105 protein-coding genes, 3 tRNA genes and 1 riboswitch (1 of these 109 cut by a window edge) are annotated in these 113,460 nt (G+C 69.5%); of the genes, 59 read left to right on the plus strand and 49 right to left on the minus strand.

Annotated elements, in window-relative coordinates; genetic code table 11:
• The first annotated feature begins 30 nt into the window (after positions 1–30).
• Both hmgA and ASG29_RS09510 read left to right on the plus strand, forming a co-directional pair.
• Positions 31–1,308 (plus strand): homogentisate 1,2-dioxygenase, encoded by a 1,278-nt coding sequence (gene hmgA, locus ASG29_RS09505; protein ID WP_055983165.1) that lies wholly within the window; start codon positions 31–33, stop codon positions 1,306–1,308.
• Between the two features lie 73 nt (positions 1,309–1,381).
• Complete coding sequence (locus ASG29_RS09510; protein ID WP_055983167.1) at positions 1,382–1,741, plus strand: Rieske (2Fe-2S) protein; 360 nt, start codon at positions 1,382–1,384, stop codon at positions 1,739–1,741.
• Here the strand turns inward: ASG29_RS09510 and ASG29_RS09515 are convergent.
• Positions 1,728–2,300, minus strand: a complete 573-nt coding sequence (locus tag ASG29_RS09515) for a nitroreductase (protein WP_055983169.1) — start codon at positions 2,298–2,300, stop codon at positions 1,728–1,730. The two genes, ASG29_RS09510 and ASG29_RS09515, sit on opposite strands and share 14 nt — an antisense overlap.
• 123 nt (positions 2,301–2,423) lie before the next feature.
• On the opposite strand from ASG29_RS09515, the gene ASG29_RS09520 reads away from it, so the two are divergent.
• The 5 genes from ASG29_RS09520 to ASG29_RS09540 all read left to right on the plus strand — a co-directional run bounded on the left by ASG29_RS09520 (position 2,424) and on the right by ASG29_RS09540 (position 11,107).
• On the plus strand, positions 2,424–4,220 hold the full coding sequence (locus ASG29_RS09520; RefSeq protein WP_055983171.1) for a peptide MFS transporter: 1,797 nt from the start codon (positions 2,424–2,426) through the stop codon (positions 4,218–4,220).
• A 12-nt stretch (positions 4,221–4,232) separates the two neighbouring features.
• A complete protein-coding gene (locus tag ASG29_RS09525) occupies positions 4,233–4,919 on the plus strand; it encodes an NnrU family protein (protein ID WP_055983173.1) in 687 nt (228 codons plus the stop codon).
• 88 nt (positions 4,920–5,007) lie between these two features.
• Positions 5,008–6,159 carry an acyl-CoA dehydrogenase family protein gene (locus ASG29_RS09530; protein ID WP_156457970.1) on the plus strand — a complete coding sequence of 384 codons (1,152 nt, stop codon included), beginning with the start codon at positions 5,008–5,010 and terminating at the stop codon, positions 6,157–6,159.
• Between the two features lie 122 nt (positions 6,160–6,281).
• Positions 6,282–7,907, plus strand: coding sequence for a long-chain-fatty-acid--CoA ligase (locus ASG29_RS09535; protein ID WP_055983176.1), 1,626 nt, complete (start codon positions 6,282–6,284; stop codon positions 7,905–7,907).
• A 188-nt stretch (positions 7,908–8,095) separates the two neighbouring features.
• Positions 8,096–11,107, plus strand: a complete 3,012-nt coding sequence (locus ASG29_RS09540) for a TonB-dependent receptor (protein ID WP_235532854.1) — start codon at positions 8,096–8,098, stop codon at positions 11,105–11,107.
• Between the two features lie 22 nt (positions 11,108–11,129).
• On the opposite strand, the gene ASG29_RS09545 is transcribed toward ASG29_RS09540, so the two are convergent.
• Complete coding sequence (locus tag ASG29_RS09545; RefSeq protein WP_055983180.1) at positions 11,130–13,628, minus strand: ABC transporter permease; 2,499 nt, start codon at positions 13,626–13,628, stop codon at positions 11,130–11,132.
• 91 nt (positions 13,629–13,719) lie between these two features.
• Positions 13,720–14,394: an ABC transporter ATP-binding protein gene (locus ASG29_RS09550; RefSeq protein ID WP_055983182.1), complete on the minus strand. Its 675-nt coding sequence runs from the start codon at positions 14,392–14,394 to the stop codon at positions 13,720–13,722.
• Between the two features lie 21 nt (positions 14,395–14,415).
• On the opposite strand from ASG29_RS09550, the gene ASG29_RS09555 reads away from it, so the two are divergent.
• Positions 14,416–15,123, plus strand: coding sequence for an arylesterase (locus tag ASG29_RS09555; protein WP_055983184.1), 708 nt, complete (start codon positions 14,416–14,418; stop codon positions 15,121–15,123).
• 109 nt (positions 15,124–15,232) lie between these two features.
• On the opposite strand, the gene ASG29_RS09560 is transcribed toward ASG29_RS09555, so the two are convergent.
• Positions 15,233–16,375 (minus strand): epoxide hydrolase family protein, encoded by a 1,143-nt coding sequence (locus ASG29_RS09560; protein WP_055983186.1) that lies wholly within the window; start codon positions 16,373–16,375, stop codon positions 15,233–15,235.
• A gap of 107 nt (positions 16,376–16,482) precedes the next feature.
• On the opposite strand from ASG29_RS09560, the gene ASG29_RS09565 reads away from it, so the two are divergent.
• Positions 16,483–18,147 (plus strand): MFS transporter, encoded by a 1,665-nt coding sequence (locus tag ASG29_RS09565; protein WP_055983188.1) that lies wholly within the window; start codon positions 16,483–16,485, stop codon positions 18,145–18,147.
• Here the strand turns inward: ASG29_RS09565 and ASG29_RS09570 are convergent.
• Entirely contained in the window at positions 18,144–18,764 is a 621-nt protein-coding gene (locus ASG29_RS09570) for a TIGR02281 family clan AA aspartic protease (RefSeq protein WP_055983190.1), read from the minus strand. The two genes, ASG29_RS09565 and ASG29_RS09570, sit on opposite strands and share 4 nt — an antisense overlap.
• A 448-nt stretch (positions 18,765–19,212) precedes the next feature.
• On the opposite strand from ASG29_RS09570, the gene thrS reads away from it, so the two are divergent.
• Together thrS and infC are read left to right on the plus strand one after the other, a co-directional pair.
• A complete protein-coding gene (gene thrS, locus ASG29_RS09575; protein WP_055983192.1) occupies positions 19,213–21,201 on the plus strand; it encodes a threonine--tRNA ligase in 1,989 nt (662 codons plus the stop codon).
• Between the two features lie 137 nt (positions 21,202–21,338).
• Positions 21,339–21,872, plus strand: a complete 534-nt coding sequence (infC, locus tag ASG29_RS09580) for a translation initiation factor IF-3 (protein WP_055983194.1) — start codon at positions 21,339–21,341, stop codon at positions 21,870–21,872.
• A 340-nt stretch (positions 21,873–22,212) separates the two neighbouring features.
• On the opposite strand, the gene ASG29_RS09585 is transcribed toward infC, so the two are convergent.
• The 5 genes from ASG29_RS09585 to ASG29_RS09605 form a co-directional block, all read right to left on the minus strand.
• Positions 22,213–24,957: a [protein-PII] uridylyltransferase gene (locus tag ASG29_RS09585; protein ID WP_055983196.1), complete on the minus strand. Its 2,745-nt coding sequence runs from the start codon at positions 24,955–24,957 to the stop codon at positions 22,213–22,215.
• Positions 24,958–25,099: 142 nt separating this feature from the next.
• Positions 25,100–25,831, minus strand: coding sequence for a MerR family transcriptional regulator (locus ASG29_RS09590; RefSeq protein WP_055983198.1), 732 nt, complete (start codon positions 25,829–25,831; stop codon positions 25,100–25,102).
• 109 nt (positions 25,832–25,940) lie between these two features.
• The gene (locus tag ASG29_RS09595; RefSeq protein WP_055983200.1) at positions 25,941–27,875 is read right to left on the minus strand and encodes a TonB-dependent receptor plug domain-containing protein; all 1,935 of its coding nucleotides are present in this window, start codon (positions 27,873–27,875) and stop codon (positions 25,941–25,943) included.
• 191 nt (positions 27,876–28,066) lie between these two features.
• A riboswitch (cobalamin riboswitch) is annotated at positions 28,067–28,289 on the minus strand.
• Between the two features lie 81 nt (positions 28,290–28,370).
• Positions 28,371–29,138, minus strand: a complete 768-nt coding sequence (locus ASG29_RS09600) for an ABC transporter ATP-binding protein (protein ID WP_055983203.1) — start codon at positions 29,136–29,138, stop codon at positions 28,371–28,373.
• A complete protein-coding gene (locus tag ASG29_RS09605) occupies positions 29,132–30,118 on the minus strand; it encodes a FecCD family ABC transporter permease (RefSeq protein WP_055983205.1) in 987 nt (328 codons plus the stop codon). Before ASG29_RS09605 ends, ASG29_RS09600 begins: the two co-directional genes overlap by 7 nt.
• A gap of 541 nt (positions 30,119–30,659) precedes the next feature.
• On the opposite strand from ASG29_RS09605, the gene ASG29_RS09610 reads away from it, so the two are divergent.
• A complete protein-coding gene (locus ASG29_RS09610) occupies positions 30,660–31,466 on the plus strand; it encodes an ABC transporter substrate-binding protein (protein WP_055983207.1) in 807 nt (268 codons plus the stop codon).
• 19 nt (positions 31,467–31,485) lie between these two features.
• On the opposite strand, the gene ASG29_RS09615 is transcribed toward ASG29_RS09610, so the two are convergent.
• The 4 genes from ASG29_RS09615 to moaA all read right to left on the minus strand — a co-directional run bounded on the left by ASG29_RS09615 (position 31,486) and on the right by moaA (position 34,124).
• Entirely contained in the window at positions 31,486–32,082 is a 597-nt protein-coding gene (locus ASG29_RS09615; RefSeq protein ID WP_235532927.1) for a CC0125/CC1285 family lipoprotein, read from the minus strand.
• Between the two features lie 116 nt (positions 32,083–32,198).
• Positions 32,199–32,273: transfer RNA gene (locus ASG29_RS09620), tRNA-Asn, on the minus strand.
• Between the two features lie 58 nt (positions 32,274–32,331).
• On the minus strand, positions 32,332–33,126 hold the full coding sequence (locus tag ASG29_RS09625) for an NAD kinase (RefSeq protein WP_055983209.1): 795 nt from the start codon (positions 33,124–33,126) through the stop codon (positions 32,332–32,334).
• The gene (gene moaA / locus ASG29_RS09630; protein ID WP_235532855.1) at positions 33,123–34,124 is read right to left on the minus strand and encodes a GTP 3',8-cyclase MoaA; all 1,002 of its coding nucleotides are present in this window, start codon (positions 34,122–34,124) and stop codon (positions 33,123–33,125) included. Before moaA ends, ASG29_RS09625 begins: the two co-directional genes overlap by 4 nt.
• A 93-nt stretch (positions 34,125–34,217) precedes the next feature.
• On the opposite strand from moaA, the gene ASG29_RS09635 reads away from it, so the two are divergent.
• A complete protein-coding gene (locus tag ASG29_RS09635) occupies positions 34,218–35,777 on the plus strand; it encodes a GGDEF domain-containing phosphodiesterase (protein WP_082516052.1) in 1,560 nt (519 codons plus the stop codon).
• A 480-nt stretch (positions 35,778–36,257) separates the two neighbouring features.
• On the opposite strand, the gene ASG29_RS09640 is transcribed toward ASG29_RS09635, so the two are convergent.
• From ASG29_RS09640 to ASG29_RS09675, 8 genes are all read right to left on the minus strand, one after another.
• Positions 36,258–36,929 carry a spermidine synthase gene (locus ASG29_RS09640; RefSeq protein WP_055983213.1) on the minus strand — a complete coding sequence of 224 codons (672 nt, stop codon included), beginning with the start codon at positions 36,927–36,929 and terminating at the stop codon, positions 36,258–36,260.
• Positions 36,926–37,309: a DUF6481 family protein gene (locus ASG29_RS09645; RefSeq protein WP_055983215.1), complete on the minus strand. Its 384-nt coding sequence runs from the start codon at positions 37,307–37,309 to the stop codon at positions 36,926–36,928. Before ASG29_RS09645 ends, ASG29_RS09640 begins: the two co-directional genes overlap by 4 nt.
• Positions 37,310–37,391: 82 nt before the next feature.
• Positions 37,392–37,467 (minus strand) — tRNA-Lys (locus ASG29_RS09650).
• Between the two features lie 99 nt (positions 37,468–37,566).
• The gene (gene rodA, locus ASG29_RS09655; RefSeq protein WP_055983217.1) at positions 37,567–38,673 is read right to left on the minus strand and encodes a rod shape-determining protein RodA; all 1,107 of its coding nucleotides are present in this window, start codon (positions 38,671–38,673) and stop codon (positions 37,567–37,569) included.
• Positions 38,673–40,802, minus strand: a complete 2,130-nt coding sequence (gene mrdA / locus ASG29_RS09660) for a penicillin-binding protein 2 (RefSeq protein ID WP_055983219.1) — start codon at positions 40,800–40,802, stop codon at positions 38,673–38,675. Before mrdA ends, rodA begins: the two co-directional genes overlap by 1 nt.
• A complete protein-coding gene (mreD, locus tag ASG29_RS09665) occupies positions 40,802–41,275 on the minus strand; it encodes a rod shape-determining protein MreD (RefSeq protein ID WP_055983220.1) in 474 nt (157 codons plus the stop codon). The genes mrdA and mreD overlap by 1 nt, the downstream gene beginning before the upstream one ends.
• 32 nt (positions 41,276–41,307) lie before the next feature.
• Entirely contained in the window at positions 41,308–42,222 is a 915-nt protein-coding gene (mreC, locus tag ASG29_RS09670; RefSeq protein ID WP_055983222.1) for a rod shape-determining protein MreC, read from the minus strand.
• 26 nt (positions 42,223–42,248) lie between these two features.
• Positions 42,249–43,289 (minus strand): rod shape-determining protein, encoded by a 1,041-nt coding sequence (locus ASG29_RS09675; protein ID WP_055983224.1) that lies wholly within the window; start codon positions 43,287–43,289, stop codon positions 42,249–42,251.
• 135 nt (positions 43,290–43,424) lie between these two features.
• Here ASG29_RS09675 and mutL point away from each other — a divergent pair, with 135 nt between their 5' ends.
• From mutL to ASG29_RS09705, 6 genes are all read left to right on the plus strand, one after another.
• Complete coding sequence (gene mutL, locus ASG29_RS09680; protein WP_055983226.1) at positions 43,425–45,245, plus strand: DNA mismatch repair endonuclease MutL; 1,821 nt, start codon at positions 43,425–43,427, stop codon at positions 45,243–45,245.
• Between the two features lie 121 nt (positions 45,246–45,366).
• Positions 45,367–45,663: a hypothetical protein gene (locus ASG29_RS09685; RefSeq protein WP_156457972.1), complete on the plus strand. Its 297-nt coding sequence runs from the start codon at positions 45,367–45,369 to the stop codon at positions 45,661–45,663.
• Between the two features lie 169 nt (positions 45,664–45,832).
• The gene (locus ASG29_RS09690; protein ID WP_055983229.1) at positions 45,833–46,630 is read left to right on the plus strand and encodes a Coq4 family protein; all 798 of its coding nucleotides are present in this window, start codon (positions 45,833–45,835) and stop codon (positions 46,628–46,630) included.
• Positions 46,631–46,700: 70 nt separating this feature from the next.
• Positions 46,701–47,762, plus strand: a complete 1,062-nt coding sequence (gene recF / locus ASG29_RS09695) for a DNA replication/repair protein RecF (protein ID WP_055983231.1) — start codon at positions 46,701–46,703, stop codon at positions 47,760–47,762.
• A gap of 167 nt (positions 47,763–47,929) precedes the next feature.
• On the plus strand, positions 47,930–49,198 hold the full coding sequence (locus ASG29_RS09700) for an MFS transporter (RefSeq protein WP_055983234.1): 1,269 nt from the start codon (positions 47,930–47,932) through the stop codon (positions 49,196–49,198).
• Positions 49,199–49,300: 102 nt separating this feature from the next.
• Positions 49,301–50,545 (plus strand): MFS transporter, encoded by a 1,245-nt coding sequence (locus tag ASG29_RS09705; protein WP_055983235.1) that lies wholly within the window; start codon positions 49,301–49,303, stop codon positions 50,543–50,545.
• Position 50,546: 1 nt separating this feature from the next.
• Here the strand turns inward: ASG29_RS09705 and ASG29_RS09710 are convergent, their stop codons facing one another.
• The gene (locus ASG29_RS09710; protein ID WP_235532856.1) at positions 50,547–51,572 is read right to left on the minus strand and encodes an NAD-dependent epimerase/dehydratase family protein; all 1,026 of its coding nucleotides are present in this window, start codon (positions 51,570–51,572) and stop codon (positions 50,547–50,549) included.
• A gap of 125 nt (positions 51,573–51,697) precedes the next feature.
• On the opposite strand from ASG29_RS09710, the gene ASG29_RS09715 reads away from it, so the two are divergent.
• Positions 51,698–52,441, plus strand: a complete 744-nt coding sequence (locus ASG29_RS09715) for a UTRA domain-containing protein (RefSeq protein ID WP_055983236.1) — start codon at positions 51,698–51,700, stop codon at positions 52,439–52,441.
• Here ASG29_RS09715 and ASG29_RS09720 read toward each other — a convergent pair whose 3' ends face one another.
• Together ASG29_RS09720 and ASG29_RS09725 are read right to left on the minus strand one after the other, a co-directional pair.
• Positions 52,442–53,485: a YeiH family protein gene (locus ASG29_RS09720; protein WP_055983238.1), complete on the minus strand. Its 1,044-nt coding sequence runs from the start codon at positions 53,483–53,485 to the stop codon at positions 52,442–52,444.
• A complete protein-coding gene (locus ASG29_RS09725; protein ID WP_055983240.1) occupies positions 53,482–53,715 on the minus strand; it encodes a DUF6356 family protein in 234 nt (77 codons plus the stop codon). The genes ASG29_RS09720 and ASG29_RS09725 overlap by 4 nt, the downstream gene beginning before the upstream one ends.
• Before the next feature lie 113 nt (positions 53,716–53,828).
• Here ASG29_RS09725 and ASG29_RS09730 point away from each other — a divergent pair, with 113 nt between their 5' ends.
• Positions 53,829–54,299, plus strand: a complete 471-nt coding sequence (locus ASG29_RS09730; RefSeq protein WP_055983243.1) for an Lrp/AsnC family transcriptional regulator — start codon at positions 53,829–53,831, stop codon at positions 54,297–54,299.
• Between the two features lie 38 nt (positions 54,300–54,337).
• Here ASG29_RS09730 and ASG29_RS09735 read toward each other — a convergent pair whose 3' ends face one another.
• Positions 54,338–55,672, minus strand: a complete 1,335-nt coding sequence (locus ASG29_RS09735) for a formimidoylglutamate deiminase (protein ID WP_055983245.1) — start codon at positions 55,670–55,672, stop codon at positions 54,338–54,340.
• A 74-nt stretch (positions 55,673–55,746) separates the two neighbouring features.
• On the opposite strand from ASG29_RS09735, the gene hutI reads away from it, so the two are divergent.
• The 5 genes from hutI to ASG29_RS09760 all read left to right on the plus strand — a co-directional run bounded on the left by hutI (position 55,747) and on the right by ASG29_RS09760 (position 62,139).
• A complete protein-coding gene (hutI, locus tag ASG29_RS09740; RefSeq protein ID WP_055983247.1) occupies positions 55,747–56,931 on the plus strand; it encodes an imidazolonepropionase in 1,185 nt (394 codons plus the stop codon).
• Entirely contained in the window at positions 56,928–58,460 is a 1,533-nt protein-coding gene (gene hutH / locus ASG29_RS09745; RefSeq protein WP_055983249.1) for a histidine ammonia-lyase, read from the plus strand. Before hutI ends, hutH begins: the two co-directional genes overlap by 4 nt.
• Complete coding sequence (gene hutG, locus ASG29_RS09750; RefSeq protein ID WP_268796222.1) at positions 58,457–59,245, plus strand: N-formylglutamate deformylase; 789 nt, start codon at positions 58,457–58,459, stop codon at positions 59,243–59,245. The genes hutH and hutG overlap by 4 nt, the downstream gene beginning before the upstream one ends.
• Entirely contained in the window at positions 59,242–60,897 is a 1,656-nt protein-coding gene (hutU, locus tag ASG29_RS09755) for a urocanate hydratase (RefSeq protein ID WP_055983251.1), read from the plus strand. Before hutG ends, hutU begins: the two co-directional genes overlap by 4 nt.
• A 135-nt stretch (positions 60,898–61,032) precedes the next feature.
• On the plus strand, positions 61,033–62,139 hold the full coding sequence (locus tag ASG29_RS09760; RefSeq protein ID WP_235532857.1) for a metallophosphoesterase: 1,107 nt from the start codon (positions 61,033–61,035) through the stop codon (positions 62,137–62,139).
• Between the two features lie 83 nt (positions 62,140–62,222).
• On the opposite strand, the gene ASG29_RS09765 is transcribed toward ASG29_RS09760, so the two are convergent.
• The 11 genes from ASG29_RS09765 to cysS all read right to left on the minus strand — a co-directional run bounded on the left by ASG29_RS09765 (position 62,223) and on the right by cysS (position 71,862).
• A tRNA-Glu gene (locus ASG29_RS09765) sits at positions 62,223–62,297 on the minus strand.
• Between the two features lie 21 nt (positions 62,298–62,318).
• On the minus strand, positions 62,319–63,275 hold the full coding sequence (locus ASG29_RS09770; protein ID WP_055983255.1) for a helix-turn-helix domain-containing protein: 957 nt from the start codon (positions 63,273–63,275) through the stop codon (positions 62,319–62,321).
• Between the two features lie 4 nt (positions 63,276–63,279).
• Positions 63,280–64,650, minus strand: a complete 1,371-nt coding sequence (locus ASG29_RS09775) for a class II 3-deoxy-7-phosphoheptulonate synthase (protein WP_055983257.1) — start codon at positions 64,648–64,650, stop codon at positions 63,280–63,282.
• 71 nt (positions 64,651–64,721) lie between these two features.
• A complete protein-coding gene (locus ASG29_RS09780) occupies positions 64,722–65,504 on the minus strand; it encodes an SDR family oxidoreductase (RefSeq protein WP_055983259.1) in 783 nt (260 codons plus the stop codon).
• 54 nt (positions 65,505–65,558) lie between these two features.
• Positions 65,559–65,717, minus strand: coding sequence for a hypothetical protein (locus ASG29_RS16725; RefSeq protein WP_156457973.1), 159 nt, complete (start codon positions 65,715–65,717; stop codon positions 65,559–65,561).
• 112 nt (positions 65,718–65,829) lie between these two features.
• A complete protein-coding gene (locus ASG29_RS09785) occupies positions 65,830–66,768 on the minus strand; it encodes a D-2-hydroxyacid dehydrogenase (protein WP_055983261.1) in 939 nt (312 codons plus the stop codon).
• A gap of 112 nt (positions 66,769–66,880) precedes the next feature.
• The gene (rfbA, locus tag ASG29_RS09790; RefSeq protein WP_055983262.1) at positions 66,881–67,750 is read right to left on the minus strand and encodes a glucose-1-phosphate thymidylyltransferase RfbA; all 870 of its coding nucleotides are present in this window, start codon (positions 67,748–67,750) and stop codon (positions 66,881–66,883) included.
• Positions 67,747–68,631, minus strand: a complete 885-nt coding sequence (rfbD, locus tag ASG29_RS09795) for a dTDP-4-dehydrorhamnose reductase (RefSeq protein WP_055983264.1) — start codon at positions 68,629–68,631, stop codon at positions 67,747–67,749. Before rfbD ends, rfbA begins: the two co-directional genes overlap by 4 nt.
• Positions 68,632–68,735: 104 nt before the next feature.
• Entirely contained in the window at positions 68,736–69,788 is a 1,053-nt protein-coding gene (gene rfbB, locus ASG29_RS09800) for a dTDP-glucose 4,6-dehydratase (protein ID WP_055983266.1), read from the minus strand.
• Between the two features lie 9 nt (positions 69,789–69,797).
• On the minus strand, positions 69,798–70,358 hold the full coding sequence (gene rfbC, locus ASG29_RS09805; protein ID WP_055983268.1) for a dTDP-4-dehydrorhamnose 3,5-epimerase: 561 nt from the start codon (positions 70,356–70,358) through the stop codon (positions 69,798–69,800).
• Positions 70,359–70,443: 85 nt separating this feature from the next.
• Entirely contained in the window at positions 70,444–71,862 is a 1,419-nt protein-coding gene (cysS, locus tag ASG29_RS09810; protein ID WP_055983270.1) for a cysteine--tRNA ligase, read from the minus strand.
• A 107-nt stretch (positions 71,863–71,969) separates the two neighbouring features.
• Between cysS and ASG29_RS09815 the strand changes: the two genes are divergently transcribed.
• From ASG29_RS09815 to ASG29_RS09825, 3 genes are all read left to right on the plus strand, one after another.
• Entirely contained in the window at positions 71,970–72,812 is an 843-nt protein-coding gene (locus tag ASG29_RS09815; protein WP_055983272.1) for a carbon-nitrogen hydrolase family protein, read from the plus strand.
• A gap of 95 nt (positions 72,813–72,907) precedes the next feature.
• Complete coding sequence (gene rpsU / locus ASG29_RS09820) at positions 72,908–73,114, plus strand: 30S ribosomal protein S21 (RefSeq protein WP_055983274.1); 207 nt, start codon at positions 72,908–72,910, stop codon at positions 73,112–73,114.
• 96 nt (positions 73,115–73,210) lie between these two features.
• Positions 73,211–73,777 carry an FKBP-type peptidyl-prolyl cis-trans isomerase gene (locus ASG29_RS09825; RefSeq protein WP_055985394.1) on the plus strand — a complete coding sequence of 189 codons (567 nt, stop codon included), beginning with the start codon at positions 73,211–73,213 and terminating at the stop codon, positions 73,775–73,777.
• A 5-nt stretch (positions 73,778–73,782) separates the two neighbouring features.
• On the opposite strand, the gene ASG29_RS09830 is transcribed toward ASG29_RS09825, so the two are convergent.
• Positions 73,783–74,559, minus strand: a complete 777-nt coding sequence (locus ASG29_RS09830) for a metallophosphoesterase family protein (protein WP_055985396.1) — start codon at positions 74,557–74,559, stop codon at positions 73,783–73,785.
• Positions 74,560–74,660: 101 nt separating this feature from the next.
• Between ASG29_RS09830 and galU the strand changes: the two genes are divergently transcribed.
• Positions 74,661–75,524, plus strand: coding sequence for a UTP--glucose-1-phosphate uridylyltransferase GalU (galU, locus tag ASG29_RS09835; protein ID WP_055983276.1), 864 nt, complete (start codon positions 74,661–74,663; stop codon positions 75,522–75,524).
• On the opposite strand, the gene ASG29_RS09840 is transcribed toward galU, so the two are convergent.
• From ASG29_RS09840 to ASG29_RS09870, 7 genes are all read right to left on the minus strand, one after another.
• Positions 75,513–76,274: a HesA/MoeB/ThiF family protein gene (locus ASG29_RS09840; protein ID WP_055985399.1), complete on the minus strand. Its 762-nt coding sequence runs from the start codon at positions 76,272–76,274 to the stop codon at positions 75,513–75,515. The two genes, galU and ASG29_RS09840, sit on opposite strands and share 12 nt — an antisense overlap.
• 84 nt (positions 76,275–76,358) lie before the next feature.
• Positions 76,359–76,604 (minus strand): hypothetical protein, encoded by a 246-nt coding sequence (locus tag ASG29_RS09845; RefSeq protein ID WP_055983277.1) that lies wholly within the window; start codon positions 76,602–76,604, stop codon positions 76,359–76,361.
• 218 nt (positions 76,605–76,822) lie between these two features.
• Positions 76,823–77,269: a dUTP diphosphatase gene (gene dut / locus ASG29_RS09850; RefSeq protein ID WP_055983279.1), complete on the minus strand. Its 447-nt coding sequence runs from the start codon at positions 77,267–77,269 to the stop codon at positions 76,823–76,825.
• Positions 77,270–77,362: 93 nt separating this feature from the next.
• Positions 77,363–78,559: a bifunctional phosphopantothenoylcysteine decarboxylase/phosphopantothenate--cysteine ligase CoaBC gene (gene coaBC / locus ASG29_RS09855; RefSeq protein ID WP_055983281.1), complete on the minus strand. Its 1,197-nt coding sequence runs from the start codon at positions 78,557–78,559 to the stop codon at positions 77,363–77,365.
• An 87-nt stretch (positions 78,560–78,646) separates the two neighbouring features.
• A complete protein-coding gene (locus ASG29_RS09860) occupies positions 78,647–79,765 on the minus strand; it encodes a hypothetical protein (protein ID WP_055983283.1) in 1,119 nt (372 codons plus the stop codon).
• On the minus strand, positions 79,759–81,297 hold the full coding sequence (ubiB, locus tag ASG29_RS09865; RefSeq protein ID WP_055985402.1) for a 2-polyprenylphenol 6-hydroxylase: 1,539 nt from the start codon (positions 81,295–81,297) through the stop codon (positions 79,759–79,761). Before ubiB ends, ASG29_RS09860 begins: the two co-directional genes overlap by 7 nt.
• Positions 81,294–82,043: a class I SAM-dependent methyltransferase gene (locus ASG29_RS09870; protein WP_055983286.1), complete on the minus strand. Its 750-nt coding sequence runs from the start codon at positions 82,041–82,043 to the stop codon at positions 81,294–81,296. The genes ubiB and ASG29_RS09870 overlap by 4 nt, the downstream gene beginning before the upstream one ends.
• A 48-nt stretch (positions 82,044–82,091) precedes the next feature.
• On the opposite strand from ASG29_RS09870, the gene mutM reads away from it, so the two are divergent.
• The 3 genes from mutM (at position 82,092) to dnaA (ending at position 85,082) form a co-directional block, all read left to right on the plus strand.
• Complete coding sequence (mutM, locus tag ASG29_RS09875; protein WP_055983288.1) at positions 82,092–82,907, plus strand: bifunctional DNA-formamidopyrimidine glycosylase/DNA-(apurinic or apyrimidinic site) lyase; 816 nt, start codon at positions 82,092–82,094, stop codon at positions 82,905–82,907.
• 96 nt (positions 82,908–83,003) lie between these two features.
• Positions 83,004–83,267 carry a 30S ribosomal protein S20 gene (gene rpsT, locus ASG29_RS09880; RefSeq protein ID WP_055983290.1) on the plus strand — a complete coding sequence of 88 codons (264 nt, stop codon included), beginning with the start codon at positions 83,004–83,006 and terminating at the stop codon, positions 83,265–83,267.
• A gap of 450 nt (positions 83,268–83,717) precedes the next feature.
• Complete coding sequence (dnaA, locus tag ASG29_RS09885; RefSeq protein ID WP_055983292.1) at positions 83,718–85,082, plus strand: chromosomal replication initiator protein DnaA; 1,365 nt, start codon at positions 83,718–83,720, stop codon at positions 85,080–85,082.
• A gap of 27 nt (positions 85,083–85,109) precedes the next feature.
• Here dnaA and ASG29_RS09890 read toward each other — a convergent pair whose 3' ends face one another.
• From ASG29_RS09890 to rpoB, 4 genes are all read right to left on the minus strand, one after another.
• Positions 85,110–85,391 carry a PspC domain-containing protein gene (locus ASG29_RS09890; RefSeq protein WP_055983294.1) on the minus strand — a complete coding sequence of 94 codons (282 nt, stop codon included), beginning with the start codon at positions 85,389–85,391 and terminating at the stop codon, positions 85,110–85,112.
• A gap of 221 nt (positions 85,392–85,612) precedes the next feature.
• On the minus strand, positions 85,613–86,284 hold the full coding sequence (locus ASG29_RS17515) for a PEPxxWA-CTERM sorting domain-containing protein (protein WP_055983295.1): 672 nt from the start codon (positions 86,282–86,284) through the stop codon (positions 85,613–85,615).
• Between the two features lie 294 nt (positions 86,285–86,578).
• On the minus strand, positions 86,579–90,862 hold the full coding sequence (gene rpoC, locus ASG29_RS09900; RefSeq protein WP_055983298.1) for a DNA-directed RNA polymerase subunit beta': 4,284 nt from the start codon (positions 90,860–90,862) through the stop codon (positions 86,579–86,581).
• Between the two features lie 120 nt (positions 90,863–90,982).
• Positions 90,983–95,167 (minus strand): DNA-directed RNA polymerase subunit beta, encoded by a 4,185-nt coding sequence (rpoB, locus tag ASG29_RS09905; RefSeq protein WP_055983300.1) that lies wholly within the window; start codon positions 95,165–95,167, stop codon positions 90,983–90,985.
• Positions 95,168–95,458: 291 nt separating this feature from the next.
• On the opposite strand from rpoB, the gene ASG29_RS09910 reads away from it, so the two are divergent.
• From ASG29_RS09910 to rplR, 26 genes are all read left to right on the plus strand, one after another.
• Positions 95,459–96,691: a hypothetical protein gene (locus ASG29_RS09910; protein ID WP_055983302.1), complete on the plus strand. Its 1,233-nt coding sequence runs from the start codon at positions 95,459–95,461 to the stop codon at positions 96,689–96,691.
• A gap of 103 nt (positions 96,692–96,794) precedes the next feature.
• Entirely contained in the window at positions 96,795–98,708 is a 1,914-nt protein-coding gene (locus ASG29_RS09915) for a CocE/NonD family hydrolase (RefSeq protein ID WP_055983304.1), read from the plus strand.
• A gap of 49 nt (positions 98,709–98,757) precedes the next feature.
• A complete protein-coding gene (locus ASG29_RS17520; RefSeq protein ID WP_235532858.1) occupies positions 98,758–99,909 on the plus strand; it encodes a hypothetical protein in 1,152 nt (383 codons plus the stop codon).
• A gap of 204 nt (positions 99,910–100,113) precedes the next feature.
• A complete protein-coding gene (rpsL, locus tag ASG29_RS09925) occupies positions 100,114–100,485 on the plus strand; it encodes a 30S ribosomal protein S12 (RefSeq protein ID WP_019516007.1) in 372 nt (123 codons plus the stop codon).
• Between the two features lie 99 nt (positions 100,486–100,584).
• A complete protein-coding gene (gene rpsG / locus ASG29_RS09930) occupies positions 100,585–101,055 on the plus strand; it encodes a 30S ribosomal protein S7 (protein ID WP_055983307.1) in 471 nt (156 codons plus the stop codon).
• Positions 101,056–101,085: 30 nt separating this feature from the next.
• On the plus strand, positions 101,086–101,355 hold the full coding sequence (locus ASG29_RS09935) for a hypothetical protein (protein ID WP_055983310.1): 270 nt from the start codon (positions 101,086–101,088) through the stop codon (positions 101,353–101,355).
• 46 nt (positions 101,356–101,401) lie between these two features.
• On the plus strand, positions 101,402–103,498 hold the full coding sequence (fusA, locus tag ASG29_RS09940; RefSeq protein ID WP_055983312.1) for an elongation factor G: 2,097 nt from the start codon (positions 101,402–101,404) through the stop codon (positions 103,496–103,498).
• 179 nt (positions 103,499–103,677) lie between these two features.
• On the plus strand, positions 103,678–104,871 hold the full coding sequence (gene tuf / locus ASG29_RS09945) for an elongation factor Tu (protein ID WP_055983314.1): 1,194 nt from the start codon (positions 103,678–103,680) through the stop codon (positions 104,869–104,871).
• Between the two features lie 266 nt (positions 104,872–105,137).
• Positions 105,138–105,446 (plus strand): 30S ribosomal protein S10, encoded by a 309-nt coding sequence (gene rpsJ, locus ASG29_RS09950; RefSeq protein ID WP_055983317.1) that lies wholly within the window; start codon positions 105,138–105,140, stop codon positions 105,444–105,446.
• A 338-nt stretch (positions 105,447–105,784) separates the two neighbouring features.
• A complete protein-coding gene (gene rplC / locus ASG29_RS09955; RefSeq protein ID WP_055983319.1) occupies positions 105,785–106,537 on the plus strand; it encodes a 50S ribosomal protein L3 in 753 nt (250 codons plus the stop codon).
• A gap of 2 nt (positions 106,538–106,539) precedes the next feature.
• The gene (gene rplD, locus ASG29_RS09960; RefSeq protein ID WP_055983320.1) at positions 106,540–107,154 is read left to right on the plus strand and encodes a 50S ribosomal protein L4; all 615 of its coding nucleotides are present in this window, start codon (positions 106,540–106,542) and stop codon (positions 107,152–107,154) included.
• On the plus strand, positions 107,147–107,464 hold the full coding sequence (locus ASG29_RS09965; RefSeq protein ID WP_055983322.1) for a 50S ribosomal protein L23: 318 nt from the start codon (positions 107,147–107,149) through the stop codon (positions 107,462–107,464). Before rplD ends, ASG29_RS09965 begins: the two co-directional genes overlap by 8 nt.
• 1 nt (position 107,465) lies before the next feature.
• Entirely contained in the window at positions 107,466–108,299 is an 834-nt protein-coding gene (gene rplB / locus ASG29_RS09970; protein WP_055983324.1) for a 50S ribosomal protein L2, read from the plus strand.
• A complete protein-coding gene (gene rpsS / locus ASG29_RS09975) occupies positions 108,299–108,574 on the plus strand; it encodes a 30S ribosomal protein S19 (protein ID WP_055983326.1) in 276 nt (91 codons plus the stop codon). Before rplB ends, rpsS begins: the two co-directional genes overlap by 1 nt.
• Positions 108,574–108,951: a 50S ribosomal protein L22 gene (gene rplV, locus ASG29_RS09980; protein ID WP_055983328.1), complete on the plus strand. Its 378-nt coding sequence runs from the start codon at positions 108,574–108,576 to the stop codon at positions 108,949–108,951. The genes rpsS and rplV overlap by 1 nt, the downstream gene beginning before the upstream one ends.
• On the plus strand, positions 108,951–109,658 hold the full coding sequence (gene rpsC, locus ASG29_RS09985) for a 30S ribosomal protein S3 (protein WP_055983330.1): 708 nt from the start codon (positions 108,951–108,953) through the stop codon (positions 109,656–109,658). The genes rplV and rpsC overlap by 1 nt, the downstream gene beginning before the upstream one ends.
• Before the next feature lie 12 nt (positions 109,659–109,670).
• A complete protein-coding gene (rplP, locus tag ASG29_RS09990; protein WP_055983332.1) occupies positions 109,671–110,105 on the plus strand; it encodes a 50S ribosomal protein L16 in 435 nt (144 codons plus the stop codon).
• Position 110,106: 1 nt separating this feature from the next.
• Complete coding sequence (gene rpmC / locus ASG29_RS09995) at positions 110,107–110,316, plus strand: 50S ribosomal protein L29 (protein WP_055983334.1); 210 nt, start codon at positions 110,107–110,109, stop codon at positions 110,314–110,316.
• A gap of 13 nt (positions 110,317–110,329) precedes the next feature.
• Complete coding sequence (rpsQ, locus tag ASG29_RS10000) at positions 110,330–110,602, plus strand: 30S ribosomal protein S17 (protein WP_055983336.1); 273 nt, start codon at positions 110,330–110,332, stop codon at positions 110,600–110,602.
• 177 nt (positions 110,603–110,779) lie between these two features.
• Entirely contained in the window at positions 110,780–111,148 is a 369-nt protein-coding gene (rplN, locus tag ASG29_RS10005) for a 50S ribosomal protein L14 (protein ID WP_055983338.1), read from the plus strand.
• Positions 111,148–111,465: a 50S ribosomal protein L24 gene (rplX, locus tag ASG29_RS10010; protein WP_055983340.1), complete on the plus strand. Its 318-nt coding sequence runs from the start codon at positions 111,148–111,150 to the stop codon at positions 111,463–111,465. Before rplN ends, rplX begins: the two co-directional genes overlap by 1 nt.
• Entirely contained in the window at positions 111,458–112,048 is a 591-nt protein-coding gene (rplE, locus tag ASG29_RS10015; protein ID WP_055983342.1) for a 50S ribosomal protein L5, read from the plus strand. Before rplX ends, rplE begins: the two co-directional genes overlap by 8 nt.
• A gap of 38 nt (positions 112,049–112,086) precedes the next feature.
• Positions 112,087–112,392 (plus strand): 30S ribosomal protein S14, encoded by a 306-nt coding sequence (gene rpsN, locus ASG29_RS10020; RefSeq protein ID WP_055983343.1) that lies wholly within the window; start codon positions 112,087–112,089, stop codon positions 112,390–112,392.
• Between the two features lie 10 nt (positions 112,393–112,402).
• Entirely contained in the window at positions 112,403–112,798 is a 396-nt protein-coding gene (rpsH, locus tag ASG29_RS10025; protein WP_055983345.1) for a 30S ribosomal protein S8, read from the plus strand.
• Positions 112,798–113,331, plus strand: coding sequence for a 50S ribosomal protein L6 (gene rplF / locus ASG29_RS10030; protein ID WP_055983347.1), 534 nt, complete (start codon positions 112,798–112,800; stop codon positions 113,329–113,331). The genes rpsH and rplF overlap by 1 nt, the downstream gene beginning before the upstream one ends.
• Positions 113,328–113,460: the 5' end (the start) of a 50S ribosomal protein L18 gene (gene rplR, locus ASG29_RS10035; protein WP_055983349.1), read on the plus strand. The gene runs 218 nt beyond the window's last position; 133 of the gene's 351 nt are visible here — the first part of the coding sequence; the start codon lies at positions 113,328–113,330; its stop codon lies beyond the right edge, outside the window. Before rplF ends, rplR begins: the two co-directional genes overlap by 4 nt.

A 113,460-nucleotide genomic window follows, 5' to 3' on the forward strand; every position in this document is an offset into this window, starting at 1 on the left:
CCGTTCCGGGGAGGATAAGGAGTAACCGGCATGACCACCTACATCCCCGGCTTCGGCAACCACGTCTCGACCGAGGCGGTGCCCGGCGCGCTCCCCATCGGGCGCAATTCGCCGCAGCGGCCCGCGTTCGGCCTGTATGCCGAGCAGGTGTCGGGCACCGCCTTCACCGCGCCGCGGCACGAGAACCGGCGGTCGTGGCTGTATCGGATGCGCCCCACCGCGGAGCATCCGCCGTTCGTCCGTTACGACGGCGCGCCGCGGTTCGCGCTGGGCGGCGTCGACGCGCCCCTGCCGCCCAACCGGTTGCGCTGGGATCCGCTCGCCCTGCCGGAGGATGGCGTCGACCTGGTCGACGGCATGACGACGATGCTGGCGAACGGCGACCCCGCCGACCTGGAGGGGGTGGCGCTCCACGTCTATGCCGCGAACCGCGACATGACCGATCGCGTCTTCTTCGACGCGGACGGGGAGCTGCTGTTCGTGCCCGAGCACGGGCGGCTGGAGCTGGTGACCGAATTGGGGCGGATCGAGATCGCGCCGGGGCAGATCGCGCTGGTCCCGCGCGGCATCCGCTTCCGTGCGCTGCTGCCCGACGGCGCGGCGCGCGGCTATATCGCGGAGAATCACGGCAGCCTGTTCCGGCTGCCCGATCTCGGCCCGATCGGCGCCAACGGACTGGCCAACCCGCGCGACTTCGAGACGCCGTCGGCGTGGTTCGAGGATCGCGATACGCCGACGCAGGTGATCCAGAAGTTCATGGGCACGCTGTGGACGACGACGCTGGATCACAGCCCGCTGGACGTCGTGGCGTGGCACGGCAACCTTGCGCCGTGGCGGTACGACCTGTCGCGGTTCAACACGATCAACACCGTCAGCTTCGATCATCCCGATCCGTCGATCTTCACGCTGCTGACCTCGCCCAGCGACGTGCCGGGGCGCGCCAATGCGGATTTCGTCATCTTCCCGCCGCGCTGGATGGTGGCGGAGGGGACGTTCCGGCCGCCGTGGTTCCACCGCAACGTGATGAGCGAGGCGATGGGCCTCATCACCGGCGCCTATGACGCGAAGGCGGAAGGGTTCCGGCCGGGCGGCATCTCGCTCCACAACCTGATGAGCGGGCACGGCCCCGATCTGGCCAGCTGGAAAGGCGCGAGCGAGGCGGACCTGACGCCGCACAAGATCGACGGGACGATGGCGTTCATGCTGGAAAGCTGTTGGCCGTACGCACCGACGCGGTTCGCGCTGGACCATGCGCAGCTGGATTACGACGCGGTGTGGCGCGACTTCCCAAAGGCGGTGTTGCCATAGGTGCGTCATCGCGAGCGCAGCGCCGCGATCCGGGGTTGCGCGCGACACGCTGGATTGCTTCGCTACGCGCGCAATGACGGACAGCGACGATCGCCTCACCGCCACGCCTGCGGGCGTCCGCCTCGGCCCGCTCGAACAGATCGCGGACGGCGGCGCGCGCAACTTCGTGCTGCAATTGCGTGCGGGCCGGTTCCACGGCTTCGTCGTGCGGCGCGGGGGCGATGTGGTCGGCTATGTCGATCGCTGCCCGCACATGGGCCTGCCGCTGGCGCGCGTGCTGGACGATTACCTGGCGCGCGGGCGCATCGCCTGTTCGTGGCACGGCGCGCTGTTCCGGATCGAGGACGGGGAATGCGTCGGCGGTCCGTGCCCCGGCACGCGGCTGACGCCGTGGCCGGTCGCGGTCGTCGACGGGATCGTCACCACCGGCTGACCAGCCGCGCGGGATCGGGGCGCGGTCGCTCCTCCAATGCGCGCGAGGGCGTGCCGATGAAGACGAACCCCGCGATCCGTTCCGGCGCGGTGCCGAACGCGTCGCGCACGGTGTCGCTGAACGCGGGCCAGCCGGTCAGCCATCCCGCCGCGAAGCCCATCGCATGCGCCGCATGGCACAGGTTCATCGTCGCCGCGCCGACCGACAACTCCTGTTCCCACAAGGGGATATGGCTGTCCGTCCGCGGCGACGACAAAGCGACGACCAGGGCGGGCGCCTGCCGCGCGAACTGTTCCATCGCCTCCAGCTCGACGCGTTTGGCCTCCGGCCGTTCGGCGCGATAGGCATCGACCAGCAGCGCGGCGAGCGCATCGCGCCGGTCCTCGCCCACGATCGCGAAACGCCACGGCGCAAGCTTCCCATGGTCGGGCGTCCGTCCCGCGATCAGGATCATCTCCACCAGCTGCGCATCGGTCGGCCCCGGCGCGGCGAGGTCGCGCGGCTTGCCCGAGCGGCGGGTGGCGAGGAGCGAGAGCGGCGTGGCGGTGTCGTTGAACATGGGGCCGGACATAGGCGCGCCGCGAAGGATTTACAGCGCCGGCTTTGCCGCTAGTCTCCGCCGCAACCAAACGCGCCGCACGCGAAGGACGGCGCGATCGAAGTTCAGGGAGCGTAATCGACCATGGTGGACACGCCGACCGCGGATACCCCGCGCGAGCCGGATATCAGTCACGTCAATCCGGCGGACGAAGCGACGTGGTTCGGCCATCCGCGCCAGCTTGCGCGGTTGTTCACGACCGAAATGTGGGAGCGGTTCGGCTTCTACGGCATGCGCGCGCTGCTGACGCTGTACCTGACGAAGCATTTCCTGTTCGGCGATCGCGCGGCGACGGGCCTGTACGGCGGGTTCACCGCGCTGGTGTATCTGACCCCGCTGATCGGCGGCTATCTGGCCGACCAGTATCTGGGGTCGAAGCGCGCGGTGAAGTTCGGCGCGATCCTGATGGCGCTGGGCTATTTCACGCTCTGCTTCGGCGGCGAGACGTCGCGTCCCTACGCGCTGGTCGACGGGCAGCGGTACGAGGTCGCGATCGACCAACGCGCGGGCGTGGAGACGCGCTATGTCGTGGACGGCGCGCAACGGCTGGCCATCCGCGGCAACGACGACGGCACGGTGTCGCTGCTCGACCCCGCGGGCGCGACCGCGCGCACCGTTGCGCCGGGCGCGTTCCAGTCGGAGGCGGATCGCAGCCCGTTCTACGTCACGATCATGCTGCTGGCGCTGTGCATGGTGTCGGTCGGCAACGGCTTCTTCAAACCCAATATCTCCACCATGGTGGGCGAATTGTACGCCACCGGCGACCGGCGGCGCGATACCGGGTTCACGATCTTCTACATGGGCATCAACCTCGGCTCGCTGGGATCGCAATTGCTGTGCCCGCTACTGGCCACCACGATCGGCTGGTGGGCGGGCTTCGGCCTGGCCGCGGTCGGCATGTTGTTCAGCTGGTTCCTGATCCAGTTCGATGGCGGGCGGCTGAACGGCTATGGCGAGGCGCCGGTGACGCCGGGGCAGAAGGACCGCGCGCTGGGCATCTATGCCGCCGCATTGCTGGGCGTGCCGATCTTCTACCTGCTGTTCACGAACCTGATGAACGCGCCGGAGCCGGTCGCGGGATCGGGTATCCTGGGCTACATCCTCGCGCTGCCGCTGATGGGCAAGTTGCTGTTCGGCACGTTCATCGTCGCGGTGCCCGCCATCCTGGGCTGGTCGTGGGCGAAGGGCAGTCGGGCGGAGTTCCAGATGATGCTGGCCGCGATCGTGCTGATCGTGTTCAACGTCGTGTTCTGGACCCTGTTCGAGCAGGCGGGGTCGAGCCTGACGTTGTTCGCGGACCGCAACACCGATCTGTCGATCTTCGGCCTGTTCTCGATCTCCGCCGGCCAGACGCAGTTCTTCAACGCCTTCTTCATCGTCCTGTTCGCGCCGATCATGGCGGCGATGTGGACGAAGCTGGCGGCGGCGGGGCGCGAACCGTCGATCCCGGTGAAGTTCGGCATCGCGCTGATCGGCGTCGGGCTCGGCTTCCTGTTCCTGGTGTGGGGCGCGCAGTTCGCGGGGCCGGATTTCAAGGTCGCGATCTGGTGGCTGGCGGGCCTGTACCTGATCCATTCCATCGCCGAACTGTGCATCTCGCCCGTGGGCCTGAGCATGATAACGAAGCTGTCGATCGCGCGGATCGTCGGCCTGATGATGGGGGTGTGGTTCCTGTCGATCTCCGTCGCGCAATATGTCGCGGGCGTCGTCGCGCAGGTGGCGAGCGTGGAGACGGTCGGCGGGCAGGTGACCAACCTGAAGGTCAGCCTGGACACGTACAACGACGTGTTCTGGACGATCGGGCTGGTCGCCGCGGGCATCGGCGTGCTGCTGCTCGCGATCTCGCCGCTGATCCGCAAGTGGATGCACGGCGTGCAGTAAGGGGATGACCGCATGAACGACGTACTGCTTGCCGCCGTCGCGTTCGTGGGGACGCACTTCCTGTTGTCGCACCCCCTGCGCGCGCCGATGGTCGCGCGACTGGGGGAGCGGGGTTTCCTCGGCGTCTATTCGCTCGTCGCCTTCGCCACCTTGGGCTGGCTCGCCGTCGTCTACCGCGCCGCGCCGGCGGGAACGCCGTTATGGCCGGTCGGCGACGGGCTATGGGCGGTCGCGACGATCGCGATGCTGGTGGCGAGCATGTTGTTCCTGGGGTCGCTGGTCCGCAACCCCGCGCTGCCCGATCCGGGTGCGGCGACCAGGCCGGTGCCCGAGGCGCATGGCGTGTTCGCGGTGACGCGGCATCCGATGATGTGGGCGTTCGCGCTGTGGGGGCTGTCGCACATCCTGGTCTATCCCGACCCGTCGAACGTCGTCCTGTGCCTCGCCGTCATCGTCCTGGCGCTGGTCGGCGCGCATATGCAGGATCGCAAGAAAGCGGCGTTGCAGCCCGATTTCTGGCCGGAATGGGAGCGGCGCACCAGCTACCTCCCCTCCGCCGCGATCGTGCGGGGGCGGGCGCGGATCGGAAAGCTGGGGATGCACACGATCGCGGGGGGCGTGCTGGTGTGGCTGGTCGCGACCTGGGCGCATGTCCCGCTGGCGGGGTGGGCGGCCGGAATATGGCGCTGGATCGACTGACCCCGAACAAAAGTTGCGTCCGCATCTGGCGACACGAAACGAAACAGGACATGAGCATCGCCACCGGCCATGATGCCGGCGGGAGAGAATGATGTCGGCGCAGATCGCAAGCAGGGTCGAGGCGTTCGTGCGCGACGTGGTGGCGCCGTACGAGCGCGATCCACGGTGCGGCGCGCATGGCCCGTCCGACGCCCTGGTCGCCGAATTGCGCGAGAAGGCGCGGGCGGCGGGCGTGCTGACCCCGCATATCCTGGCCGACGGCACGCACCTGCATCACCGCGACGTCGCGGTGGTCCTGCGCGCCGCGGGCCTCTCCCCGCTCGGCCCGGTGGCGGTCAACGTCGCCGCGCCGGACGAGGGCAACATGTACCTGCTGGGCCAGCGCGCGAGCGCGGAACAGAAGGCGCGCTTCCTCGACCCCATGGTCCGCGGCGAGGCGCGATCCGCCTTCTTCATGACCGAGCCCGCGAGCGAGGGCGGCGCGGGGAGCGACCCGTCGATGATGCAGACGCGCGCGGTGCGCGACGGCAACCACTGGGTCGTGACCGGGCGCAAGGCGTTCATCACGGGCGCGGAAGGGGCGAAGGTCGGCATCGTCATGGCGATGGCCGATGAAGGCGCGACGATGTTCCTGGTCGACCTGCCCGATCCGGCGATCCGGATCGAGCGCGTGCTGGACACGATCGACAGCTCGATGCCCGGCGGCCATGCGGTGGTCGCGATCGACGGCCTGCGTATCCCGGCGGACCAGATGCTGGGCGACCCCGGCGACGGGTTCAAGCTGGCGCAGGTCCGGCTCGCGCCCGCGCGGCTGACGCATTGCATGCGCTGGCTGGGCGCGTGCATCCGCGCGAACGAGATCGCGACCGACTATGCCTGCCGCCGCCACGCGTTCGGCAAGCCGCTGGTGGATCACGAGGGCGTCGGCTTCATGCTGGCTGAGAATATGATCGACCTGAAGCAGGCCGAGCTGATGATCGACTGGTGCGCAGGTGTGCTGGACGACGGGCATCTGGGGACGGTCGAAAGCTCGATGGCGAAGGTCGCGGTGTCGGAAGCGCTGATGCGGATCGCGGACCGGTGCGTGCAGGTGATGGGCGGCACCGGCGTGACCGGCGACACGATCGTGGAGCAGGTGTTCCGCGAAATCCGCGCCTTCCGCATCTACGACGGCCCGACCGAGGTGCATAAGTGGAGCCTCGCGAAGAAGGTGAAGCGCGACTGGAAGGCGGCGCAGTAAACCCCCACCCCGGCAAACGCCGGGGTCCAGTTGGGGGACGCAGGTGATGAGGGACGGCGCGTCGTAACGGCGGCCTTCCCGACTGGACCCCGGCCTTCGCCGGGGTGGTAGAGGAGAGCGACGTGTACGGATTGATGCAGGACGTGGGGCTGACGGTCGACCGGATCCTCGATCACGCGGGCGCGTGGTATCCCGCGCGCGAGATCGTCAGCCGGGAGATCGACGGATCGGTCAGCCGCAGCGATTACGCCACGCTGCATGCGGATGCGAAGCGGGTGTCGAACGCGCTTGCGGCGGCCGGGATCGCGCCGGGCGATCGCGTCGCGACGATGGGATGGAACGGCGCGCGGCATCTGGCGGCGTGGTTCGGCACGACGAACATGGGCGCGGTCCTGCATACGCTCAACCCGCGGCTGTTCCCCGAACAGATCGCCTATATCGCCAACCACGCGGGCGACCGGCTGCTGTTCGCCGATCCCGCCTGCGCGCCGCTGATCGACGCGCTGCTCGCGGCGGCGCCGTCGATCGAGACGGTGGTGTACCTATGCGCGCCGCACGACCTGCCCGTGACCGCGCACCGGGCGGTGGCGTTCGATGCGTGGATCGACGGCCATGGGACGGACGCGACATGGGGCGCGTTCGACGAGCGGCAGGCGTGCGGCCTGTGCTACACCAGCGGCACGACGGGCAATCCGAAGGGCGTGCTGTATTCGCACCGCTCCAATTACCTGCACACGATGCTGACGTTGCAGGCCGATGCGCTGGCATTGTCGCAGCGCGATTCGATCCTGCTGGTCGTGCCGATGTATCATGCGAATGCGTGGGGCGTGGTCTATTCCGCGCCCGCGGTCGGCGCGAAACTGGTCCTGCCGGGGCAGAAGATGGACGGCACGTCGATCTATCGCCAGATCGAGGACGAGGGCGTCACCTTCTCCGCCGCGGTGCCGACCGTCTGGCAGGGGCTGTTGCAGCATCTGCGCGCGACCGGCGACCGCTTCTCGACGCTGAAGCGCGTCGTGATCGGCGGGTCCGCGGTGCCCGAATCGCTCGTGCGCGGGTTCCAGGACGATTACGGGGTGGAGGTGATCCAAGGCTGGGGCATGACGGAAACCTCCCCGCTGGCCACGCTGTCGACGCCGACCGCGGACGTGATGGCGCAGCCGTACGACGAACAGGTGCGGCGAAAGGCGATGCAGGGCCGGTTGATGTGCGGGCTGGAGCTGAAGCTGGCCGACGACGAGGGCAGGCGCCTGCCGCATGACGGGAAGACCGCGGGACGGCTGCTGATAAAGGGGCCGACGATCACCTCCGGCTATTTCGGCGGCGAGGGCGGGGACGTGCTGGATGACGAGGGGTTCTTCGACACCGGCGACGTGTCCACGATCGACGCCGACGGCTATATGCAGATCACCGATCGCGCGAAGGATATCGTGAAATCGGGCGGCGAGTGGATCAGTTCGATCGAGATCGAGAACATCGCCACCGGCCACCCCGCGGTCGCGATCGCGGCGGTCATCGGCGTGCATCATCCCAAATGGGACGAGCGGCCGATCCTGCTGGTGCAGAAGGCGCCCGATGCGGACTGCTGCAAGGACGACGTCCTGTCCTACCTGGACGGGAAGATCGCCAAATGGTGGATGCCCGACGACGTGGTGCTGGTCGACAGCATCCCGCTGGGCGCGACGGGGAAGATCGACAAGAAGCTGATCCGGCAGCGCATGGCCGACTATCGCCTGCCCGGGGTGTGACCCGACGCGGCGCCGGGTGTCGCCCCCGGGACACAGCCGCTCGCCATCCCGTTACGATCGTGGCCGAAACGATTGACAGTGTCCCCGCTTTGGCGCTTGGCAGGGCGCCCGCAACGCGACGGCGTTTCGCGGTGCTTGATGTAACCGGTTACAAGCCGGATGGGGAGGAACTGGAAATGCGCTCTCGCTTGCTTTCGCGTCACACGCTGGCGCTCGGAATCTCCGCCTTCGCGGTTACGGCGGCGACCGTGTTCGCGCCCGTGGCGGCGGTCGCGCAGACCAGCACGTCGCAGCTGCGCGGTCAGGTGCGCGATGCGGCCGGGGCCCCGGCGGCGGGCGCGACCGTGGTGGCGGTGAACACGGGCACGAACCAGACGTTCCGCGCGACCACGGATGCCAACGGCACGTATTCGCTGACCGGCCTGCGCCCCGCGGCCTATGACGTCACGATCACGGGCACCGGCGGCGCGACCTTCACGCGCCGCGTGATCCTGTCGGTCGGCCAGTCCGCGACGCTGGACGCGCGGCTCGCCGCCGCCGCCGCGCCCGCCACCGACGCGCCCGCGACGGATGCCCCCGCGACCGACGCGCCCGCTCCCGCGGCGGAGCCCCAGGCGGGCGACATCGTCGTTACCGGCAGCCGGCTGCGCGAGACGCGGACGAGCGAGGTCGCGACCAACATCACGCAGGAACAGATCCGCACGCTGCCGCAGACCGATCGCAACTTCCTGTCCTTCGCCGCGCTGGCGCCGGGCGTGCGCTACAACGACAGCGAAACCGACAAGGGCATCCAGTCGGGCGCATCGGCGGCGAGCCAGGTCAACGTCTTCGTCGACGGCATCAGCCTGAAGAACAAGCTGCGCGAAGGCGGGATCGCGGGGCAGCAGAACAGCCGCGGCAACACGTTCGGCCAGCTGGCGGTGCAGGAATTCCGCGTGCTGACGCAGAATTACAAGGCCGAGTACGAACAGGCCGGCTCCGCCATCATCACGTCGGTCACCAAGTCGGGCACCAACGAATTCCACGGCGAGGTGTTCGGCCAGTATACCGACAAGTCGCTGACGCAGAAGAGCTTCATCGACACGCGCGAGGGCAATCCCAAGCCCGCGTTCGAGCGCAAGCAATACGGCATCTCGCTCGGCGGCCCGATCATCAAGGACAAATTGTTCTTCTTCGCGGCCTACGAAGGCAACGACCAGGACCGCGCCTTCACCGTCAACTCCACCGGTTCGGCGGAGCAGATCGCGGAGTTCAACCGCCTGTCCGGCCGCAACATATCGGAGTTCGAGGGCACGTTCGTCAGCCCGTTCCGCGGCGATTTCTACTTCGGGAAGCTGACCTTCACCCCCGACGAACGGCAGGTGTTCGACCTGTCGTTCAGCCGGCGGGAGGAAACCGACATCCAGGGGTTCGGTGGCAACACCGCGTTCGAATATGCGGAGAACAAGCGCAACACCGTCGACACCTATCTGTTCAAATGGACCTATAGCGGCAACGACTTCGTCAACGAATTCAACGCCAACCACCTGCGCTACGGCTTCAATCCCGTCGCCATCAATCCCGACCTGCCGTCGTTCGACTATGCCGGGACCATCCTGTTCGGGGGCAAGGATTCGACCCGCCGCGAGGTGCAGGAGAATTGGGCGGTCCGCGACGACATCACCTTCACCGGCATCGACGGCCACGTCGTCAAGGCGGGCCTGCGGCTGGAGGCGACGGATATCGAGATCAACAACCGCGCCTATATCCAGCCGCGCTTCTTCTTCCGGCGCGAACCGAACAACAACCTCAACTTTGCCTTCCCGGCGGAGGCGCTGCTCGAACTGACCAACGGGCGCATCTACGGATCGAATTCGCAGATGGGCGTGTACGTCCAGGACGACTGGGACGTGACGGAGCGGTTGCAGCTGAACATCGGCGTGCGCTGGGACTACGAATCGAACGGGTTCAACAACAATTACGTGACGCCCGCGGCGGCGGCGGGGGCGTTGCGCGCGCTGCCCACGACGTTCTACTTCAACCCGGAAGACTATATCACCGACGGTTCCGACCGCAAACCGTTCAAGGGCGCGATCGCCCCGCGTTTCGGCTTCAGCTGGGACATCAACGACGATCAATCGACCGTCGTGTTCGGCGGGGCGGGGCGGTATTACGACCGCAACAACTTCAACAACACGGTCGACGAGCTTAGCCGGTCGATCAACCAGATCGGGCGCTTCCGCTTCTCCGCCGACGGCAGCCCGCGCGACGGACAGCCGACGGTGGCGTGGAACCCCGCCTATCTGACGCGCGACGGCCTGCGCGCGCTGGTGAACGCCGATCCGTCCGTGGCGCTGCCCGAATTGTTCGCGGTCAAGAACAACGCCCGCCCGCCGGTGAACGACCAGTTCAGCGCGGGCGTGCGCCAGCGGCTCGGCATTTTCGAAGCGTCGCTGACGGGATCGTACCAGCGCGGGCGCAACGGCTACACCAACATCTTCGCCACGCGGCAGAACAACGGCCTGGGCAATTGCTGCAACACCGCGCCGGTGACGCCGTTCGGCTATTCCAACGTCATCGTCGGGCTGGACGGCCTCGACACGCGGTACAAGGCGGTGTTCTTCACGCTGGACAAGAATTACACCGCCGCCAGCGGCTGGGGCCTCAACATCGCCTACACGCTGGGCAAGGCGGAGCAGAACGGCGGCGACCTGTTCAGCCTCGATGCCCTGACCCCCGACGCCTACGGCTGGCGCGCCAGCCCGGGCGACGAGCGGCATCGCGTGACCGTGTCGGGTATCGTCGACCTGCCGGCGGGCTTCAAATTCTCGACCATCACGACCCTGGGATCGGGCCAGGCGTATCAGGTGGTGGACAGCACCGCGGGCCAGTCCGCGGGCGCGAACCTGTTCACCGCGCGCTATCCGGAGAAGAATTGCATCAAGGGCGTCTTCGCGTTCTGCGAAGTGAACCTGACGCTGGCGAACAAGATCAAGCCGTTCGGGCGCGACAGCGATCACGAGATCGAGGTGGCGATCGACGTCCTGAACGCGTTCAACAACAAGAATTTCGAAGGCTTCGACGGCGGCTTCAACAACCAGCCCGATCCGGCCAACCCGGGGCAGGTCATCGATCCGCTGCTGCCCGCCAACGCGCAGAACGCCACCGGCCTGCTGACGCTGCCGCGGCGCATCCAGTTGCGCGTCGGCTACCGCTTCTGATCCGGGAGGCGGCGTTGCGGGGTCACAATTCCCGCAACGCCGCCGCGGGGCGCGCGCGCAGGACGGGCAGCGTGCCCAGCAGGCCGACCGCGATCGTGACGCCCGCGCCGATGCCGAGCGTGGCGAGGACGACGCCCCAGTCGGGCAGCCAGTCGAACGCGAACAGCCGCGTCACGACGTACCAGCCGCCGACGCTGCCCAGCAGCAGCGCGACGCCGCCCACGACCAGCGACAGCAGCGCATATTCGATTCCCTGCGTCGCCAGCACCTGCGCGCGCGTGGCGCCCAATACCTTCAGCATGACCGCATCGTAGGTCCGCGCGGCGCGCGCCGCGGCGATGGCGCCGACCAGCACTGCGATCCCCGCCAGCACCGCGATGCCCGCGGCGGCGGTGATCGCGGTCGTCATCTGGCGCACGATCGCCTGCACCTGCCCCAGCACGCCGCCGACCTCCACCACCGATGTGGAGGGGAAGCGCGGGAGCAAGGCGCGCGTGACCGCGGGCGCCTGCGCCGCGGGCATGTCGATCGTCGCGGCCAGGTTGTGCGGCACGTCCGCCAGCGCGCCGGGGGAGAAGACCATGACGAAGTTGAACCCCAGCGTGTCCCACGCGATGCGCCGGAACGACGCGACGCGCGCGGTGCGTTCGAGGCCGAGGACCGAGACGGTCAGCGGATCGCCGATCTTCAGGTCCAGCGCCCGCGCCAGCCGCTCGTCGACCGACACCAGCGGCCGCCGCGCCTCCGCCGCGGTCCACCAGCGGCCCGCCGCCAGCGTGCTGCCCGGCGGCAGCGCGGCGGCGAAGGTCAGCCCGCGTTCGCCGCGCAGCGCCCACGCGCCCTCGGGAATTTCCTTCAGGTCGGCAACGCGCGTGGCGCCGTAGGCGGTGATGGTGCCGCGCATCAGCGGGACGGTCGCCACCGTCGCCTTCGGGGCCACGGCGGCGACGGTGGCGCGGAAGTCGCGCTCGCGTTCCGGCGGCACGTCGAGCGCGAACAGCGCGGGCGCGCGGTCGGGCACGGTCTTGCGGATGTTCCCGTCGAGGCTGGTGCGGATCGTCGCCAGCAGCACGAACAGCGTCAGCCCCAGCCCCAGCGCGACGACCAGCGCGACCGTGCGCGCGCCCGGCCGGTACAGCGCGGCGACGCCCAGCCGCAGCAGCGGGCTGCGCGGTCGCGGCAGGCGCGCGGCGATGGCCCGTATCGCTCGCCCCAATGCCACCAGCAGCAGCAACGCTCCGGCCGTGGCGGCGAGGAACCCCGCCGCGAACAGCGCCCGCTCGCTGGTCGCCAGCGCCAGCGCGACGACCAGCGCCGCCGCCCCCGCCATCCACGCCGCCGCCTGCCACCGGCCATCGCTGCGCCGGTCGAGCGCACCGCGCAGGAGCGCCGCGGCGGGCACGTGTCCGGCGGCGACCAGCGCGGGCGCGCAGAAGCCGAGCGCGATCAGCAGGCCGTAGGCCGCCGCCAGCGCCAGCGGCACCGGCTCCAGCGTCAGCCCCGGCGCGACCGGCAGGACCGCGCCGACCGCGACCCCGATCGCGGGGACCGCCAGCACGCCCGCGATCAGGCCCAGCAGGATGCCGACCCCCGCAACGACGACGACCTGCAACAGATAGACGCGCCTGACGATCGCGCGCGTCGCGCCCAGCACCTTCAGCATCGCGATGCTCTGCCGCCGCGCCTCCAGATAGGAGGAGACGCCGTTGCCGACGCCGATCCCCGCGATCACCAGCGCGGCGAGGCCGACGAGGGTCAGGAACTCGCCCATCCGCGCGACGAAGCGGCTGGCGCCCGGCGAGGCGCGTTCGTGCGTGCGCGTTTCCCAGCCCGCGGTCGGGAAGGCGCGGGTGAAGCGCGCGATCGCGGCGGCCGGATCGCGCGACGGCGCGGCGATGCGATACTTGCTTTCGTACAGGCTGCCCGGCTGGACCAGCCCGGTGCGCGCGAGGCCGCGCTGCGACACCAGCGCCACCGGTCCCAGCGTGAAGCCCTCGCCCAGCCGGTCGGGTTCCTCCGCGACGATGCCGTCGACGCGGAACATGGCGGTGCCGAAGCGAAGGGCGTCGCCCGGGCGCACGCGCAGGCGCTCCGCCAGTGCGGGCGCGATCCACACGCCGTCGTCCGCGGGCGCGCGCACCGCCCGCCCGTCCGTCAGCCGCAAGGCGCCGTACAGCGGATAGGCGGCGTCGACCGCCTTCAGCTGCACGGGCGCGGTCGCGCCCGCGGGGGTGACGGCCATCGATTGCATCCGCACCGTCTGCGACACGCGGCCGAGCCGCTGCATCGCGCGCAGTTCGCCCGCGTCGGCGCCGCGTTGCGATACCGAAAGCTCGACGTCCCCGCCCAGCAGCACGCGCCCGCGCGACGCCAGTTCGTCCGCGACCGCGCCCGTCAGGCTGCCGATCGCCGCCAGCGCGCCGACGCCGAGGAACAGGCAGACGAGCAGGAGCCGGAGCCCTCGGAAGCGCGCGGACAGTTCGCGCCGGGCGAGCGTCCAGGCGAGGCGCCAGTCGGTCATGCGGAAGTGCCCGACCCATTGTGTCCCCGCGAAGGCGGGGACCCGGACTGGGCTCCCGCCTTCGCGGGAGCACAACGTCGCTGGGCTACCCTCACGCCGCGATCCGTCCGTCGACCATCCGCACGATGCGGTCGCATCGCGCGGCCAGCGCGGCGTCGTGCGTGATGACGACCAATGTCGCCGCGGTCGCGCGGCGGCGGTCGAACAACAGGTCCATGATCCGCTCCCCCGTCTCCCCGTCGAGGTTCCCCGTCGGCTCGTCGGCGAAGACCAGTGCGGGGCGCGGGGCCAGCGCGCGCGCGATCGCGACGCGCTGCTGCTCGCCGCCCGACAATTGCGTGGGATAATGATCCAGCCGGTGCGACAGGCCGACCGCGTCCAGCTCCGCGGCGGCGCGCGCGAAGGCGTCCGGCATTCCCGCCAGTTCCATCGGCACCGCGACGTTCTCCCGCGCGGTCATCGTCGGCAGCAGGTGGAACGCCTGCAAGACGATCCCGAGCCGCCCGCGGCGGGCGATCGCCAGTTCGTCCTCGTCCAGCGCGGCGAAATCCTGCCCCGCGACGCGGACCGTGCCGCCGGTCGCGCGTTCCAGCCCGGTCAGGACCGCCATCAGCGACGACTTGCCCGATCCCGATGCGCCGAGCAGCGCGACGCTCTCCCCCGCCGCCACCGACAGGTCGACCCCGCGCAGAATCTCGACTGGCGCGGATCCGCCGAGCGTCAGCCTTACATCGCGCGCGGCGATGACCATATCGTCGGAAGACATTATCGGGGACACCGCGCAGGAATGAAGTACCGGACATATGCGGCCTCGGGCGCGCTTCTCCAAGCCGCGATGCTGGCGGGATGCGGACAGGAGCCCGTGGCAGCCGTCGCCAACCGTACTGACGCGCCCGCGCCGCGCGCCGCCGCGACAGTGCCGGTGACGGGGCCGAAGCGGCTGATCCTGGCGTTCGGGGACAGCCTGTACGCCGGATACGGCCTGTCGCGCGGGCAGGGCCTGCCCGATGTCATCCAGCAGCGGCTGCGCGATGACGGGATCGACGCGACGGTCGTCAATGCGGGCGTGTCGGGCGACACGACCGCGGGCGGGCGGCGGCGGCTGGCCTATACGCTGGACCGGATGGCGCGGACCCCGGACCTCGTCATGCTGGGGCTGGGCGGCAACGACGTCCTGCGACAGGTCGACCCGGCGGAGACGCGCGCCAATCTGGCGGCGATGATGGACGAACTGGCGAAGCGTCGCATCCCCGTCGTGCTGACGGGCATGATGGCGCCGCCCAATCTGGGGCCGGATTATGCGGGCAAGTTCAATGCCATCTACCCCGCGCTGGCGACGGAACATGACGCGGTGCTGGACCCGTTCGTGCTGGCGGGCGTGATCGGCAACCGGTCGCTGATGCTGCCCGACGGGGTGCATCCCAATGCGCAAGGGGTGGGGCGGATCGCGGACCGGCTGGCGTCCGTGGTGAAGGCGCGGCTGGCGAGGTTGTAGCCGTTTCGTCATGCCGGACCTGATCCGGCATCCATGGCGCCGCGAGGGCTTCACGCGTTGTGCTCGCGGCACGATGGACCCCGGATCAAGTCCGGGGTGACGGCAGATGCTACGTCCGGTCCGCGAAGAACGCCCGCATGTCGGCCAGCAGCGCCGCGGGGCGTTCCAGCGCCGCGAAATGGCCGCCAGACGCCATGTCGGTCCAGCGCGCGACGTTGTGCGTCTTCTCGACCAGCGATCGCGGCGGCGGGGCGAAGACGGGGTCGGGGAAGGCCGCCACCGCGGTCGGCACGCGCACCCGCGCGCCCGCGGGGAAGGTGCCCGATCCCTCCAGCACGCGCCCGCGGTACATCCATGTCGACGTCGGGAACGATCCCGTCGCGACGTACAGCATGATGTTGGTCAGCAGCAGGTCGGCATCGAACGCCCGCCACAGGTCGGGGCGTCCGTCCGCGTCGCGCGGCACGTCGGCCCAGACGCCGAATTTCTCCAGGATCCACGCCGCGATGCCGACCGGATTGTCGCTCATGGCGACGCCCAATGTCTGCGGGCGCGTGCCCTGAAGGTGGGCGTAGGCCGATTCCTCCGCCAGCGTCCGCGCCCGCGCCTTCGCCCAGTCGCGCTCCGCAGCGGTGTCGGGCGTCGCATCCTCCGCCTGGATCAGGACCATGTTCAGGTGCAGCCCCGCCACCGCCTCCGGCCGCGCCTGCGCCATCCACGCGGTGATCGCGCCGCCCCAGTCGCCGCCCTGCAACAGGTACGGCGTATCCCCGAACAGACCGGTCATCAGCGCGTGGAACAGCTCGCCCGTCCGCCGCGGGCCGATCGGCGTCGCGGGGCGTCCGGAGAAGGCGTAGCCGGGCAGCGACGGGACGACGACGTCATGCCCGTCGGCGACCAGTGGCGCGATCAGCGCGTGGAACTCCACGAACGACCCCGGCCAGCCATGGACCAGCATCACCGGCGGGCGCGATCCGTCGCCGCGGACATGGACGTAATGCAGCAACTGCCCGTCGACCGTGGCCGTGAACTGCGGCCACCGGTTCAGCCACGCCTCCTGCGCGCGCCAGTCGTAGCCGCCCGTCCAGTGATCGACCAGTCGCCGCAGGTCCGCCAGCCCGACGCCCGAACCCCATCCGCCCGCATCCGGCATCGCGGACCAGTCGAACGCCGCGACGCGCGTGCGGATCGCGTCCAGCCGCGCGTCGGGGACGGCGATCGTGAAGGGGCGGGGGGCGAAGGGTGTCGACATGGCACGCATCAAACGCAAGAATCGATCGCGACGCCATCGCAAAGTTTTCGACAAGGGCACCGGCACGCGTCATGGTGACGCTAACATAAGGCGCGGGGAGACAGAGCGTGGGGACGACAGCGGACGGATCGTCGCATCCGGGGCAGGGGCGGCGCGAGGTGCTGGTGATCGCGGCGTCGTCGCTGGGCACCGTGTTCGAATGGTACGACTTCTACCTCTACGGCCTGCTCGCCACCTATATCTCCGCGCAATTCTTCTCCGGCGTGAACGAGACGACGGCCTTCATCCTCGCGCTCGCCGCCTTCGCCGCGGGGTTCGCGGTGCGGCCGTTCGGGGCGCTGGTGTTCGGGCGCGTCGGGGACATCGTGGGGCGCAAGAACACGTTCCTCGTCACGATGGGGCTGATGGGCCTGTCGACCTTCGCGGTCGGGCTGCTGCCCAGCTATGCCACGATCGGGGTGGCGGCGCCGTTCATCCTCGTCGCGCTGCGCATCGTGCAGGGCCTCGCGCTCGGCGGCGAATATGGCGGCGCGGCGACCTATGTCGCGGAACATGCGCCCGCGGGGAAGCGCGGCTTCTACACCAGCTGGATCCAGACGACCGCGACATTGGGGCTGTTCGCGGCGCTGCTGGTCGTCATCGGGCTGCGCACGTGGATCGGGGAGGCGGCGTTCGCGGACTGGGGCTGGCGCGTGCCGTTCCTCGTCTCGATCGTGTTGCTGGCGGTGTCGATGTGGATCCGGTTGCAGCTGGCGGAGAGCCCCGTCTTTCAGAAGATGAAGGACGAGGGCGCGACGTCGAAGGCGCCGCTGACTGAGGCGTTCGCGCGCTGGGGCAACCTGAAATGGGTATTGATCGCGCTGTTCGGCGCGGTCGCGGGGCAGGCGGTGGTCTGGTATGCGGGGCAGTTCTATGCGTTGTTCTTCCTCGAAAAGACGCTGAAGGTCGACGGCGCGACCGCCAATGTCATGATCGCGGTCGCGCTGGCGATCGGCACGCCCTTCTTCGTCTTCTTCGGCTGGCTCAGCGATCGCATCGGGCGCAAGCCGATCATCCTGACCGGTTGCGCCATCGCCGCGGTGACCTATTTCCCGCTGTTCGCGACGCTGGCGGGCGCGGCCAACCCCGCACTGGCGGAGGCGTCGGCGCGCGCACCGATCACGGTGGTGGCCGATCCCGCGGAATGTTCGTTCCAGTTCGACCCCGTCGGCCGCAACAGGTTCGACGCGACCGGTTGCGACATCGCCAAATCGTGGCTGGCGAAGGGCGGCCTGAACTATGCCAACGTCGCCGCGCCGGCGGGCACCGTCGCGGCGATCCGCATCGGCGACGCGACGCTGGTCGCGCCCGATCCTGCGATCGTGACAGGTGCGGCGCGTGCTGAAGGCATCAAGGCATATCACGACCGGCTGAAGGCCGCCGTGGCCGCCGCGGGCTATCCGGCGAAGGCGGACCCGGCGCGGATCGACCGCGTGACCGTGGTGGCGGTGCTGACCGCGCTGATCCTGCTGGTGACGATGGTCTACGGCCCGATCGCGGCGATGCTGGTGGAGCTGTTCCCCGCGCGCATCCGCTACACATCCATGTCGCTGCCCTATCATATCGGCAACGGGTGGTTCGGCGGCTTCCTGCCCACCGTCGCCTTCGCCATGGTCGCGGCGACGGGGGATATCTTCTACGGCCTGTGGTATCCCGTCGTCGTTGCGGCACTGACTGTGGTGGTCGGGCTGGTGCTGTTGCCCGAGACGTTCCGGCGCGACGTTGACGGCTAGGCGGCCTTCGCCTGCGGATGGTGCGGGGTCAGGATCAGCGTCCGCCCCTCCACCCGCCACGATTTCAGCCGCGACAGGAAGTTCATCCCCAGCACGTCGACGTCGCCGAACGCGGGCGACACCACGACGGTCAGGTCGCGCGCGACGACGTTGCCGAAGCGCATCTCCGCCAGCTGCCCGGTCTGCGCCTGCACGTTGCCGTTCGCGGTCCGCAGCACCACCGGGAAGGGCGAGGTGCGCGGTTCGACCCCCGCCAGTTCCGCGGTGCGCGGCGACAGCGCGGTGATCGTCGCGCCGCTGTCCACCAGCAAGCGCCGCGTCGTGCCGCCCATTTGCGCGCGGACGTAGAAATGTCCGTCGGGGCTCATGCGGATGCGGGTTTCGGACCCGGCGACCTCCTGGCTTTCCAGGTTCAGTTTCGCCGCCACCCGCGCCAGCCAGGGGTCCAGCCGCTCGCGCTCCATCGTCAGCAGCACGAGCGACCCGATCGCCACGATCCAGAAGGCGAGGCTGACCAGCCGCCCCAATATGGGAATGCGCCGTGCCACGAGCATGACGATCAATAGCCCGCCGAGCGCGATCAAAATGGGGGAGGGGATGCCGAAGTCGAACGCCATAGAGTGAATATAGGAGCGCGGCGGCTTTCAGGAATGGCAGTGATGTTCACGCGGAGGCGCGGAGACGCGGAGATGATGCATCCGTGGCGATCGTCCCGCGTCAGCAATAGCTTACGGGTATTGTGAATGACCCGCCGCTGGCGGCTCGCAGAGAAGGCCGGGCACGAAATCCTCCGCGTCTCCGCGCCTCCGCGTGAACATCGAAACGCCCCGACTGGTGTGCTAGCCGCAAGCCCGCTATATCCGCCTGATGCCGATCGCCCGCGCCCCGCTCACTACCACCGCCCCGGCGGGCGTCCCGCGCGGTTGATTTCCGCGCCGGTGCGCCCGTCCCGATCGGGCGGGCCGAGCGACCGGCGTCCGATCCGTTGCCCTTCCGGTTGCTCTTGCACGGCAGACGCGCATAAGCGCGTGCCACACGACTGACAGGATGGCCGGTTCCATGGAAATGCTCTCGATCACGCTGCCCGACGGTTCGGTCCGCGAGGTCGCCCGCGGCACCACGCCCGCCGACATCGCGGCCGCGATCGGCCCCGGCCTGGCCAAGGCGGCGATCGCGGCGCGCGTCGACGGCGAGCTGCGCGACATCATGCGCCCGCTGGAGCGCGACGCGCAGCTGGCGCTGGTGACGCAGCGGGACGAGAAGGACGCGCTGGAACTGGCGCGCCACGATTTCGCGCATGTGATGGCCGAAGCGGTGCAGCATCTGTTCCCGGGGACGCAGATCACCTTCGGGCCCGCGACCGACGACGGCTTCTATTACGACTTCGCGCCCAAGGACCGTCCCTTCACCGAGGAAGACCTGCCCGCGATCGAGGAGGAGATGCGCCGCATCATCGCGCGCAACGAACCGTTCGTGCGCGAAGTGTGGTCGCGCCAGCAGTTGATCGACCTGTGGACGAAGCAGGGCGAGACGTTCAAGGCCGAATGGGCCGCCGAACTGCCCGACGGCGAGGAGTTGACGGTCTACAAGCAGGGCGCGTGGCTGGACATGTGTCGCGGGCCGCACATGGTATCGACCGGCAAGCTGGACCCGCAGGCGTTCAAGCTGACGCGCGTGTCGGGCGCCTATTGGCGCGGCGACCAGAAGAACGCGATGCTGAGCCGCGTCTACGGCACCGGCTGGCTGAACAGGAAGCAGCTCGACGCGCATCTGACGATGCTGGAGGAAGCCGCGAAGCGCGACCATCGCCGCATCGGGCAGGACATGGACCTGTTCCATTTGCAGTCCGAAGCGCAGGGGTCGGTGTTCTGGCATCCCAACGGCTTCGTCCTGTGGCGGCAGCTGGAGGCGTACATGCGCCGCCGCCTCGACGCCGCCGATTATGCCGAGGTGAAGACGCCGCAGCTGATGGACGCGCGGCAGTGGGAACAGTCGGGCCATTGGGGCAAGTATCGCGAGAACATGTTCGTGGTGCCGGACGAGATCCCGAACACCGAGGACGAGGGCGCGGTCCTGTCGGGGGAGGGCGACCTGATGGCGCTGAAGCCGATGAACTGCCCGGCGCATGTCCTGATCTTCAAGCAGGGGATCAAGTCGTACCGCGACCTGCCGATCCGCATGGCGGAATTCGGCTGCTGCCACCGCAACGAGCCGCACGGCGCGCTGCACGGCATCATGCGCGTGCGCCAGTTCACGCAGGACGACGCGCATATCTTCGTCCGCGAGGACCAGCTGGTCGAGGAGGTGCGGAAATTCTGCGAACTGCTCGACAGCGTCTACAAGGACCTGGGCTTCGAGGATTATGCCGTGAAGCTGGCGCTTCGGCCCGAGAAGCGCTTCGGCGACGATGCGATGTGGGACAAATCGGAGCAGGAATTGCGCGACGCGGTGCTGGCGTCGTCGCTGCCGCAATCGATCAAGGACGGGTTCGAGGAATTGCCGGGGGAGGGCGCCTTCTACGCGCCGAAGCTGGAATTCCACCTGACCGACGCGATCGGGCGGACGTGGCAGGTCGGCACGATCCAGTCGGACCGCGTGCTGCCCGACCGGCTCGACGCCAGTTATGTGGGGGAGGACGGCAACCGGCATCGCCCGGTCATGCTGCACCGCGCGATCCTGGGCACGTTCGAACGCTTCATCGGCATCCTCATCGAGCATCACGCGGGTCGCTTCCCGCTGTGGCTCGCGCCGGTGCAGGTGGTGGTGGCGACGATCGTCAGCGACGCGGACGATTATGCCGAACGGGTCGCCGCCGACCTGCGCCGCGCGGGCCTGCGCGTCGAGACGGATCGGCGGAACGAGAAGATCAACTACAAGGTGCGCGAACACAGCCTCGCCAAGGTCCCCGCGCTGCTGGTCGTCGGCAAGCGCGAGGCGGACGAGGGCACCGTCGCGATCCGCCGGCTGGGCAGCCAGGGGCAGGAGATCGTGGCGCTGGCCGACGCGATCGCCGCGCTGCGCGACGAGGCGACGCCGCCGGACCTGCGCGGCTGACGGGGGTGTAGCCGGGGCGTGACGGGCGGCGTGGCACAAATGCCGCGATGCCCGCCACGCGCCGCCTTCCAAATCGTCGCGCGAAACCTTATATGCGGGCGACAGAACCAGCAGGAGCAACACCCATACGTCCTCCCATGATGCGCCGACCGAACCAGGCGCCACCCATGAACGGCCCGCGATTCAACGAGTGGATCCAGAGCCCCAAGGTCCGCGTGATCGATCACGAGGGCGAGAACCTCGGCGTCATGTTCACGCGCGAGGCGATGGAGCAGGCCAAGGAGGTCGGGCTGGACCTGGTCGAGGTGTCGCCCAACGCCGACCCGCCGGTCGCGAAGTTCCTGGACGTGGGCAAGTTCAAGTACGAGGCGCAGAAGAAGGCGAACCTCGCGCGCAAGTCGCAGAAGACGCAGGAGATCAAGGAGATCAAGATGCGTCCGAACATCGACGACCACGATTACGATACGAAGATGAAGAAGGTCGCCGAGTTCATCGGCGAGGGCGACAAGGTGAAGGTCACGATGCGCTTCCGCGGTCGCGAGCTGTCGCATGGTCAGCTCGGCATGAACGTGCTCCAGCGCGTGGCCGAGCAGGTCGCCGAGGTCGCGAAGGTCGAGGCCTATCCGCGCATGGAAGGCCGGCAGATGCTGATGGTGCTGGCGCCGAAGTAGTCCGGCGGGCCCCGACCGCCGGTGGCGGCGGTTTGGCTCGCGAGCGGGGGCGGGTCAGGCTTCCTCGTGCTCCCGGTCATCGCCCGGACCGGATCCCCGCCTTCGCGGGGACATCGGTGTCGAGCAGAACGAACGGACGCGGATCGCGTGCACAGTCGTCATGCCGGACCTGATCGGGCATCCATGGTGCCGCGAGAGCAAGGCGCGTTGTACGCGCGGCACGATGGACCCCGGAACAAGTCCGGGGTGACGGCAGCGGGGTCGGCGTCGTTCGGACGCGGAACGCTCGCAGGCAGGTGCGTTACGTAGCGCTGGTGTAGCACCCGCTCAACGCACGCCCCTACGCTGCCTCCTCGTACACCGTCCCCGCCGCCGCCGCGAGGAGGCGTTTCTCCAGCGTCTTCACGCGCGCGCCGGGCGCCAGTTTGTCGCCCGTCAGGTCGGTCAGGTAGAAGGTATCGACCGCGCGCTCGCCATAGGTGGCGACATGGGCGGAATGGATCGTCACCTTGCTGAGGAACAGTGCGTGTGCGAGCCGGTTGAGCAGCGCGGGGCGGTCGCGCGCGTTCACTTCCACGACGGTGAAGCGGTTCGACGCCTTGTGGTCGACCAGCACGTTGGGCTCGATCCGGAAGGCGTCGGCGCGCACCCGCGGCGCGGGCTTCGCCTTCAGCCGCTCGCCCAGTTTCCAGCGTTCGGCCAGCGCGTCGCGGATCGCGGTTTCCAGCCGGGCGAGCTGCTCCGCCTCGTCGAACATCCGGCCCAGCGGGTCCTGCACCAGGAAATTGTCGAGCGCCATGCCGTCGCGCGTCGTGTGGATGCGCGCATCGATGATGTTGCCGCCCGCGACGTGGATCGCGCCCGCGATGCGGCTGAACAGGCCGGGATGGTCGGCGGCGTAGACGGTCACCAATGTCGCGCCGCGATCCGGATACACCTGCGCCCCGATCGACAGCGGCGCGTCGCCCGCGTGGCCCACGAACGCCGCGTTGCGCGCCAGCACGTCCGCGGGCTCCGCGATCCAATAGGGTTCGGGAAGGCGGCGGACATAGGCGGCCAGCGTGTCCGCGTCCCACCCCATCGCGACGCGCAGGTCGTCCTGCTTCGCCAGCAGCCGCTCGGTCCGGCCCTTGTGCTTGTGCCCCAGCCGCAGGACTTCCTCCCCCGCCTCGAACAGGTCGGACAGTAACTGCCGCTTCCATCCGTTCCACGTTCCCGGCCCGACCGCGCGGATGTCGACGACGGTCAGGACCAGCAGCAGGCGCAATCGCTCGGGCGACTGGACCACCTGGGTGAAATCCAGGATCGTCTTGAAATCGCTGAGGTCGCGCTTGAACGCGGTGGCGCTCATCAACAGGTGGTGGCGCACCAGCCACGCGACCGTCTCCGTCTCCGCCTTGGTCAGGCCGAAGCGCGGGCACAATCGCTCCGCCACCGCGGCGCCCAGGATCGAATGGTCCCCGCCGCGCCCCTTCGCGATGTCGTGCAGCAGCACCGCGACGTACAGGACGCGGCGCGACACGATGTTCTGCATCACGTCGGTCGCGAGCGGATGGTCCGTGTCCAGCTCGCCCTTCTCGATCCGGCTGAGCAGGCCGATGGCGCGGATCGTGTGTTCGTCGACGGTGTAGTGATGGTACATGTCGAACTGCATCTGCGCCACGACGCGCGCGAAATCGGGGACGAAGCGCCCCATGACCCCGGTTTCGTTCATCCAGCGCAGCACCAGCTCGGGATCGTTGCGGCTGGTCAGCACCTCCAGGAACAAGGCGTTGGCGCGCGGATCGCGGCGTACCCCGTCGGCCAGCTTCGCGTCGCGCGTGGCGCAGCGCAGCGTCAGCGGATGGATTTCCACCGATTCCGCCGCGGCGATCGCGAACAGTTCGACCAGTCGTACCGGATCGTCGCGGAAGAAATCGTCGTCGGGGATCGACAGCCGCCCGCGTTCCAGGACGAAGCCCGCAAGCTTCTTGGGCCCGCGCAGCAGCCGCGTCAGCCCGTCGCGCTTGCGCGCGCGCGCGAAGCGTTCCTCCATATGTGCCAGGAACAGGCCGGTCAGCGAGCCGACGGTTTTCACCTGCAAAAAGTAGAATTGCATGAAGCGTTCGACCGCGCTTTTCCCCGGTCGGGCGGCGTAGCGCATCCGGTTCGCGATCTCGCGCTGGTAATCGAAGGTCAGCCGGTCCTCCGCCCGCCCCGCGACCAGATGCAGGTGGCAGCGGACGGCCCACAGGAAATTGTCCGCGCGGTGGAAGGCGCGATATTCGGTGCGCGTGAACAGGCCCTCGCCGACAAGCTCGGTCGCGCGCTCCACGCCGTAGACGTACTTCCCGATCCAGAACAGGGCGTGCAGGTCGCGCAAGGCGCCCTTGCCCTCCTTCACGTTCGGTTCGACGACGTAGCGCGTGTCGCCCATGCGGACGTGGCGCGCGTTGCGCTCGGCCAGCTTGTCGGCGATGAACTGCCGCTCGGTCCCCGCCTTCACCTCGGCGCGGAAGCGGCGCGACGCTTCCTCGTACAGGGGCTCGTCGCCCCAGACGTGCCGCCCTTCGAGCAACGCGGTACGGACGGTCACGTCGCCCTTCGCCTGCCGCACCATTTCGTCCAGGCTGCGGCTGGAATGACCGATCTTCAGGCCCAGGTCCCAGAGGGCGTAGAGGATCGATTCGATCACCTGTTCCGCCCATGGCGTCTGCTTCCACGGCGTCAGGAAGCCGATGTCGACGTCGGAGAAGGGCGCCATCTCCCCGCGGCCGTAGCCGCCGACCGCGACGAGGGTCAGTCTCTCCGCCGCGGTGGGATTGGACAGGGGATAGAGGCGCTGGGTCGTGAAATCGGACAGCGCGACCAGGATCTGGTCGGTCAGATACGCCTGCGCGTTCGCCGCCTCCAGCCCGCGCGACGGGTTCGCCTCCAGCCGCCGCGCGACCTCCGCGCGGCCGTCGTCCAGCGCCTGTTTCAGGATCGCGGTGGCGGCGCGGCGCAGGTCGGTGCCGCTTCCCTCCAACGCGGCGAGCGCATCGGCCAGACCCCGCCGGCTGACGAGGGCGCGACGATGGGGAACGTGATCGAAACGGCCGGGCATGGGCGGTACATGGCGTGGGAAGCGGCAAAAGGACAGGGGGTGCCCGTGTTCCCGCGCAGGCGGGAACCCGGGGTTGTGGAGAACGACGGCCGTCGTCCGCGTAACCCTGGGCTCCCGCCTGCGCGGGAGGACGGGGAGGAAGCTATGCCTTCCTTGCCGCGCCGACGAACGCCATCAGCGCGGGCGTCATCGGCAGGGCGTCCTTCGCCGCCGGGTCCGCCATCGCATCCTGCCACGCCGATCCCAGCTTCGCGAAGGTCGCCGGGTCGCCGCCGGTGAAGCGCTCCACCTGCGCGAACCAGCGGCGCGCGAGGTCCTTCGCTTCGGGCGTGCCCGGATCGCCCGTGGCCATCAACGCCGTCGCCTCCGCGATCAGCGCGTCCCACTCGCGCGACACCTGTTCCTGATCGAAGGGCGGCGCTTGGGTCGCCAGCCGTTCGCGGTCCTCCGCACTGAAATGCCGCGCGACATGCGGGCGCATCGCCGCCTCCATGGCCCTGTCCCTCTGTTCGGTCATCGTCGTCTCCCTCGTCAATCGTGCCAGATCGTCGGGCGAGAGCGCGGTCCCGCGTGCCAGCGTCGCGCGCGCCGCGGCGATCAGCGCGAGGCCGCGCCGCGCCTCGTCCACGCGCGCCGCCAGCACGTCCTGCTGAAGCGCCAGCACCGCATCGAGTGCGGCGAACCGCCCCTCCAGCAGGGCCGCCATCTCCCGCAGCGGCAGGCCCAGCCGTTTCAGCGCCAGCACCTGGTGCAGCCGTGCGGCATGGGCCGGGCCGTAGACGCGATAGCCCGCGGCGGTCCGGTCCGGCGTCACCAGCCCGGCGCGCTCGTACACGCGCAGCGCCTTCGCGCTGACGCCGAGGCGCCGGGCCATCTCGCCGGGTCCGTACCAACCATCCACCGAATCACGCTCCCGCTTCCGACACGCGGGCAGATGCGGCCGGACCCAGGGGACGGGTCAAGCCGCTTCGCGCGATCCGCGGCTACAGGCGGGCGCGGATGCCGGCATAGCCGCCCGCGCCGGGGGTGGCGAAGCCGAACACCTCCTCGTACCGCTCGCTGAACAGGTTCTCGACGCGCCCGAACAGCGACAGGCGCTCCGTCAGGCGATAGTCGGCGGCCAGGTTCACCAGCACATAATCCTGCATCGCAACGGTGACGGGCCGGAAGCTGGGATCGGTGAACGCGACATCGGTCTGGCGCCCGTTGTAGCGGACGGTCAGCGTGCCCGACAGGCGGCGGTCGGTGCCGAACACGGTCGTGTTCAGGCTGGCGACGTGGCGGGGGCGGCGGACCTCCTCCACCCCGTTCTCCCGCGCGCGCAGGTAGGTATAGGCCAGGTCGAACTTCAGCTGCGGGATCGGCGTCGCCGAGCCGAACACCTCCACGCCGTGCTGGCGCGAGCGCGTCGTGCGGTTGGCGGGGGTGGCGACGAACGTGGGGGGGGCGAAGGTCGTGAAGATCTCGTCCTCCAGCACGCTATCGAAATACGTCGCGCCGACCGTGGCCTTCCCGCCCGCGATCTCCTGATCCGCGCCGGCCTCCCAGCCCCTCGACTTTTCGGGCCGCAGGTTCGGGTTGCCGATGTAGCGGCCGTCGGAGAAGCCGAACAATTCGAAATAGCCCGGATTCTTGACGCCCGTCCCGTACGCGCCGCGCGCGCGCAGTCCGAAGGGCAGGCGATAGCCCGCCTGTGCGCGCCACGTCGTGACGTCGTCGAAGCGCGAATTCTCGTCGCGCCGGATGCTGGCGCCCGCGGAAAATGCGTCGTCGACGGTCAGTTCGTACTGGCCGACGAAGCCCCAGTTGGTCGTCGCGCGGCGGCCCTGGAAGGCGAAGGGGGACGGCGTGGTGTTCCGGAATACCTCGCGCTCCAGGTCGACCGCCGCGGTCACGCGATTGACGACGCGGTCGCTGCCGAAGCGCAGGCTGGTCTCCGCCGATCCCTTGTAGCGGCGCCCTTCGTTGCCGAAGCTACGCTCCCCGCCGTCGAAGCCGCGACGGTCCGAATCCGCGATCTGCCCCGTCACGGCCGTGACCCAGCGGCCGTCGGCCAGCGCCAGCTGCGCGCGCGCGAGGCCGTAGAACGCCTCGTTGCGCACCTTCACCCCCGGACTGTCGATCGGCAGGCCGAAGTTCGGGCTGACGGGATTGCCCTGCGTGTCGTTCGACAGCGCATCGACATGGCTGTAGCGGCCGACGCCGGTCAGCGTGAAGACGTCGGACGGCGTCCATGTGGCCTTCGCCGTCGCGCCGATGCTGGTCGATCCGATATCGCGCGATCCGCCGCGCGCGGTCGGGGTGCCGTCGGTGCGATACAGCGACGTCGACAGTGCATAGTCGACCGTATCGCCCGCCCCCGCGGCACGCGCGCCGCCCGCGAAGGTGCCGAACGATCCGCCCTCCGCGCGCAGCGACAGGCCCGGTGCCTCGCGGCCGGTGAGGGTGATGTACTGGATCACGCCGCCGATCGCGTCGCTGCCGTAGAGCGACGATTGCTGGCCGCGCAGGACCTCGATCTTCGCCGCCTCGTCCGCGATCAATGTGCCGAAGTCGAACTCGCCCTGATACGGGTCCGACACCTCGATGCCGTCGATCAGGACCAGCACGTGGTTCGCCTCGCTCCCGCGGATACGCACCTGCGTCATGCCGCCGACCGCGCCGGTGCGGCTGACCGCCAGGCCGGGGACGTCGCGCAGGATGTCCGACACGATCCGCGTCTGCCGCTCCGCCAGATCGTCGGGTCCCAGCAGGGTGATGGAGGCGGGCAGGTTCCTGACCTCCGTCGCCTCGCCGGAGCGCGATCCGGTGACGACGATGGCGTTCCCCGCCTCGTCGGTGGTGGGCAGTGTCGGATTGCTCTGCGCCAGCGACGGGGTCGTGGCGATCAGTGCCAGTAGCGATACGATGGTCTTCATTTCCGTTCTTCCCCCGCGTCGAGTCCGAGAACGCGGTGGGGGCGGTCCGTCCGGCGAGCGGGCGAACGCCGGCGCATGGCGCACGGGCGAACGCGGGGCCCGGACGACAGGCGCCGTCCGCAGCCCCCGGCCGCGTGGCGTCAGTCGCTCGAACGGACGTTTCCGTGCCCCGGCCATCCCCTGGACGCGCGGCATGAGCGACACGCGCCGGCAGGTCTCCTGGCTCGCGGGTCACAGCATCGACGCACGCCTTCCCAGGTTTCCCCAGTGGCTGCGGCGGGATGCCCCGCCGCCCGTGCGTCTCGCTCGCCGCTTACAGTTGCAGGGACAGCCGCGGATTCGGACGGTTCCTCGCCGTCCTCACCGCATTCCCGATTAAGCCCCTCGCGGGGCACCGGCGCGATCCGGCGCGGGCCGAAGGCCCGAACCGTGCGCGCCCCATATCGCACGTGCAGCATCGCGCAAGCGGCAATCGGCGCCTCGGCATGGGCCGGATCAGCGGATGCGGTCGAGCGGGACCAGCGCGGGTTCGCCGCGACCGCCGAAGAAGGCGGTGATGCCATATACTTGCGCCAGAAGATGCGGTGTCAGCACCGATAACGGCGCCCCGTCCGCGACCAGCGCGCCGTCATGCAAGACCAGGATGCGGTCGCAGAATCGCGCCGCCAACGACAGGTCGTGCAGGACCGCCAGGACCAGGACGCCCGCATCGGCCTCCGCACGGAGCAGCTCCATTCCCTCGATCTGGTGCGCGGGGTCCAGGCTGGCGAGCGGTTCGTCGACGACCAGTGCGGGCGCCTCCACCGCCAGCGCGCGGGCGAGCAGCACCCGCGCGCGCTCCCCGCCCGACAAATCGGTGGCGGTCCGCTCCGCCAGGTCGGCGACCCCGGCGCGCGCCATCGCGCGGTCGATCGCGGCCCGATCCGCGGCGGATGGCCGCGAGAACGGGGCAAGGTGGGGCAGGCGGCCGAGCGCGACCAGGCGTGCGACGGTCAGCGGCCAGTGCAGCGTCTGCCCCTGCGGAAGATAGGCGACCCGCCGCGCGATCGTGGCGCGCGGCATGGTGGCGAGGGAGGCACCGTCGAGCGTGATCGTGCCGGTATGCGGGAGCAGGCCGAGCAGGGCGCGGACGAGAGTGGACTTGCCCGCGCCGTTGGGGCCGAGGATGCCGACCAGCCCGCCGTCGAGCGAGACGCCGACATCGCGCACCACGGCGCGCCCGCCGAGCGACACGCCCAGCCGGTCCGTCGCCAGCGTCACCACAATCGCCGCTCGCGCATCAGGTGCAGCAGGAACACCGGCACGCCCAGGAAGGCGGTGACGACGCCCAGCCGCAACTCGCTGGTCGTCGGGATCACGCGCACCGCGACGTCGGCGAACGTCAGCAATGCCGCGCCCGCCAGCGCGCTGGGCCACAGCAGCGCGGACGGGCTGCGATCGGTCAGCGGGCGGATCAAATGCGGCACGATCAGCCCGACGAAGCCGATCGCCCCCGACACCGCCACCGCCCCCCCGACGCCGATCGCGACCGCCAGCAACAACCGCCACTTCGTCGCGCTGAGGTCCGTTCCCAGCGCCGCGGCGCCGTCCTCCCCCAAGGTCAGCGCGTCAAGCGCGCGGCCCTGCCCGGCCAGGAGCAGCATGCCGACCGCGATGCACGGCAAGGCCAGCGCGACGTGGCGGAAGGACCGGTCCTCCAGGCTGCCGAGCAGCCACGTCATGATCTCCATCGCGGCGAAGGGATTGGGCGACAGGTTCAGCGCCAGGCTGATCCCCGCCCCCGCCAATGTCGACACCGCGATCCCCGCGAGGATCAGCGTCAGCGGACTCTCGGTCCCGCCCGACAGCGCGAACAGCAGCGCCAGCGCCCCCAGCGCGCCCGCGATCCCCAATGCGGGCAGGGCCAGCGCATGCCCGTCCGCCAGCCCGAAATACAACGCCACCACCGCACCCAGCGCCGCCCCGTTGGACGCGCCCAGCACCGACGGCTCCGCCAGCGGATTGCGCAGATATCCCTGCAACGCCGCGCCCGACACGCCCAGCATCGCCCCGACCGCAAGGCCCAGGATCGCGCGCGGCAGGCGCAATTCGATCAGGATCGCGCGCTCGACCGGGTCGCCATGCCCGAGCAGCGCCGCAACCGCGCGCGCCGGCGGGATCGACGCGCTGCCGACCGCGACCGCGAGCACGGCCGCGACGACGACGAGGAAGAGGAGGACGGGCCACAGCCGGCTGCGGGTCATGGATCTGGGGCTCGGGAGGATGGGCTGGGCGGCGTGTAGGCGCGGCGGGGAGCGGGGGCAATGATGCGCCGCCCTGCGCCGCCGTTCCCCGCCGAAGGCCGGGGTCCGGTCGGGAAGGCCGCCATGAGCCGGGCGCCCCGTCCCGAGACCGGCCCCCGTCGGTAGACGCACCCGTCATGCCGGGCTCGTCCCGGCATCCACCTCGCCGCATGCCTTGCCATCGTGATTGCGGCACCGTGAATGCCGGCACGCGCCCGAAATGACGAACGACCATCGGGCTGGCGCTGTGCCACCGCGCGCGCCCGGACGCATTCGATGCCTATGTCCTTCGGACACGTACCGCCGTTCGTGTCCCCCGCGCAGGCGGGGACCCAGTCTGGGCTCCCGCCTCCGCGGGAGCACAGTGGGACCAGGAGGATAGGGTCGAGTTCAAGAACCACGAACAACATTTAATGCTACCGCGATACGACGATTACCGGGACCAGCCCGGCCTGACGAACGGAACTGGCGCCGCGGCCCGGCCACGGGCAGAAGCGTGCCGATGCGCCTCCTCGCCCTCCCGCTCCTCCTCGCCACGATCGGCGCAGCCCCGGCGGCCCCCAAACGGATCGTGTCGCTCAACCTGTGCGCCGACCAGTATCTATTGGCGCTCGCCGATCGCGGGCAGATCGCCGCGCTGACGCAGTTCGCGCGCGATCCGGCGATGTCCGCGGCGGCGGCGGAGGCGAGGGGGGTGACGCTGACGCGCGGCGGGGCGGAGGACGTGCTGGCGCTGCGCCCCGACCTCATCATCGCCACCAGCGGGCGGCGGCAGGCGACGATGGCGCAATTGCGCGGCCGCCGGATCGCGACGCTCGATCTCGACCCGGCGAACAGCTACGCCGACATCGTGCGGCAGACGCGCGCGGTGGCGGCGGCGATCGGGCATCCGGCACGCGGCGAGGCGCTCGTCACGGCGATGGACGCCGCGCTCGCCCGGATCGCGCGCGACGCGGGCCGCGGGCGGGTCGCGGCCTATTACCAACGCCGCGGTTTCCTGACCGGGCAGGGGACGCTGGTCGACGACCTGATGCGCCGCGTCGGCCTGCGCAACCTGGCGACGACGCTGGGCAAGCCCGCGCTGGCCCGAATCGGGCTGGAGGAACTGGCACTGGCACGGCCGGACTATCTGATCGTGGAGGCGGCGACCGACCGGGTCGCGGATCAGGGGGTGGAGATGCTGCACCACCCGGTGCTCGCGCGCATCCCGCGCCTGCGCCTGCCGGAGGCGTGGACGGTCTGCGGCGGCCCCGCCTACGTCCGCGCGGCGATGTCGCTGGCGCGGCAAGTGCGGGCTCCGCGCCGATAAGGCGGGAGCCCGCGTCGCCTCACGGCTTGGGAAGGCGCACGGTCGGCCCGATATTGTCGATGACCGAGCGCGCGTTGAACGCACGCACGTTGCCGCGCTCGGGCGTGCCCTTGAACATAACGATCTCGGCCGACGCTTCGTACCGGTCGACGGTGCGCACGTCCGCGCCGCCGCCCCAGCCGCCCCACGGGCCGCCCCAGAAGGGATCCCAGGCGCGATAGCCGAACCCGCGACCGTAGAAGCCCCAGCGCGGACCCCACAGGCCGCCGCCGAACCCGCCGAAACCGGGACCGAACCCGCCGCCGGTGGAGAAGGTGCGCGCCTGCCGGTCGGTGTCGCGGTCGGCCATGACGAAATAATCGTAGCCGTTCTGCACCGTCAGTTCCGCCGCGCGGAACAACAGGTAGCGTTCCACCACGTCGCGATCGGTGACGGTGTTGCCCGCGAACGTCACGCGGAAGCGGTTCTGTTCGATGCGGATGTCGCTGTAGCCGCTGCGGTTGAAGCCCGATCCGGTCGCCGGGCGGTACGTCGTCTCGGTCGCGCAGGCGGCCACCAGCGTCGTGCTCGCCACGAGCGCCGCCACCATCGCCTTGCGACCCCAGTTGGTCACCATGTCAGTCACTCTCCGAACGCGCCGCAAGGGGACGGCGCGATGCGCCTGCGTAGGCGGTACGAGTGGAACGTGCGATGAACGGTTTGGGTCCGGGACGACGAAACCGGCTGCGCGACTGGCTCCCCGAGTAGGATTCGAACCTACGGCCATTCGATTAACAGTCGAATGCTCTACCGCTGAGCTATCGGGGAACGTGCGTCGCGGAAGGCGGCTCTATACGGGCAAAGCGCGCGCGTGCAACCCCATTCGTCACGCCAGAAACTGTTCCATCGTGATGCGGTCGTCCAGCGCATGGTCGGGGTCGAACAACAGGGTCAGTTCGCGCGAACGGTCGATCGCGATCGACACTTCGGCCACCTCGCGCACCTCGCGCTGGTCCGCCACCGCGGACACCGGGCGCTTCGCGGCGTCGAGCACGCGCAATGTCACGCGCGCGCGATCGGGCAGGATCGCGCCGCGCCAGCGCCGCGGGCGGAACGCGCTGATCGGGGTCAGCGTCACCAGGCTGGAGGCCAGCGGCAGGATCGGTCCGTTGGCGGACAGGTTGTACGCGGTCGACCCCGCGGGCGTCGCGACCAGGATGCCGTCGCACGACAATTCCTCCAGCACCACGCGGTCGTTCACCGACACCTGCAACTTCGCGGTCTGCCGCGTCTCGCGCAGCAGCGACACCTCGTTGATCGCGGGCAGGGTGTGGACGCGGCCGTCGACGCCGGTCGCGGTCATCGTCAGCGGCGCGACCTTGAACGCCTTCGCCCGCCGCAACCGCTCGTCCAGCCCGTGGCGCCGCCATTCGTTCATCAGGAAGCCGACGGTGCCCAGGTTCATCCCGAACACGGGCACGATCGTGCCGCGGCGTTCGAGCAGATTGTGCAGCGTCTGCAACATGAACCCGTCGCCGCCCAGCGCGATGACGAGGTCGGCGTCCTCCAGCCGGCACCATTCCCACGCGTCCGCCAGTTCGGCACGCGCCACCTGCGCCGGGGGAGTCGGCGACGCCACCAGCGCGCGCCGGGGATAGCCGTCCGATTCCCGGCTGTTCATCCGCCGGTGACGCTCATGTGGCGCGCGACCGCGGGCGCCTCGTCCGCGCCGATGCGGAAGTCGTGGCGGCGCGGCTTGGTCGCGAGCGCGTCCGCGATCGCGGCGTCGAGCGCGGGCACGCCGCCCTCGCGCAACGCCGACTTCAGGTCGCGGTGATCGTCATGGCCGAGGCAGGTGTACAGCCGCCCCTCGGTCGTCAGCCGCACGCGATTGCACCCGTCGCAGAAATTGGCGGTCAGCGGCGAGATCAACCCCAGCTTCGTCGCGCTGCCGTCGACCCGCCAGTAGCGCGCCGGCCCGCCGGTCGTCTGGCCGTCGCGCTCCAGCCGGTGCGTCGCCTCCAGCCGCTCCTTCACCACCGTCAGCGGCAGGAAGCGGTCGGTCCGATCCTCGTCGATCGCGCCCAGCGGCATCGTCTCGATCAGCGTCAGGTCGTGGCCCTCGCCCACGCACCAGTCGAGCATCCCCGCGATCTCGTCCTCGTTCAGGCCCTTCAGCGCGACCATGTTGATCTTCACCGCCAGCCCCGCCGCCTTCGCCGCCGCGATGCCGCCCAGAACTTGGGACAGGTCGCCGTGGCGGGTGATGAAGCGGAAGCGGTCGGCGTCGAGGCTGTCGAGGCTGACGTTCACGCGGCGCATCCCCGCATCGACCAGCGCGCCGGCATGCTGCGCCAGCCGCGTGCCGTTGGTCGTCATCGTCAACTCGTCGAGCGCGCCGCCGACGTGCCGGCCCAGCCGCCGCGTCAGGTCCATGACGTCGCGCCGCACCAGCGGCTCGCCGCCCGACAGCCGCACCTTGCGCACGCCGCGCGCGATGAACCGTTCGGTGATGACCGCCAGTTCCTCCAGCGTCGCGATCTTCTCGCGCGGCAGGAAGGTCATATGTTCCGCCATGCAATAACGGCAGCGCAGGTCGCAGCGATCGGTGACCGACACCCGCAGGTAGCGGATCGTGCGGCCGAAGCCGTCGACCAAGGGGGCGTTCGTATCGCTCACGATATGACAGCTAGGTCGTGGGACAGTGCCCGGCAAGAAGCGAATGGCGATGCGGCGACGCGACCGCTAGGGTCGGCGGTGATGGTTTCGGACATGGACGACGAACGCGCGACGGTACGGATCGTGCCGGGCGCGACAGACGATGTGGCGGAGGCGGTGGCGCTGGCCGGGTGGCGCATCGCGGACGACGCGCGCATGCTGCTGGTCGATGCGCGCACGGGCACGGCGGCGGTGGCGGCGGAGGATGCCCGCGCACAGGCGCGCGGCGCGGCGCTGGTGGCGCTGGTGACCGATCCGGCGGCGGCGGACCGCGTGTACGATGCGGGCGCGACGCATGTCGCGATCGGGCTCGAGACGTTGGGCGTGACGCTGCGGTTCGCCGCGCGCCACGTCCGGCGCGTGCGCGGCGACGGGCGGCGCGCGGACGAACTGGCGGCGGAGGAGGATGCCGCGGCCTTCGCGGCGGCGCATCCCGACGCGGGCGTGACCGCGATGATCGCGTCGCTGACCAGTTTCGAGATCGTCAACACCGCCTTCGGCCGCGCCACCGGCGACGCGCTGGTGCAGGCGGCGCAGGTCCGGCTGGCGCAGGCGCTGGCCGCGCATGCCGCGATCGTCACGCGCGACGGATCGACCTTCACGATCGTGCTGGCGGGCGAATCGGACAGCGCGCTGGCGGCGGTCGAGCGCGCGCTGGCGACTCCCTTCGCGGTGATGGGGGAGACGATCCAGGTCGGGGCGCGGATCGGCGTGGCGCGCGCGGGCAGCGAGGAGGCGCCCGCGGAGCTGCTGCGCCGTGCCGCGGAGGCGCTGGCGAACGCGCGCGGGGGGGAGGGGGCGACGACGCAGGTCGCGCCCGACCATGACGGCGCGGCGCTCAGCGCGCTGGCCGCGGACCTGCACCGCGCGATGGACCGCGGCGAGATCGAGGTGCTGTTCCAGCCGCAGGTCGCGCTGGCGACCGGGCGGATCGCGGGGGTGGAGGCGCTGGCGCGGTGGCAGCATCCGCGGCTGGGGATGCTGGGCGCGGCCAGCCTGCTGGCGGCGGCGGACCGCGCGGGGCTGGGCATCGCGCTGTCGGACCATCTGCAATCGCTCGCGCTGGCGCGCGTAGCGGCGTGGCCCGCGACGCTGGCGTCGCTGCGCGTCGCGGTGAACGTCACCGCGGCCGATGTTGCGCGCGCGGATTTCGCGGAGCGGTTCCTCGCCCGCGTCGCCGCAAGCGGGGTGGCGCCCGCGCGCGTGACGGCGGAGATCACCGAAGGCGGCCTGATCGACGATCTCGACGCGGTCGCGCCCGCGTTGCAGGCGGTGCGCGCCGCCGGGTGCCGGATCGCGATCGACGATTTCGGGACCGGCTATTCCAGCCTCGCCTATCTCGCCACGCTGCCGCTCGATTACCTGAAGATCGATCGCGCGCTGACGCAGGATATCGTCGGCGAACGCCGCCGCCGTGCGGTGGTCGAAGGCGTCATCGCCATCGCCGCGGCGCTGTCGCTGGAGACGATCGCGGAGGGCGTGGAGACCGAGGCGCAACGCGCGCTGCTCGCGGCGAAGGGGTGCACCTATTACCAGGGGTTCCTGTGCGCGGAGCCGCTGGACGATGCGGCGCTGGCGGGGTTGGTCGCCGAGACGTCATTGCGAGGAGCGTAGCGACGCGGCAATCCAGGGCCGATCGACATGCAATTTTACGGTGAAAGATGTTCGCGCGAAGCCGCAAAGACGCGAAGTGAGGCAAGAGATTGGTTCGCGCGGAGGCGCGGAAGGCGCGGCGAGTAAAGTGTAACGCAAACCGGCACTCCCTTTATCGAAGCAGCGACGTCGGATCGGCCGGTAATCGGCCCCTGGATCAGCCCGGTGCGCGACACCTCCGCGTCCTCCGCGCCTCCGCGTGAACCCGAACTTCCTTGCGGCTTCGCGGTTTCGCGGGAGCGTCTCACTCTGTCCCAGGTCGTTGAATGGCGCCATTGTGCTCCCGCGAAGGCGGGAGCCCAGACTGGGTCCCCGCCTTCGCGGGGACACAATGACACCGCAGGTCAGGTACGTCGGTCCTCCGCCTGCATCCCGTCACCCCCGACCTGATCCGGGGTCCATCGTGCCGTGAACCAGACTGTTGTCGCAAGAAGCGCCCGCTTACCCCGCGCGCGCGAACCAGATCACGTGCGTCGGCCCCTTGCCGTTCTCCCGCGCGCGCACCTTCACCTCGTCCACCGCGAAGCCGCCCTGCGCCAGCCGCCGCGCGAAGGCGGGGTCGGGCGCGGCGGACCAGACCGCCAGCACGCCGCCGGGGCGCAAGGCCATTCGCGCCTGCGTCAGCCCCCGCGCGGTATAGATGCCGTCGTTGGCGGGGCGGGTCAGGCCGTCGGGGCCGTTGTCGACGTCCAGCAGGATCGCATCGTACGTGCCCGCACCGGCACGGATCGTCGCGCCGACGTCACACATCTCCAGCGTGACGCGCGGGTCGTCCAGGCAGCCGTCGGTCAACGCCGCCATCGGCCCGCGCGCCCATTCGACGATGCCGGGCACCAGCTCCGCTACCGTCACCCGCGCCTGCGGGCCGAGTCGCGCCAGCAGCGCGCGCAGCGTGAAGCCCATGCCGTAGCCGCCGACCAGCACGTGCGGCGCGGGCCGGTCCGCGATCCGGTCCAGCGTCATCGTGCCCAGCGCGATTTCCGAGCCGCGTGCGCGCGTGCTCATCAATTCGTTGCGGTCGAGCACGATCATGAAATCGTCGCCGCGCCGGAACAGCCGCAGCGGCGGGCCGCCGGGCACCTCGGCCACACCGACCAGCTCGCGCGGGATCACTTCTTCTGGCGCGCCTTGCGTGCGGCGTAGCGGGCGTCGCGCGCCTCCTTCATCTCCGCCGCGGTGGGCAGGGACGGGGGACGCTTGGCCGCGGCGGCGGCTTCGGCGGCGGCCTGCTTCTCGGCCTCCTCCGCCTCGGCGGCGGCGGCGGCGGCGGCGCGCGCCTCCTCCTTCGCGGCCTTCTCGGCCTCGATCGCGGCGCGGCGCGCCTCGCGCTTCTCCGCCTCCGCGGCCGCGCGCGCCTCGTTCGCGGCGGCACGCGCGGCGACGACCTCGGGATCGGGCGCGGGCTTGTTCTTCAGCTTCTCCAGCGCCTTCGCCTTGGCATCGCGGGCAGCGGCGGCGCGGTCGTTGAAATCGGGGAGCTTGAAACCAGCCATGAAGATGTCGTGTCCTTTGGGATCGGGAGAAGGGCTATATAGCACAACGGCCCCGCATCGCTGCGGAGCCGTCGGAAAAATATGGTGGACGCACTTGGGCTCGAACCAAGGACCCGCTGATTAAGAGTCAGCTGCTCTACCAACTGAGCTATGCGTCCGTACGATGCGCGGTGGATGCCGCCTTGGAAAGGGCGACCCGCGATCGGGAAGCGCGCCGTTAGCAACCGGTGCCGGGCAATGCAAACGCCTTTTTCGTTTTACCAGCGCGCGGTGCGGCGGTTCGCCCGGTCGATCGCCATCAGCAGGCCGAGCGAGATGAGCACCGTCATCTGCGCCGACCCCCCGAAACTGACCAGCGGCAACGGGATGCCGACGACGGGGGCGAGGCCCATCACCATCGCCAGGTTGATCGCGACATAATAGAAGATCGTCGCCGCCAGCCCCGCCGCCGCCAGCTTCGCGAACCGCGTCTGCGCGCGCACGCCGACGTTCACGCCCCAGCGGATGACCAGCAGGAAGGCGGCGATGACGAAGATCCCGCCCAGCAGCCCCCATTCCTCCGCCATCGTGGCGAAGACGAAATCGGTATGCCCCTCCGGCAGGTAATCGAGGTGCGATTGCGTGCCGTTCAGGAAGCCCTTGCCCCACAAGCCGCCCGATCCGATCGCGATCTTCGACTGGCTGATGTGATAGCCGGTGCCCAGCGGATCGCTTTCGGGATCGAGGAAGATCAGCACGCGGTTGCGCTGGTAATCGTGCAGCACGAACATGAACGCCAGCGGCGCCGCGACCGCGACCGCCAGCGCGCCGCCGACGAACAGGCGCAACGGTACGCCCGCCAGGAACATCACCGTCCCCCCGCCGGCGCAGATCATGAGCGCGGTGCCGAGGTCGGGCTGGAGCATCACCAGCACCGCGGGCAGGCCGATCAGCACCGCGGCGGGCCAGATCGCCTGGAACCGCCGCGTCTCCGCCGCAGGCAGCATTTCGTAGAATCGCGCGGTGGCCAGCACGATCGCCAGCTTCATCAGTTCGGACGGCTGCAACCGGATGAAGCCCAGGTCCAACCACCGTTGACTCCCCCCGCGTACCGCGCCGAGGAATTCGACCAGCACCAGCGCGATCAGCAGCGCGCCATAGGCGGGAAAGGCGGCTTGCCGGAACCAGTCCAGCGGCACGCGCGACAGCACCAGCGCCCCGCACAGGAACACGCCGAAGCGGATGCCCTGCGGCAACGCCCACGGCCGCAGGCTGGCATTGGCGGCCGAATACAGGACCACCAGCCCGAAACAGCCGATCGCCGCGACCAGCAGCAGCATGCGCCACGGCAGCCCGGCGACCGCATCGGGCAGGGCGGGGCGCATCAGCGCGTGCCCTCGTCGGACAGCGGGGTGTTGCGGCGCTCCGCCTCGGTTTCCGGTTCGGGGGAGCCGATGCGCGCGGGACCGTCGCCGTTCTGGATGTCGCGCACGATCGCCTCGGTGCTGGCGTTGGAGGCGTCGGTGGCGGCGTCGACCGCGTTGGAGACGCTGGGCGCGGGGACGTCGTCCGCGGTCGCGGCGGCGCCCGGCGGCGGCGCCGACTGCATCGCGCGATACGCCGCCTCCTGCGCCGCCATGCGCGTGCGGATGTCGCCGCCCCATGTCGGCTCGACCTCCGCCAGGCTCTTCAGCGCGCGTTCGCGGTCGAACAGATACGTCATGATGTCGCGCCCGATCAGCGGGGTATCGAGGTTGCGGATCGTATGGCCGTTATGTTCCAGCACGATCGCCGCGGCGTAGCGCGGGTTGTCGTAGGGCGCGAAGCAGACGAACAGGGCGTGGTCGCGCAGCTTGAACGGCAATTGTCCGTTCGACAGCACGCCCGATCGCCGCTCCGCCATCGTGATCCGCCGGACCTGCGCCGTGCCCGTCTTCGCGGCCAGGCCGACGCCCGGGACCTGCAAGCGCGCCGCGCCGCCGGTGCCGCCGCCGTTGACGACACCGAACATCGCCTCGCGGATGATGCGGAAATGCTCCGGATCGATCCCGATCGGCTTCGCCGCCGGCTTGCGTGGATCGCGCAGCAACGTCGGGATCGTGTCCATCCCCGATGCGATCCGCGTCGCCATCACCGCCAGCTGAAGCGGGTTGGCGAGGACATAGCCCTGGCCGATCGACGCGTTCAGCGAATCGGCGACCTTCCAGTCGGTCCGGTATTTCCGCAGCTTCCACGCGCTGTCGGGCACGGTGCCGTAGCGCTGCGTCGTCAAGGGCAGGTCGAATTTCTGCCCCAGCCCCAGCATCCGCGCGACCGGCGCGACGCGGTCGTAGCCCAGCCGCCGGATCATTTCGTAGAAATAGATGTCGCAGGACTGCTCGATCGCCTGCTTCATGTTCAGCGGCCCGTGGCCGCGGCGCTTGTGGCAATGGAACACGCCGCTGCCCACGCGCAGCGCGCCGGAGCAGAAGATCCGCTCCTCCGGCTTCACCCCCGCCGCCAGCAGCGCCAGGCCGTTCATCGGCTTCACGGTGGAGCCGGGCGGGTACAGCCCCTGCGTCACCTTGTTCATCAGCGGAACGTGGTCGTCCTGCGACAGCATGTTCCATTCTAGGTGGCTGATCCCGTCGGAAAAGCTGTTCGGGTCGTAGGCGGGCATGCTGACCATCGCCAGCATCTCGCCCGACGCGACGTCGAACACGACCGCGGAGCCGGAATTGGTGCCCAGCCGGCGCGCGGCATATTCCTGCAATCCCGCATCGATCGTCAGCTGCACCGTCTTTCCCGGTACGTCGATGCGGGTGGCCAGTTCCTTCACCAGCTTCCCGCGCGCGGTCACCTCGATCCGCTTCGCGCCCGCCTTGCCGCGCAGGACGGGTTCCAGCGTCTTTTCCAGCCCGTCCTTGCCCAGCTTGAACCCCGGCGTGACCAGCAGCGGGTCGCGCGTCTCGCGGAACTGTTCCGCGGTGGCGCCGCCGACATAGCCGGTCAGGTGCGCCACCGCCGCGCCCGCGGGATACAGGCGCGCGAAGCCGCGCGTGGGGGCGACGCCGGGCAGCTCGGGCTGGCGCACCTGCACGGCGGCGAAGCGTTCCCAGTCGATATTGTCCGCGATCTCCACCGGCTGGAACCCGGCGGCCTTCTTCAAATCCTCCTCGATCCGCAGCATGTCCTCCGGCGTCAGGCGCAGCAGGCGGCGCAGCGCCTCCAGCGTACGGTCGCGATCGCGCAGCCGGTCGGGGATCACGTCGACGCGGAAATCGGTGCGGTTGCTGGCGATCGGCGCGCCGTGGCGGTCGATGATCCACCCGCGGCGCGGCAGGATGGCGGTCTGGCTGACGCGATTGCTCTCGCTCAACATGCTGTAGCGTTCGTTCTGCGCGATCGCGATCCAGCCCATCCGCCCGATCAGGACGCCGCCCACGCCCAGTTGCGCCGCGCCGAGCAGCCACGCGCGGCGCGAGAAGGTGATCGCCTGCGCCGCCTCTGTCATGATGCGGGGCGCGCGCCGCATCAGCCGACGCGCCTCAGGTCGACCCACGCGACGAATCGCGCGACCAGGGGGAAGACGAACACCGCGATCACGACCTGGAACGCCAGCGCGATGTCGACATGCGCGGTGATCGGCGTCGCGACGATCCGCCCGCCCGCCAGCACGAGCGCGATCGCCACCGTCGCGATGGCCCATGTCGTCCAGAAGTCGCGCACGCCCGATCGTGCCTCCAGCGCGTCGACGAGGAAATAGGCAAGCGGCCACAGCAACGTCGCGCTGCCCAGCGGCTGGCCCGACACCAAATCGTCGAAGAAGCCCAGCAACGCGGGCGCCCACAGCCGCAGTGCCAGCGGCGCCAGCAGACGCCACGCCAGCAGCATCAGCAGCCCCATCGGCGGCAGCAGCGGCAATGTCGCGCCCAGCGGCAGGATCGTCACCAGCGAGCCGGCCATCACGCTGGTCCACGGCAGCAGGCGCGCGCGATTGCCCGCCATCGGTTCCGCAAACGGGGAGCGCGGCGGCAGCGTCACGGCGCGCGTGTCGGGGCGGGGGCAGGGACAGGGGCGGGAGTCGGCGCCGCGGCGGGGGCGGGGGGCGGCGGCGCGAAATACTGCCGCGACACCATCGCGACGTCGAGCGAGTCGGGGCGCGCGAACGGCCGCGCGGGCGCGCTGTCGGTGCCCGCCGCCAGTCCCTGCGCCACCGGCACGCCGGGCGTGTAGATGCCCCCGACCCCGGTCGTCACGTACACGTCGCCCGCACGGAACTTGCCGTCCGCGGTATCGATCGTGCGGATGTCGACCAGGCCGTCGCCGCGTCCCGCCGCCAGCGCCGCGCGCCCGTCGCGCAGGCGGCGGACGGGGACGACGCTTTCGGGGTCGGTCAGCAGCAGGACGCGCGCGGTACCGGGGCCCGCCTCCAGCACGCGGCCGATCAGCCCCTCCGGCCCGCGGACCGGCTGCCCTTCCTCCACGCCCTGCCAGCGACCGGCGTTCAAGAGGCCGTAGCGCCGCGTGCTCGACGACGACGTGCTGACGATGCGCGTCACCGCGACGACGGTCGCGTCGCGTTCGCGGAACGCGACCAGGCGACGCAGGCGCGCATTTTCCAGCATCGCCGCACGGCCCGCCATCAACGCGCCCGCGCTGCGCTGCACCCGCGCCCTGAGCCGTTCATTCTCGCCGTGCACGTCGATCCATCCGCCGATCGCCTGCGGCACCGCCACGACGCCGCGCGCGACCCACGCCATCGCCGCGGAGACGGGCACGGTCACTTCCGCCACGCCCGATCGCACCGCGGCGAACCCCGTGGGATTGAACAGCGACAGCGCCAGCAGCGCCGCCCCCACCAGCGCGCCGGCGATCCCCAGCACCCAGGTGACGAACAGCCCGTATTGCGCCCGTCGCGAAAAGCCGGGGCGCCGATCGCGCGACGGCGCCATTCCCGCCTCCCTGCCGCTCGTGTCGGTCAGCCGTTCTGGAGCACGGCGCGGAACATCGGGTCTTCCAGCGCGCGGCCGGTCCCGATCGCGACGCAGATCAGCGGATCGTCCGCGATCGTGACGGGCAGCCCGGTTTCGTCGCGCAACACCTCGTCCAGCCCCTGAAGCAGCGCGCCGCCGCCGGTCAGGACGATGCCCTGGTCGACGATGTCCGCCGCCAGTTCGGGCGCGGTATTCTCCAGCGCGATGCGCACGCCGTCGACGATCGCGGCGACGGGCTCGCTGACCGCTTCGGCGATCTGCGCCTGCGTGATCTGGATCTCCTTCGGCACACCGTTCACCAGGTCGCGGCCCTTGATGTAGACGGTGCGGCCGACGCCGTCCGCGGGCGGCTTCGCGCAGCCCAGTTCCTGCTTGATCCGCTCCGCCGTCGCCTCGCCGATCAGCAGATTGTGGTTGCGGCGCACGTAGCTGACGATCGCCTCGTCCATCTTGTCGCCGCCCACGCGCACGCTGGTCGTATAGGCCAGGCCGCGCAGCGACAGCACCGCGACCTCGGTCGTGCCGCCGCCGATGTCGACGACCATGCTGCCGATCGGCTCGGTCACCGGCATGTCCGCGCCGATCGCCGCCGCCATCGGCTCCTCGATCAGGTACACTGCGCTCGCGCCCGCGTTCTGCGCCGCATCGCGGATCGCGCGGCGCTCCACCTTCGTCGAACCGGAGGGGACGCAGATCACGATCTCGGGCCAGCGCATGAAGCGGCGCTTGCCGTGCACCTTCTCGATGAAATACTTTATCATCTGCTCGGCGACGTCGATGTCCGCGATCACGCCGTCGCGAAGCGGGCGGATCGCCTCGATCGAACCCGGCGTCTTGCCCATCATCAGCTTCGCGTCGTTGCCGACCGCCTTGACGCGCTTCACCCCGTTGATCGTCTCCACGGCCACCACCGACGGCTCGTTCAGCACGATGCCGCGGCCGCGCACGTACACCACCGTGTTGGCGGTGCCGAGGTCGATCGCCATGTCGTGCGAGGTCATCTTGAACAGGCGCGAAAGAAACATGGTGGGGGTGTCCGTCAGGCCGGCGGGTGCCGGGGTGATCGCCGATCATCCCGCACGGGCCGATGCCGTTAAAAGGCCTCGACCGAGTCTTCTTGAGGCTCGCGGGATGGGGTCGCTTGGGCTAGGGACCGCATCGTGTCAATACGCCGTCTCCCCTCGCATCTGGTCAACCGTATCGCCGCCGGTGAAGTGGTGGAAAGACCGGCCAGCGCGTTGAAGGAACTGGTGGAGAACGCGCTGGACGCGGGCGCCACGCGGGTCGGAATCGTGCTCGCCGCGGGCGGCGTGGAGCGGATCGAGGTGGCCGACGACGGCCGCGGAATGACCCCCGGGGACATCCGCCTCGCGCTCGAACGCCACGCCACCAGCAAGCTGCCGACCGACGATATCGAGGCGGTCGCGACGCTCGGTTTCCGGGGCGAGGCGCTGCCCTCGATCGCGTCGGTCGCGCGCGTGACGATCGAGAGCCGCCCGAACGGCGCGGAAGGCTGGGCGGTCACGATCGACAATGGCGCGACGGAGCGCGAGGGGCCCGCCGCGATGCCGCCGGGCACGCGCGTGGTGGTCCAGGGCCTGTTCGCGCGCGTGCCCGCGCGGCGCAAGTTCCTGCGGTCGGCGCGGGCCGAATACGGCGCCTGCATGGATGTGGTGAAGCGGCTGGCGATGGCGCGGCCGGAGGTCGCCTTCTCCGTCGAGCACGACGGCCGCCGTGCCCTGTCCGTACCCGCCGCTGCCGATCGCCCGGAACGCGTCGCCGCGCTGACCGACCGCGCGCTGATCGACAATTCGGTCGCGATCGATTTCGTGCGCGACGGCCATGTGCTGGGCGGCGTCGCGGGCCTGCCGACGTTCCATCGCGGCGTGGCGGACCACCAGTATCTGTTCGTGAACGGTCGCCCGGTGAAGGACCGGCTGCTGATCGGCGCGATCCGCGGCGCCTATGCCGAGATGATGCCGCGCGACCGCCACGCGGTCGTCGCGCTGTTCCTGGACGTGCCCGCGACCGAGGTGGACGTGAACGTCCATCCGGCGAAGACCGAGGTCCGCTTCCGCGACCCGCAGCTGGTCCGCGGCCTGATCGTGTCGGGCCTGCGCCGCGCGCTCGACGCCGCCGGGCACCGGGTGGCGCATGGGGCGCCGGCGGATGTGATGGCGTTGTGGCGATCCGAAGGCACCGTTTTCCCCGACCATCCCGGCGAAAGACGGGATCCAGGTGCGCCCTCCCCCGACTGGACCCCGGCGTTCGCCGGGGTGGAGAGCGACGGGGGAGGGGAGGGGCTTTCCCGCCATCTCCACGATCCCCGACCCACCTTCTTCGCCGCGCCCCCCGCGGCGCGCGCCGAACCCGCGTGGGCGCCACCCCCCGACACGCACGCCCACCCCATGGGCGTCGCGCGCGGGCAGGTGGCGAAGACCTATATCGTCGCCGAGGCGGAGGACGGCCTCGTGCTGGTCGACCAGCATGCCGCGCACGAGCGCCTCGTCCTCGAACGCATGCGCCGCGCACTGGCGGGCGGGCGCGTTGCGGCGCAGGCGCTGCTGATCCCCGAGGTCGTGGAACTGGACGAACCCGCCTGCGACCGGCTGGAGGCGCGCGCCGGGGAGCTGTCCGACTTCGGCCTCGACCTCGAACGCTTCGGCCCGCGCGCCATGCTGGTCCGCGCGACGCCCGCGCTGCTGGGACAGGCCGACCCCGCCGGCCTCGTCGCCGACCTGGCCGACGAACTGGCCGCCTATGACGAGGCGTTGTCCTTGCGCGAACGCCTCGACGCGTTGGCGGGCACGATGGCCTGCCACGGCTCCGTCCGCGCGGGCCGCGTGCTGTCGGTCGCGGAGATGAACGCGCTGCTCCGCGAGATGGAGGCGACCCCGCATTCGGGCCAGTGCAACCACGGGCGACCGACGTGGGTGAAGCTGGCGAATTCGGACATTGAAAAGCTTTTTGGTCGAAGATGAACGGGTTATGGATGGGGGGCATTCAAACTGTAAGTCGGGCGTCCGAGGTTGGAACGTTGGTCGCTAACGCCCAATTGTGGACTTTCTCGTACGCCACTACGCCGGCGCGACAGGGGACGACATGGTAAAGGCGTTTCGGGTAATATTTCTACTCGCCTTCTTGCCCGTGGCTGCGTACGCGCTATTTTTCGTGAGCTATGCGCTTTTCAATGCGACCTACTGGCTCGAAACGAGTACGGTGCGGGCAAACGCGCTTTTACTTGGGACGCTTACCCTTGCACTCGCTATGGGTAGCTTTTCGTTTCGACGCGGTATGCTCGAACAAAACCTGGTACTAGCCGTTCTGCTGTTAATGGCTGCCGTCGCCGAACTATGGTTTTTGATACCGACGACTAACCTGTCGCTTGGGCAATTGTAGCGGCTGCTATCCACCACTCCCGGACGATGAGCGAAATGTGTTTATCGCTTCCAGTTGGGCGAAGCTGGCGCATGGCGATATCGAGCGATTGTCTGGCCGGCGTTAGCGTTGTTGACATCCATGTCAGCGATAATCTACTGACACAGATGTCAGCAAGGAGTCGCGACTCATGGCGAAGCTTCCGCCCTTTCCCGATACGTCCGGCCGCCGCGACTGGCGGACCGCGGTCGACGCCATCCGAAAGCTGATGGCGAACGGCGACGACACGACGCAGGTGTTCCGCATCATGCGCGCGCTGAACGTCGGCAATGCGCCGGAGAATTACGCGAAACTGCTCGCCACGTCGCAGGGCGGCCGCATCGCGCACGATCAGGTCGAACTGGCGGCGCGGTTCGCCGACCCCGCTTTCGTCGCGTCCTTCGCGCCCGGCACGGTCGGCGCGGCCTATCGCCACTTCCTCGAATCCACCGGCTATTCCGCCGACGGCCTGGTCGCGGTCAGCAAGCTGGCGCCGACCGAGGAGGATATCGCGCACCCCTATGCCTGGATGGGCCGCCGCATCCGCGACACGCACGACATCTGGCACGTGCTGACCGGGTACAAGGCGGACGAGAGCCTGGGCGAGGCGTGCCTGGTGGCGTTCAGCTTCGCGCAGGTGGGCGGGCTCGGCTGGGCGTTCATCGGCTCCGCCGCCGCGTTGAAGAGCCTGAAGGTGACGGGCAGCGCCCTGTTCGCGAAGGCGGTGTGGGAGGGCTATCGCCACGGCCGCGCGGCGGCGTGGATTTCGGGCGAGGATTACCTGACGCTGCTGCACGAGCCGATCGACGCCGCGCGTGCCCGCCTGGGCATCCGCGACCCCGCGATCTATCGCGAGGCGCAGCGCGTGCTGGGACCGGCGATGGCGTCGTACCTGAGCGAGCGGCGCGAGGAAGCGGCGGCGGTGGCGCCGGAGCGGATGGCGGCATAGCGCGGATCGACCCGCCCGTCGCGCCCGCGCGGGGGTGACGGCGCCACGACCGCCCCCTACACCGCGCGCGATGCTGTCGCGGCTGGTCCTCACCGATTTTCGCAACCACGCCGCGCTGACCATCGCGCCGGCGGCGGATTTCGTCGTGCTGACCGGCGCGAACGGCGCGGGCAAGACCAACGTGCTGGAGGCGGTGTCGCTGCTCGCCCCCGGGCGCGGGCTGCGCCGGGCGGCGCTGTCGGACATGGCCCGGGAGGACGGGGCCCGGGAGGGCGGGGGCGGGGGCTTCGGCGTCGCCGCGACGCTGGACGACGGGGTGGAGGTCGCGACGGGCACGTTGGCGTCCGCGCCCGATCGGCGGGTCGTGCGCGTCAACGGCGCCGCCGCCCCCGCCGCCGCGCTGGCGGAACGCAGCGCGATCCTGTGGCTGACGCCCGCGATGGACCGGCTGTTCGTGGAGCCCGCGGGGGAGAGGCGCCGCTTCCTCGACCGGCTGACGCTGGCGCTCGTGCCGTCGCACGCCACCCACGCGGCGCGGTACGAGGCCGCGATGCGCGATCGCAACCGCGTGCTGGCGGAACCGCATCCCGACGCGGACTGGCTCGCCGCGCTGGAGGTGCAGATGGCGCGGCACGGGACCGCGCTGGACGCGGGCCGCCGCGACACCGTCGCCGCGCTGGACGCGGCGCTGGCGGCGACGCCCGCGCCCGACCTGCCGCGCGCCGCGCTGGCGCTGGACGGATGGGCGGGGGATGCGCCCGCGCTCGCCGCCGCGCTCGCCGCGTCGCGGATGCGCGATGCCGCGGCCGGGCGCACGCTGGTCGGCCCGCATCGCGTCGACCTGGTCGTCCGCCATGTCGAAAAGGCGCGCGGCGCGGCGCTGGCGTCGACGGGGGAGCAGAAGGCGCTGCTGCTGGGCATCGTGCTCGCCCATGCCGCGCTGGTCGCGGACCGGCGCGGACGGCGGCCGGTGCTGCTGCTGGACGAGGTCGCCGCGCATCTCGATCCCGTGCGCCGCGCCGCGTTGTTCCGGCGCCTCGCGGGGCTGGGCCAGGTGTGGGTGACGGGGACCGAGGCGGCGCTGTTCGATGCGTTGCCGGACGACGCGGCGGTGACGGCCATCGCGCTGTAGCGCAGCGCACCTTGCGCACCCGCGGCCGTTCGCTATCGCTGTCGGCGGCCATCGCTTCACGCAGGATATGGGCGCCCCTTGTTCGACGACCACCCGCACCGTCCCGTCCGATCCGCGATGCGCGGCGCCACCGGCACGGATCGCGCCGGCGCATCGGGACGATAGGGTTGGGAACGGCCCCCGATTCCGCGACCGACGGCGCCGGGGAATGGCGCGCCGGCTGGCCCGTGGTGGCGGCGGGGATGCTCGCCGCCGCGATCGGGCCGGGCCTGTTCCAGAACCTGTCCAGCCTGTTCACCCCGGGGCTGGAGGCGGAATTCGGCTGGACCCGCGGGCAGATATCGACCGCGGCGGGCGTCGCGCTGATCGCCGCGGTCGTCGCACCCGTCGTCGGCCGGCTGGCGGACCGCATCGGGCTGCGCCCCGTCATCGTCGCCACGATGCTGCTGCTGGGCGCGGGCTATGTCGGGCTGGCGTCGATGACCGGCGCGATCTGGCAATATCAGCTGGCGGTCGTGCTGCTGGTGCTGGCGGTGCCGGGGACCAGCAGCCTGGTGTACGGCAAGCTGATCGCCGCGGCGTTCGTGCGGCATCGCGGACTGGCGCTCGCCATCTCCACCGCGGGGCTGGCGGTCGCCACGATCGTCGCGCCGCCCGCGATCGGCGCGGTGATCGCCGCCTTCGGCTGGCGCGGGGGCCTGATCGCGCTGGGGATCGTGGCGGTCGGCGTCGTGCTGCCCGCGATCCTCCTGGCGCTGCGCGGCATGCCCGCGGGCCCGACGCGGTCGGCGGCGGCCGACGCGGCGGCGCGCCCGGCCACGGGCGTCACCGCGGCGGAGGCGCGGCGCGATCCGCGCTTCTGGCGCGTGGTGGCGTCGGCGGCGCTGGTCAACGGCGCCACCACCGGGCTGGTGACGCAGGTCGTGCCGCTGGGCATCGAACGCGGGCTGAGCGGGGGACAGGCGGCGCTGCTGCTGACCGCCTTCGGCGCCAGCGCGGTCGCGGGGCGGCTGTCGATCGGCGTGCTGATCGACCGGTTCCGGCCGCAGCCCGTCGCCGCCGCCTTCGCGCTCGTGTCCGCCATCGCCTTCCTGCTGCTGGCCAGCGGTGTCGGGGGGCTGGGGCCGTTGCTGCTGCTGGTGTTCCTCGCGGGGCTGATGAACGGGGCGGAGAACGACCTGCTGCCGTTCCTGACCGCGCGCCTGTTCGGCCTGCGCGCGTATGCGGAGATATTCGGCAGCGGGATGCCGGTCGCACTGGCGGGGACGGGCATCGGGGTCATCGGTTTCGGGCGGCTGCGCGATGCGTTCGGCGATTATCGCATCGCCCTGTTGCTGGGCGCCGCGGCGCTGGTCGCGGCGGGGCTGTGCTTCCTGCTGCTGGGCGACCGCGCGCTGCCCGACGCCCATGGTGCGGCACATTCGCCGGACCATTAGGCCGCGGCCGGAAAGCGCCGCGCGATCAGCGACATAAGGCGATGTCGTGAGGGTCGGTCGCGCCATTGCCCCCCGCGTCGCGACGCCCTAGGCTCCGCCGCGATGGAGAGAGAAACGCGCGCGGAATGGCGGCGGGGCTGGCCGCTGGTCGTCGCCGCGATGCTGGGGATCGGCTTCGGCCCGGGCCTGTTCCAGAATTTGTCCAGCCTGTTCCTGTCGGGGATGACGACGGAATTCGGGTGGAGCCGCGGGGAGGTCGCGACCGCCGCGGCGATCGGCCTGCTGGGCGGCCTCGTCGCGCCGTTCCTGGGGCGGCTGGCGGACCGTATCGGCATCCGGCCCGTCATCGTCGGCGCGATGCTGCTCCTGGGCGCGACCTATGTCGGGCTGGCGCGGCAGGGCGGGATGCTGATCCACTATCAAATGCTGGTGGCGATGCTGGCCTTCGCGGTGCCGGGGACGAGCAGCGTGGTGTACGGGAAGCTGGTCGCCGCCTGTTTCGTGCGCCGGCGCGGGCTGGCGCTGGGGATCGCCACGTCGGGCCTGTCGGTGACGACGCTGGCGATGCCGCCGCTGGTCGGGCTGGCGATCGACGCGCAGGGGTGGCGCGGCGGCCTGTACGTCCTGGCGGCGTCGACCGTGCTGATCGCGTTGCCGCTGGTCCTGTTCCTGATCCGTCGCGTTCCTGCCACGCCGACTGCGCGGACGGTCGACGCGGTCGATGCCGATACGCCCGTCGCCGGCTTCACCGGGCCGGAGGCGCGGCGCGACCCGCGCTTCTGGCTGCTGGCGGTGGGGGTCGCGATGGTCAACCTGGCCAGTGTCGGGCTGGTGACGCAGATGGTGCCGTTCGGGACCGAACGCGGCCTGTCGGTGGGGCAGGCGACGCTGCTGCTGACCAGTTACGGCGTCAGCCAGGTCGTCGGGCGGCTGTCGATCGGCATGCTGGTGGACCGCATGGCGCCGCAGGGGGTCGCGGCGGGAGTAGCGCTGCTGTCCGCCGCGGGCTTCGCGGCGCTGCTGATCCCGGAGCCGGGGTTCGTGCTTGCGCTGGCCTTCGTCTTCGCCGCGGGCCTGATGAACGGGGCGGACAACGACCTGCTGCCGTTCCTGACCGCGCGCCTGTTCGGCCTGCGCGCCTATGGCGAGATCTACGGCAGCATCCTGCCGATCGCGCTGGCGGGGACGGCGGCGGGGATCGTGGCGTTCGGGCGGCTGCACGACGTCTACGGCCGGTACGATCCCGCGCTGATCGTGGCGGCGGTGGCGCTGACGGTGTCGGGGCTGTGCTTCTTCCTGCTGCGCGAACGCCCGCTGCCAGCGGCGCAGGGGGCGGCGCACCCTTAGCTCAGCGGCCGTGATACTCCCGGAACCACGCCACCAACCGCGCGACGCCGTCGCGGTAACCGGTGTGCGGGCGATACCCGGTGAGCGTGTGCAGCAACGTCGCATCCGCCCAGGTCGCGGCCACGTCGCCCGGCTGCATCGGCAGATAGTGGCGGATCGCGCGGATGCCCAGGCTGTCCTCGATCGCGTCGATGAAATCGAGCAGGCGGACCTTGTCCGAATTGCCGATGTTGACGATCCGCCACGGCGCCACCGGGCTGAGCGAATCGCCCGCGGGGACGTCCGCGGGCGTCGCCGGGCGTTGCGGGGCGCAATCGATCAGCAGGCGGATCGCGCGGGCGAGATCGTCGACATAGGTGAAGTCGCGATACATCTCCCCCTGATTGTACACGTCGATCGGGCGTCCGGCGAGGATCGCGTCGACGAACTTCGACGGCGCCATGTCCGGCCGCCCCCACGGGCCGTACACGGTGAAGAAGCGGAACATCGTCGTCGGCAGGTCCCACAGGTGGGCGTAGGCGTGGCCCATCGCCTCCGTCGCCTTCTTCGTCGCGGCATAGATCGTCAGCGGCGTGTCCGCCTTGTCGGTCTCGGCGAACGGCATATGCTCGTTCGCGCCGTAGACCGACGACGTCGACGCCATCAGCAGGTGCGCGACCGCGTGGCGCCGCGCGGCCTCCATGACGTTGAACGTCCCCACGACGTTGGCGTCGATATAGGCGCGCGGATTTTCCAGGCTGTACCGCACGCCCGCCTGCGCGGCGAGGTGAACGATCGCGTCGGGACGGAACGCGTCGATCGCGGCGTCCAGCGCGGCGCGATCCTCCAGCATCGCCTCCGTCGCGGCGAAGCCGTCATGCGCCCGCAGCATCGCATGGCGGCGTTCCTTCAGCGACACCGCGTAATAATCGGTCATCCCGTCGTAGCCGTGGACCGCGATCCCGTCCTCCACCAGCAGCCGCGACAGGTGGAAGCCGATGAAGCCCGCGCTTCCGGTCACGAACACGCGCTTGATGGGTCGGCTCACGTCTGCTCCTTCGCTCGGTCGGCCCCACGTACCCCGCGAAACGCGATCGGTCATCCGCCCGTTTGCCCCCGCGCGCACGATCGGGCACGGTCGCGGCGCGATCCAGAAAGCCCCCTGCGCCGACCATGTCCGACACGCCGATCCCGATCCCGCCGCTCGACGGCGACGGGCCGATCTGGTTGCAGATCCGCCGGTCGATGGCGCTCGCGATCCTGACCGGGGACTGGCCCGCGGGAACCCGGGTGCCCGCGGAAACCTCGCTCACCGACATCTATGCCGCGTCGCGCATGACGGTGAACAAGGCGATCCAGAGCCTGGCGTCGGAGGGGCTGGTGGAACGGCGGCCCAGGACCGGCACGATCGTCACCGCGCGCGCGCGCGAACGCCCGGTGCTGGAGATATGGGATGCCGCCGACGCGGTGCGGCGCGACGGGCGGCGCTACGGCTATCGCCTGCTGTCGTGCGACATGCTGGCGCCCGGCGCGCCCGCGCGCGGGGACCTGCCCGCGCCCGCGGACGCGGCGATGATGCGGATGCTGTGCCTGCATTCGTCCGACGACCGGCCGTTCCAGCTGGAGGAACGACTGGTCAACGTCGCCGCCGCGCCGCGCATCGTACGGCAACCGCTGGAAACGGTCAGTCCCGGCGCGTGGCTGCTGGCGAACGTCCCGTGGACGCAGGCGCGCCACCGCATCTCCGCGCGCGGCGCCACAGCGGCGGTCGCGGGGCACCTGGCGCTGGCGGAGGGGGAGGCGTGCCTGGTGGTCGAACGGCGGACGTGGAACGCGGACGTGCCGGTGACGATGGGCCGGTTCTGGTATCCGGGCGACGACCACGCGCTGGAGGGGCAGTTCCGGCCGAGCTGGTGACTAGCCGATCACCAGCATCGCCGCGGCCAGCGACAGAAGGAACGCCGCGACCGTGGCGATCAGGATCACGATCAACGGGCGCGGCCCGCCCTCGACCAGCTTGGCCAGCGGCGTGCGGATCGCGGTGGCGGTTACCGCGGCGGCCAGGAGGACCGCGGCGGTCTTCTCCGCCAGCGTCGCCGCGATCGGCGGGACGACGCCCAGCGAGTTGATCCCCGCCATGACGAAGAACCCGACCACGAACCACGGCATCCCGGCGCGCGCCGCCCCGCCGCCGTCACGCGGCAGGAACAGCGTCACGATCGCCAGCACGGGCGCGAGCAACGCGACGCGGGTCAGCTTCACGATCGCCGCGATCTGCCCCGCGCCGGGCGAATAGGCATAGCCCGCGCCCAGCGCCTGCGCGACGTCGTGGATCGACGCGCCCAGCAGGAACCCCGCGCGCAGGTCGGACAGGGCCAGCACGTGCGCGATCGCGGGATAGACCAGCATCGCGGTCGCGCTCATCGCCGAAATGCCGACCAGGACGAGGGTCAGCTGCGCCTCCCCCGACCGTTTCGGGCCCAGCGTCGCCGCCAGCGCCATCGCCGCGCTGGCGCCGCAGATCGCGACCGCGCCCCCCGCCAGCGTCCCGAACGCGGCGTCGAAGCCCAGCCGCCGGCTCGCTACCACGCCCGCCCCGATCGTCAGCGCCACGATCCCCGCCACGCACAGCAGCGCCACGGGGCCGAGCGCCACGACCTGGCCCGCGGTGACGCGCAGGCCCACCAGCACGATGCCCCACCGCAGCAGCGATCGCGCCGCGAAGACCAGCCCCGGCGTCAGGCGCGCATCCTCCGACAGGAAATTGAGCGCCAGGCCCAGCAACAGCGCCATCAGCGTCAGCGGCGCGCCGTAGCGGTCGGACAGGAACCCCGCCGCCAGCGTCCCCAGCGCCACGATCGTCAGCCCGGGCATCCGGTCGCGCCAGCCGTCCGACGCCGTCTCGCCGATATCGTTGTACAGGTCCGCCGCCATGATCGCGGCGGGGCGGTCCTGCCTCATGCGTCGACGACGCCGCCCGCCCGCCGGCGGCGCCCGGCGATCATCCGGTCGTGCAGCCGGGCGATCGCGCGGCTGCCCGTCTTCTCGAACCACGCGGGCACGATCGCATGGACCAGGCACGCCAGCCCCGCCCCGATCAGCGCGACCCCGAATCCGCCCGCCGTCAGCATATGCTCGCCATAACTTTCCCCTACCTCGGCCGGGTGCGCGCGGAACAGACGGTCGAACATGGCTTCCTCCCTCGGGACGTCGGGATCGTTATAGCCGTTCGACGGGGAATAACCGTCTCGAGATCACGGCGCAACTGGCGCGATGCGGAATATCGTCCTATCCTGGCGGCGATATGAAGGAAACTGTTCTCGAACCGGTCGACCGGCGCATCCTGGCCATCCTACAGGAGGACGCCACCGTCGCGATCGCGGAGATCGCGGAGCGCGTCGGCCTGTCCGCGACGCCGTGCTGGAAACGGATCAAGCGGATGGAGCGCGACGGCGTCATCGGGCGCCGCGTCGCCATCCTGGACCGGGAGGCACTGGGGCTGGGCGTGACGGTCATCGTCGCGGTGCGGACCGCGCAGCACGGCGACGAGTGGTTGCAGACCTTCGCCGACGGGGTCGCGCGCATTCCGGAGGTGGTGGAATTCTACCGCATGAGCGGGGAGATCGACTATCTGCTGAAGATCGTGGCGCGCGACATCGCGGACTATGACCGCATCTATCGCAAGCTGACGAAGGTGGCGCCGCTGCACGACGTCAGTTCGTCCTTCGCGATGCAGGAGATCAAGTCCACGACCGCGCTGCCGCTGTTCGACTGACGCGGCCCGGCGCGGGGGGCGTCCGCCGTCGGGTCCGTTCAGGCACGAAGCAGCCGCGCCGCCACCCGCGCATATCGCGCCGCGACGGCGTCGCGCGTGCGGTGACGCCCGCCCTCCACCACCTGCCGACCCGCGCGCCACACCGCGTCGACGCGCGGTCCGCCGCCCGCGAAGATCCAGCGGTCGAGCGATTCTTCGCCCGCGTCGGACAGCGCGACCAGATCGGCGGGCGCGCCGACCGCGAACCCCGCATCCGCCCCCAGCGCGTGCGCGCCGCCGTGCAGGACCGCCGTCACCAGCGTCTCGCCGGTCGAGGCGCCCGGCGCGGCCAGTACGGTGCGCCGCCGCAGCGACAGCCGCTGGCCGTATTCCAGCAGGCGCAGCTCCTCCGCCGCGTCGATCCGCACGTTCGAATCGCTGCCGATCCCGAACGCCCCGCCCGCGGACAGATACGCGTCCGCGGGAAACAGGCCGTCGCCCAGATTCGCTTCCGTGATCGGGCACAGACCCACGACCGCCCCGCTCGCCGCCACCGCCGCCATCTCCCCCGCGTCGACATGCGTCGCGTGGACCAGGCACCAGCGCGCATCGACCGCCTGATGGTCCAGCAGCCACGCGACCGGCCGCCGTCCCGACCATGCGAGGCAGTCGGCGACCTCCTTCACCTGTTCCGCGACGTGGATGTGGATCGGCGCGTCGGGCGCCATCGTGGCCAGCACCGCCAGTTCGTCCGGCGTCACCGCGCGCAGCGAATGCGGCGCGATGCCGACGACCGCGTCGGGAAGCGCGGCGACCGCGCGGCGGCTGGCGTCGTGCAGCGTCGCGAACCCGTCCAGGTCGGTCACGAAGCGCCGCTGCCCCGCGGTCGGCGCGGTGCCGCCGAAGCCCGAATGGGCGTAGAAGACGGGCAGCAGCGTCAGCGCGATCCCGGTTTCCGCCGCCGCGCCCGCGACCGCCGCCGCCGTCTCCGCCGGATCGGCATAGGGCGCGCCCGACGGCTGGTGGTGGAGATAGTGAAACTCTCCGACGCGGGTGAAGCCCGCCTCCAGCATCTCCACGAACGCCATCGCCGCGATCGCCGCCACGTCGTCGGGCGTCAGGTCGTGCAGGATCCGGTACATCAACTCGCGCCAGCTCCAGAAATCGTCGTGCGCGGGCCCGCTCCTGCGTTCGGCACGCCCGGCCATCAGCCGCTGGAAGCTGTGGCTGTGCAGGTTGGGCAGGCCGGGCAGGGCGGTGGCGTGGCGCGGTTCGTCGCCGCGCGGCGTCGCCCGCGGCTCGATCGCGGCGATCCGGCCGTCCGCGATCGACACCCGCACGTCGCGCGCCCAGCCGTCGGGCAGCAGCGCCTGTCCGAAGAAGATCGTCCGCATCGCATCCTCCCTGTCGGGGCTGGACAGTAATGCGGGGTCGTGCTTTTGTATATACAATTGGTGGAGGCGAGCACGTGCGCTGCGACACGATATGGCGGAACGCGCGGCTGGCGACGATGGCCGGCGACGACCTGGGGATCGTCGCGGACGGCATAGTCGCGGCGCGCGACGGGCGGATCGCCTATGCCGGGCCCGCCACGGTCGCGATCGAGGCGGCGCACCAGGTGGATTGCGGCGGCCGCTGGATCACCCCGGGACTGATCGACTGCCACACGCACCTGATCCACGCCGGAAACCGCGCGGGCGAGTTCGCGGCCCGGCTGGCGGGCGCCAGCTACGAGGAGATCGCACGTGCGGGCGGCGGCATCGTGTCGACGATGCGCGCGACGCGGGACGCGAGCGAGGACGAGCTGGTCACGACCACTTTGCCGCGGCTCGACGCGCTGATCGCGGAGGGCGTGACGACGGTGGAGGTCAAGTCCGGCTATGGCCTGACCCCCTTCGACGAGGCGAAGATGCTGCGCGCCGCACGGCGGCTGGGCGACGAGCGCGACGTCCGCGTCGCGACGACCTTCCTCGCCGCGCACGCGCTGCCGCCCGAATATGCGGGCGACGCGGACGGCTATATCGACCGAGTCTGTGCACAGATCCCCGAACTGGGCGGGCTGGCGGATGCGGTCGACGCGTTCTGCGAGGGCATCGGGTTCACGCCGGCGCAGGTCGATCGCGTCTTCGCCGCGGCGCGCGACGCGGGCCTGCCGGTGAAGCTGCATGCGGAGCAATTGTCCGCGCTGGGCGGCGCGTCGCTGGCGGCGCGCCACGGGGCGTTGTCGGCGGATCACCTCGAACATGCCACCGATGCCGACGTCGCGGCGATGGCGGCGGCGGGCACGGTCGCGGTCCTCCTGCCCGGCGCCTATTACTTCATGCGCGAGACGATGCTGCCCCCCGTCGCCGCGCTGCGTGCCGCGGGCGTCCCGATCGCGCTGGCGACCGATTGCAACCCCGGCACCTCGCCGCTGACCAGCCCGCTGCTGGTCCTGAACATGGCCGCGACGCTGTTCCGGCTGACGGTGGTGGAGGCGTTGCGCGGCCTGACCGTCAATGCCGCCCGCGCGCTGGGCCTCCACGATGCGATCGGCACGCTGGAGGTCGGCAAGGCGTGCGACCTGGCGGTGTGGGACGTCTCCGACCCTGCCGAGCTGGTCTACCGCATCGGTTTCAACCCCCTCCACTCCCGCATCAGGAACGGTCGATGATCCTTCGCCCTGGCGCTGTCCCATATGCCGACTGGCTCGCCATCTATCGCGGCGCATCACCCCGGCTCGACCCGTCATGTGCGCAGGCGATCGCCGCCAGTGCCGCCGCGGTGGCGCGGATCGTGGGGAAGGGAGATCCGGTCTACGGCATCAACACCGGCTTCGGAAAACTGGCCAGCGTCCGCATCGACGCCGCCGACCTCGCCACGCTCCAGCGCAACATCGTGCTCAGCCACGCGGCGGGGGTGGGGGAGGCGATGCCGGTCCCGGTCGCGCGGCTGATGATGGCGCTGAAACTCGCCAGCCTGGCGCAGGGCGCATCGGGGGTCCGGCCCGCGACCGTCGCGCTGCTGGAGGCGATGCTGGCGCACGGTTTGACCCCCGTCGTACCCGCGCAGGGATCGGTGGGGGCGAGCGGCGACCTGGCTCCGCTGGCGCACATGACCGCGGCGATGATCGGCGTCGGCGACATGATCGTCGACGGCGCGGTGGTGCCCGCGGCGCGGGCGCTGGCGGACGCGGGGCTGTCGCCGCTGGAACTGGGGCCGAAGGAAGGACTGGCGCTCCTCAACGGCACGCAGTTCAGCACCGCCTACGCGCTCGCCGGCCTGTTCGAGGCGGAGCGATTGTACCGGTCCGCGCTGGTCACGGGCATCGTGTCGACCGAGGCGGCGAAGGGATCGGACGCACCCTTCGATCCGCGCATCCACGCGCTTCGCGGTCATCGCGGGCAGATCGACACCGCCGGCGCCTTGCGCGCGATGATGCGGGGATCGGCGATCCGCGCCTCGCATCGCGAGGACGACGTACGCGTGCAGGACCCCTATTGCCTGCGCTGCCAGCCGCAGGTGATGGGCGCGATCCTCGACCTGTTGCGACAGGCGGCGGCGACGCTGGTGACCGAGGCGAACGGCGTCAGCGACAATCCGCTGATCTTCCCGGACACGGACGAAGCCCAGGACGAGGCACTGTCGGGCGGGAACTTCCATGCCGAGCCGGTCGCCTTCGCCGCGGACATGATCGCGATGGCATTGTGCGAGATCGGCAGCCTGTCCGAACGCCGCGTCGCGATGCTGGTCGACCCCGCGCTGTCGGGGCTTCCCGCGTTCCTGACGCCCAGGCCCGGCCTGAATTCCGGCTTCATGATCCCGCAGGTGACCGCGGCGGCGCTGGTGAGCGAGAACAAGCAGCGCGCCTATCCCGCCAGCGTCGATTCGATCCCGACCTCCGCCAACCAGGAGGATCACGTGTCGATGGCGGCGCATGGGGCGCGGCGGCTGATCGCGATGGCGGCGAACGTCGACGCGGTGCTGGGCATCGAGCTGCTCGCCGCCGCGCAGGGGTGCGATTTCCACGCGCCGCTGACGTCGAGCGCGCCGGTGGAGCGCATCCGCGCGCTGCTCCGCGCCGCAGTGCCGACCTTGACGGACGATCGCCACATGGCACCCGACATGGCGGCGGCGACCGCGCTGGTGGTGGACGGCGCGCTGCTGGCCGCGGTCGGCGATCTGCCGGGCGTCGCGGCGTGATCCTGCACGTCGCGCGGGCGGACACGCCGCTGATCCTCGCCATGCCGCATGGGGGGCTGGCGCTGCCGACCGGGGGGTTCCGGTCGGACTGGTGGGCGCGGCGCGACGCGGACTGGCATATCCGCGACCTGTACGACGGGCTGGCCGACGCCACCGTGGTCGCCACCGGAATCTCGCGCAGCACGATCGACGCGAACCGCGATCCGTCGGGCGCGTCGCTCTATCCGGGGCAGGCGACGACGGAATTATGCCCGACGACGACGTTCGACGGCGACCCCCTGTACGACGGCGCGGGGCCGGACGCGGCGGAGATCGCGCGTCGGCGCGCCGCCTATTTCGACCCCTATCACGCCGCGCTGTCCGCGGAGGTCGCCCGGCTGCGCGCGACGCACGACCGGGTCGTGGTCTACGACTGCCATTCGATCCGCAGCCGCATTCCCCGCCTGTTCGACAGCGACCTGCCCGAACTGAACATCGGCACCAACGGCGGCACCACCTGCGCGCCCGAACTGCGCGATGCGGTCGCGGCCATCGCCGCCGCATCGGGGCGCAGCCATGTCGTCGACGGGCGCTTCCGCGGCGGCTGGACCACGCGGCATTACGGCAGGCCGGAAACGGGCGTCCACGCGATCCAGATGGAAACCGCGATCCGCGCCTATCTGCGCGAACCGGTGGGGCAGGTCACGCCCGACACCTGGCCGCCCGCCTTCGACCCTGCCGTCGCCGCGCCGCTGCGCGCGACGCTCGGCCTCATCCTCGCCGCCTGCCTGGAGTTCGCCCGATGAACCGCCACGATCCCGCCCGCGACATCCGCGCCGCCACCGGCACCACGCTGTCGGCGAAAAGCTGGCTGACCGAGGCGCCGTTGCGGATGCTAATGAACAATCTGCATCCCGACGTTGCGGAGAATCCGGCGGACCTCGTCGTCTACGGCGGGATCGGCCGCGCGGCGCGCGACTGGGACAGCTACGACCGCATCGTCGCGGCCCTGCGCGCGCTGGAGGACGACCAGACGCTGCTGGTCCAGTCGGGCAAGCCGGTTGGCGTCTTCCGCACGCACCGGGATGCGCCCCGCGTCCTGATCGCGAACAGCAACCTCGTGCCCAAATGGGCGACGTGGGAGCATTTCGACGAACTCGATCGCAAGGGGCTGGCGATGTACGGCCAGATGACCGCGGGGTCGTGGATCTACATCGGCACGCAGGGGATCGTGCAGGGCACGTACGAGACGTTCGTGGAGATGGGGCGCCAGCATCACGGCGGCGACCTGTCGGGCAAGTGGCTGCTGACCGCGGGGCTCGGCGGCATGGGCGGGGCGCAGCCGCTGGCGGCGGTGATGGCGGGCGCATCGTGCCTCGCGATCGAATGCCAGCAGTCGCGCATCGATATGCGGCTGCGCACCGGCTATCTCGACCGCGCCACCGACAGCCTGGACGAGGCGCTGGCGATCGTCACGCGCGCGCGCGAACCGGTGTCGGTCGGCCTGCTCGGCAATGCCGCCGAGCTGCTGCCCGAGATGGTCGCCCGCGGCGTCCGCCCCGACCTCCTGACCGACCAGACCAGCGCACACGATCCCGTCAACGGCTACCTTCCCGCGGGCTGGACCGTCGAGCGCTGGATCGCCGCGCGCGAACAGGATCCGGCGGGCGTCGCCGCCGCGGCGAAGGCGTCGATGGCGCGGCACGTGCAGGCGATGCTGGATTTCCAGCGCGCGGGCGTGCCCACGGTCGATTACGGCAACAACATCCGACAGGTCGCGAAGGACGAGGGGGTGGCCGACGCCTTCGCCTTCCCCGGCTTCGTCCCCGCCTATATCCGCCCCCTGTTCTGCCGCGGCATCGGCCCGTTCCGCTGGGTCGCGCTGTCGGGCGATCCCGAGGACATCTACCGCACCGACGCGAAGGTGAAGGAACTGCTGCCCGACAATGTGGCGCTGCACCGCTGGCTCGACATGGCGCGCGAACGCATCCGGTTCCAGGGCCTGCCCGCGCGCATCTGCTGGGTCGGGCTGGGCGACCGCCACCGGCTCGGCCTCGCGTTCAACGACATGGTGGCGTCGGGCGAGTTGAAGGCGCCGGTGGTGATCGGCCGCGACCATCTCGACAGCGGATCGGTCGCCTCCCCCAACCGCGAGACGGAGGCGATGCGCGACGGCAGCGACGCGGTCAGCGACTGGCCGCTGCTCAACGCGCTGCTCAATACCGCCAGCGGCGCGACCTGGGTCTCGCTTCACCACGGCGGCGGGGTCGGCATGGGCTATTCGCAACATAGCGGGATGGTGATCGTCGCGGACGGCACCGCCGACGCAGCAAGCCGTCTGGAACGCGTGTTGTGGAACGACCCCGCCACCGGCGTCATGCGCCACGCCGACGCGGGCTACGACATCGCCACGGCGTGCGCGCGGGAGAAGGGGCTGGACCTGCCCGGCATCCTTTAACCGCGCGCCGGCGGGGTTGCGCCGGCGCGTCGACCCGATCAGGAAGGCGCGACCGCCGGGCCCGGACCGGGTATCGGTCGGAACCTCGTCGTCGACCGGACAGGAGCCAGCGCGATCTTCCACCTCTTCTTCGCCGTGCCGTGCCTGCTGGTCCTGGCGCGCTGGCTGTGGCCGCTCGCGCTGACGCCCGGGGTGAAGGTCGCGGTCGCGGTCGCGCTTCTCGTCGCATCGCAATTCCATCTGTGGAGCCGGCTGTCGTCGGGCTCGGTCTTCGATCCCGAAATGCCGCGGGGCGTCGTGATCCTGTTCAACTGGGCGTTCGGCGCGATCCTGCTGCTGGCGGCGTTCCAGATCGCGCTGGACCTGGCGACGCTGGCGACGATGGCGGTGCGGCGCGGCGCGGTGACGGTCCCCGACGGCGCACGCTTCGCGATCGCGGGCATCGCCGCGCTGCTCGCCGCGCTGGGGGTGTGGAACGCGGTGCGCGTGCCCCCGGTCAGGGACGTGGAGATCGCCGTTCCCGGCCTGTCGCCCCGCTTCGACGGCTACCGCCTGATCCAGCTGACCGACCTGCACATCAGCCGCCTGTTCCCGGCCGCCTGGGCGCGCGCGGTGGTGGCGCGGGCGAATGCGGCGGACGCGGACCTGATCGTCGTCACGGGGGACTTCATCGACGGGTCGGTGGCGATGCGGCGTGCCGACGTGGCGCCGCTGCGCGACCTGCGCGCGCCGGACGGCGTCTTCGCCATCCCCGGCAACCACGAATATTTCTTCGATTACGCCGCCTGGATGCGGCACCTGTCCGGGCTGGGGATCCGCATGTTGCCCAACGCGCATGTCGTCCTGGAACGCGGCGACGCGCGCCTGGTGCTCGCGGGCGTGACCGACCTGTCCGCGCCGGGCGTGGGGCAGGCGGGGCCGGACCTCGACGCCGCGCTGTCGGGCGCGCCGGCGGGTGCGCCGGTCCTGCTGCTCGATCATCAGCCGCGGAAGGCGCGGCGTGCCGCCGCCCGGGGCGTGGCGGTCCAGCTGTCGGGGCACACCCACGGCGGCATGATCCGCGGCCTCGATCGCCTGGTCGCGCCGGCCAACGACGGGTTCGTGTCCGGTCGCTATGCGGTGGGGGGCATGACGCTGTACGTGAACAACGGCACCGCGCTGTGGCCGGGCTTCGCGCTGCGGCTGGGCGTGCCGTCGGAACTGACCCGGATCACGCTGCGCGCGAAGGGCGGCGGATCGTGACTTGGCGCCGGGCCTGCCGCGCAGCGTGACCGAGGAAGGGGAGGGGGCGGCACGCCATCGGTGCCTGCCGTCGTCGCCGAAGGTGGTGACCCCTACGAGAATCGAACTCGTGTTTTCGCCGTGAGAGGGCGACGTCCTAACCGCTAGACGAAGGGGCCGTCGGCAGTGAAGCGGCGCACCTACGGGGCGGCCGGGCCGCCGTCAAGCCATCGCGTATGCGGCGGCAGGTTGTCGCGGCCCGCCTCCAGCAGGCCCTGCAACGGCGCGCCGAATTCCTGCGTCCGGCCGCGCAGCATCCCGGCCATGATCGGCGTCAGGGCGATCCCGAACTGGCGCGCGGTCCGGCCCAGGAACAGGTGCGCGTCGCGGATGAAATGCGACTGGTCGTAATAGGGGGTGAAGACGTCCGCATCCGACAGTCGCGCCGCATGCGGACCGGTCAGCGCGGCGACTGCGCGCATGAAGCGGTGCTGGCGCAGCAGCCGCTTCGGCCCGAAGCCGAAATAATGTTTCGCGATCCGGCGCAACTGCGTCTCCTGCACCGCCAGCCGGTCCGCGACCTCCGCGCATTCCACCGCCGCGGGGTCGTGCAGCATCGCGGTCAGCGCGCGGATCACCGGCATGTCGCGTCCCTCGGGCGACAAGGCGGCGGTCAGCGCATGATCCAGCACCGTCACCGCCGCATCCTCGTCGCGCCCCGCCGCCGCCAGCGCGCCGTAGAAGGCGCGCGCGCGCGGCTCCTCCCACAGGCTCGCCAGCGGCACGACGCGATCCGCCACGCGCGCGGCGTGCTTGCCGAACAGGCGCGCCCATCCGATCGCGGTGATACCGATCCCGATCAGGCGCCCGCCGTCGCTGTCGGCGCGAAAGGCGTAACTGGTGGGGCCGAAGACCACCGCGTCGTTGCGCCACTCCAACCTGTGGTTGCGCACCGTCGCGCGCACCGGCCCGGCGTCGAACGTCATCACGAGGTTCGCGGGACCGGGCAGATAGTCGTTGTGCCGCACCGCCGACCCCGCCGGACCGGAATCGTAGAAGGCGTAGTCGATGACGATCTCGGCCAGATGCGCCGCGGGCGCGCGAAACCGCATCGCGACGCCGTCGCTCGTCACGACCGCGGGGCGGGTCTCGGTCATCGCCTCACGCGGCCTTCCGACGCTCCGACAGTTCGGCGTTCAGCATCTCGGCCAGCAGGAACGCCAGTTCCAGGCTCTGCCCGGCGTTCAGCCGCGGATCGCAATGCGTGTGATAGCGGTCCGCCAGGCTCTGCTCGGTCACGTCGATCGCGCCGCCGGTGCATTCGGTGACGTTCTGGCCCGTCATCTCGGCATGGATACCGCCCGCATGCGTCCCCTCCGCGCGATGCACCGCGAAGAAGCCGCGCACCTCCGCCAGAATGCGCTCGAAGGGCCGCGTCTTGTAGCCGTTGGCGGCCTTCACGACGTTGCCGTGCATCGGATCGCACGACCACACCACCGGATGACCCTCCCGCGTCACCGCGCGGACCAGCGTGGGCAGATGCGCCTCGATCTTGTCGTAGCCGTAGCGCGTGATGAGCGTCATGCGCCCGGGCACGCGGCCGGGGTTCAGCGTGTCGAGCATCCGCAGCAGCGCGTCGGGCTCGAGGCTCGGTCCGCATTTCACGCCGATGGGGTTGCCGATGCCGCGCAGGAACTCGACATGGCTCGATCCCTCGAACCGCGTGCGATCGCCGATCCACAGCATGTGCGCGGACGTGTCGTACCAGTCGCCGGTCAGCGAATCCTGCCGCGTCATCGCCTCCTCGAACGGCAGCAGCAGCGCCTCGTGGCTGGTGTAGAAGGTGGTCTGCGACAGCTGCGGGACGGTGTCGGGGCTGATCCCGCACGCCTCCATGAAATCCAGCGCCTCGCCGATCCGGTCCGCGGTCTCGGCATATTTCTTCGCCCACGGGCTGCGGCCCATGAAATCGTGCGTCCAGCGGTGGACCTGGTGCAGGTTCGCATAGCCGCCCTGCGCGAACGCGCGCAGCAGGTTCAGCGTTGCGGCGGATTGCGCATAGGCGCGGATCATCCGTTCCGGATCGGGGATGCGGCTGGCCGCGGTGAAGGCGATGTCGTTGACGTTGTCGCCGCGGTAGCTGGGCAGTTCGACGCCGTCGATGACCTCGGTGTTCGACGACCGCGGCTTGGCGAATTGTCCCGCCATGCGCCCGACCTTCACCACCGGCAGCTTGCTGGCATAGGTCAGGACGACCGACATTTGCAGGATGACGCGGAACGTGTCGCGGATGTTGTTGGGGTGGAATTCGGCGAAGCTTTCCGCGCAATCGCCGCCCTGCAACAGGAACGCCTTGCCCTCCGCCACCTTGGCCAGGTCGGTCGTCAGGTTGCGCGCCTCGCCCGCGAAGACCAGCGGGGGGAAATTGCCGATCCGCTGCGTCACGTCGTCCAGCGCCGCGGCGTCGGGATATTCGGGCAATTGCAGCGCCTGTGCGCTCTTCCAGCTATCGGCGGCCCAGTTCGCGGCCATGGCAACAATCCTTCGTCTTGCAGGCGCGCGGCATTGGGCGAATCGCTCCCGCCGCGCAACATACTTCGCCTTTATAGCACGCCCGCATAGGCGCCGCCGTCGATCAGCAGGCTCTGTCCCGTGATGAACCCGGCATGGGTCGAACACAGGAAGGCGCAGGTCCGGCCGAATTCGTCCGGATCGCCGAACCGCCCCGCGGGGATGCGCGCGCGCGCGCGTTGTTCGGCTTCCTGCGCGCTCACGCCCTGCGCCTTGGCCGAAAAGGCGTGGACTCCCTCCAGCCGCCGTGTCGCGAACAGGCCGGGGAGGAGGAAGTTGATCGTGACGTTGCGCCCCGCCACCTGTCGCGCCACGCCCGCCAGGAACCCGGTCAGCCCGATGCGCGCGCCGCTGGACAGGTCGAGGCCGGGGACGGGCGACTTCACCGATCCGCTGGTGACGCACAGGATACGGCCGAAGCCGCGTTCCATCATGCCGTCCACCACGCGCTGCGTCATGCGGATCGGCGTCACCATGTTGGCGTCGAGCCCGGCGTGGATCGCCGCGGCGTCCAGCGTGCGGAAGTCCTTCAGCGGCGGGCCGCCGTTGTTGTTGACCAGGATGTCGGGCGCGCCGTCCGCCGCGGCCACCAGCGCGACCTGCGTCGCATCGTCCGCCACGTCGCCCGCGACCGTCGCCACCGCGGCGCCGGTCGCGTCGCGGATGTCGCGCGCGGTCGCGTCCAGCGCGGCGGCGTCGCGGCCGTTCAGCACCACCGACGCGCCCGCCTCCGCCAGTGCCATCGCGCACGCGCGGCCCAGCCCGTGGCTGGAGGCGCAGACGATCGCGCGTCGGCCGGTCAGTCCCAGATCCATGATATCATCCCCCTGTCACCGGGGCGGGGCATAGCATTGCGCGGCGGCGGTGCGCTATGCGGTGCGGCGCGGTTTCGCCTGCTCGTCGGTCTTGATGCCGCGCAACCGCCGCCGTCGCGCGTCGCGCCGCCGTTTCCAGAGCACGAACGTCACCGTCCCGGCGACCACCAGGGCCGCGATGATGAGGTAGGCGATCTGTTCGCGCAGTTCCAATGCGTGCTCCGCAAGCGTTACGAATTCGTCACGCGGATACCCGCACCGGCGCGGTCACGCCAGTCGCAATTCCGGGCGGGCGCGACGCCGGTCGCGACTTTCGCCCGTCCCGTCAGTATCCTGCGGCGAGATCGGCGACGTTCTCCATCGCCTCGCCGGCACGGTACGCCGCCAGGTTGCGCAGGAACAGCGCGCCTGCGCGCTGGAACATCTTCGTCTGGCTGCGCCCCGACAGGTGCATCGTGATGATGCAGCGCGGCGCGCGCCACAACGGATGTTCGGGCGGCAACGGTTCCGGATTGGTCGGGTCCAGGAACGCGCCGCCCAGCCGCCCGCCCTCCAGCGCGGCGATCAGCGCATCGTCGTCGATCATGTCGCCGCGCGCGATGTTGACGATCCACGCCCCCGGCTTCATCGCCGCCAGTTCGTCCGCGCCGATCATCGCCTTGGTATCCCCGGTCGACGGCGCCGCCAGGATCACCCAGTCGTACTCGCCCAGCCGCGCGCGCCAGGCGTCGGGCGTGATCGTCCCGTCGCGCCCCGATCGCGTCACCCCGGTCACCGCGACCCCGAATGCCTGCAATCGCTCGCCGATCAGCCGCCCGATCGCGCCGTGGCCGACGATCAGCGCCTTCGTCTCGAACAATTCCAGCTTGCCCGGCGCGTCCTTCGGCCATTCCTGCCGGTCATGCGCGCGGAGCACCTCGTCGAACCGCTTCGCGCCGACCAGCACGCCCATGACCGCATATTCCGCCACCGCGATCGCGTTCACGCCCGTGCCGTTGGTCACGATCGCGCCGCGCCGCTTCAGGTCGTCGAGCGGAAAGGCGTCGAGCCCGGCGTACAGCGTCGACACCCATTTCAGCCGCGGCCCCGCGCTGCGGATCGCGTCCGCGACGTGGCGCGTCGGCGTCATGTCGACCCACGCGATCTCCGCCTCCGCGATCCCCGCCGTCGCCTCGTCCGGGGCGGTGAACCACGCCACGTCCATGTCGGCGGGCAGATGCGGTTCGAGCAGGGCGCGGGCGGGGGCGGGGAGGACGGCTTTCATTCGAGGGGGATAACAGGGGAGAGAGGTCCGCGAAACCGCCGTTCGTGCTGAGCGACGTCGAAGCACATGCGTCGCGCCGGCCCTTCGACTTCGCTCAGGGCGAACGGGTTTGCTACCGCCCCTCCACCGCGGCGATGATGGCGCGGCCGTAGGCGGTCTTGCTCAGCGCCTCGCCACGCGCGCGCGCCTGGTCGGCGGTGATGAAGCCCATTTCGAACGCGATCTCCTCCAGGCACGCGACCTGGATTCCCTGGCGGTGCTGGATCGTGCGCACGAACTCGCTCGCCTCCAGCAGGCTGTCGTGGGTGCCGGTGTCGAGCCAGGCATAGCCGCGCCCCATCTGCTCGACGTGCAGGTCGCCCGCCTCCATGTACAGCCGGTTGAGGTCGGTGATCTCATACTCCCCGCGCGCCGACGGGGCGAGGTCGCGCGCCAGCTGCACGACGCGATTGTCGTAGAAATACAGGCCCGTAACCGCGAGGTTCGATTTGGGCACCGCGGGCTTCTCTTCCAGGCTGATCGCCTTGCCGCCGTCACCCATCTCCACCACGCCGTAACGCTCGGGATCGTCGACGCGATAGCTGAACACCGTCGCGCCGCCGTCGCGCGCGACCGCGCTGGCCAGCAGGTCGGTCAGGTTCGCGCCGAAGAAGATGTTGTCGCCCAGCACCAGCGCGACGCGGTCGTCGCCGATGAAGTCCGCGCCGATCGTGAACGCCTGCGCCAGCCCCTCGGGCTTCGGCTGCTCGGCATAGGTCATCGTCAGGCCCCAGTCGGACCCGTCGCCGAACATCCGCCGGTAATTGGGCAGGAATTCGGGGCTGGAGATGATGAGGATGTCGCGGATCCCCGCCAGCATCAGGACGCTGAGCGGGTAATAGATCATCGGCTTGTCGTACACCGGCAGCAACTGCTTGTTGATCGCCAGCGTCGCCGGGTGGAGCCGGGTGCCGGAGCCGCCGGCCAGGATGATGCCCTTCATGCAGGTGCTCCCAAAAGTTCGTCGATGATGTCGTCCAGCGCGACGCGCCAGTCGCGCGGCTGGATGCAGAAGTCGCGCACCAGCGTATCGTGGCTCAGCCGCGAATGCGCCGGGCGCGTGGCGGGCACGGGATAGTCCGCGGTGGTGATGCCCGCCACCTCGGGCGACGGCCCGCCGTGCCGCTGCGCGGACGCGAAGATCGCGCGCGCGAAGCCGGCCCAGGTCGTCTCGCCCGCATTGGTGAAATGCCACGTCCCCGCGAGCGTGGCATCGTCCGCCATCCGCATCGCGATCGTCGCCAGCGCCGCGGCGAGGTCCGCCGCACTGGTCGGCGCGCCGTATTGGTCGTCCACCACGGTCAGCCGCTCGCGCTCGGCGCCGAGCCGCAGCATCGTCCTGATGAAATTATGCCCGTGCGGCGACACGACCCAGCTGGTCCGCACGATCGCATGCCGCGGGCACCCGGTCCGCACCGCCAGCTCGCCGCCCAGCTTCGACGCGCCATACACGTTCAGCGGCCTGACCGCGTCGTCGGTCGCCCATCCGCCAGCGTTCGTCCCGTCGAACACGTAATCGGTCGATACCTGCACCAGCGGAATGTCCGCCGCGCGGCACGCCTTTGCGAACGCCGCGGGCGCCAGCGCGTTGACTGCCCAGGCGGTGACGAGATCGTCCTCCGCCTTGTCCACCGCGGTATAGGCCGCGCCGTTGACGACCGCCGCCCACGGGCGCGACGCCACCAGCGCCTGGATCGCGGCGGTATCGCTCAGGTCGAGGTCCTCGATATCGACCGCGTGCACGCCCCAGCCGTCGGGCCAGGCATGACGCCGCAATTCGGTGCCCAGCTGCCCGTTGGCGCCGGTGACGAGGATGGTGTTCATGTCGGCTTACTTTCCCTTCCGTTCGGGCTGAGCGAAGTCGAAGCCCATGCGCGACCGTCGGCGCATACCCTTCGACTTCGCTCAGGGCGAACGGCTGTTGCGCGTTACGCCGCCACGCCCCGCCGCTCGGACGCCTTCGCCGCGACCAGCGGTCGCCACCAGTCCTCGTTCGCCAGATACCATGCCACCGTCTTCGCGATCCCGCTCTCGAACGTCTCCGCCGGCTCCCAGCCCAGCTCGTCCCTGATCCGCGACGCGTCGATGGCGTAGCGCTTGTCGTGCCCCGGCCGGTCCGCGACATAGCCGATCTGCTCGGCATAGGATTTCCCGTCGCCACGCGGGCGCAACCGGTCGAGGATCGCGCACACCGCCTGCACGACCTCCAGATTCTGCTTCTCGTTGTTGCCGCCGACATTGTACGTCCGGCCCACCGCGCCCGCCTCGAACACGCGGCGCAGCGCGCGGACGTGATCCTCGACGTACAGCCAGTCGCGCACCTGATCGCCCTTGCCGTACACGGGCAGCGTCTCCCCAGCCAACGCCTTCACGATCATCAGCGGGATCAGCTTTTCCGGGAAATGGTACGGCCCGTAATTGTTCGAGCAATTGGTGATGAGCACCGGCAGGCCGTACGTATGCCCCCACGCGCTGACGAGATGGTCCGACCCCGCCTTCGACGCCGAATAGGGGCTGCGCGGATCATACGGCGTCTCCTCGGTGAACAGCCCGGTGTCGCCCAGCGATCCGTACACCTCGTCGGTGGAGATGTGGTGGAAGCGGAACGCCGCCTTCGCATCGCCGTCGAGGCCCTGCCAGTAGCTGCGCGCCGCGGACAGCATCGTGAACGTGCCGACCAGATTCGTCTGGATGAACGCGTCCGGCCCGTCGATCGAGCGGTCGACATGGCTCTCCGCCGCCAGGTGCGTGACGACGTCGGGGCGGAAATCGCGGATCGCCGCATCCACCGCCGCGCGGTCGCAGATGTCGCCCTGCACGAATTCGTAGCGGTTCGACTTCGACACGCCGTCCACCGTCGACAGCGTGCCCGCATAGGTCAATTTGTCGAAGTTCAGCACCGCGTGATCGCTGTCGTCGATCAGGTGCCGGACCAGCGCGGAGCCGATGAACCCGGCGCCGCCGGTGACGAAGATACGCATGGATGGCCTTCAGGAAAGGGGAAGGAGAGGGCGCCCGTCATAGTCGAACGGACTGTCGAATTCGTGCAGCGACGCCAGGACGCCGTCCTTGTCGCTCAACTCGGGCGTCGTGCCCGCGGGCAGCGGCCAGTCGATCCCGACACTGTCCCAGCGGATACCGCCGTCGCTCTGCGGCGCGTACAGCGCGGAGCATTTGTACACGACCTCGCAATCGGGCTCCAGCGTCAGGAACGCGTGCGCGAAGCCGACCGGCACGAACAGCTGGTGCCCGTTGTCCGCCGACAGTTCCGCACCCACCCATTTGCCATAGGTCGGCGATTCGCGCCGCACGTCCACCGCCACGTCGAAGATCCGCCCGCGGATGCACCGGACCAGTTTGTCCTGCGCATCGGGCGGCGTCTGGAAATGCAGCCCGCGCAGCGTGAACGCCGGCACCGACAGCGAATGATTGTCCTGCACGAACCGGACGTCGATGCCCCGCGCGTGGAACGCCGCCTCGTTGTACGTTTCGGTGAACCAACCGCGCGCATCGCCGAAACGCCGCGGTTCGATAAGCTGGACGGGATTCATGCCGCCGCCGATAGCCCAGGAAGCGACGGGTTCCAACAGCTCCTTCGTGCGACTCGGCGCTGCCTCAGAGCGCGCGGAGCGTGGATCACACCCGCCAGTCCCACCCCAGCGGGTCCCCGTCCATCACCTCGACTCCGGCCGCCGCCAGTTCGTCGCGGATCGCGTCCGACCGCGGGTAATCCTTCGCCACCCGCGCCTCGCGTCGCTCCGCCAGCCGCGCCGCGATTTCGTCCTCGTCGATCGTCGCATCCGCGGGCCGCACGCGCAGCGCCGCGCGCGTCAGCGTCGACAGCCCCAGCCCCAGCAGGTCGTCGAAATCCGCGAGCGCCGCCACGCGCGCCTGCGGCGACAGCGCCTTGTCCGCCAGCATCGCGTCCAGCACCGTCAGCGCGCGCGGCGTCGCCAGATCGTCGCTCAGCGCCGCGTCGAGCTGGTCGCGATACGTGCCCGCATCGTCCCGCCCCCTGCCGTCGCCGCGATCGCGCAACGCGCCGACCGCCTGCACCAGCCGCTTCAACCGCACCTGCGCCGCCGCCAGCCCGTCCCAGCCGAACTCCAGCTCGCTGCGATAATGCGCCTGAAGGCACATCATCCGGTACGCCAGCGGGTGGAAACCGCGGTCGACCAGCCGTTGCAGCGTCAGGAACCCGCCCGAGGATTTGGACATCTTCCCCGTACGATCGACCAGGAAGTTGTTGTGCATCCACACCTTCGCGCCCGGATCGCCGCAATCGCAATGCGCCTGGTTCTGCGCGATCTCGTTCGGGTGGTGGATCTCGCGATGGTCGATCCCGCCGGTGTGGATGTCGAACGGCAGGCCGAGATATTTCGCGCTCATGACGGAGCATTCCAGATGCCACCCCGGCGCCCCGCGGCCCCACGGCGAATCCCATTCCATCTGCCGCTGCTCGCCCGGCGGGCTGGTGCGCCAGATCGCGAAGTCCTGCGGATGCCGCTTCCCCGCCACCGCCTCGATCCGTCCCTCCGCCGCGTCATGCGCGGCGCCCGCCAGCGCGCCGTAATGCGGCACGGTCGACACGTCGAAATACAGGCCGTCGTCCAGGCGATAGCAATGCCCGGCCTCCATGCGGACGCCCCATTCGATCATTTCCGCCACATGGTCGGTCGCCTTGGGCATGTGCGTCGGGCGGCGGATGTTCAGCGCGGCCAGGTTATCCTCGAACGCCTGCGTGTAATGCGCCGCGATCGCCCAGATGTCGCGGCCGCTCGCCTTCGCCGCGGCCTCCATCTTGTCGTCGCCCGCGTCGGCGTCGCTGGTCAGGTGGCCGACGTCGGTGATGTTCAGGACATGGGTCAGCCGCAGGCCCTTCCACGTCAGCACGCGCGACAGCGTGTCGGTGAAGACATAGGCGCGCAGATTGCCGACATGCGCGTAATTGTAGACCGTCGGCCCGCACGAATAGACGCGGGCATGGCCCGGCTCGATCGGCGCGAAGGGTTCGGTGGTACGGGTCAGGCTGTTGTGGAGGACAAGCGGCGTCATGCCACGCCCCTTATCCGCTCGTGCGCGACCGCGCGAGGGCCACGACGCCCCGCCCGGCGACCGCGACGGACTTTGCCCCGTCGGCGGCGACGCGCTACATCCACGCTATGACCCGCATCGCGATCGTCCAGACCAGCACCGGCATCGATCCCACCGCGAACGCCGCGCATCTGGCCGACGCCATCGCGCGGGCGGCGGCGGGCGGGGCGCGGATGGCGTTCACGCCCGAAATGTCCGGCCTGCTCGATCGCGACCGCACCCGCGCCGCCGCCGCGATCCGGACCGAGGCGGACGACCCCGTCCTCGCCACCGTGCGCGAGGCCGCGGCGCGCCACGGCCTGTGGGTCCATCTCGGCTCGCTCGCGCTGCGGCGCGACGACGGCCGCTACGCCAATCGCGGGTTCGTGATCGATTCGGACGGCGCGGTCCGGGCGCGCTACGACAAATTGCACCTGTTCGACGTCGACCTGCCGACCGGCGAAAGCTGGCGCGAATCGGCCGCCTACGCACCGGGCGACCGGGCGGTCGTGGTCGATACGCCCGCGGGCCGGCTGGGCCTGTCGATCTGCTACGACCTGCGCTTCGCCGATCTGTATCGCGCGTTGAGCGATGCGGGCGCGACGATCCTGTCGGTGCCCGCCGCCTTCACCCGCCCGACCGGCGCGGCGCACTGGCATGTCCTGCTGCGCGCGCGGGCGATCGAATCGGCGGCATGGCTGGTCGCCGCGGCGCAGACCGGCCGCCACGCCGATGGCCGGGAGACGTACGGCCATTCGCTCGCGATCGATCCCTGGGGTCAGGTCGCGGTCGACGCGGGCGAGGAGGTCGGCATCACCTTCGCCGAGGTCGATCCGGCCGCGGTCGCCGACGTCCGCGCGCGCATCCCGGTCCTGGCGCATCGCCGCGCGATTCCGGCGGTGGAGCAGGCGCGGGCGATCTTGCCTACATGAAAAGCACCTGTTAGGTGCAGTCCGTTCGGCGCAGGCTTGCCTGTCGCCGCCTTAGCCGTTTTATATTTTCCGTTTCACCGGAGTTCCGTGGTTCCATGCAGATCATCGTCCGCGACAACAACGTCGACCAGGCCCTGCGCGCGCTCAAGAAGAAGTTGCAGCGCGAGGGTGTGTATCGCGAGATGAAGCTGCGCCGGCACTACGAGAAGCCGTCGGAGAAGCGTGCGCGCGAACGCGCCGCCGCGATCCGCCGCGCGCGCAAGCTGGAGCGCAAGCGCGCCGAGCGCGACGGCGCCCGGTAAGCACCGGTTCGCGCCACGACGTGGCGTGAACTTCGTAAACTTCCGGCGGTGATCGAAACGGGACCGTTCCCGGCGCCGCCTATCGGGGCCGTCGCCATGTCCACCGTCACCGCCGTTCCGCTGGCTCCCGTGAAGCGCGCCTACCTCGTCTGGCTGTGGCTCGGACTGGCGCTCGCGCTCGTCGCGGGCGTGGCGCTGGCGAAGGCGGGCGACACCGGGATCAAGGCGACGCCGTCGGGCCTGCGCTACCAGGTGCTGGCCCCCGGCACCGGGACGGCCCGGCCCACCGATGCGGACGTCGCGCTGGTGAATTACACCGGCAAGCTGGCCGACGGCACCGTGTTCGACAAGTCGCAGCAGCCGACGCCGCTGCCGGTCGCGGGCATGATAAAGGGCTTCAGCGAAGGGCTGAAGCTGATGCCGAAGGGGGCGAAGTACCGTTTCTGGATCGCGCCGGAGCTGGGCTACGGCCCGCAGGCGAACGGCCCCATTCCCGCGAATTCGACGCTGACCTTCGATGTCGAGCTGGTCGACTTCCTGCCCGAAGCGACGCTGCGCGCGCTTCAGCAGCAACAGCAGATGATGGGCGGCGCGGGCGGTGGTGCGCCCGGCGGTGCCCCTGGCGGCGCAATGCCCCCCGGCGCGGAAATGCCCGGCCGCTGACGGTCCTAGCGAAGGTCGCCCGGCACGCTCATCTCCCACGTCGCCGCGCCCTCCATGCCCAGCGCGGTCAGCCGTCCGCCGGGCATGTAGGCGCCGGTGTCGATCCCGATCCGGTGCGGACGATAGTCCACCGCTTCGCTGATCGTATGGCCGTGGACGATCATCGCGCCCAGCGGCTTGCCATGTCCCAGGAACGGCTCCCTGATCCAGCGCAGGTCGGATTCGCGCTGCGCGTCCAATGCCCGGTCCGGGTGGACCCCGGCATGGACCAGCAGGTAGCCGCCCACCGCCACCGACGGCTCGAACCCGGACAGGAAGGCGACGTGGTCGGCGGGCACGTGCTGCGCCAGCCACGCCGACAGTTCCGCATGGTCCATCCGCTCGTAGTCGGGCGCCGACAGGCCGTAGCTCAGCGCGGTTTCCCGCCCGCCGACGCGGCAGAACATGCGCGTCGACTTCGCCTCCCCGGCGACGGCGCCCAGGAAGATCTCCTCATGGTTGCCGAAGACGAACCGCACGCCCGGCCGCTCCCGGGACAATCGCAACAAATCCTCGACCACCCCCGCCGAATCGGGGCCGCGGTCGACCAGGTCGCCCAGGAACACGATCCGCGTGTCCGCCGGTCCACGCTCGCGGTCGTCGGCCGCGATCAGATCCAGCAATTCGGACAGCGCGGCGCGGGATCCGTGGATATCCCCGACCGCATAGACGCGCTGCCCTGCCGGCACTTCTGCCGTCACACGGGCAGGCGCCGTCACCGCACGCAACAACTTCTTCAGCATCACGGGCACCTAGGGTGCCGCATCGGGCGACGCAACCGTCGCGAAACCCCTTGCGCCGATCCGCGATGCCGATAGTCGGTCGGGCAGGACAAGGAGCTTCCATGACGATCAAGCCCGTTCGCAAGGCCGTCTTCCCCGTCGCCGGCCTCGGCACCCGTTTCCTTCCCGCGACGAAGGCGATGCCGAAGGAGATGCTGACCGTCGTCGACAAGCCGCTGATCCAATATGCGGTGGAAGAGGCGCTGGAGGCGGGGATCGAGCAGATCATCTTCGTCACCGGGCGCAACAAGTCGGCGATCGAGGACCATTTCGACATCGCCTACGAACTGGAAGACACGATGCGCGCGCGCGGCAAGTCGCTCGCCGCGATCGACGGCATCCGCATGGAGCCGGGCAGCCCGGTCTACATCCGTCAGCAGGAGCCGCTGGGGCTGGGCCATGCCGTGTGGTGCGCGCGCGAGATCGTCGGCGACGAACCCTTCGCGGTGCTCCTCCCCGACGAACTGATGGTCGGCGGCTGCCTGCGCCAGATGGTCGACGCCTATGCGCGCGTCGGCGGCAACATCGTCGCCGCGCTGGAGGTGCCGGCGGAGGAGACGCACAAATACGGCGTCATCGCACCGGGGGCGGAGGACGGTCGCCTGGTCGGGATCGAGGCGCTGGTCGAGAAGCCCGCGCAGGGCAGCGCGCCGTCGAACCTGATGATTCCGGGCCGCTACATCCTCCAGCCGGAGGTGATGCGCATCCTGGATGCGAAGCAGACCGGGGCGGGGGGCGAGATCCAGCTGACCGACGCGATGGCGCAGCTGATCGGGAAGCAGCCGTTCCACGGTTTCCGCTTCACCGGCGACCGCCACGATTGCGGGGACAAGGCGGGGTATATCCAGGCGAACCTGGCCCTGGCGCTCGCCCGCGACGACCTGGCGCCGCAGGTCCGCGACTTCGCGCGCGCGCTACTGGCCTGAACAGCCGGGGCAGCCGGGGTCCTTGGGCAGCCGCAACGTCCGGAACCGCAGCGACAGCAGGTCGGCCAGCACGATGCTGCCCGCCGGATCGTCGCCGAACGGGACGACCGCGCGGATCGCCTCCAGCGCGGCCAGGCTGCCGAACACGCCCGCCACCGGCCCCAGCACGCCCGCCTCGGCGCAGCTGACGCCGTCGCGGTCGGGCGCATCGCCCACGAAGCAGCGGTAGCAGGGGCGATCCGCCTCCCACCCGCGGAACACGCCCAACTGCCCCTCGAACTGACCGATCGCGGCGGACACGAGCGGAATCCGCCGTGCGAGCGCCGCGTCCGCGACGAGCAGCCGGGTCGCGAAATTGTCGCAGCCGTCGATGACGACGTCCGCCCCGTCCAGCGCGGCGGCGATGGTGGACGAATCGATCCGGACGTCCATCGCCTCGACCGTGACATGGGGATTCAGCGCGGTCACGCGCGCCGCGGCCCGGACCGCCTTGGCCGCGCCCAGGTCGGCACCGTCGAACAGCGTCTGGCGCTGGAGATTGGACAGGTCGACGCGGTCGTCGTCGATCAGGCGCAGGCGCCCGAAGCCCGCGGCGGCGGCGTACTGGATCGCGGGACTGCCGATCCCGCCGCATCCCACGATCGCCAGCGTCGCGGCGCGCAACCGCCGCTGCCCGGCGCCGCCGACCTCGCGCAGCACGATGTGGCGCGCATATCGGGTCAGTTCGTCGGGGGAGAGGGGATCGGCCATCGCGCGGACATAGGCGCGCGCGACAGGCAAAAAAATAGCGGCCCGCGAAGGCCGCTATTTCTTTTATCGGTCGAACCGACGGACTTAGTTGCTGTCCGCGTCGTCGTCCTCGTCGGCAACGATGATGATGCCCGCGACGACGGCGGCAGCCGCCAGGATCGCGACGATCACGCCGCCACCGGCCAGCTCGTTCTTCTTCGACGTTGCCGACGCGGCGCGAACCGACTTGGCAACCGACAGGCTAGCCGCCGAATTGGCAGGCGCGGCAACCGCAGGTGCGGCGGCCATGGAAACCGCGGCGGCGGTCAGGAAAAGCTTCCCAAGACGCATGTTGAACTCCCTTTGTGCTCGTCAGCGAGGCCATGGCACGAACATTCGGCCAGAGCAACCCGTCAACCTTTGTGGTGGGAAAACGCTCCCGAACCGATGCGATGCGGCAACACCATTGCCGCGCCGTGGGTCTAAACAGGGTTAAGGGTTAAGAAAAACCCCCAAACGCGCCCGTCGCGCGAAAAAAACGACGAGTGGTGGGGCAGCATTCCCGCGCATCACCTGCCGGTGGAGCCGAAGCCTCTGGAACCGCGCGACGTATCGTCCAGCGCGTCCACTTCCTCCATCGTCGCGCAAAGTACGGGGGCGGGCACCAATTGTGCGATCCTGTCGCCGCGCGCGATCGGGAAGGGATCGGCCCCCAGATTCGCGAGGATCACCTTCACCTCCCCGCGATAGTCGGAATCGATCGTCCCCGGGGTGTTCAGGCACGTGACCCCGTGCTTCAGCGCCAGGCCCGAGCGCGGCCGCACCTGCACCTCGTATCCCGGCGGGATCGCCATCGCGAAACCGGTCGCGACGGCATGGCGCGCGCCGGGCGCCAGCATCAGGTCCTCCGCCGCGACGACGTCCATCCCCGCCGCCCCCGCGGTGGCATAGGCGGGGACGGGCAGGTCGCGGCCATGTGGCAGGCGGAGGAGGCGGATCGCGATCGCGTGTGTCATGCGCGCGTCCTAGCCGACAATCGCCGGGCGTTGGAAGACGATCGCCGCCGGCGCCGCGGTCCCGCCGTCAGGCATCGTCCAGTGACCCCGCCGTCAGGCATCGTCCCGCGACAAGGTGTCCGCGATCCGCGCCGCCAGTCGCCGCGCGACCTCCTCCTTGGGCAACGGCGCCCACGCCTCCTGCCCGTCGGCGGTCACGATATGGACCGCGTTGGTGCCGCCCCCCATCACGTCGCCGGACACGTCGTTGGCCACGATCCAGTCCGCGCCCTTGCGCGCCAGCTTCGCGACCGCATTCGCGACCACGTCCTGCGTCTCCGCCGCGAATCCCACGACCAGTCGGGGGCGGCGCGGTCCCTTCGCCAGCGTGGCGAGGATGTCGGGATTCTCGACCAGGCGCAGCGGGACGGGCGCGTCGCCCGCCTTCTTCAGCTTGTGCGCGGCCTCATCCGCCGCGCGCCAGTCCGCCACCGCGGCGACCATCACCGCGGCATCGGCGGGCAGGGCGTCGTCGACCGCCGCCGCCATCTCGCGCGCGGATTCCACGTCGACCCGATCGACCCCCACCGGCGTGGGCAGCGTCACCGGCCCGGACACCAGCGTCACCCGCGCGCCCAGCGCGGCGAGCGCGCCCGCGATGGCATAGCCCTGCTTCCCCGAGGAGCGGTTGGCGATGTAGCGGACGGGATCGATCGGTTCGTGCGTCGGCCCTGCGGTCACCAGGACGTGGCGACCGGCCAGCGGCCCTCCCGCCTCGCCGCCCAGCATCGCCGCGATGCGGTGCAGGATCGCGGGCGGTTCGGGCAGGCGTCCGGGGCCGAACTCGCCGCATGCCATCGCGCCCTCGTCGGGCGTCATCACGGTGACGCCGTCGGCGCGCAGCGTGGCGACGTTGCGCTGCGTGGCGGGGTGCTGCCACATCCGCACGTTCATCGCCGGCGCGGCAAGCACCGGCGTATCGGTCGCGAGCAGGACGGTGGTGGCCAGATCGTCCGCGATCCCCGCCGCCATCCGCGCCATCAGGTCCGCGGTGGCGGGTGCGACGACGATCAGGTCCGCCTCGCGGCTGAGCTGGATATGGCCCATCTCCGCCTCGTCCTTCAGGTCCCACAACGTCGTGAAGACCTGGCTCTCGCTCAGCGCGGCCAGGGTCATCGGCGTGACGAAATGCGCCCCGCCCTCGGTCAGGATGCAGCGGACGCGGTGGCCGGCCTTGCGCAGGCCGCGCACGATCTCGCACGCCTTGTAGGCCGCGATGCCGCCGCCGACGATCAGGAGGATGCGTTTCATCGGGCGATCATAGTCCAGCCTGCGCGCCGGGCGAAGTCGAAGTCCGCGATCGGCTGGGGACGAACGGAGAGTCTGAAGGGGAAGGATTCACCGCGCGGTCCGCGTGACCGTTATCCGACGCCGGGCGTGCGCGGCGCGCCACAGGTCGCGCGTCGCGTCGGGGGCGAAGATCAGGCCGACCAGCAGCACCGGCGCGACCAGCATCGCCCATCGGGCGCCGTCGTCGTGCGCGACCAGGGCCATCGCCCCGCCGCATGCCGCCACGGTCGCCAGCACCCGCAATCCCAGCGGATCGCGCCACGCCGCCCAGCCGAGCAGGGCGAGCGTCGCCAGCGGAAGCGCGATCCACGCGGGCACCACCGCCAGCGCGGTCGACAGCGCCATCAGGCGCAGGACCGTCCCCGGTCCCGACAATCCGCCCCAGTCCGGCGCCGCGGGATCGAACGTCCCCACGACCGCCGCGACCGCCTGCGCATGGACGCCGAGCGCGACGCCGAACACCGCCAGCGCCGCGACCCAGCCCAGCGCCTCGCGCCGCCGCTTCCCCAGCATGGCGGCCACGAGCATCACGACCGCATAGATCGCGGCGGTCTCCCGTATCAGCATCGCGCACAGCGCAAGCGCGATCGCGGCGGTCGCCTGTCCCGGTCGCCGGACCGCCAGCGACAGCGCGACCAGCAACCCGGCCCATGCCTCATGCGCCACCGCGGACGCTTCCTGCACGACCGGCGCGACGCCCGCCAGCAGCAGCAGGATCGCCAGCAGGCGCGGGCGACGGCGCGGCAGGCCGTCGCGCAGCCGGACGAACCAGGCGACCGCCACCGTCGCCACGAGCGCGTAGAGCAGGGCGAGCGTGGCCGGCGCCGGCACCTGCGCCTGCACGACCGACAGCGTCGGCAACCGCACGGCGGTGAAGGAAGGCAGCGGCAGATCCGCCCGGCGTATTTCCTGTATGGTGACGGCGTAATAATCCGCGCCGTGGCGCACCGCTTCGACGATCGTGTCGTACGCCGCCGCGTCGTCGCGATCGTCCGCGACCGCGCTGGTGCCCGTCACGTCGACGGGCGCGGGCGGGACGGCCAGCGTGGCGAGGCCCAGGACCAGCAACAATGCGGCGATGCCCGCGACGATTCGCGCGCTACGGTGGTCCAGCGCGGCGAAGCGCGACGGTCGCGCCAGCCACAGGGGCGCGACCGGCCTTACCACGCCTGTACCGCGCTCAGCCCCGCGACTCCCGCCGCCGCGCCCAGCAACGCCATCGCGACGTACCGCCATCCGCCGCCGATCCGCACGCGTTCGATCACCTTCAGCGGCGGGGCGGGGGGCGCGCCGCCCGGCGGCGGGAAGCGCGCCTCGATCCGCCGGACCAGGTCGGGCAGGCGCGACAGCGTGCGCAGGTCGGTGACGATGCGATCCGCGACCGCCGCCTCCGGCCCCAGTTCGGTGCGGATCCACTCCTCGACGAACGGCCCCGCGGTTTCCCACAGGTTGATGTCGGGATCGAGCCCGGTCGCGACTCCCTCGACCATCACCATCGTCTTCTGCAACAGCAACAGGTGCGGCTGCGTCACCATGTCGAAATCGCGCGTGATCGCGAACAGGCCGTCCAGCATCATGCCGATAGACATGTCCTTGACCGGCAGTCCGCGCATCGGCTCGCCCACCGCACGCAGCGCGGTCGCGAACTCGGCGACGTTATGGTGCGAGGGCACGTATTGCGCCTCGAAATGGATTTCCGCGACGCGGCGGTAATTGCCCGTGATGAGGCCGTACAGGATCTCCGCCAGCCACATGCGCGCGCGCCGGTCGATCCGTCCCATGATCCCGAAATCGATCGCCGCGACCCGCCCGCCGGGCAGCGCGAACAGATTCCCCTGATGCATGTCGGCGTGGAAGAAACCGTCCGCGATCGCCTGCCGCAGGAAGGCGTGAACCAGGACGCGCGCCAGGTGCGGAAGGTCGTGTCCCGCCGCGATCAGCGCCGCGCGATCGGACAGCTTGATCCCGTCGATCCACTCGATCGTCAGGACGCGGCCCGTCGTCCGCTGCCAGTCGATCGCGGGCACGACGAAGTCCGGCTCCGCCGCCATATTCTCCGCCAGCTCGGACGCCGACGCCGCCTCGCGCGTGAAGTTCAGCTCGCGCTGGGTCCAGCGCTTGAACATCTCGATCACCTGCCGCGGCTGGAGCCGCGCGATCTCGCCCCCCATCGGCTCGATCTGCGCCGCCGCCCATTCGTAGGTGTCGATCGCGCGCGCGAACTCCTCCTCCACGCCGGGGCGCAGGACCTTCACGGCCACGGTCCGCCCCTCGGTCGTGACCGCGCGATGGACCTGCGCGATCGATGCGGCGCCGATCGGCGCTTCCTCGATATGGGTGTAGAACTGGTCGAGCGGGCGACCGAAGCTGCCTTCCATCTGCGCGCGGATGACCGCGAACGGCACCGGCGCGACCGCATCCTGCAACCGCAGCAGGTCGATCGCGGCGGCGTCGCCGACCAGGTCGGGCCGCGTCGCCAGCGTCTGCCCCAGCTTGATCGCCGCGGGCCCGATCGCGGTGAACGCCTCGGCATAGCGCGGCGCTTCCGGGACGCGCGCGCCCAGCCGCGCGAGCCGCAGCAGGCGGCGCAGGCGCAGCGGCGTGTTGCGATCCCGCTCCAGCCCCTGCAACGCCCCGTGCCGCGCAAGCGTGCGCCCCCATTTCAGCAGGCGGAAGGTATGAACGACGGGAGAGGTCAGATCCTCCACCCCGAATGGATCGCGACCAGCCCGCCCAGCATCGGCTCCACCTTCGTCTGCACGAACCCCGCCTCCGCGATCATGCGTTCGAACGTCGGCATGTCGGGGAAGCGGCGGATCGATTCGATCAGGTAGCGATAGCTGTCCTCGTCGTCCGCCAGCAGCTTGCCCAGCTTGGGCACCATCCGGTGCGAATAGGCGTCATACGCCTCCGCGAATCCGGGCCACAGGGTGGTGGAGAATTCCAGGCAGAAGAACCGCCCCCCGCGGCGCAGGACGCGATGCGCTTCCTTCAACGCGGCGGGGATGTCGGTGACGTTCCGGATGCCGAACGCGATGGTATAGGCGTCGAAGAACCGGTCCGGGAAGGTCAGGACCTCCGCGTTCGCCTCCGACCACACCAGCCCGTCGATGCCGCGCTTCGCCGCGCGCTCCACGCCGACCGCCAGCATTTCCGGGTTGATGTCCGCCACCGTCACCGCGGCGCCCCCCTCGGCCAGGCGGAACGCGATGTCGCCGGTGCCCCCGGCCATGTCCAGGATCTCCTCGCCCGCGCGCGGCTTCACGCGGCGCACGAACCGGTCCTTCCACAACCGGTGCATGCCCCCGGACATGGCGTCGTTCATCAGGTCGTAGCGCGCCGCCACGCTGGAGAAGACGCCGCGCACGCGCGCGGTCTTCTCCGCCGGCGCGACCTGTTCGTAGCCGAAGGAGACGGTGTCGGTCGGGAGGGCGGTGTCGGTCATGGCGTCCGGCTCTAGCGGGGCGCCGGGGCAGCCGCTAGGGGCCGTCGCGTGCCCGAGCTTCCCGAAGTCGAAACCACCGTGCGCGGCCTGCGTCCCGTGCTGGAGGGGCAGGTGATCGCCGCGGTCGAGGCGCGCCGCGCCGACCTGCGCCGCGCCTTTCCCGACGACCTGCGCCAGCGGCTGACCGGCGCGCGGGTCGTCGCGCTGTCGCGCCGCGCCAAATACGGGCTGATCGATACCGACCGCGGCGATTCGGTCGTCTTCCACCTCGGCATGTCGGGGCGATGGCGGGTCGATCCCGACATCCTCCTGCCGCACGACCACCTGGTCGTGGACACCGCCGCCGGTCGCCGCGTCGCACTGAACGATCCGCGCCGCTTCGGGTCGGTCGACCTGTGGCGCAGCGCGGACATCGCCGCCTTCCCCCCGTTCGCGGCGCTGGGACCGGAGCCGCTGGGGCCGGACTTCGACGGCGCGCACCTGTACCGCGCGCTGGCCGGGAAACGCACGTCGATCAAGCTGGCGCTGCTCGACCAGCGCGTCGTCGCGGGGCTGGGCAATATATATGTGTGCGAGGCGCTGTATCATGCGCGCATCCATCCGCGCCGCGCCGCCGGGCGGATCGCGAAGGCGCGACTCGATCGGCTGGCGGAGGCGGCGCGCGCGGTCCTGGAGGAGGCGATTCGCGCCGGCGGGTCGTCGTTGCGCGACTATGCCCGGCCCGACGGCGAACTGGGCTATTTCTCGAAACAATTCGCGGTCTACGGCCGCACCGGCCTACCCTGCGGATGCGGCGGGCTGGTGGCACGCTATGCGGAGGGCGGGCGCTCCACCTTCTGGTGTCCGGCCTGCCAGCGCGGTTGACGCGAACGACCCTGCGGGGTAAGGGCGCCCCTTCGAGGAGGGCATGGGTTTCCCCGCGCCCTCTTTTCCCGTATTTTTCGAGACCAGAGGACATCCATGGCGAACACGCCGCAGGCCAAGAAGCGCATCCGCCGCAACGATCGTCGCGCCGAAGTGAACGGCAACCGCGTCGGCCGCATCCGCACCTTCGTCAAGCGGGTCGAGGCGGCACTGGCGGCGGGCGACAAGACCGCGGCCACTTCCGCGCTGGCGGAGGTCCAGCCCGAGTTGCAGCGCGGCGTCGCCAAGGGCGTTCTCCACAAGAATACCGCGTCGCGCAAATTCTCGCGCCTGACCAAGCGGCTGTCCGCGCTGGCCTGACGCCGACGTCCAACGACGGTTCGAACGACCCGTCGGAGCCCATGCTCCGACGGGTTTTTTGCGTCCGCGAACGGAAATTCGCGGCCACCGACTAACGTCAGGAAAACCCGCGATTCGTCGCTCGCAACTCCGGTGTCGCGTCCAGATTAGTAGGCAAAAACAGCGGCTTATCAAAAATCCGACGCGTTTCCGCGGCCCGGGGCGAGTCAATGGGGTTTATTTCGAATTTGTGGCAGCCCCCGGTCTTGCCCGACTCACGCGGCTGTTCGTATCCCTGTCCTTCCCGGCGCGACATCGTTGTTGCCGGGCCTCGCGACCGTGCCTTCGGGTGTGTGGCGGGGCCGAAGGGGGGCGATCTTTCGGGCAGGACCGGACGACCCGCACGCGCAAGGGGCGCAGGCGGCAACGGGAGAGGTGTGTGTGACGCAAACGCGGTTCCGGGACGACGGCATGGGCGAACTGACGCGGGCATGGGCGCGCGTCCGGACGAACCTGCGCCTGTCCGCGGGCGCGCGCCTGTTCGACCAGTGGCTGGCGCCGATCGCGCTCGCCGATGCGTCGGACGGGGAGGACGTGCGTCTGACGCTGCCCAGCGCGTTCATGACCAATTGGGTGCGCAGCCACTACGCCGACCGCCTGGTCCACGAATTCCGCGCGCAGATCCCCGGGGTGCGCACCGTCACGATCGAAACCCAGCGCGCCGCGCCGGCGCCCGAGATTCTTGCCATCCCCGCCGCGCACGCCGTGGCGGCGGCCCCCGTGGCCATCCCGGCCACGCCCGCGTCGGCGGTGGAGCGACCGCAGCTCGATGCGCGGCTGACCTTCGACCGCTTCGTCGCCGATGCGTCGAACATGGTGGCGGTCAACGCCGCACGCGCGCTGGCGGCGGCGGGGCCGGTGCGGTTCAGCCCGCTGTTCCTCCACGGCGCGACGGGGCAGGGGAAGACCCACCTGATGAACGCGATCGGCCATGCCTTCCTGGCCGACCATCCCGACGCCCGCGTGCTGATGATGTCGGCGGAGCGGTTCATGTACGATTTCGTCGCCGCGATGCGGGCGAAGGATACGCATGCGTTCAAGACGCGGCTGCGTGGCTGCGACCTGCTGCTGATCGACGATTTGCAGTTCATCGCGGGGAAGGACGCGACGCAGGAGGAATTCTTCCACACCGTCAACGAGATCATGGCGGCGGGCAAGCGGCTGGTGATCGCCGCGGATCGCGCGCCGCAGGCATTGGACGGGATCGAGCCGCGGCTCCTGTCGCGCCTTGCCGCGGGGCTGGTGGCGGATATCCGTCCGTCGACGCTCGACCTGCGGCGCAGCGTGCTCCAGCGCCGCGCCGCGGAGGTGGAGGCCACGGTTCCCGCCGACGTGATCGACCTGCTGGCGACGCGCATCACGTCCAGCATCCGCGAGGTGGAAGGGGCGCTGAACCGGATCCTGGCCTATGCGCAGCTGACCGCGACGACGATCGATCTCGATTTTGCGATGCAGACGCTGGTGGAGCAATTGCGCGGGGGGCAACGGCGCGTGACGATCGACCAGATCCAGAAGGCGGTGTCGGATCATTTCGAGCTGAAGCCGCTCGACCTGGTATCCGCCCGCCGCGCGCGGGCGGTGGCGCGGCCGCGGCAGATCGCGATGTACCTGGCGAAGCGGCTGACCACGCGATCCTTGCCCGAAATCGGGCGGAAGTTCGGCGGGCGCGACCATTCCACCGTCATCCACGCGGTGCGCCGGATCGAGGCGCTGCGCGATTCGGATCGCGACGTCGACGGCGCGGTGCGCGTGCTGCTGGGGCAGCTGGAGGGCTGATCCCGCGCCGTCGGTCGCCGGGTCCGGTCAGGCGGCGCAGCGCAGCGGCTCCTCGGCGACGACCGGGTCCGCCGCAAGCGGCATCGTCACCGCCGCCTTCGGCTTCGGCGCCAGCAGCCGACTGGCCAGCACGACCACGCCCAGCCCGAAATAGGTCACCAGCACCACTTCCAGGTTGAACAGCAACGCCACCGCGAAGCCGATCCGCAGCCATAGCGGATCGATCCCGATATCCTCGCCCAGTGCGGCGCAGATGCCGAACAGATTGTCCTGCTTCGTGGTCGGGGCGGGGGTGGTCTGGGTCGTCATCGGTCCGGCTCCTCGGTGCGCGACGCCGACGGCGTCGGCGGATGCCGGAGAAAAAGCAGCAATCGTGCCAGTTTACCAAGTCACGGAAAAGAAGGGACTTTAGCGAAGCGTTGTCGGATGTCGCCTCCGTGGCGTGGTGTACCGCGCCATGACATGGCGATCGGCGCCATGCGAAAGGGGCGCCCGCGCACGCCGGACGCCCCCTTCGTCGGACGGATGGGTCAGGCGGTCCGAAGCGTCGTGCGCGTGGCGCGGCGACGCATCGCGCCCCCGATCGCGCCGAAGCCCAGGATCATCAGGCCCCAGGTCGCGGGTTCGGGCACGCCCGCCGCGGTCCGGAACGCGACCTCGCCGATCGCGCAGGCCGTGAAGGTGCCCGGATCCGCCTGCGGACATCCCGCCATCTCGAACCGGGCGTAGCGCAGCGACACCGCGGCGAAGGAGAAGATATCGGCCGGATAGCTCGACACCGGATTGTCGGTCGGGCTGTAGATGCCGAGCTGGCTGAACGTCACGCCGTCCGCCGATCCCGACAGGATCAACCGGCCGATCCCCGACGATTCCTCGTTCCACAACGCCAGCCGGTCGACCCGCACAGACGCACCGAAATCATAGGTCACGGTCGCGGACGTGGTGCCGTCGTTGCTGAACCATTCGAACCCGGAAAACGTGGAGGTGTGGGTGGGATTGCCCGCCAGATACGTGTCGAAGTCGGTGACTCCCGCCGTATATCCGCTCGACAGCCCCGCCTGGTTGATCGTGTCGCGCAGCGTGCCGAACCCCGGACCGCCCACGTCCACGACGCCGGACGTCGGCGCGATGATCGTCTGCGCGCCCGCGGGCATCGCAACCGTCGACAGGGCGAGTGCCCCCAGCATGATGGTCGTTTTCATGTCACGTCGTCCCTCTGTTTCGCCGGAAAGGCGACCCCGTGGCGTCCCGGATGTGACCTCCGGATATCCACAACAGCAAACCGAACATGATCCGCCGACTCGCGGTCGGCATCCGCTTGATTAACGGAATATTCATCGAACGGCCAGTGGTGCCGCACGCGCGGGACATCCGGTCCGTTTCCGAAACAAAGGGGGGGCATCCGCCCCGCCGCGGTCCACGACCCGCGCGACCACGAAAAAGGGGGCCGCCGTCCTGCGGACGGCGACCCCCTCATCGATCCATGAACGCCCGGATCAGTCGTTCAGATACTCGCCCGCGGCGGCATCGCTGCCGTCGCCCGACGTCACGACCTCGCCCAGCGGATCATCGCCGGTGCCCGCGGCGTCGCGCGCGGACCGCGCATCCTCCGCCGCCTTCACCTGCGCCGCATTGCCCGCCGCGATCATCGCCTCCTGCAACTTGCGCTGCTGGACCCGCAACGCGGCATCGCGCGACGAGGCGGCGACGCGCAGGCGGTTCATGCCCGCGCCGGTACCCGCCGGGATCAGGCGGCCGACGATGACATTCTCCTTCAGGCCCATCAGCGTGTCCTGCTTGCCCTGCACCGCGGCCTCGGTCAGCACGCGGGTCGTCTCCTGGAACGATGCCGCGGAGATGAAGCTGCGGGTCTGCAACGACGCCTTCGTGATGCCCAGCAGGATCGGCTTGCCCTGGGCACGCACGTCGTTCTTGCCCAGCTTCTCGTTGATCGCGTCCATTTCCTCGCGATCGACCTGCTCGCCCTTCAGCAGCGTGGTGTCGCCGCCGTCGGTGATCTCGACCTTCTGCAACATCTGGCGAACGATCACCTCGATGTGCTTGTCGTTGATCTTCACGCCCTGCAATCGATAGACTTCCTGGATTTCGCTGACCAGATATTCGGCCAGCGGCTCCACGCCCATCGTCTCCAGGATGTCGTGCGGATCGGGGCTGCCGCCGATCAGATTGTCGCCGCGCTTGACGTAATCGCCTTCCTGCACGTCGATGACCTTGGACTTGGGCACCAGATACTCGACGATATCGCCGCCGTCCTCGGGCTGGATACCGATCTTGCGCTTGGCCTTATAGTCCTTGCCGAACACCACGCGGCCCGAAACCTTGGCGATGATCGCCGAATCCTTCGGGATGCGCGCCTCGAACAGCTCCGCCACGCGCGGCAAACCGCCCGTGATGTCGCGCGTCTTGGCCGACTCGCGGCTGACGCGCGCCAGGACGTCGCCCGCCTGGACCGTGGCATTGTCCTCGACCGACAGCGTCGCACCCGTCGCCAGCAGGTAGCGCGCGGTTTCGCCCGATCCCTCGTCCAGCAGGGTGATGCGCGGGCGCAGGTCCTCCTTCGACCGCGCGCTGGCCCGGAACTCGATGACGACGCGCTGGGCGATGCCCGTCGCTTCGTCGACCTGCTCGGTCAGCGTCTTGTTCTCGATCAGGTCCTGGAACTTCACCGTACCCGCGGTTTCGGTGATGACCGGCATGGTGAACGGATCCCATTCCGCCATCCGGTCGCCCTTGCTGACGATATGGCCGTCGTCGAACATCACATACGCGCCGTACGGGATCTTGTGCACCGCCAGTTCGCGCCCGTCCATGTCGACGATCGCGATCTCGCTCGACCGGCTCAGCACGACGCGACGGCCGCGCTGGTCCTCGATCACGCGCAGGTCGCGGAACTCGATGGTGCCGTCGACCGGCGCCTCCAGGTTCGACTGCTCGTTCAGCTGCGCCGCGCCGCCGATATGGAACGTGCGCATCGTCAGCTGCGTGCCCGGCTCGCCGATCGACTGCGCCGCGATGACGCCCACGGCCTCGCCGATGTTCACCGGCGTCCCGCGCGCGAGGTCGCGGCCATAGCATTTGCCGCACACGCCGATCTTCGATTCGCACACCAGCGGCGAGCGGATCTTCATCCCCTGCACGCCCATGGCCTCGATCTGCGCGACCATCGGTTCGTCCAGCAGCGTGCCCGACGGGATGACGACCTTGCCGTCCTTGTCGACCACGTCCTCGGCCGTGGTACGGCCCAGGATGCGCTCGCCGAGCGACGCGATGGTCGATCCGCCCTGCACGATCGCCTTCATCTCCAGCGCGCGCTCGGTCCCGCAATCCTCCTCGATGATGACGCAATCCTGCGACACGTCGACGAGGCGGCGGGTGAGGTAGCCCGAGTTGGCGGTCTTCAACGCCGTATCCGCGAGGCCCTTGCGCGCGCCGTGGGTGGAGTTGAAATATTCGAGGACGGTCAGGCCTTCCTTGAAGTTCGAGATGATCGGCGTCTCGATGATCTCGCCCGACGGCTTGGCCATCAGGCCGCGCATGCCGGCCAGCTGCTTGATCTGCGCCTGGCTACCACGCGCACCGGAGTGCGCCATCATGTAGATCGAGTTGATGTCCTTCTCGCGGCCCTTGTTCGGGCCGTCGTCGTAATGGCGCACCGCCTTGATCTCGTTCATCATCGAGTTGGCGACCTGATCGCCGCACCGCGACCATGCGTCGATGACCTTGTTGTACTTCTCCTGCTGCGTAATCAGGCCGTCCTGATACTGCTGCTCGAAGTCCTTCACCTGGTCGCGCGTCTCGTCGACCAGCTTGTCCTTGTCCGGCGCGATAATCATGTCGTCCTTGCCGAACGAGATGCCCGCCTTGAACGCGTGACGGAAGCCGAGCGCCATGATCGCGTCCGCGAACAGGACGGTCTCCTTCTGGCCGGTGTGGCGATAGACCTCGTCGATCACGTCGCCGACGTCCTTCTTCGTCAGCAGGCGGTTGACCGTCTCGAACGGTACCTTCGACGATTGCGGCAACGTCTCGCCCAGCAGCATGCGGCCCGGGGTCGTCTCGAACCGCTTGAGGTACTGCTTGCCCGCCTCGTCGGTCTGCGGCACGCGGCTCACGATCTTCGTGTGCAGCGTGACGGCCCCGGCGTTCAGCGCCTGATGCACCTCCGACATGTCGGAGATCAGCATGCCTTCGCCCGGCTCGCCTTCCTTCATCATCGACAGGTAATACAGGCCCAGCACCATGTCCTGCGACGGCACGATGATCGGCTTGCCGTTCGCCGGCGACAGGATGTTGTTCGTCGACATCATCAGGACGCGCGCCTCAAGCTGCGCTTCCAGCGACAGCGGAACGTGCACGGCCATCTGGTCGCCGTCGAAGTCGGCGTTGAACGCGGAGCAGACCAGCGGGTGCAGCTGGATCGCCTTGCCCTCGATCAGCACCGGCTCGAACGCCTGGATGCCGAGGCGGTGGAGCGTCGGCGCGCGGTTCAGCAGCACGGGGTGCTCGCGGATCACCTCGTCCAGGATGTCCCAGACTTCCTTGCGCTCCTTCTCCACCCACTTCTTCGCCTGCTTCAGCGTCATGCTGAGGCCCTTGGCGTCGAGGCGCGCGTAGATGAACGGCTTGAACAGCTCCAACGCCATCTTCTTCGGCAGGCCGCACTGGTGCAGCTTCAGCTCCGGACCCGTGACGATGACCGACCGGCCCGAATAATCGACGCGCTTGCCCAGAAGGTTCTGGCGGAAGCGGCCCTGCTTGCCCTTCAGCATGTCGGACAGCGACTTCAGCGGACGCTTGTTCGCGCCCGTGATCGTGCGACCGCGACGGCCGTTGTCGAACAGGGCGTCGACCGCCTCCTGCAACATGCGCTTTTCATTGCGGACGATGATGTCCGGCGCGCGCAGCTCCATCAGCCGCTTCAGGCGGTTGTTGCGGTTGATGACGCGGCGGTACAGGTCGTTCAGGTCCGACGTCGCGAAGCGACCGCCGTCCAGCGGCACCAGCGGGCGCAGCTCGGGCGGGATGACCGGCACGACCTCGAGGATCATCCATTCCGGCCGGTTGCCCGATTCCAGGAACGATTCCACGACCTTCAGCCGCTTGATGATCTTCTTCGGCTTCAGCTCGGACTTGGTCGTCGCCAGCTCTTCCAGCAGCGCGACCTTCTCGCCCTCCAGGTCGAGCGATTCCAGCATGATCCGCACGGCTTCCGCGCCGATGCCGGCCGAGAACGCGTCCTCGCCATGCTCGTCCTGCGCTTCGAGCAGCTCGTCCTCGGTCAGCAACTGGAACTTCTCCAGCGGCGTCAGGCCCGGCTCGATGACGATATACGCCTCGAAATACAGCACGCGCTCCAGCTGCTTCAGCTGCATGTCCAGCAGCAGGCCGATGCGCGACGGCAGCGACTTCAGGAACCAGATGTGCGCGACCGGCGCGGCCAGCTCGATATGGCCCATGCGCTCGCGGCGGACCTTCGAGACGGTGACCTCGACGCCGCACTTCTCGCAGACGATGCCCTTGTACTTCATGCGCTTGTACTTGCCGCACAGGCACTCGTAATCCTTGATCGGACCGAAGATGCGCGCGCAGAACAGGCCGTCACGCTCGGGCTTGAACGTGCGATAGTTGATGGTCTCGGGCTTCTTGATCTCGCCGAAGGACCACGAACGGATCTTGTCCGGCGACGCGATCCCGATCTGGATCTGGTCGAACGTCTCCGGCTTCACGAGCGGATTGGCGAAATTGGTCAGTTCGTTCATGGGGATGAACCTCTCAGAAATCGTGTCTCCTCCCCCATCGGGAGAGGAAGGGGCCCGCCAGCGAAGCTGGTGGGAAGGTGAGGGCAGGGTCGTGGGCCGTCCTCACCCTTCCGCCGGGCTTTATTCGGCCGCGATCGCCATGCCGTCCTCGCCGTAGCCGAGGTCCTCGCGCGTCTTCAGGTCGACGTTCAGGCCCAGGCTGCGCATTTCCTTCACGAGCACGTTGAAGGATTCCGGAATGCCCGCCTCGAACGTGTCGTCGCCCTTGACGATCGCCTCGTACACCTTGGTGCGGCCCACGACGTCGTCCGACTTCACGGTCAGCATCTCCTGCAACGTGTAGGCGGCGCCGTACGCCTGGAGCGCCCAGACCTCCATCTCGCCGAACCGCTGTCCGCCGAACTGCGCCTTGCCGCCCAGCGGCTGCTGCGTGACGAGGGAGTACGGCCCGATCGAGCGTGCGTGGATCTTGTCGTCGACCAGATGGTGCAGCTTCAGCATGTAGATGATGCCGACGGTCACCTTGCGGTCGAACTTGTCGCCCGTGCGTCCGTCGAACAGCTCCGACTGGCCCGACGGGTCGAGACCCGCCAGCTCCAGCATGTCGGTCACGTCACGCTCCACCGCGCCGTCGAACACGGGCGTCCCCATCGGCACGCCGGCCTTCAGGTTCTGCGCCAGTTCGACGATCTGGTCGCCGTCGCGCGCGTCGATCTCGGCCAGGTAATGGTCGCCGTAGATCGTCTTCAGGCGCTCCTTCACCGCGTCGGGCATGGCGCCCGCCTTGGCATCGGGATTCGCGTCGCGCCAATCCTCCAGCGCCTCCGAAATCTGCTGGCCCAGACCGCGTGCGGCCCAGCCCAGGTGGGTTTCGAAGATCTGCCCGACGTTCATGCGGCTCGGCACGCCCAGCGGGTTCAGGACCAGGTCGACCGGCGTCCCGTCCGCGAGGAAGGGCATGTCCTCCTGCGGCAGGATGCGGCTGATGACGCCCTTGTTGCCGTGACGGCCCGCCATCTTGTCGCCGGGTTGCAGCTTGCGCTTCACCGCGACGAACACCTTCACCATCTTCAGCACGCCGGGCGGCAGCTCGTCGCCACGCTCCAGCTTCTCGCGGCGGTCGTGGAACTTGTCCGTGATCCGCTTGGCGGCCTCGTCATACTGCACCTTCACGGCTTCCAGATCGCTCTGGCGCGCGTCGTCGGCGACCGCGAACTTCCACCATTCGTGGCGGTCGACGCTGTCCAGCATGTCCATGTCGATGACCGCGCCCTTCTTCGGGCCGCCCTTGGGTACGGACGTCGCGGTCTGGTCCAGCAGCATCTCGCGCAGCCGGCTCCACGTCGCGCGGTTCAGGATCGTGCGCTCGTCGTCGGCGTCCTTCTTCAGGCGCTCGATCTCCTCGCGCTCGATCGCCATCGCGCGCTCGTCCTTGTCGATGCCGTGGCGGTTGAAGACGCGCACGTCGACGATCGTGCCCGCGACGCCCGGCGGCAGGCGCAGCGAGGTGTCGCGCACGTCGCTGGCCTTCTCGCCGAAGATGGCGCGGAGCAGTTTCTCCTCCGGCGTCATCGGGCTTTCGCCCTTCGGCGTGATCTTGCCGACCAGGATGTCGCCCGGCTCGACCTCGGCACCCACGTACACGATGCCCGCCTCGTCGAGGTTGCGCAGCGCCTCCTCGCCGACGTTCGGGATGTCGCGCGTGATGTCCTCCGGCCCCAGCTTCGTGTCGCGGGCCATCACCTCGAACTCGTCGATGTGGATCGACGTGAACACGTCGTCCTTCACGATCCGCTCGCTGATGAGGATGGAATCCTCGTAGTTATACCCGTTCCACGGCATGAACGCGACGAGCGCGTTGCGGCCCAGCGCCAGCTCGCCGAACTCGGTCGACGGACCGTCGGCCAGCACGTCGCCCGCGGCGACCACGTCGCCCACCTTCACCAGCGGACGCTGATTGATGCAGGTCGACTGGTTCGAACGCTGGAACTTCATGAGCGTATAGATATCGACGCCCGACTTGGTCGAATCCAGCTCGCCCGTCGCGCGGATGACGATGCGGCTGGCGTCGACCTGGTCGACGATGCCCGCACGGCGCGCACCGATGGCGGCGCCGGAATCGCGGGCGACCGTCTCCTCCATGCCGGTGCCGACGAACGGCGCCTCCGCCTTCACCAGCGGCACGGCCTGCCGCTGCATGTTCGATCCCATCAGCGCGCGGTTGGCGTCGTCGTTCTCCAGGAACGGGATCAGCGATGCGGCGACCGACACCAGCTGCTTCGGGCTGACGTCCATGAGCGTGATATTGTCGGGCAGCGCCATCAGGAACTCGCCCGCCTGACGCGACGACACCAGCTCCTCGGAAAAGCCGCCATCCTCGTTCAGCGCGGCGGATGCCTGCGCGATCGTGTGCTTGGCTTCCTCCATCGCCGACAGATAGACGACGTCGTTCGTGACCTTGTGGTCCACGACCTTGCGGTACGGCGTCTCGATGAAGCCGTACTTGTTCACGCGGCTGAAGCTGGCGAGCGAGTTGATGAGGCCGATGTTCGGGCCTTCCGGCGTCTCGATCGGGCAGATGCGGCCATAGTGCGTCGGATGGACGTCGCGAACCTCGAAACCCGCGCGCTCACGCGTCAGACCGCCCGGCCCGAGCGCCGAGACGCGACGCTTGTGCGTCACTTCGGACAGCGGGTTGGTCTGGTCCATGAACTGCGACAGCTGCGACGAGCCGAAGAATTCACGCACCGCGGCCACCGCCGGCTTCGCGTTGATGAGGTCGTTCGGCATCACCGTCGACACGTCGACCGACGACATGCGCTCCTTGACCGCGCGCTCCATGCGCAGGAGGCCGACGCGATACTGGTTCTCCAGCAGCTCGCCGACCGACCGCACGCGACGGTTGCCGAGGTTGTCGATATCGTCGATCTCGCCCTTGCCGTCCTTCAGGTCGACCAGCGTCTTGACGACCGCCAGGATATCCTCGGTCCGCAGCGTCGTGACCGTATCCTCGGCATCGAGGTCGAGGCGCATGTTCAGCTTCACGCGACCCACCGCCGACAGGTCGTAGCGGTCGGGATCGAAGAACAGCCCGGCGAACAGCGATTCCGCCGTCTCCAGCGTCGGCGGCTCGCCGGGGCGCATGACGCGATAGATGTCGGACAGCGCCTGCTCGCGCTCCTCGGCCTTGTCCGCCTTCAGCGTGTTGCGGATCCACGGGCCGGTCGACACATGGTCGATGTCCAGCAGGTCGATCGACTCGATCCCCGCCTTGTCCAGCTTTTCGAGGTTGTCGGGGCCGATCTCGTCGCCCGCCTCGATATAGATTTCGCCTGTCGCCTCGTTGATGAGGTCGAACGCCGAATAGCGGCCGTAGATCTCCTCGGTCGGGATCAGCAGCGTGGTCAGGCCGTCCTTGCCCGCCTTGTTCGCGGCGCGCGGCGTGATCTTCTGCGTCGCGGCGAACACGATCTCGCCCGACGTCGCGTCGATCAGGTCGAACGACGGCTTCACGCCGCGCCAGTTCTCCGCCGCGAACGGGATCTGCCAGCCGCCCTGGCCGCGCACGAACGTGACGCGGTTGTAGAAGTGGCTCAGGATCTCCTCGCCCGACAGGCCCAGCGCGAATAGCAGCGCGGTGACCGGCAGCTTGCGCTTCCGGTCGATGCGGACGTTCACGATATCCTTGGCGTCGAACTCGAAATCGAGCCAGCTGCCGCGATACGGGATGACGCGCGCGGCGAAGAGGTACTTGCCCGACGCATGCGTCTTGCCGCGGTCATGGTCGAACAGGACGCCCGGCGAGCGGTGCATCTGGCTGACGATCACGCGCTCGGTGCCGTTGATGAAGAACGTGCCGTTCCCCGTCATCAGCGGCATGTCGCCCATGTAGACGTCCTGCTCCTTGATATCGAGCACCGAGCGGGTCTCCGTCTCCGGATCCACCTCGAACACGATCAGGCGCAGGGTGACGCGCATCGGCGCGGCGTAGGTGATGCCGCGCTGGCGGCATTCCTCGACGTCGAACTTCGGCGGCTCCAGCTCGTAATTGACGAAGTCCAGTTCCGCCGTGCCCGCGAAATCGCGGATCGGGAAGACGCTGCGCAGCGTCTTTTCGAGGCCGGAGACATAGCCGATCGACGGATCGGAGCGCAGGAACTGTTCGTAGCTTTCGCGCTGGACCTCGATCAGGTTCGGCATCTGCACCACTTCGTGGATGTTGCCGAACACCTTGCGGATGCGCCGCTTTGCGGTGCTTACCACGTCGGTGCGCGCGGAACCCGCGTCGATCGCCTTGCTCGCCATGTAGCTTTTGCCTCGTCAGTCATTACGGGCGCAGGGGCCAGAACGGAAAAAGGCCGCCCGTCCGCCCGGCCCCGAACTGGATCGGGTGGGCGACGGCAGCCTTCAGCGTCCTGATATCCAAGGCACCATACGTATGGAGCGCTGCGCGACGGCGTCCCATGTCCCGATGCTGTGGAGGTTGCCGGGATATAGGGCGGTGCCGCGCCTCCGTCAACAGGTCGGGCCCGGGACGTTACGGAACCGATTCGTTGTCGCGGATGTTGTTTCGGGCAAGTTACGGGAGAAGATGACATGAAGAGGAACCGCAATATCCGCGCGGCGCTGCTGATGTCGGCCGCCGCTGTATTTGCCGCCCCCGCCGTCGCGCAGGATGCCGTTCCGGTGGTGCAGGTGCCGCCCCCGCCGGTGGCCGCGACGCTGCCCGCCCCCGCGCAATCGTCGGCTCCGAGCGACCGGAGCGCGACCCCGGTCAATCCCGAGGCCGCGGCCGCGGCGGAGGCGGAGGCGGCCGAACGCGCCGCCGAGCGTCGCGCGACGCGGCGGGCGGCGCCGACCCGCCGCGCGGTCGCCGCGACCGCTGCCCGGACGGTCGCGCCTGCGGCGACGGCGCCGCGGGCGCCCGCACCGGCCGCACCCGCGCCGGCACCCGCGGCGGAGCCTGTCGTGCCCGCGCCCGTCGCGGCCCCCGCCACGGCGGCTGTCGCCGAGCGGACGACGCGGACCGAGACGCAGGAGAGCGGCGCGCCGGTATGGCCGCTCGCGCTGATCGCGGCGCTGATCGTCGCGGCGGGCGCCTTCTTCTTCCTGCGCGCGCGCCGCGCGCGGCAGGATGAGAACGTTTGGGCCGAGGCCGAACCCGCCTATGCCGACGCCGATCACGCCGAGCCCGCTTATGTCGAGCCCGCCCCGGTCCACCGCGACGCTGTCGAACCGTCGCCTGTCGCCGTCGCGCCGCTCGGCGCGGCCGCGGTGGCGGGCGTCGTTGCCGGGGAAACCAGCATCGAACATGCCGATGCGCAGGATGTCGCCGCGCTGACCGCGGGCACGGGTGCGAGCGACCGCCCGTGGCTGGAATTCGCCATGCGCCCCGTCCGCGCGGGGACCAGCGCGGACGAGGCGCTGGTCGAGATCGAACTGACCGTCGGCAACGCGGGCGGCGTGGCGGCGCAGGACGTCCGCGTCTCCACCTTCATGCTCGCCGCCGGGAACGATGCGGAAATGGAGCGCTTGCTGATCGAGCCGCGCACCGATGCGGGCGATCACCTGACGATCGCGGCGGGCGAGGGCGCGCGGGTCGACGCGACGCTGGTGATGAACCGGACGGGGATGGACGGCGAATTCCGCCCCGTGATCGTCGCCGACGCGCGCTATCGCCTGCCGGACGGCAGCGAGGGGCGGACCTCCGCCAGCTTCCTGGTGGGCGGCGCGACCGACGCGGGCGGCCCGGCGCCGATCGACCTCGACCGCAACCTGATGCGCGACGACGTCGAGGCCGCGCTGTACCGCGCGCCCGAACGCGTCTGACGCCCGAAGGATCGAACAGGACAGGGGCATCCCGTGCGGATGCCCCTCGTCATTCGTGGCGCGCGGGGGCATGATCGCGCCGTGACACCGACCGGAGAATGATGTGAAGGCGTACCTGCTCCTCGCCGCCGCGCTGATCGCGCCCCCGCTGTCCGCGCAGCAGGCGCCCGCGGGCGACATCCCCGCGAAATTCGTGCCGCCCACCGCCGATCACGACTACGACAAGCGCGTCGTCATGATCCCGATGCGCGACGGGACGAAGCTGTACACCGTCATCGTCGTGGCGAAGGGGGCGAAGGACGCGCCGATCGTCCTGACGCGCACGCCCTATAACGCCGCGGGCCGCGCGAACCGCGCCGACAGCGCGTCGATGCTGTCGACGCTGCCGCTGGCGGACGAGGGGTTCGTGAAGGCGGGCTATATCCGCGTGTATCAGGATATCCGCGGCAAATACGGGTCGGAAGGCGACTATGTCGTCACGCGCCCGCCGATCGGTCCGCTGAACCCGACGAAGGTGGATCACACCACCGACGCCTACGACACGATCGACTGGCTGGTGAACAAGGCGAACCTGCCCGAATCGAACGGCCGCGTCGGCATGATCGGATCGTCGTACGAGGGCTTCACCGTCGCGATGGCGCTGCTGAACCCGCACCCGGCATTGAAGGTCGCCGCCCCCGAAAGCCCGATGATCGACGGGTGGATGGGCGACGACTGGTATCATTACGGCGCCTTCCGCCTCGCCAACATCGGCTGGATCGGGTCGCAGACGGGATACAAGGGCGCGGGCAAGGCGCCGCCGTCGGGCGGCTGGGACGATTACGACAATTTCCGCAAGGGGTCCGCCGGCGACTGGGCGAAGAAGGTCGGCTACGACCAGCTGCCGTTCTGGCAACGATTCGTCAGCCACCCGTCCTACGACGCTTATTGGCAGGGACAGGCGCTCGACAAACTGCTCGCCGCCAATCCGTCCGACGTGCCCACCCTGTGGGAACAGGGGCTGTGGGATCAGGAGGACATGTACGGCGCTATCACCGCGTGGGAGGCGCTCAAGGCCAAGGGGAAGGTTGGAAACAACTTCCTGGTCATGGGGCCGTGGCGCCACAGCCAGGTCAATCGCGACGGCCGGTCGCTCGGCCCGTTCCAGTGGAACGGCGACACTGCGGCGCAATTCCGCGACGACATGGTCGTGCCGTTCTTCGACCAGTATCTGAAACCCGGCAGCCCGGCGGCGAACCTGTCCGTCGCCGCGATCTACAATACCGGCGAAAATCGTTGGGACCGGTTCGCGGACTGGCCGCTGGCGTGCGAGAAGGGCTGCGCGACCGACCTGACGCCCCTGTATTTCCAGGCGAACGGCGCGCTCGGCTTCGACCGGCCGGGGCAGGGGGCGGACCGCTACGTCTCCGATCCCGCCAAGCCCGTGCCGCACCTGCCGCGTCCGGTGAATTTCGACGACGGCCGCTGGGGCGACTGGCTGGTCAGCGACCAGCGCCATGCCGATGGCCGCCCCGACGTCCTGACCTACAGCACCGCGCCGCTGACGAAGGCGGTGCGCGTGTCGGGGGCGCCGTTCGCGAACCTGCTGGCGCGCACGACCGGCACCGACGGCGATTTCGTCGTGAAGATCATCGACGTCTATCCGGAGGAGGTCGCCAGCGATACGAAGATGGGCGGATACCAATTGCCGATCAGCCTCGACATCTTCCGCGGCCGCTATCGCGACAGTTTCGCGAAGCCCGGCGCGATCCCGGCCGGGAAGGTGCAGCGCTATCGCTTCCGCCTGCCCACCGTGAACCACGTGTTCCAGCCGGGCCACCGCATCATGGTGCAGGTGCAATCGTCGCTGTTCCCCTTGTACGATCGCAATCCGCAGACGTTCGTGCCCAACATCTTCCAGGCGAAGCCGCAGGACTATCGCGCCGCCACGATCACGATCGAGCGCGGCGGGGCGAATGCCAGCTCGGTCGACCTGCCCGTCGTGCCGGTCGTCCAGCCGCAGGCGGGCACGCGCTGATCGCGGCGGACGGTTGACGTTCGGTCTGGGCGGGGTAGCGAAGGGCGTCATGATGTCGCGTTTCCTCGCCCCGCTCCTCGTCCCGTCCGTCATGCTGGCGTCCCCGCTGGCCGCGCAGGTCGCGCCGCCCGTGCCGCTGCCGTCGCCGTCCGTGGCCGCCACGGCGCCGGAACCGGTCGCCACCGTTCCCGCCGAGGCCAGCGCGCTGCCGCCGCCCGTATCCGCGACGCTGCCGCCCCCCGCGCCGACGCCGACCGCGCGCGCGACCCCCGCCCCTCGTCCCACGCCCACCGCAAGCCCCGTTCCCCGCGCCACCGCGACGGCGCAGCCCGCCGCGCGCCCGTCCGCGTCGCCCGCCGCGGCTGCATCGCCCGCGGCCCCCGCGGCGTCGACGCCGGCGCCCGCCGCATCCGCCGATCCGGCGGCGGCGGTTCCCGCGGCGGTCGTCGCGGGCCGCCCCGCCGGGGCGCTGCCGCAGGTGGAGGAGCCCGGCCCGCTATGGGCGCTGCCGGTCACGGGCGGCCTCGTCGTCGGCCTCGTCCTGATGGCGCTGCTGATCCGCCGCCGCCGCCGCCGCGCACTGGCGGGGGAGGGGGAGGATCTGCCCGTCGCCGCCGCGTCCCCGGCCGCTCCCGATCTCCCCGCCGCTCCCGACGTCCCCGTCGCCCCGCTGCCCGACGCGCCCCCGCCGCTCCCGCACGGCGGCGCCGACCTGTCCTTCGTCCTCCATCCGCGCCGTGCGGGCGTGAACCTTCTGACCGCCACGCTGGAGGCGGAGATCGTCGTGCGCAACGACGGCGACGCGACGGCGGACGGCGTCCGCGTCGTTCTGCGCCTGCTCAGCGCGGGCGGCGATCCCGCGACGGAACTGGCCGCCGTGTTCGACGACGACGCCGGGTCCCCCGTCACGGCCCCCTTCGCGCTGGCGGCGGGGGAGGAGCGCCGCCTGACCGCGCTGGCCACCTGCGGCCGTCACGACCTCAACGTCGTCACCGCGGCGGATCGACCGATGTTCGTGCCCGTCGCGGCGGTCAGCGTGCGCTACGCGGACGGGAATCGCGCGGCGCAGGTGGCGCAGGCGTTCGCGCTGGGGGTGGAGCGGGCGGGGGCGGAGAAGCTCGGCCCGTTCTGGCTCGATGCGCCGTCGCGGATGCACGACGCGGTCGGGGCGCGTGCCTATGCTCCCGAACTGCGGCGATAGCGCCGGGCGCGCGACATTGACCGGCGCGGTCCGCCTGCGTATAGGCGCGCCGGTACGGCAGAGGCGACTCCGTCGGACACGCTTGAACATTGCTGGATGCATCAGGACCGCGGGTGGCCGCTGACGGGCGCCCAACCGGTCCTTTTCGTATTCCGTAGCTTGTTAGGCTCCAGCAAAGTAACCCTTTGAAAGGTGAAGGCTTCAATGCCCACGATCAACCAGCTGGTCCGCAAGGGCCGCGACCCGCAGAAGGCCAAGTCGAAGGTCCCTGCGATGGAGCAGAACCCGCAGAAGCGCGGCGTCTGCACCCGCGTCTACACGACGACCCCGAAGAAGCCGAACTCGGCGCTGCGCAAGGTGGCGAAGGTCCGCCTGACCAACCAGCGCGAAGTCATCAGCTACATCCCGGGCGAGGGCCACAACCTCCAGGAGCACTCGGTGGTCCTGATCCGCGGTGGCCGTGTCCGCGATCTTCCCGGCGTTCGCTACCACGTCCTGCGCGGCGTGCTCGATACGCAGGGCGTGAAGGATCGCCGCCAGTCGCGCTCCAAGTACGGCGCCAAGCGTCCGAAGTGATCGGGCATTGCCCGGTCACCCCGGCTGACACCGGGTTCCAGATACAAAAGTAAGCCCCGGACGTGTTCCGGAAGCGGCTGAAGAAGCAAGGAATATCAGATGGCTCGTCGTCGTCGTCCCGAAAAGCGGGAAATCCTGCCTGATCCCGTATACGGGGATGAGGTTCTGTCCAAGTTCATGAATTCGGTCATGATGGACGGGAAGAAGTCCGTTGCCGAAGGCATCGTCTATTCCGCCATGACCGTGGTCGAGCAGCGCGCCAAGCGCGAGCCGATCGGCGTGTTCCACGATGCGCTGAACAACATCAAGCCGGGCATCGAGGTCCGGTCGCGCCGCGTCGGCGGTGCGACCTACCAGGTCCCGGTCGAGGTGCGTCCCGAGCGTGCGCAGGCGCTGGCGATCCGCTGGCTCATCACCGCGGCGCGCGGCCGCAGCGAGAACACGATGTCGGCGCGCCTCTCGGGCGAGCTGATGGACGCCGCCAACAACCGCGGCAACGCGGTGAAGAAGCGTGAAGACACGCACCGCATGGCCGAAGCGAACCGCGCGTTCTCGCATTATCGCTGGTAGGGTATTATATCGGGTGCGGGAGACACCAAGATGGCGACTGCACCCGAACCGTCCGTCGATGAACTCGATCGCCAGTCGGCGCGACTGGAAGCGGAATCCCGCAAACTGCGCGCCGAGGCGGAGAAGTTGAGCGCCGAGCAATACAAGCTCGTCGCCGAACAGTACAAGCTCGAGGCGGAACGCTTCAAGCTGGAGCGGGACAAGACGCTGTCGCCCTGGCTGCTTCTCGCGCAAGGGCTGATCGGCGGCGCGGCGTTGCTAGGGTCGGCGCTCGCTCTCCTGAAATATCTCGGCGCGTAAGCGGTCGATCGTTACTACTGAAACCCAACACTGAAGGACCACGACCATGGCCCGCAGCCATCCGCTCGACCGTTACCGCAACATCGGCATCATGGCGCACATCGACGCCGGCAAGACGACGACGACCGAGCGCATCCTCTATTACACCGGCAAGTCCTACAAGATCGGCGAAGTGCATGAAGGCACGGCGACGATGGACTGGATGGAGCAGGAGCAGGAGCGCGGGATCACGATCACGTCCGCCGCGACCACCTGCAAGTGGCGCGCCGAGGACGGGAAGGGTGAGGAGCACCTCATCAACATCATCGACACGCCCGGCCACGTCGACTTCACGATCGAGGTCGAGCGCAGCCTGCGCGTCCTGGACGGCGCGGTCGCGTGCTTCGACGGCGTCGCGGGTGTCGAGCCGCAGTCGGAAACCGTGTGGCGTCAGGCGGACAAGTACGGCGTGCCGCGCATGTGCTTCGTCAACAAGCTGGATCGCACCGGCGCCGACTTCTATTTCTGCGTCAATTCCATCATCGAGCGCCTCGGCGCGCGTCCGGCGGTCCTGTACCTGCCGATCGGCATCGAGGGCGGCTTCAAGGGCCTCGTCGACCTGGTCGAGAACCGCGCGATCATCTGGCTGGAAGAGAGCCTGGGCGCGAAGTTCGAATATCAGGCCATCCCCGACGACATGGCGGAGAAGGCGGCGAAGTATCGCAGCGAGCTGATCGAGATGGCCGTCGAGCAGGACGACGACCTGATGGAAGCGTACCTCGAAGGCAACGAGCCATCGGTCGCGGACCTGAAGAAGCTGATCCGCAAGGGCACGCTCAGCATGGCGTTCGTGCCGGTGGTGTGCGGCTCGGCGTTCAAGAACAAGGGCGTACAGCCTCTGCTCGACGCGGTGGTCGACTTCCTGCCGTCGCCGCTCGACGTGCCGGCGATCAAGGGCGTGAAGCTCGACGGCGAGACGCCGGACGAGCGGCCATCGTCGGACGACGTGCCGTTCTCGGCGCTGGCGTTCAAGATCATGAACGATCCCTTCGTCGGCACGCTGACCTTCGCCCGCATCTATTCGGGCAAGCTGGAAACCGCGTCGCAGGTCACCAATTCGGTGAAGGACAAGAAGGAAAAGGTCGGCCGCATGCTGCTGATGCATGCGAACGAGCGCGAGGACATCCAGGTGGCCTATGCGGGCGACATCGTCGCGCTGGCGGGTCTGAAGGACACGACCACCGGCGATACGTTGTGCGCGATGAACGCCCCGATCATCCTGGAGCGGATGGAATTCCCCGAGCCCGTGATCGAGCTGTCGGTGGAGCCGAAGACGAAGGCGGACCAGGAGAAGATGGGCGTCGCGCTCAACCGCCTGGCGCGCGAGGATCCGTCCTTCCGCGTGTCGTCCGACGCCGAATCCGGTCAGACGATCATCAAGGGCATGGGCGAGCTTCACCTCGAGATCCTGGTCGACCGCATGAAGCGGGAGTTCAAGGTCGAGGCGAACGTCGGTGCGCCGCAGGTGGCGTATCGCGAATATCTGAAGAAGCCGGTCGACATCGACTATACGCACAAGAAGCAGTCGGGCGGCACCGGCCAGTTCGGCCGCGTGAAGGTGAAGCTGACGCCGGGCGAGCGCGGGTCGGGCATCACGTTCAAGGACGAGATCAAGGGCGGCAACATTCCGAAGGAATATCTGCCCGCGATCGAGAAGGGTTTCCGCGAGACCGCGGCGACCGGTTCGCTGGTCGGCTTCCCGATCATCGATTTCGAGATCGTCCTGTACGACGGCGCCTACCATGACGTCGATTCGTCGGCGCTGGCGTTCGAGATCTGTGCCCGCGGCGCGATGCGCGAAGCGGCGCAGAAGTCGGGCATCACGCTGCTCGAACCGGTCATGCGCGTCGAGGTCGTCACCCCGGAGGATTATCTGGGCGACGTCATCGGCGACATGAACAGCCGTCGCGGCCAGATCCAGGGCACCGACACGCGCGGCAACGCGCAGACGGTCGAGGCGATGGTCCCGCTGGCGAACATGTTCGGCTACGTGAACGCGCTGCGCTCGTTCACGCAGGGCCGCGCGCAGTACAGCATGCAGTTCTCGCACTACGACGAGGTTCCCGCGAACGTCGCCGACGAGGTGAAGGCCAAATTGGCATAAATGACCCGTTCCCACCTCCGTTCGCCCTGAGCGAAGTCGAAGGGTACGCGCATGTGCTTCGACTTCGCTCAGCACGAACGGGGTGGGGGAGGGGCTGGCAATCCACTAAATCAGTCGCTATGGGGCCGCGTCGACACGCGGCTCCGCTCGCGCAGACGAATCCAAGAAGGTAGGGAAAAATGGCCAAGGCGAAATTCGAGCGGAACAAGCCGCACCTGAACATCGGCACCATCGGTCACGTCGACCACGGCAAGACGTCGCTGACCGCGGCGATCACGAAGGTGCTGGCCGAGACGACCGGCGGCACTGCGGTCGATTTCGCGAACATCGACAAGGCGCCGGAAGAGCGTGAGCGCGGCATCACCATCTCGACCGCGCACGTCGAGTATGAGACGAACGCGCGCCACTATGCGCACGTCGATTGCCCGGGCCACGCCGATTACGTGAAGAACATGATCACCGGCGCGGCGCAGATGGACGGCGCGATCCTGGTCGTGTCCGCCACCGACGGCCCGATGCCGCAGACCCGCGAGCACATCCTGCTCGCGCGCCAGGTCGGCGTGCCCGCGATGGTCGTGTTCATGAACAAGGTCGATCTGGTCGACGACGAGGAAATCCTCGAGCTGGTCGAGCTGGAAGTGCGCGAGCTGCTCAGCTCGTACGACTTCCCGGGTGACGACATTCCGATCATCAAGGGCTCGGCGACCTGCGCGCTGTCGGGTTCGAACGACAAGTTCGGCAAGGAAGCCGTGCTGGAGCTGATGAAGGCGGTCGACGACTACATCCCGCAGCCCGAGCGTCCGCTGGACAAGCCGTTCATGATGCCGATCGAGGACGTGTTCTCGATTTCGGGTCGCGGCACGGTCGTCACCGGCCGCGTCGAGACCGGCATCGTGAAGGTCGGCGAGGAAGTCGAGATCGTCGGCATCCACCCGACCGTCCGCAAGACCACGGTCACGGGCGTCGAGATGTTCCGCAAGCTGCTCGACCAGGGCCAGGCCGGCGACAATGTCGGCGCGCTGATCCGCGGCGTGGCGCGTGACGAGGTCGAGCGCGGCCAGGTGCTGTGCAAGCCCGGCTCGATCAAGCCGCACACCGACTTCTCGTCGGAAGTGTACGTGCTGTCGAAGGACGAGGGTGGCCGTCACACGCCGTTCTTCGCCAACTATCGTCCGCAGTTCTACTTCCGCACGACGGACGTGACCGGCACCGTCGAGCTGCCCGAGGGTACCGAGATGGTCATGCCGGGCGACAACGTCGCGCTCGGCATCAAGCTGATCGCGCCGATCGCGATGGACGTGGGGCAGCGCTTCACGATCCGGGAGGGCGGCCGCACCGTCGGCGCCGGCGTCGTCAGCGCCATCAGCAAGTAAGCCGCGCGCCGCTTCGGCGGTTCGTCGCAAAAGCCACCGCCCGTCGCACCGAAAGGTGCGGCGGGCGGTTGCCTTTTTATGAGGGTGTCGTTAAGCGCCGCCCCTTCGAGTTTAGAGAACAACGCTCTTTCTCCGTCGTTCCCGGCAGCTCCCGTTTCAGGGGGCACACGGGGATCTCATCCCGCCGGCGTTCCGCCTGCGGCACGAGCCCCCGGGATTTGTTCCGGGGTGACGGCCGGGGGCGTGGCAACGCATCGGTAGGAATTATGGACACCAACATCCGCATCCGCCTCAAGGCGTTCGATCATCGCGTGCTGGACCAGGCGACCGGCGACATCGCCGACACCGCCCGTCGTACCGGCGCGCTCATCCGTGGCCCGATCCCGCTGCCCACGCGCATCGAGAAGTTCACGGTCAACCGCGGCCCGCACATCGACAAGAAGTCGCGCGAGCAGTTCGAGGTGCGCACGTACAAGCGCATGCTCGACATCGTGCAGCCGACCCCGCAGACGGTCGACGCGCTGATGAAGCTGGACCTCGCCGCCGGTGTTGACGTCGAGATCAAGCTCGCCTAATGGCAGCGCTCCCGCGGTCGACTTCGAGTCCCGCGGCTGATGTGCTTCCGCGAAGGCGGAAGCCCAGACTGGGTTCCCGCCTTCGGCGTTTGCGCCGAAGTTTATCCTGAGCGCCTGCCTTGGCAGGCAGTCGAAGGGCGGGAACACAAGCTGAGATTTGAGATACCGCCGGCAGCTTCTGCTGCCGGGACAGCGTCTCCCGTCACGCCTTCCTCGCGAGGGCACCAGCCCGGGGCGGGGGCACGCTTCGCATTTCCGGGCTGGAACCCTGCTTTGGCGGGGATGGCACGCACCTTCGGGATGGTCCCGCGGGTGCCTCTGTATGGGAGCAACGGATCATGCGTACCGGCGTGATCGCGAAGAAAATGGGGATGACCCGCCTGTTCCAGGACGACGGCCGCCACGTGCCGGTCACCGTCCTCCAGATCGAGGCGCTTCAGGTCGTTTCCCGTCGCGAGACAGATCGTGACGGCTATACCGCCGTCCAGCTTGGCGCAGGAGTCGCCAAGGCAAAGAACGTCGCCAAGCCGCAGCGCGGCCACTTCGGCAAGGCCGAGGTGGAGCCCAAGGCGATCGTGGCCGAATTTCGCGTGACCGAGGACAACCTCCTCGACGTCGGCGCGGAGCTGTCGGCCGATCACTTCGCCACCGGCCAGTATGTCGACATCCAGGGTCGCACGCAGGGCAAGGGCTTCGCCGGCGCCATGAAGCGCTGGAACTTCGGCGGCCTGCGCGCCACCCACGGCGTCTCGGTCTCGCACCGTTCGCACGGGTCGACCGGCAACCGCCAGGATCCGGGTCGCGTCTTCAAGAACAAGAAGATGGCCGGCCACATGGGCGACCGCAACCGCACGCAGCAGAACCTCCAGATCGTCGGCACCGACGTGGAGCGTGGCCTGATTTTCGTGAAGGGCTCCGTGCCCGGCTCGAAGGGCGGCTGGCTGTTCGTCAAGGATTCGGTGAAGGAGCCGCGCCATGCGGACACGCCGTATCCGGCCAGCCTGAAGTCCGCTGCCAACAGCAACACCGCCGCCGACACGCCTGCCGAGAATACGGCCGACGTGACCGCGACCGACGGCCAGGAGGGCTGAGCGTGAAGGTCAAGATTTCTTCCTTCGCCGGAACGGACGGCGCGGACATCGAGCTGAACGACGAGGTCTTCGGCCTCGATCCGCGCCCCGATATCCTGCACCGCGTCGTGACGTGGCAGCTCGAGAAGCGTCGCGCCACCGCGCGCGGCACGCGTGAGCGGTCCGACGTCGCGCGCACCGGCAAGAAGCTGGGTCGCCAGAAGGGCGGCGGCGTGGCCCGTCACGGCGATCGTCGCGCTCCCGTCTTCATCGGCGGCGGCAAGGCGCACGGCGCCCGCGTCCGCGACTTCAATCCGTCGCTGAACAAGAAGGTTCGCGCGCTGGGCCTGAAGATGGCGCTCAGCAGCCACGCGCAGGCGGGCACGCTGATCGTCCTCGACGCCTTCGAGGTCGCCAAGACCAAGGAGCTGAAGGGCCATTTCGCGACCATGTCGGTCGGCAAGCGCACTTTGGTCATCGACGGCGAGGCCGGCGACGGCTTCCGCGCCGGTCGCAACCTTCCGGGCGTGGAGATGCTCCCCGCCGTGGGCGCGAACGTCTACGATATCATCCGGGCCGACACGCTGGTGCTTACCCGCGCGGCGGTCGAGAAGCTGGAGGCGCGCTTCCATGGCTAAAAAGCTCACGAAGGCGATCGACAACCGTCATTACGACGTGATTGTCGCGCCGCACATCACCGAGAAGGCGACGCTGCTGTCCGAGCACAACGCCGTCGTGTTCAAGGTGGCGAACGACGCCACGAAGCCGCAGATCAAGGCCGCGGTCGAAGCCATCTTCGACGTGACCGTGAAGGGCGTGAACACGATCGTCCAGAAGGGCAAGACGAAGCGCTGGAAAGGCTCTCCGTATTTCCGTTCGGACATGAAGAAGGCTGTCGTGACCCTGGCCGACGGCCAGTCGATCGACGTGACCGAGGGGGCCAAGTAACATGGCACTCAAGCATTATAATCCGACGACGCCCGCACAGCGCGGGCTGATCCTGGTCGACAAGTCGTCGCTCTGGAAGGGCAAGCCCGTCAAGGCGCTGACCGAGGGCAAGACGAAGTCGGGCGGCCGCAACAACAAGGGCCATGTGACCAGCCGCGGCATCGCGGGCGGCCACAAGCAGAAGTACCGCTTCGTCGACTTCAAGCGTCGCAAGTGGGACGTCGAGGCGACGGTCGAGCGGCTGGAATACGATCCCAACCGCACCGCGTTCATCGCGCTGGTGTCCTATCCGGACGGCGAGCAGTCGTACATCATCGCGCCCCAGCGCCTCGGCGTCGGCGACAAGGTGATCGCGGCGAAGAAGGCGGATACCAAGCCGGGCAACGCGATGGAGATCGGCCAGGTCCCCGTCGGCACCATCGTCCACAACGTGGAGATGAAGCCGGGCAAGGGCGGTCAGATCGCACGGTCGGCGGGCACGTACGTGCAGGTCGTGGGTCGCGATCGCGGCATGGTGATGGTCCGCCTGAACTCGGGCGAGCAGCGCTACATCCATGCGAACTGCATGGCGACGGTCGGCGCGGTGTCCAACCCGGACAACCAGAACCAGAACCTGGGCAAGGCGGGTCGCTCGCGCTGGATGGGCAAGCGTCCGCTGACGCGCGGCGTCGCGAAGAACCCGGTCGACCATCCGCACGGCGGTGGCGAAGGCCGGACCTCGGGCGGCCGTCATCCGGTCACCCCGTGGGGCAAGCCGACGAAGGGTGCGCGCACCCGCCACAACAAGTCCACGGATAAGATGATTATCCGCAGCCGTCACGCGAGGAAGAAGTAATGGCGCGCTCCGTCTGGAAAGGCCCGTTCGTCGAACTGAGCCTGCTCAAGAAGGCCGAAGCCGCGCAGGACGCCGGTGGCCGCGCGCCGATCAGGACCTGGTCGCGCCGCTCCACCATCCTGCCGCAGTTCGTGGGCCTCACGTTCAGCGTCTACAACGGCCGCAAGTTCGTGCCGGTGTCGGTTAACGAGGACATGGTCGGCATGAAGCTCGGCGAGTTCGCGCCCACGCGCTACTTCCCGGGTCACGCCGCGGACAAGAAGGGCAAGCGCTGATGAGCAAGCCTGCATCCCCCCGCAAGGTCGGCGACAAGGAAGCCTTGTCGGTCGGTACGCAGATCCGCGGTTCCGCGCAGAAGCTCGGCCTCGTCGCCGCGCTGATCCGCGGCCGCAAGGTCGGCGACGCGATGAACATCCTGGCCTTCTCCAAGAAGGGCATGGCCGAGGACGCCCGCAAGGTGCTCGCCTCCGCGATCGCCAATGCGGAGAACAACCACAACCTCGACGTCGACGCCCTCGTCGTCGCCGAGGCGTCGGTCGGCAAGTCGATCACCATGAAGCGGTTCGCCACGCGCGGCCGCGGCAAGTCCACCCGCATTCTCAAGCCGTTCTCGCGGCTGCGGATCGTCGTGCGCGAGCAGGAAGAAGCCTAATGGGTCACAAGAGCAATCCCATCGGTCTGCGCTTGCAGATCAACCGCACCTGGGACAGCCGCTGGTTCGCGGAAGGCGCCGACTACGGTCGCCTGCTGCTGGAGGATCTGAAGATCCGCCAGTATATCGTGAAGACGCTGCCGCAGGCTGCGATCAGCAAGGTCGTGATCGAGCGTCCGGCCAAGCTGTGCCGCATCTCGGTCTTCGCCGCGCGCCCCGGCGTCATCATCGGCAAGAAGGGCACGGACATCGAGCGTCTTCGCAAGAAGATCGGCACGATGACGTCGTCCGACGTGTCGCTGAACATCGTCGAGATCCGCAAGCCCGAGGTCGACGCCAAGCTCGTCGCGCAGGGCATCGCGGACCAGCTGGAGCGCCGTATCGCGTTCCGCCGTGCGATGAAGCGCGCGGTGCAGTCGGCGATGCGCCTGGGTGCCGACGGCATCAAGGTGTATTGCGGCGGGCGTCTGGGCGGTGCGGAGATCGCGCGCTCGGAAAGCTACCGCGAGGGCCGCGTGCCGCTGCACACGCTGCGCGCGAACATCGATTATGCGGATGCCGAGGCGCATACCGCGTACGGCGTGTGCGGCGTGAAGGTCTGGGTCTTCAAGGGCGAGATCCTCGGCCATGATCCGATGGCCACCGACCGGCTCATGATGGAGGCACAGACCTCCGGCGTGCGTCCGGCTCGCGACGACCGTCGCTAAGGGGCAACAGACATGCTGCAACCGAAAAAGACTAAGTTCCGCAAGGCCTTCAAGGGCCGGATCCATGGCGATGCCAAGGGCGGCACGTCGCTGAACTTCGGGTCCTACGGCCTGAAGGCGCTGGAGCCGGAGCGGATCACCGCGCGTCAGATCGAGGCGGCCCGCCGCGCGATCACGCGTCACATCAAGCGTCAGGGACGCTTGTGGATCCGCATCTTCCCGGACGTGCCGGTGTCGTCGAAGCCTGCCGAGGTCCGCATGGGCAAGGGCAAGGGCTCGCCGGAATTCTGGGCCGCGCGCGTGAAGCCGGGCCGGATCCTGTTCGAGCTCGACGGCGTCGAGGGCCGGCTGGCCGCGGAGGCGTTCGAGCGCGCCGCGATGAAGCTGCCGATCAAGGTCAAGGTCGTCGCCCGCCTGGGCGACACGTCCCACCTGGGAGGCGAATGACATGGCGAAGAATGCGAAGATCGACATCGCCGGCCAGACCGACGACCAGTTGTCGGAGAATCTGGGCAACCTGAAGCGCGAGCAGTTCAACCTGCGCTTCCAGGCCGCGACGAACCAGCTCGAAAAGCCGAGCCGCGTCCGCGAGGTCCGCAAGGATATCGCCCGCATCAAGACCGCCCAGGCAGCCCGCGCTGCCTCGGCGGCGAAGTAAGAGGACGATAGACATGCCGAAGCGCGTGCTGACGGGGCTGATCGTCTCGGACAAGGGCGAGAAGACGGTGGTCGTGAACGTGGAGCGCAAGGTCAAGCACCCGCTCTACGGCAAGATCATCCGCCGCTCGAAGAAGTATCACGCCCATGACGAGGGCAACGAGTACAAGCAGGGCGAGACCGTGCGGATCGAAGAGACCGCGCCGATCAGCCGGCTGAAGACCTGGAAGGTGATCGAGCGGGTGAACACCCACGCGACGCCGGAGCGGGTCGACGTCGACGCATAACGCGTCGGCGTAAGGTTCGGCGCTACCCCCGTTCGCCCTGAGCGAAGTCGAAGGGTATGCGCCGACCGTCGAGCATCGGCTTCGACTTCGCTCAGCCCGAACGGCTGGTGGGGCAGGGGTCGCAACAAGGCGGGGCTGGGTCAGAAATCCACCCCAAGGTGAGAAGGAATCGGATCGATGATCCAGATGCAGTCCAATCTCGAGGTCGCTGACAACAGCGGCGCGAAGCGGGTGCAGTGCATCAAGGTGCTGGGCGGCTCGAAGCGCCGCGTGGCCGGCGTCGGCGACATCATCGTCGTCAGCGTCAAGGAAGCACAGCCGCGCGGCAAGGTGAAGAAGGGCGACGTGCACCGTGCCGTCATCGTGCGTACGGCGAAGGACATCCGCCGCGCCGACGGGTCGGTGATTCGCTTCGATTCGAACGCCGCGGTGCTCGTGAACAAGAACGAGGAGCCGATCGGCACCCGTATCTTCGGCCCCGTCGTGCGCGAACTGCGCGCCAAGGGGCACATGAAGGTGATTTCGCTCGCTCCGGAGGTGCTGTGATGGCCGCTGCGAAGATCAAGAAGGGCGACCAGGTCATCGTCCTGTCCGGCAAGGACAAGGGCAAGACCGGTACCGTGACCCAGGCGATGCCGAAGGACGGCAAGGTCATCGTCGGCGGCGTCAACGTCGCGACGCGCCACCGCAAGCCCGATCAGTCCAATCCGCAGGGCGGGCTGGAGAAGATCGAGGCGCCGCTGCACGTCAGCAAGGTCGCGCACGTGACCGCCGACGGCAAGCCCACCCGCGTCCGTTTCGAGACGCAGGACGGCAAGAAGGTCCGCGTGGCCGTCAAGACCGGGAGCAAGATCGATGGCTGATGCCGCATACAAGCCCCGGATGAAGGGCATCTACGACGACAAGATCGTCGCCGCGATGACCGAGAAGTTCGGGTACAAGAACGTCATGGAGATCCCCCGGATCGACAAGATCGTCCTGAACATGGGCGTCGGCGAGGCGACCCAGGACAAGAAGAAGGTCGAGCAGGCGGCGTCCGAGATGGAGCTGATCGCCGGCCAGAAGCCGGTCGTGACGAAGGCGAAGAAGTCGATCGCGCAGTTCAAGCTGCGCGAGGGCATGCCGATCGGCGTGAAGGTCACCCTTCGCCGGGAGCGGATGTACGAGTTCCTCGACCGCTTCATCACGATCGCGCTTCCCCGCGTCCGCGATTTCCGCGGGCTGAACCCGAAGTCCTTCGACGGTCGCGGCAATTACGCCTGCGGCATCAAGGAGCAGATCGTGTTCCCCGAGATCAACTATGACCGCATCGACAAGGTGCGCGGCATGGACGTGATCGTGACGACCACGGCGAAGACCGACGACGAGGCGCGCGAGCTGCTGCGCCTGTTCGGCTTCCCGTTCCCGATCGAGGATGAAGCGACCGAAGAGAAGAAGGCGGCATGACCGCTTTCCTCCTGGTCTGATAAAGAGAGCTTAAGTCCATGGCGAAACTGAGTTCCGTGAACAAGAACGAGCGCCGCAAGCGGCTCGTGAAGCAATATGCGCCCAAGTGGGCGAAGCTGAAGGCGATTGCGAACGACGAGAGCGTCGACGAGACCGATCGCCTGATGGCGCGTCTCAAGATGGCCGAGTTGCCGCGCAATTCGAACCCGACGCGCGTGCGCAACCGCTGCGAGATCACGGGCCGTCCGCGCGCCTATTATCGCAAGTTCCGCCTCGCCCGCGTGATGCTGCGCGATCTGGCCAACAAGGGCCTGATCCCCGGCCTCACGAAGTCGAGCTGGTAAGGACACGACAATGGCAGTGACCGATCCCCTGGGTGACCTGCTCACCCGCATCCGCAACGGCCAGCGCGCGAAGAAGGACAGCGTCCTCTCGCCCGCCAGCAAGCTGCGCGTGCTCGTCCTCGACGTGCTCCAGCGCGAGGGCTATATCCGCGGCTACAGCGAGGAAGAGATGGGCCCCGTGAAGGGCGTCCGCATCGAGCTGAAGTATTTCGAGGGCCAGCCCGCGATCAAGCATGTCGCGCGCGTCTCGAAGCCCGGCCGCCGCATCTATTCGGGCAGCCAGTCGCTGCCGCGCGTGATGAACGGCCTGGGTATCACGATCGTCTCGACGCCCCGCGGTGTCCTGTCCGACGCGGAAGCGCGCGAACAGAACGTCGGCGGCGAAGTGCTCGCGGAGGTGTTCTGATGAGCCGCATTGGCAAGAAGCCGGTTCCCGTTCCGGCCGGGGTCACCCCCAGCATCGACGGCGGCATCATCAGCGTGAAGGGGCCCAAGGGCACCCTGACCATGCCGATGCGTGACGAGATCAGCTACACGCTGGAGGACGGCAGCATCTCGGTGCAGCCCGCCAACGACACGAAGCGCGCGCGCGCCTTCTGGGGCATGCAGCGCACGATGGTGCAGAACCTGGTGACCGGCGTGACCGACGGCTTCACGAAGAAGCTGCTCATCACCGGCGTCGGCTATCGTGCCGCCGCGCAGGGCCGCAACCTGAAGCTCCAGCTGGGCTACAGCCACGACGTCAACATCGACGTGCCGGAAGGCATCGAGGTGAAGACGCCCGACGCGACGACCGTGGAAATCTCGGGCGCCGACAAGCAGAAGGTAGGCCAGCTGGCCGCGGAGATCCGTCAGTGGCGCAAGCCCGAGCCGTACAAGGGCAAGGGCATCAAGTACGCCGGCGAGTTCATCTTCCGCAAGGAAGGGAAGAAGAAGTGAGCAAGGGCCTTTCGCTTTTCGAGAAGCGGCGTCGTCGCAACCGTACCTCGCTTCGTGCGCGGTCGGGCACGCGTCCGCGGCTGTCCGTGCATCGTTCGGGCAAGCACATCTACGCGCAGGTCATCGACG

It is taken from the genome of Sphingomonas sp. Leaf412 (assembly GCF_001425405.1).
Classification (GTDB): Bacteria; Pseudomonadota; Alphaproteobacteria; order Sphingomonadales; family Sphingomonadaceae; genus Sphingomonas.

What these genes read in the sequence shown, in the direction of transcription:
- ASG29_RS09510 (WP_055983167.1), top strand. Translation starts at nt 1,382, where the DNA reads ATGACGGACAGCGACGATCGCCTCACCGCCACGCCTGCGGGCGTCCGC.
- fusA (WP_055983312.1), top strand. Translation starts at nt 101,402, where the DNA reads ATGGCCCGCAGCCATCCGCTCGACCGTTACCGCAACATCGGCATCATG.
- ASG29_RS09735 (WP_055983245.1), bottom strand. Translation starts at nt 55,672, where the DNA reads ATGCGGACGATCTTCTTCGGACAGGCGCTGCTGCCCGACGGCTGGGCG.
- mreC (WP_055983222.1), bottom strand. Translation starts at nt 42,222, where the DNA reads ATGGCGCCGTCGCGCGATCGGCGCCCCGGCTTTTCGCGACGGGCGCAA.
- ASG29_RS09605 (WP_055983205.1), bottom strand. Translation starts at nt 30,118, where the DNA reads ATGACCCGCAGCCGGCTGTGGCCCGTCCTCCTCTTCCTCGTCGTCGTC.
- dut (WP_055983279.1), bottom strand. Translation starts at nt 77,269, where the DNA reads ATGACACACGCGATCGCGATCCGCCTCCTCCGCCTGCCACATGGCCGC.
- hutH (WP_055983249.1), top strand. Translation starts at nt 56,928, where the DNA reads ATGATCCTTCGCCCTGGCGCTGTCCCATATGCCGACTGGCTCGCCATC.
- ASG29_RS09685 (WP_156457972.1), top strand. Translation starts at nt 45,367, where the DNA reads ATGGTAAAGGCGTTTCGGGTAATATTTCTACTCGCCTTCTTGCCCGTG.
- ASG29_RS09555 (WP_055983184.1), top strand. Translation starts at nt 14,416, where the DNA reads ATGAAGTACCGGACATATGCGGCCTCGGGCGCGCTTCTCCAAGCCGCG.
- ASG29_RS09815 (WP_055983272.1), top strand. Translation starts at nt 71,970, where the DNA reads ATGACCCGCATCGCGATCGTCCAGACCAGCACCGGCATCGATCCCACC.
- rpsL (WP_019516007.1), top strand. Translation starts at nt 100,114, where the DNA reads ATGCCCACGATCAACCAGCTGGTCCGCAAGGGCCGCGACCCGCAGAAG.
- ASG29_RS09635 (WP_082516052.1), top strand. Translation starts at nt 34,218, where the DNA reads ATGGACGACGAACGCGCGACGGTACGGATCGTGCCGGGCGCGACAGAC.
- ASG29_RS09690 (WP_055983229.1), top strand. Translation starts at nt 45,833, where the DNA reads ATGGCGAAGCTTCCGCCCTTTCCCGATACGTCCGGCCGCCGCGACTGG.
- ASG29_RS09595 (WP_055983200.1), bottom strand. Translation starts at nt 27,875, where the DNA reads ATGAAGACCATCGTATCGCTACTGGCACTGATCGCCACGACCCCGTCG.
- ASG29_RS09825 (WP_055985394.1), top strand. Translation starts at nt 73,211, where the DNA reads ATGTCCACCGTCACCGCCGTTCCGCTGGCTCCCGTGAAGCGCGCCTAC.
- ASG29_RS09525 (WP_055983173.1), top strand. Translation starts at nt 4,233, where the DNA reads ATGAACGACGTACTGCTTGCCGCCGTCGCGTTCGTGGGGACGCACTTC.
- rodA (WP_055983217.1), bottom strand. Translation starts at nt 38,673, where the DNA reads ATGCGCCCCGCCCTGCCCGATGCGGTCGCCGGGCTGCCGTGGCGCATG.
- hutU (WP_055983251.1), top strand. Translation starts at nt 59,242, where the DNA reads ATGAACCGCCACGATCCCGCCCGCGACATCCGCGCCGCCACCGGCACC.
- ASG29_RS09570 (WP_055983190.1), bottom strand. Translation starts at nt 18,764, where the DNA reads ATGGCGTTCGACTTCGGCATCCCCTCCCCCATTTTGATCGCGCTCGGC.
- ASG29_RS09560 (WP_055983186.1), bottom strand. Translation starts at nt 16,375, where the DNA reads ATGTCGACACCCTTCGCCCCCCGCCCCTTCACGATCGCCGTCCCCGAC.
- ASG29_RS09520 (WP_055983171.1), top strand. Translation starts at nt 2,424, where the DNA reads ATGGTGGACACGCCGACCGCGGATACCCCGCGCGAGCCGGATATCAGT.
- ASG29_RS09625 (WP_055983209.1), bottom strand. Translation starts at nt 33,126, where the DNA reads ATGAACAGCCGGGAATCGGACGGCTATCCCCGGCGCGCGCTGGTGGCG.
- coaBC (WP_055983281.1), bottom strand. Translation starts at nt 78,559, where the DNA reads ATGAAACGCATCCTCCTGATCGTCGGCGGCGGCATCGCGGCCTACAAG.
- rplP (WP_055983332.1), top strand. Translation starts at nt 109,671, where the DNA reads ATGCTGCAACCGAAAAAGACTAAGTTCCGCAAGGCCTTCAAGGGCCGG.
- ASG29_RS17515 (WP_055983295.1), bottom strand. Translation starts at nt 86,284, where the DNA reads ATGAAAACGACCATCATGCTGGGGGCACTCGCCCTGTCGACGGTTGCG.
- cysS (WP_055983270.1), bottom strand. Translation starts at nt 71,862, where the DNA reads ATGACGCCGCTTGTCCTCCACAACAGCCTGACCCGTACCACCGAACCC.
- rpoC (WP_055983298.1), bottom strand. Translation starts at nt 90,862, where the DNA reads ATGAACGAACTGACCAATTTCGCCAATCCGCTCGTGAAGCCGGAGACG.
- rpsJ (WP_055983317.1), top strand. Translation starts at nt 105,138, where the DNA reads ATGGACACCAACATCCGCATCCGCCTCAAGGCGTTCGATCATCGCGTG.
- rfbD (WP_055983264.1), bottom strand. Translation starts at nt 68,631, where the DNA reads ATGAACACCATCCTCGTCACCGGCGCCAACGGGCAGCTGGGCACCGAA.
- ASG29_RS09840 (WP_055985399.1), bottom strand. Translation starts at nt 76,274, where the DNA reads ATGGCCGATCCCCTCTCCCCCGACGAACTGACCCGATATGCGCGCCAC.
- ASG29_RS09890 (WP_055983294.1), bottom strand. Translation starts at nt 85,391, where the DNA reads ATGACGACCCAGACCACCCCCGCCCCGACCACGAAGCAGGACAATCTG.
- rplX (WP_055983340.1), top strand. Translation starts at nt 111,148, where the DNA reads ATGGCCGCTGCGAAGATCAAGAAGGGCGACCAGGTCATCGTCCTGTCC.
- ASG29_RS09675 (WP_055983224.1), bottom strand. Translation starts at nt 43,289, where the DNA reads ATGTTTCTTTCGCGCCTGTTCAAGATGACCTCGCACGACATGGCGATC.
- rplN (WP_055983338.1), top strand. Translation starts at nt 110,780, where the DNA reads ATGATCCAGATGCAGTCCAATCTCGAGGTCGCTGACAACAGCGGCGCG.
- rpsU (WP_055983274.1), top strand. Translation starts at nt 72,908, where the DNA reads ATGCAGATCATCGTCCGCGACAACAACGTCGACCAGGCCCTGCGCGCG.
- ASG29_RS09610 (WP_055983207.1), top strand. Translation starts at nt 30,660, where the DNA reads ATGCGCCTCCTCGCCCTCCCGCTCCTCCTCGCCACGATCGGCGCAGCC.
- ASG29_RS09585 (WP_055983196.1), bottom strand. Translation starts at nt 24,957, where the DNA reads ATGCCCGGCCGTTTCGATCACGTTCCCCATCGTCGCGCCCTCGTCAGC.
- rfbA (WP_055983262.1), bottom strand. Translation starts at nt 67,750, where the DNA reads ATGAAGGGCATCATCCTGGCCGGCGGCTCCGGCACCCGGCTCCACCCG.
- ASG29_RS09515 (WP_055983169.1), bottom strand. Translation starts at nt 2,300, where the DNA reads ATGTTCAACGACACCGCCACGCCGCTCTCGCTCCTCGCCACCCGCCGC.
- rpsS (WP_055983326.1), top strand. Translation starts at nt 108,299, where the DNA reads ATGGCGCGCTCCGTCTGGAAAGGCCCGTTCGTCGAACTGAGCCTGCTC.
- ASG29_RS09965 (WP_055983322.1), top strand. Translation starts at nt 107,147, where the DNA reads ATGGCTAAAAAGCTCACGAAGGCGATCGACAACCGTCATTACGACGTG.
- rfbB (WP_055983266.1), bottom strand. Translation starts at nt 69,788, where the DNA reads ATGCGTATCTTCGTCACCGGCGGCGCCGGGTTCATCGGCTCCGCGCTG.
- rplC (WP_055983319.1), top strand. Translation starts at nt 105,785, where the DNA reads ATGCGTACCGGCGTGATCGCGAAGAAAATGGGGATGACCCGCCTGTTC.
- ASG29_RS09830 (WP_055985396.1), bottom strand. Translation starts at nt 74,559, where the DNA reads ATGCTGAAGAAGTTGTTGCGTGCGGTGACGGCGCCTGCCCGTGTGACG.
- mrdA (WP_055983219.1), bottom strand. Translation starts at nt 40,802, where the DNA reads ATGCGGCGCGCGCCCCGCATCATGACAGAGGCGGCGCAGGCGATCACC.
- infC (WP_055983194.1), top strand. Translation starts at nt 21,339, where the DNA reads ATGATGCGCCGACCGAACCAGGCGCCACCCATGAACGGCCCGCGATTC.
- ASG29_RS09645 (WP_055983215.1), bottom strand. Translation starts at nt 37,309, where the DNA reads ATGGCTGGTTTCAAGCTCCCCGATTTCAACGACCGCGCCGCCGCTGCC.
- dnaA (WP_055983292.1), top strand. Translation starts at nt 83,718, where the DNA reads ATGGGCGAACTGACGCGGGCATGGGCGCGCGTCCGGACGAACCTGCGC.
- ASG29_RS09770 (WP_055983255.1), bottom strand. Translation starts at nt 63,275, where the DNA reads ATGACCGAGACCCGCCCCGCGGTCGTGACGAGCGACGGCGTCGCGATG.
- recF (WP_055983231.1), top strand. Translation starts at nt 46,701, where the DNA reads ATGCTGTCGCGGCTGGTCCTCACCGATTTTCGCAACCACGCCGCGCTG.
- ASG29_RS09705 (WP_055983235.1), top strand. Translation starts at nt 49,301, where the DNA reads ATGGAGAGAGAAACGCGCGCGGAATGGCGGCGGGGCTGGCCGCTGGTC.
- rplV (WP_055983328.1), top strand. Translation starts at nt 108,574, where the DNA reads ATGAGCAAGCCTGCATCCCCCCGCAAGGTCGGCGACAAGGAAGCCTTG.
- rpmC (WP_055983334.1), top strand. Translation starts at nt 110,107, where the DNA reads ATGGCGAAGAATGCGAAGATCGACATCGCCGGCCAGACCGACGACCAG.
- rplB (WP_055983324.1), top strand. Translation starts at nt 107,466, where the DNA reads ATGGCACTCAAGCATTATAATCCGACGACGCCCGCACAGCGCGGGCTG.
- ASG29_RS09615 (WP_235532927.1), bottom strand. Translation starts at nt 32,082, where the DNA reads ATGGTGACCAACTGGGGTCGCAAGGCGATGGTGGCGGCGCTCGTGGCG.
- ASG29_RS09720 (WP_055983238.1), bottom strand. Translation starts at nt 53,485, where the DNA reads ATGAGGCAGGACCGCCCCGCCGCGATCATGGCGGCGGACCTGTACAAC.
- ASG29_RS09935 (WP_055983310.1), top strand. Translation starts at nt 101,086, where the DNA reads ATGGCGACTGCACCCGAACCGTCCGTCGATGAACTCGATCGCCAGTCG.
- hmgA (WP_055983165.1), top strand. Translation starts at nt 31, where the DNA reads ATGACCACCTACATCCCCGGCTTCGGCAACCACGTCTCGACCGAGGCG.
- rpsT (WP_055983290.1), top strand. Translation starts at nt 83,004, where the DNA reads ATGGCGAACACGCCGCAGGCCAAGAAGCGCATCCGCCGCAACGATCGT.
- ASG29_RS09775 (WP_055983257.1), bottom strand. Translation starts at nt 64,650, where the DNA reads ATGGCCGCGAACTGGGCCGCCGATAGCTGGAAGAGCGCACAGGCGCTG.
- thrS (WP_055983192.1), top strand. Translation starts at nt 19,213, where the DNA reads ATGCTCTCGATCACGCTGCCCGACGGTTCGGTCCGCGAGGTCGCCCGC.
- ASG29_RS09725 (WP_055983240.1), bottom strand. Translation starts at nt 53,715, where the DNA reads ATGTTCGACCGTCTGTTCCGCGCGCACCCGGCCGAGGTAGGGGAAAGT.
- rplF (WP_055983347.1), top strand. Translation starts at nt 112,798, where the DNA reads ATGAGCCGCATTGGCAAGAAGCCGGTTCCCGTTCCGGCCGGGGTCACC.
- ASG29_RS09870 (WP_055983286.1), bottom strand. Translation starts at nt 82,043, where the DNA reads ATGACCGACACCGCCCTCCCGACCGACACCGTCTCCTTCGGCTACGAA.
- rpsH (WP_055983345.1), top strand. Translation starts at nt 112,403, where the DNA reads ATGGCAGTGACCGATCCCCTGGGTGACCTGCTCACCCGCATCCGCAAC.
- ASG29_RS09550 (WP_055983182.1), bottom strand. Translation starts at nt 14,394, where the DNA reads ATGTCTTCCGACGATATGGTCATCGCCGCGCGCGATGTAAGGCTGACG.
- ASG29_RS09530 (WP_156457970.1), top strand. Translation starts at nt 5,008, where the DNA reads ATGATGTCGGCGCAGATCGCAAGCAGGGTCGAGGCGTTCGTGCGCGAC.
- rpsQ (WP_055983336.1), top strand. Translation starts at nt 110,330, where the DNA reads ATGCCGAAGCGCGTGCTGACGGGGCTGATCGTCTCGGACAAGGGCGAG.
- ASG29_RS09730 (WP_055983243.1), top strand. Translation starts at nt 53,829, where the DNA reads ATGAAGGAAACTGTTCTCGAACCGGTCGACCGGCGCATCCTGGCCATC.
- rfbC (WP_055983268.1), bottom strand. Translation starts at nt 70,358, where the DNA reads ATGAATCCCGTCCAGCTTATCGAACCGCGGCGTTTCGGCGATGCGCGC.
- mreD (WP_055983220.1), bottom strand. Translation starts at nt 41,275, where the DNA reads ATGGCGGGCAATCGCGCGCGCCTGCTGCCGTGGACCAGCGTGATGGCC.
- ASG29_RS09780 (WP_055983259.1), bottom strand. Translation starts at nt 65,504, where the DNA reads ATGGATCTGGGACTGACCGGCCGACGCGCGATCGTCTGCGCCTCCAGC.
- ASG29_RS09910 (WP_055983302.1), top strand. Translation starts at nt 95,459, where the DNA reads ATGAAGAGGAACCGCAATATCCGCGCGGCGCTGCTGATGTCGGCCGCC.
- rplE (WP_055983342.1), top strand. Translation starts at nt 111,458, where the DNA reads ATGGCTGATGCCGCATACAAGCCCCGGATGAAGGGCATCTACGACGAC.
- ASG29_RS09590 (WP_055983198.1), bottom strand. Translation starts at nt 25,831, where the DNA reads ATGGCCCGGCGCCTCGGCGTCAGCGCGAAGGCGCTGCGCGTGTACGAG.
- tuf (WP_055983314.1), top strand. Translation starts at nt 103,678, where the DNA reads ATGGCCAAGGCGAAATTCGAGCGGAACAAGCCGCACCTGAACATCGGC.
- ASG29_RS09845 (WP_055983277.1), bottom strand. Translation starts at nt 76,604, where the DNA reads ATGCGTCTTGGGAAGCTTTTCCTGACCGCCGCCGCGGTTTCCATGGCC.
- galU (WP_055983276.1), top strand. Translation starts at nt 74,661, where the DNA reads ATGACGATCAAGCCCGTTCGCAAGGCCGTCTTCCCCGTCGCCGGCCTC.
- ASG29_RS17520 (WP_235532858.1), top strand. Translation starts at nt 98,758, where the DNA reads ATGATGTCGCGTTTCCTCGCCCCGCTCCTCGTCCCGTCCGTCATGCTG.
- ASG29_RS09545 (WP_055983180.1), bottom strand. Translation starts at nt 13,628, where the DNA reads ATGACCGACTGGCGCCTCGCCTGGACGCTCGCCCGGCGCGAACTGTCC.
- rpsC (WP_055983330.1), top strand. Translation starts at nt 108,951, where the DNA reads ATGGGTCACAAGAGCAATCCCATCGGTCTGCGCTTGCAGATCAACCGC.
- rpsG (WP_055983307.1), top strand. Translation starts at nt 100,585, where the DNA reads ATGGCTCGTCGTCGTCGTCCCGAAAAGCGGGAAATCCTGCCTGATCCC.
- rpoB (WP_055983300.1), bottom strand. Translation starts at nt 95,167, where the DNA reads ATGGCGAGCAAGGCGATCGACGCGGGTTCCGCGCGCACCGACGTGGTA.
- ASG29_RS09785 (WP_055983261.1), bottom strand. Translation starts at nt 66,768, where the DNA reads ATGAAAGCCGTCCTCCCCGCCCCCGCCCGCGCCCTGCTCGAACCGCAT.
- ASG29_RS09715 (WP_055983236.1), top strand. Translation starts at nt 51,698, where the DNA reads ATGTCCGACACGCCGATCCCGATCCCGCCGCTCGACGGCGACGGGCCG.
- rpsN (WP_055983343.1), top strand. Translation starts at nt 112,087, where the DNA reads ATGGCGAAACTGAGTTCCGTGAACAAGAACGAGCGCCGCAAGCGGCTC.